Source organism: Larkinella humicola (genome assembly GCF_008727875.1).
Classification (GTDB): Bacteria; Bacteroidota; Bacteroidia; order Cytophagales; family Spirosomataceae; genus Larkinella; species Larkinella humicola.
In genome coordinates this window covers 1-115,343 of record NZ_VTWS01000003.1, presented here as the reverse complement: position 1 = coordinate 115,343, position 115,343 = coordinate 1, and the positions used below count along the sequence as shown (strand labels likewise).

General features: G+C 53.1%; 73 protein-coding genes and 2 pseudogenes. 48 read left to right on the top strand and 27 right to left on the bottom strand.

Annotated features, from left to right (window positions below):
- Window positions 1–10 precede the first annotated feature (10 nt).
- Window positions 11–1,903 (bottom strand): amidophosphoribosyltransferase, encoded by a 1,893-nt coding sequence (locus F0P93_RS12595; protein ID WP_150876776.1) that lies wholly within the window; start codon window positions 1,901–1,903, stop codon window positions 11–13.
- 651 nt (window positions 1,904–2,554) lie between these two features.
- Between F0P93_RS12595 and F0P93_RS12590 the strand changes: the two genes are divergently transcribed.
- Window positions 2,555–5,014: a pectinesterase family protein gene (locus tag F0P93_RS12590; RefSeq protein ID WP_191908798.1), complete on the top strand. Its 2,460-nt coding sequence runs from the start codon at window positions 2,555–2,557 to the stop codon at window positions 5,012–5,014.
- A gap of 75 nt (window positions 5,015–5,089) precedes the next feature.
- Here F0P93_RS12590 and F0P93_RS12585 read toward each other — a convergent pair whose 3' ends face one another.
- Window positions 5,090–6,202 (bottom strand): family 20 glycosylhydrolase, encoded by a 1,113-nt coding sequence (locus F0P93_RS12585; RefSeq protein ID WP_150876774.1) that lies wholly within the window; start codon window positions 6,200–6,202, stop codon window positions 5,090–5,092.
- A 343-nt stretch (window positions 6,203–6,545) separates the two neighbouring features.
- Here F0P93_RS12585 and F0P93_RS32005 point away from each other — a divergent pair, with 343 nt between their 5' ends.
- Window positions 6,546–6,716 (top strand): winged helix-turn-helix domain-containing protein, encoded by a 171-nt coding sequence (locus F0P93_RS32005; RefSeq protein WP_191908797.1) that lies wholly within the window; start codon window positions 6,546–6,548, stop codon window positions 6,714–6,716.
- A gap of 155 nt (window positions 6,717–6,871) precedes the next feature.
- Here F0P93_RS32005 and F0P93_RS12575 read toward each other — a convergent pair whose 3' ends face one another.
- Complete coding sequence (locus F0P93_RS12575) at window positions 6,872–7,255, bottom strand: winged helix-turn-helix transcriptional regulator (RefSeq protein WP_150876773.1); 384 nt, start codon at window positions 7,253–7,255, stop codon at window positions 6,872–6,874.
- A gap of 103 nt (window positions 7,256–7,358) precedes the next feature.
- Here F0P93_RS12575 and F0P93_RS12570 point away from each other — a divergent pair, with 103 nt between their 5' ends.
- Window positions 7,359–8,111 carry an SDR family NAD(P)-dependent oxidoreductase gene (locus F0P93_RS12570; protein ID WP_150876772.1) on the top strand — a complete coding sequence of 251 codons (753 nt, stop codon included), beginning with the start codon at window positions 7,359–7,361 and terminating at the stop codon, window positions 8,109–8,111.
- 263 nt (window positions 8,112–8,374) lie between these two features.
- Window positions 8,375–8,419, top strand: a pseudogene (locus F0P93_RS32000) (hypothetical protein); the annotation flags it as partial.
- Window positions 8,420–9,227: 808 nt separating this feature from the next.
- Here F0P93_RS32000 and F0P93_RS12560 read toward each other — a convergent pair.
- A complete protein-coding gene (locus F0P93_RS12560) occupies window positions 9,228–10,748 on the bottom strand; it encodes an NADH-quinone oxidoreductase subunit N (protein WP_150876771.1) in 1,521 nt (506 codons plus the stop codon).
- Between the two features lie 135 nt (window positions 10,749–10,883).
- Here F0P93_RS12560 and F0P93_RS12555 point away from each other — a divergent pair, with 135 nt between their 5' ends.
- Window positions 10,884–11,543 carry a hypothetical protein gene (locus tag F0P93_RS12555; protein WP_150876770.1) on the top strand — a complete coding sequence of 220 codons (660 nt, stop codon included), beginning with the start codon at window positions 10,884–10,886 and terminating at the stop codon, window positions 11,541–11,543.
- Between the two features lie 96 nt (window positions 11,544–11,639).
- Here the strand turns inward: F0P93_RS12555 and F0P93_RS12550 are convergent, their stop codons facing one another.
- The gene (locus tag F0P93_RS12550; protein WP_150876769.1) at window positions 11,640–12,455 is read right to left on the bottom strand and encodes a TerC family protein; all 816 of its coding nucleotides are present in this window, start codon (window positions 12,453–12,455) and stop codon (window positions 11,640–11,642) included.
- A gap of 902 nt (window positions 12,456–13,357) precedes the next feature.
- On the opposite strand from F0P93_RS12550, the gene F0P93_RS12545 reads away from it, so the two are divergent.
- Both F0P93_RS12545 and F0P93_RS12540 read left to right on the top strand, forming a co-directional pair.
- Complete coding sequence (locus F0P93_RS12545) at window positions 13,358–15,694, top strand: GumC family protein (protein WP_150876768.1); 2,337 nt, start codon at window positions 13,358–13,360, stop codon at window positions 15,692–15,694.
- Between the two features lie 61 nt (window positions 15,695–15,755).
- A complete protein-coding gene (locus F0P93_RS12540; protein WP_150876767.1) occupies window positions 15,756–17,027 on the top strand; it encodes an N-acetyl sugar amidotransferase in 1,272 nt (423 codons plus the stop codon).
- Between the two features lie 65 nt (window positions 17,028–17,092).
- On the opposite strand, the gene F0P93_RS12535 is transcribed toward F0P93_RS12540, so the two are convergent.
- Window positions 17,093–17,434 (bottom strand): LytTR family DNA-binding domain-containing protein, encoded by a 342-nt coding sequence (locus F0P93_RS12535; RefSeq protein ID WP_150876766.1) that lies wholly within the window; start codon window positions 17,432–17,434, stop codon window positions 17,093–17,095.
- Window positions 17,431–17,970 carry a hypothetical protein gene (locus F0P93_RS12530; RefSeq protein ID WP_150876765.1) on the bottom strand — a complete coding sequence of 180 codons (540 nt, stop codon included), beginning with the start codon at window positions 17,968–17,970 and terminating at the stop codon, window positions 17,431–17,433. Before F0P93_RS12530 ends, F0P93_RS12535 begins: the two co-directional genes overlap by 4 nt.
- 370 nt (window positions 17,971–18,340) lie before the next feature.
- On the opposite strand from F0P93_RS12530, the gene F0P93_RS12525 reads away from it, so the two are divergent.
- From F0P93_RS12525 to panD, 21 genes are all read left to right on the top strand, one after another.
- The gene (locus tag F0P93_RS12525) at window positions 18,341–20,902 is read left to right on the top strand and encodes a T9SS type A sorting domain-containing protein (protein ID WP_150876764.1); all 2,562 of its coding nucleotides are present in this window, start codon (window positions 18,341–18,343) and stop codon (window positions 20,900–20,902) included.
- A 203-nt stretch (window positions 20,903–21,105) separates the two neighbouring features.
- Complete coding sequence (locus tag F0P93_RS12520; protein ID WP_150876763.1) at window positions 21,106–21,774, top strand: 4'-phosphopantetheinyl transferase family protein; 669 nt, start codon at window positions 21,106–21,108, stop codon at window positions 21,772–21,774.
- Window positions 21,775–22,054: 280 nt separating this feature from the next.
- Window positions 22,055–25,315, top strand: a complete 3,261-nt coding sequence (locus F0P93_RS12515; RefSeq protein ID WP_150876762.1) for a putative Ig domain-containing protein — start codon at window positions 22,055–22,057, stop codon at window positions 25,313–25,315.
- Window positions 25,316–26,187: 872 nt separating this feature from the next.
- Window positions 26,188–26,976, top strand: coding sequence for a polysaccharide biosynthesis/export family protein (locus F0P93_RS12510; RefSeq protein ID WP_150876761.1), 789 nt, complete (start codon window positions 26,188–26,190; stop codon window positions 26,974–26,976).
- Window positions 26,977–26,980: 4 nt separating this feature from the next.
- Window positions 26,981–29,323, top strand: a complete 2,343-nt coding sequence (locus F0P93_RS12505) for a GumC family protein (RefSeq protein WP_150876760.1) — start codon at window positions 26,981–26,983, stop codon at window positions 29,321–29,323.
- A gap of 128 nt (window positions 29,324–29,451) precedes the next feature.
- The gene (locus F0P93_RS12500; protein WP_150876759.1) at window positions 29,452–30,120 is read left to right on the top strand and encodes a sugar transferase; all 669 of its coding nucleotides are present in this window, start codon (window positions 29,452–29,454) and stop codon (window positions 30,118–30,120) included.
- Window positions 30,121–30,142: 22 nt separating this feature from the next.
- Window positions 30,143–30,625: a UpxY family transcription antiterminator gene (locus F0P93_RS12495; protein WP_150876758.1), complete on the top strand. Its 483-nt coding sequence runs from the start codon at window positions 30,143–30,145 to the stop codon at window positions 30,623–30,625.
- A gap of 183 nt (window positions 30,626–30,808) precedes the next feature.
- The gene (locus tag F0P93_RS12490; protein ID WP_150876757.1) at window positions 30,809–31,714 is read left to right on the top strand and encodes a hypothetical protein; all 906 of its coding nucleotides are present in this window, start codon (window positions 30,809–30,811) and stop codon (window positions 31,712–31,714) included.
- A 55-nt stretch (window positions 31,715–31,769) separates the two neighbouring features.
- Window positions 31,770–33,314: a lipopolysaccharide biosynthesis protein gene (locus tag F0P93_RS12485; protein WP_150876756.1), complete on the top strand. Its 1,545-nt coding sequence runs from the start codon at window positions 31,770–31,772 to the stop codon at window positions 33,312–33,314.
- 184 nt (window positions 33,315–33,498) lie between these two features.
- The gene (locus tag F0P93_RS12480; RefSeq protein ID WP_225309470.1) at window positions 33,499–34,485 is read left to right on the top strand and encodes a glycosyltransferase family 4 protein; all 987 of its coding nucleotides are present in this window, start codon (window positions 33,499–33,501) and stop codon (window positions 34,483–34,485) included.
- Window positions 34,482–36,128 (top strand): hypothetical protein, encoded by a 1,647-nt coding sequence (locus F0P93_RS12475; protein ID WP_150876755.1) that lies wholly within the window; start codon window positions 34,482–34,484, stop codon window positions 36,126–36,128. The genes F0P93_RS12480 and F0P93_RS12475 overlap by 4 nt, the downstream gene beginning before the upstream one ends.
- A gap of 6 nt (window positions 36,129–36,134) precedes the next feature.
- A complete protein-coding gene (locus F0P93_RS12470; protein ID WP_150876754.1) occupies window positions 36,135–37,184 on the top strand; it encodes a CgeB family protein in 1,050 nt (349 codons plus the stop codon).
- A 1-nt stretch (window position 37,185) separates the two neighbouring features.
- Window positions 37,186–38,382 carry a glycosyltransferase family 4 protein gene (locus F0P93_RS12465; RefSeq protein ID WP_150876753.1) on the top strand — a complete coding sequence of 399 codons (1,197 nt, stop codon included), beginning with the start codon at window positions 37,186–37,188 and terminating at the stop codon, window positions 38,380–38,382.
- Between the two features lie 14 nt (window positions 38,383–38,396).
- Complete coding sequence (locus F0P93_RS12460; RefSeq protein WP_150876752.1) at window positions 38,397–39,557, top strand: glycosyltransferase; 1,161 nt, start codon at window positions 38,397–38,399, stop codon at window positions 39,555–39,557.
- A gap of 7 nt (window positions 39,558–39,564) precedes the next feature.
- The gene (locus tag F0P93_RS12455; RefSeq protein WP_150876751.1) at window positions 39,565–40,719 is read left to right on the top strand and encodes a glycosyltransferase family 4 protein; all 1,155 of its coding nucleotides are present in this window, start codon (window positions 39,565–39,567) and stop codon (window positions 40,717–40,719) included.
- Window positions 40,685–41,257 carry a DapH/DapD/GlmU-related protein gene (locus tag F0P93_RS12450; RefSeq protein WP_150876750.1) on the top strand — a complete coding sequence of 191 codons (573 nt, stop codon included), beginning with the start codon at window positions 40,685–40,687 and terminating at the stop codon, window positions 41,255–41,257. Before F0P93_RS12455 ends, F0P93_RS12450 begins: the two co-directional genes overlap by 35 nt.
- Window positions 41,258–41,285: 28 nt before the next feature.
- Window positions 41,286–42,107: a glycosyltransferase family 2 protein gene (locus tag F0P93_RS12445; protein ID WP_150876749.1), complete on the top strand. Its 822-nt coding sequence runs from the start codon at window positions 41,286–41,288 to the stop codon at window positions 42,105–42,107.
- 34 nt (window positions 42,108–42,141) lie between these two features.
- Window positions 42,142–43,476 (top strand): WcaI family glycosyltransferase, encoded by a 1,335-nt coding sequence (locus F0P93_RS12440; RefSeq protein ID WP_150876748.1) that lies wholly within the window; start codon window positions 42,142–42,144, stop codon window positions 43,474–43,476.
- Between the two features lie 103 nt (window positions 43,477–43,579).
- Window positions 43,580–50,230 carry a polyketide synthase gene (locus F0P93_RS12435; RefSeq protein WP_150876747.1) on the top strand — a complete coding sequence of 2,217 codons (6,651 nt, stop codon included), beginning with the start codon at window positions 43,580–43,582 and terminating at the stop codon, window positions 50,228–50,230.
- A gap of 50 nt (window positions 50,231–50,280) precedes the next feature.
- Entirely contained in the window at window positions 50,281–55,500 is a 5,220-nt protein-coding gene (locus F0P93_RS12430; protein ID WP_191908796.1) for a non-ribosomal peptide synthetase, read from the top strand.
- A 100-nt stretch (window positions 55,501–55,600) separates the two neighbouring features.
- On the top strand, window positions 55,601–55,954 hold the full coding sequence (panD, locus tag F0P93_RS12425) for an aspartate 1-decarboxylase (protein ID WP_150876745.1): 354 nt from the start codon (window positions 55,601–55,603) through the stop codon (window positions 55,952–55,954).
- Between the two features lie 265 nt (window positions 55,955–56,219).
- On the opposite strand, the gene F0P93_RS12420 is transcribed toward panD, so the two are convergent.
- Window positions 56,220–56,720 (bottom strand): hypothetical protein, encoded by a 501-nt coding sequence (locus tag F0P93_RS12420; protein ID WP_150876744.1) that lies wholly within the window; start codon window positions 56,718–56,720, stop codon window positions 56,220–56,222.
- A 3-nt stretch (window positions 56,721–56,723) separates the two neighbouring features.
- Entirely contained in the window at window positions 56,724–57,278 is a 555-nt protein-coding gene (locus tag F0P93_RS12415; RefSeq protein ID WP_150876743.1) for a DUF4468 domain-containing protein, read from the bottom strand.
- A gap of 276 nt (window positions 57,279–57,554) precedes the next feature.
- Here F0P93_RS12415 and F0P93_RS12410 point away from each other — a divergent pair, with 276 nt between their 5' ends.
- From F0P93_RS12410 to F0P93_RS12400, 3 genes and pseudogenes are all read left to right on the top strand, one after another.
- Window positions 57,555–58,709 carry an esterase gene (locus tag F0P93_RS12410; RefSeq protein WP_150876742.1) on the top strand — a complete coding sequence of 385 codons (1,155 nt, stop codon included), beginning with the start codon at window positions 57,555–57,557 and terminating at the stop codon, window positions 58,707–58,709.
- Window positions 58,710–58,748: 39 nt separating this feature from the next.
- Window positions 58,749–59,626 (top strand): annotated as a pseudogene (locus F0P93_RS12405) (alpha/beta hydrolase).
- Between the two features lie 186 nt (window positions 59,627–59,812).
- Window positions 59,813–60,214 carry a response regulator gene (locus F0P93_RS12400; RefSeq protein WP_150876741.1) on the top strand — a complete coding sequence of 134 codons (402 nt, stop codon included), beginning with the start codon at window positions 59,813–59,815 and terminating at the stop codon, window positions 60,212–60,214.
- Between the two features lie 194 nt (window positions 60,215–60,408).
- Here the strand turns inward: F0P93_RS12400 and F0P93_RS12395 are convergent, their stop codons facing one another.
- On the bottom strand, window positions 60,409–61,743 hold the full coding sequence (locus F0P93_RS12395; RefSeq protein ID WP_150876740.1) for a DUF2254 domain-containing protein: 1,335 nt from the start codon (window positions 61,741–61,743) through the stop codon (window positions 60,409–60,411).
- A gap of 378 nt (window positions 61,744–62,121) precedes the next feature.
- Here F0P93_RS12395 and F0P93_RS12390 point away from each other — a divergent pair, with 378 nt between their 5' ends.
- Window positions 62,122–63,060, top strand: a complete 939-nt coding sequence (locus F0P93_RS12390; RefSeq protein ID WP_150876739.1) for a DUF4595 domain-containing protein — start codon at window positions 62,122–62,124, stop codon at window positions 63,058–63,060.
- 241 nt (window positions 63,061–63,301) lie between these two features.
- Here F0P93_RS12390 and F0P93_RS12385 read toward each other — a convergent pair whose 3' ends face one another.
- On the bottom strand, window positions 63,302–65,296 hold the full coding sequence (locus tag F0P93_RS12385; RefSeq protein ID WP_150876738.1) for a PAS domain-containing protein: 1,995 nt from the start codon (window positions 65,294–65,296) through the stop codon (window positions 63,302–63,304).
- A 223-nt stretch (window positions 65,297–65,519) separates the two neighbouring features.
- Here F0P93_RS12385 and F0P93_RS12380 point away from each other — a divergent pair, with 223 nt between their 5' ends.
- Complete coding sequence (locus F0P93_RS12380) at window positions 65,520–66,662, top strand: putative sensor domain DACNV-containing protein (RefSeq protein ID WP_150876737.1); 1,143 nt, start codon at window positions 65,520–65,522, stop codon at window positions 66,660–66,662.
- Window positions 66,663–66,790: 128 nt separating this feature from the next.
- Entirely contained in the window at window positions 66,791–67,150 is a 360-nt protein-coding gene (locus tag F0P93_RS12375; RefSeq protein ID WP_150876736.1) for a hypothetical protein, read from the top strand.
- A gap of 20 nt (window positions 67,151–67,170) precedes the next feature.
- Here F0P93_RS12375 and F0P93_RS12370 read toward each other — a convergent pair whose 3' ends face one another.
- From F0P93_RS12370 to F0P93_RS12350, 5 genes are all read right to left on the bottom strand, one after another.
- A complete protein-coding gene (locus F0P93_RS12370; RefSeq protein WP_150876735.1) occupies window positions 67,171–68,700 on the bottom strand; it encodes a glycoside hydrolase family 32 protein in 1,530 nt (509 codons plus the stop codon).
- A 123-nt stretch (window positions 68,701–68,823) separates the two neighbouring features.
- A complete protein-coding gene (locus F0P93_RS12365) occupies window positions 68,824–70,542 on the bottom strand; it encodes a RagB/SusD family nutrient uptake outer membrane protein (protein WP_150876734.1) in 1,719 nt (572 codons plus the stop codon).
- 119 nt (window positions 70,543–70,661) lie between these two features.
- Window positions 70,662–73,820: a SusC/RagA family TonB-linked outer membrane protein gene (locus F0P93_RS12360; RefSeq protein ID WP_150876733.1), complete on the bottom strand. Its 3,159-nt coding sequence runs from the start codon at window positions 73,818–73,820 to the stop codon at window positions 70,662–70,664.
- A 49-nt stretch (window positions 73,821–73,869) separates the two neighbouring features.
- The gene (locus tag F0P93_RS12355) at window positions 73,870–74,763 is read right to left on the bottom strand and encodes a carbohydrate kinase family protein (RefSeq protein ID WP_150876732.1); all 894 of its coding nucleotides are present in this window, start codon (window positions 74,761–74,763) and stop codon (window positions 73,870–73,872) included.
- Between the two features lie 42 nt (window positions 74,764–74,805).
- The gene (locus tag F0P93_RS12350) at window positions 74,806–76,131 is read right to left on the bottom strand and encodes a sugar porter family MFS transporter (RefSeq protein ID WP_150876731.1); all 1,326 of its coding nucleotides are present in this window, start codon (window positions 76,129–76,131) and stop codon (window positions 74,806–74,808) included.
- 285 nt (window positions 76,132–76,416) lie between these two features.
- Here F0P93_RS12350 and F0P93_RS12345 point away from each other — a divergent pair, with 285 nt between their 5' ends.
- From F0P93_RS12345 to F0P93_RS12335, 3 genes are all read left to right on the top strand, one after another.
- Entirely contained in the window at window positions 76,417–76,851 is a 435-nt protein-coding gene (locus tag F0P93_RS12345) for an Xre family toxin-antitoxin system antitoxin (RefSeq protein WP_150876730.1), read from the top strand.
- Window positions 76,852–76,853: 2 nt separating this feature from the next.
- Window positions 76,854–77,321 (top strand): RES family NAD+ phosphorylase, encoded by a 468-nt coding sequence (locus F0P93_RS12340; RefSeq protein WP_150876729.1) that lies wholly within the window; start codon window positions 76,854–76,856, stop codon window positions 77,319–77,321.
- A gap of 304 nt (window positions 77,322–77,625) precedes the next feature.
- Window positions 77,626–78,969, top strand: coding sequence for a Gfo/Idh/MocA family protein (locus F0P93_RS12335; protein ID WP_150876728.1), 1,344 nt, complete (start codon window positions 77,626–77,628; stop codon window positions 78,967–78,969).
- Between the two features lie 8 nt (window positions 78,970–78,977).
- Here the strand turns inward: F0P93_RS12335 and F0P93_RS12330 are convergent, their stop codons facing one another.
- Together F0P93_RS12330 and F0P93_RS12325 are read right to left on the bottom strand one after the other, a co-directional pair.
- Complete coding sequence (locus tag F0P93_RS12330; RefSeq protein ID WP_150876727.1) at window positions 78,978–79,568, bottom strand: YdeI/OmpD-associated family protein; 591 nt, start codon at window positions 79,566–79,568, stop codon at window positions 78,978–78,980.
- A gap of 3 nt (window positions 79,569–79,571) precedes the next feature.
- Entirely contained in the window at window positions 79,572–80,030 is a 459-nt protein-coding gene (locus F0P93_RS12325) for a GNAT family N-acetyltransferase (RefSeq protein WP_150876726.1), read from the bottom strand.
- A gap of 145 nt (window positions 80,031–80,175) precedes the next feature.
- Here F0P93_RS12325 and F0P93_RS12320 point away from each other — a divergent pair, with 145 nt between their 5' ends.
- The 3 genes from F0P93_RS12320 to F0P93_RS12310 all read left to right on the top strand — a co-directional run bounded on the left by F0P93_RS12320 (window position 80,176) and on the right by F0P93_RS12310 (window position 91,207).
- Window positions 80,176–84,204, top strand: a complete 4,029-nt coding sequence (locus F0P93_RS12320) for a hybrid sensor histidine kinase/response regulator transcription factor (protein ID WP_150876725.1) — start codon at window positions 80,176–80,178, stop codon at window positions 84,202–84,204.
- Between the two features lie 180 nt (window positions 84,205–84,384).
- Entirely contained in the window at window positions 84,385–90,714 is a 6,330-nt protein-coding gene (locus F0P93_RS12315) for a putative Ig domain-containing protein (RefSeq protein WP_191908795.1), read from the top strand.
- 226 nt (window positions 90,715–90,940) lie between these two features.
- The gene (locus tag F0P93_RS12310) at window positions 90,941–91,207 is read left to right on the top strand and encodes a hypothetical protein (RefSeq protein ID WP_150876723.1); all 267 of its coding nucleotides are present in this window, start codon (window positions 90,941–90,943) and stop codon (window positions 91,205–91,207) included.
- A gap of 9 nt (window positions 91,208–91,216) precedes the next feature.
- Here the strand turns inward: F0P93_RS12310 and F0P93_RS12305 are convergent, their stop codons facing one another.
- The gene (locus F0P93_RS12305) at window positions 91,217–93,940 is read right to left on the bottom strand and encodes a hybrid sensor histidine kinase/response regulator transcription factor (protein WP_150876722.1); all 2,724 of its coding nucleotides are present in this window, start codon (window positions 93,938–93,940) and stop codon (window positions 91,217–91,219) included.
- Window positions 93,941–94,298: 358 nt separating this feature from the next.
- Between F0P93_RS12305 and F0P93_RS12300 the strand changes: the two genes are divergently transcribed.
- Window positions 94,299–94,754 (top strand): cold-shock protein, encoded by a 456-nt coding sequence (locus tag F0P93_RS12300; RefSeq protein WP_114406920.1) that lies wholly within the window; start codon window positions 94,299–94,301, stop codon window positions 94,752–94,754.
- Window positions 94,755–95,353: 599 nt separating this feature from the next.
- Window positions 95,354–95,806 carry an IS200/IS605 family transposase gene (gene tnpA, locus F0P93_RS12295; protein ID WP_150876721.1) on the top strand — a complete coding sequence of 151 codons (453 nt, stop codon included), beginning with the start codon at window positions 95,354–95,356 and terminating at the stop codon, window positions 95,804–95,806.
- On the opposite strand, the gene F0P93_RS12290 is transcribed toward tnpA, so the two are convergent.
- The gene (locus tag F0P93_RS12290) at window positions 95,807–96,250 is read right to left on the bottom strand and encodes an SRPBCC domain-containing protein (protein ID WP_150876720.1); all 444 of its coding nucleotides are present in this window, start codon (window positions 96,248–96,250) and stop codon (window positions 95,807–95,809) included.
- 353 nt (window positions 96,251–96,603) lie between these two features.
- On the opposite strand from F0P93_RS12290, the gene F0P93_RS12285 reads away from it, so the two are divergent.
- The gene (locus F0P93_RS12285; protein ID WP_150876719.1) at window positions 96,604–97,521 is read left to right on the top strand and encodes a DUF5655 domain-containing protein; all 918 of its coding nucleotides are present in this window, start codon (window positions 96,604–96,606) and stop codon (window positions 97,519–97,521) included.
- A 15-nt stretch (window positions 97,522–97,536) separates the two neighbouring features.
- Window positions 97,537–98,067, top strand: a complete 531-nt coding sequence (locus F0P93_RS12280) for a hypothetical protein (RefSeq protein WP_150876718.1) — start codon at window positions 97,537–97,539, stop codon at window positions 98,065–98,067.
- Between the two features lie 29 nt (window positions 98,068–98,096).
- Here F0P93_RS12280 and F0P93_RS12275 read toward each other — a convergent pair whose 3' ends face one another.
- The 6 genes from F0P93_RS12275 to cobA all read right to left on the bottom strand — a co-directional run bounded on the left by F0P93_RS12275 (window position 98,097) and on the right by cobA (window position 107,856).
- Window positions 98,097–98,573, bottom strand: a complete 477-nt coding sequence (locus tag F0P93_RS12275; protein WP_150876717.1) for a nitrate reductase associated protein — start codon at window positions 98,571–98,573, stop codon at window positions 98,097–98,099.
- Window positions 98,570–100,051, bottom strand: a complete 1,482-nt coding sequence (locus F0P93_RS12270) for a rubredoxin domain-containing protein (protein ID WP_150876716.1) — start codon at window positions 100,049–100,051, stop codon at window positions 98,570–98,572. The genes F0P93_RS12275 and F0P93_RS12270 overlap by 4 nt, the downstream gene beginning before the upstream one ends.
- A gap of 57 nt (window positions 100,052–100,108) precedes the next feature.
- Window positions 100,109–103,792: a nitrate reductase gene (locus F0P93_RS12265; protein WP_150876715.1), complete on the bottom strand. Its 3,684-nt coding sequence runs from the start codon at window positions 103,790–103,792 to the stop codon at window positions 100,109–100,111.
- 102 nt (window positions 103,793–103,894) lie between these two features.
- Window positions 103,895–105,196 carry a NarK family nitrate/nitrite MFS transporter gene (locus F0P93_RS12260; RefSeq protein ID WP_150876714.1) on the bottom strand — a complete coding sequence of 434 codons (1,302 nt, stop codon included), beginning with the start codon at window positions 105,194–105,196 and terminating at the stop codon, window positions 103,895–103,897.
- A gap of 18 nt (window positions 105,197–105,214) precedes the next feature.
- The gene (locus F0P93_RS12255) at window positions 105,215–106,738 is read right to left on the bottom strand and encodes an alginate export family protein (RefSeq protein ID WP_150876713.1); all 1,524 of its coding nucleotides are present in this window, start codon (window positions 106,736–106,738) and stop codon (window positions 105,215–105,217) included.
- Window positions 106,739–107,073: 335 nt separating this feature from the next.
- Entirely contained in the window at window positions 107,074–107,856 is a 783-nt protein-coding gene (gene cobA, locus F0P93_RS12250) for a uroporphyrinogen-III C-methyltransferase (RefSeq protein WP_150876712.1), read from the bottom strand.
- Window positions 107,857–108,134: 278 nt separating this feature from the next.
- Between cobA and nirB the strand changes: the two genes are divergently transcribed.
- From nirB to F0P93_RS12230, 4 genes are all read left to right on the top strand, one after another.
- Window positions 108,135–110,654 carry a nitrite reductase large subunit NirB gene (nirB, locus tag F0P93_RS12245; RefSeq protein WP_150876711.1) on the top strand — a complete coding sequence of 840 codons (2,520 nt, stop codon included), beginning with the start codon at window positions 108,135–108,137 and terminating at the stop codon, window positions 110,652–110,654.
- Window positions 110,655–110,869: 215 nt separating this feature from the next.
- Window positions 110,870–111,226, top strand: a complete 357-nt coding sequence (gene nirD / locus F0P93_RS12240; protein WP_150876710.1) for a nitrite reductase small subunit NirD — start codon at window positions 110,870–110,872, stop codon at window positions 111,224–111,226.
- Window positions 111,227–111,233: 7 nt separating this feature from the next.
- Window positions 111,234–112,691, top strand: coding sequence for an ATP-binding protein (locus tag F0P93_RS12235; RefSeq protein WP_150876709.1), 1,458 nt, complete (start codon window positions 111,234–111,236; stop codon window positions 112,689–112,691).
- Window positions 112,691–113,377: a response regulator transcription factor gene (locus tag F0P93_RS12230; protein ID WP_150877528.1), complete on the top strand. Its 687-nt coding sequence runs from the start codon at window positions 112,691–112,693 to the stop codon at window positions 113,375–113,377. Before F0P93_RS12235 ends, F0P93_RS12230 begins: the two co-directional genes overlap by 1 nt.
- Before the next feature lie 23 nt (window positions 113,378–113,400).
- On the opposite strand, the gene F0P93_RS12225 is transcribed toward F0P93_RS12230, so the two are convergent.
- A complete protein-coding gene (locus F0P93_RS12225; RefSeq protein WP_150876708.1) occupies window positions 113,401–115,158 on the bottom strand; it encodes an alpha-L-fucosidase in 1,758 nt (585 codons plus the stop codon).
- Window positions 115,159–115,343 lie beyond the last annotated feature (185 nt).

Below are 115,343 nucleotides of genomic sequence, written 5' to 3'. Positions count from 1 at the left end.
AATTCTTAACTCAATAAGCCCGTACGCCTTTGCCTTCCATAAAATTGACGAAGGCTTTGTTAACAACTTTGTTGCCACCCGGCGTCGGGTAATTTCCGGTGAAGTACCAGTCACCGGAGTGGTTGGCACACGCCTTGCGGAGGTTTTCGACGGTTTGGAAAATAACCGCTACATCGGCCTTCAGATCTTTCGGGGTCACAATTTCGGCGACTTTATCAGAAATCTGATCGTGCGTAAACGGATCGTACAAGGCTTTGACGTAGTTGACGTTGGATGCGTTTCCGGATTCGATGGCGGCTACACACTGCGCGTATACCTCATCGACCCGGTTTTCCAGACCGCTTTCTTTCAGCAGTTGCAAGGTGGCCCGGAAAGCTACAAACTCCTTCATTTTCGACATGTCGATGCCGTAGCAGTCGGGGAATCGAATCTGGGGAGCCGACGAAACAATGATGATTTTCTTGGGGCCGAGCCGGTCTAGCATTTTCAGAATGCTCTTTTCAAGCGTCGTTCCCCGAACGATGGAGTCGTCGATAACCACCACATTGTCAACGCCTTTGCGAATCACTTCGAAGGTTGTATCATACACATGCGCCACCATCTCGTCCCGTTGAGAATCGTCGGTGATGAACGTCCGGAGTTTGACATCCTTCGACACGAGCTTCTCGATCCGGGGGCGGAACGAGAGCAGCCGGTCGAGATCCTGTTCAAACAGAATACCGTCCATGATGGCTTTCTTGCGCTGTTTGGCCAGGTATTCTTCCAGACCCTCGACCATACCGAAGAAGGACGTTTCGGCGGTGTTGGGAATGTACGAGAAAACCGTATTCTCCAGATCGTAATCGATTTCCTGCAAAATCTGGGGAATCAACAGTTTCCCGAGCATTTTACGCTCGTTGTAAATATCGGGATCAGAAGCGCGGGAGAAATAAATCCGCTCGAAACTGCACGACCTTTTTTCGATGGGCTTGATAAATTCGTACTCGTCGTATTCGCCATACTTGTCGATGATCAGCGCGTGTCCGGGCTTCACCTCCTGAATCTGGTTGTACTCGACGTTAAAAGCGGTTTTGATGGCCGGTTTTTCGGAAGCCACCACCACCACTTCGTCATCGGCATAATAATACGCCGGACGAATACCGGCCGGATCCCGGGCCACAAAGGCAGCGCCGAAACCGGTCATACCAACCATCGAATACCCGCCGTCAAAATCCCGGCAGGAGCGGTGCAACACGCGTTGCAGGTCCATGTTATCCTCGATGATGTCCGACAGATCGGGATTTTCATAAATGCCTTTAAACCGATCGAACACGCGCTGGTTTTCTTCGTCCAGAAAGTGCCCGATTTTTTCCATCACCGTCACCGTATCGACCTCATCTTTCGGGTGTTGCCCCAACGAAACCAGTTTATCGAAGAGTTCTTCGACGTTGGTCATGTTGAAATTGCCGGCCATCACGAGGTTGCGGCTGCGCCAGTTGTTCTGGCGGAGCATCGGGTGACAGTTCTCAATTTCGTTCGCTCCGTGTGTCCCGTATCGCAGGTGACCCATCCACACTTCACCCGTAAACGCAAGGTTTTCCTGAAGCCAGCGGGCATCGCGGGCTTTCTCCTTGTTGTTCTTCAGTGCTTTGCGGAATTTCTTGTTGATCTTCTGGAAGATGTCGGCGACCGGCTGGCTGGCTACCGAGCGGTAGCGGCTGATGTAGCGGTGGCCGGGCGGCACGTCAATTTTGATGTTGGCAACCCCGGCGCCGTCCTGGCCCCGGTTTACCTGTTTTTCCATCAGCAGGTACAGTTTATTGATGCCGTATAAATGAGTGCCGTACTTATCGATATAATATTGGTACGGCTTGCGGAGCCTTATCAGGGCAATACCGCACTCGTGCTTTATGGCGTCGCTCATGCCTGGTGTTTTAGGTTGTTATGAAGGTAACTTCCGAAGGTTGCTTTTCGTTCAGATGAAGTTAAGGCAAAGTTACGAAAAGGACAAAACGGATTCCCTACCGTTAACAAGACTTTTTTCTTCCGGGCTTTCTGACCCACTCAGAAAGAATAGTTGTATTAAAAAATGAGAAATATTTTGTCTGTTAATATGTGGTCTAGTGTCTGTAAATCAGTACTATATAACTAATCTACTGATTTTTAATGAGTTAGGTATAAATTATTTGATAAATACTATTTTGAAAGTACAAATTACACGTGTAATATTGGTCATACTTGGTAACATGCGAGTATAAAATTGACTATTCTCACACATAACTCTGTCCCCCATGAAACTACACTACACCAACACAACCAGTTCTCCTCCTTCTCTCTGCTGCTCCTGATTCAGGAAGTACGTTCCGTTTAATTGTCTAGAATTCAACGGTATCCCTTGGGATTCGCTTTTTATATTGGCCCGTGACTCGTTCACTGGACACCGTGAGGCATTGTCTCAACCGCTCTCCATTCAGGATTTCGCCCGAAATCCTGCGAATGCTGTCGCATCATTTTTCTCTAACATCTATCCATAATCAGGTGCCTATCCATGAAAACATTTACCTTGTTGAAATCTTTGAATCGTACACTTGGCTTATCCCGTTGGCTGAAGGCCCTTGGGGGGGCACTGGTGTTGCTTCTGGGCCTTACGCCCGGGCTTTTTGCCCAAATTACCATCGATGGTTCCGGTAGTTATGCCACCATACAGGCCGCGATTGATGCTGCTCCGGCGGCTTCTGTCATCGCTGTACCTGCCGGTACTTACAATGAAAACATTACGATTACGAAAAGCCTCACCATTACAGGAGCAGGCCGAACCAGCACCACCATTGTGGGGCAAACGGGTGGGGCAGAAGCAACGGTGATGATCAACGGTGCCATTACCGGAGTCGCCCTGAGCGGGTTTACAATTCAGGGGTTTGACAACGGAAGTGCCGGAATCGAAAACGCGGCCCTATTTTTAAGAGGAACGCTGAATACGGTTACCATTACGGACAATGAATTTGTTGCCATGGGCGATCTGGCTTTTGCCACGACCTATGGCGATGCCAATCAGACCACGAATATTACGGTGAGCGGCAATATTTTTTCGGGCAAAACCTTCACGGGCGATAACCCCAGTTTGGGCAACCAGTTCGAGGTAGCCAATGTGGCCCGGGCGTTGGTTTTCTTTAACGGCAAACCCAGCGGAGCTAACATTTCTAACCTGACTTTTACGAACAACCAGCTTACGGGTATTGCCGGTACGTCACAAGGCGGTAACCTGCTGGTAAACGTGGAAGCGTCTACGGCCACCATCAAAGGCAATACCTTTTCAGGATCAACCGGTGGGCCTACTTCGCGTTCTGCCTTGCGTTTGCGGGGAACCGGCATGAGCGTCACCTGCAATACATTCCTGGCAACGGCCTGCACCAATTGTACCTACATTGAACGCGACCGCGCCCTGGATCCCCTGACGGGCGGAACCCCCTCTACCTATGCCGGACTAGCCTCTCAAAATACGTTCCCGGCGGGCGCTTCATACCTGAGCCCGGTTTCCGGACCAACCGCCATTTTTACGTCGGCGGCTCAGGCTCAGTCGGTTGCTTCCGGCGGACAAACTGTCATCGCGGCCCTCTTCACGGCAACACCGTCGAGCCAGACCATCAATGCCGGTACGACCGCATCGTTGACGGCCATCGGTTGTGACGGCGGAACCGTCGCCTGGAATCCCGGTGCCGGCTCCGGCTCACCCTTCACCACGCCGATTCTGACCGCTACCACCACCTACACGGCCACCTGCACACCCGCTGGCGGGGGCTGTAGTTTCACCGCCACAGCTACCGTGGTGGTTCCGACGGTAACCGGTAACTTCGAGGGCTTCATGCAAACTGTCAATTGTGATATTCTGACGGGCTGGGTGTGGGACAAAAATAAACCCAACACGCCCTTGCAGGTCGGTATTTATGAAGGCGATGAACTGGTCGTGATCGTAGATGCCAATAAATTTCGTCAGGATTTGCTGAGTGCCAACAAAGGCAACGGGATTCACGCCTACAGTATCCCAACGCCCGAATCACTCAAAGATGGCGCCACGCACGTGCTGAAAGCCGTCGTGTTGAACAGCAGCTTTCAACTGAAAAATTCGCCCAAGCCACTGACGTGTGGCGTCGTGAATCCGGCTCCGGTAGCACCCTCCGTGGCTCCTCTCTCGGCAACGGTGAACGAAGCGTATACATCCGGTGCCTTGCCGGCTTTTACGGATTCCGAACCGTTGACGTACGGATTGACCGGATTACCGGCAAACCTGAATTTCGACGGAACCACCCGGGTGGTGAGCGGCACACCAACCGTTGCCGGAACGTTCCTGTTGAACTATACGGCCGATGATGGAACCACGACCAGTTCTACCAGTGTGACGCTGGTGGTGACGGGTGGACCAACCCCAACCCCGGTAACCGGTAATTTCGAAGGTTTCCTGCAAACCGTCAATTGCGATATTCTGACGGGTTGGGTCTATGATAAAAACCAGCCCAATGCCCCGATCACCGTCGAATTATTTGAAGGTAGTAATAGTGTCGGCATCGTAGAAGCCAGCAATTTCCGTCAGGATCTGAAATCCGCAGGCAAAGGAAACGGTTTCCATGCGTTCAGCATTCCGACACCGGCGGGATTGAAAACCGGTACGACGCGCGTCATTGGCGGGCGGGTACTGAATTCCAGTTACCAATTGAAAAATTCGCCCAAAACCTTGAATTGCCCATCTCCATCCGGACGGGTTGCTTCACCTTCAGCGGAAGGAAATGGCTTGAAAGTGACGGTGTTGGGAAATCCGGTCTCGAACCAGATTGAGGTCGAAATTCAGGGTGCCGAACACCAGGCATTGCGTTTGCAAATCAATGACGCACAGGGGCGTCTGGTAACTGAACAGGCCATTCCGGTTGCGGGAGCCATTGAGCGCCAGACGCTGCGCGTTGGCCAGCAGCCGGCGGGTTTGCTGTTCCTGCGGGTTAGCACGGCGGGGCAGGTTCGCACGATTAAGTTGCTCAAACCGTAAGGCGTCCAGCTTGATTTTACCTTCTAAAAGGTCCCCCGCTGCGTGTCAGCGGGGGACCTTTTTTTGTGGCAGTAATTAGTTGGGAGCGATTTTCCCGATTTCTTCGTACAGGGCCCGGAAGCAGTTGGAGGCCGTATTGCCGGACTCATCCGTCTTTTTCCGGCCGTAATATTCATCCAGAAACGAACCAGCGTCCGACCAGACGGTTTGGATCATGCCGTGAAACCGGTCTTTCATTGCTTTGGTCGCCGTCGCCCGGAACTTGACCATATCCTGTGCCTGCAAAACCGCATTTTTCGGCATTCGCCACGGACAGGTCATCACCTTCAGGCCCTTCATGGCAAAGTAAACCGGCGTCTGATCCGGACGCTCGTAGTGCCAGTCGCAGATCAGCACATCTTTCGGAATCAGATCAATGGCACGGTGGGTGTTGTTCATGCTGGCTTCCCACATACCCAGACCGGTGGTTTTTCCGTCCAGCAGCCGGTCACCCCAAATCCACAACGTCCGTCCGTTTTGTGCCAGGTGGTCCCGGATGGTTTTCACCTCCCCGGCAAACAGCTCGGCTTTATCGCGGCCCGAGCAGCGCGGACATTTGTCGTCGCCGATGTAAAACACCTCATCCATGCCCGCATGAAAAGCATCCGCTTCAAAAACGTCACAAATCTCATCCACCAGCTCAAAAACCACTTTATGAACCTCCGGGTGCAGCGGGCAGTAGCTCTTGCAATACAGACCGTCGGCGTTTGGCCACTGGTATTTCGCCGGCATTTTGACGTGGGGCGTTTCGTCGAATTGGGGATAAATCCGTAGCAGATTGGTAGTTTTGGCCGCCCATGACTGATGGCCCAGCAGGTTAATTTGCGGAATGAGCCGGATGTGGTGTTTCTGACAGGCGTTCACCATCCGTTTCACTTCCCGTCGCGACAACGCCACGCTATCGCGCAATTCGGGATGGCTTTTGAATTCGTAGTTAAAATCGACCCGCAGAATGAGCGTATTCACCTGCCGCGGAGCCAGTTCTTTTTCGATAAACTGCACAAATTCATCCACACGGCTGGATTGGGGAGCACCGATGCAGAAACCACGAACGGGCAGCAGGCTGTCGACCGGAATCTGGGCCATAGACCACTGATAGAACAGCAGGAAACCGACCAGTAGACCGTGTCTGAGGGAAGAGATTTTCATATCGAACCTGTTAAGAATTCTATTTTATCTTGTACTCGCAGAACGAGATGAACTACGAAACTTGGGGAGGATTATTTCTTTTTAAATTCTCAATGTCAGCAAAATCCTTTTGTCTTCCCATAGCTTGCTTATCCTGGATCAGGTCGTCAAGGCTGATAAACGCAATTTCGATGCCATTCTGCTCAATAACTTTTCTCCTCGTATAAGCTTCCCAGAACTTAGGCCAATCACTCGAACTGATCCAGCAAAGTTTAGGTATCGACCATACGACGATTTATCGCTACGTACAGGCGTTCCGTCAGGGTGGTAGTGAGTCCAGCCGCTACCGGGGCTACTGGGTGGGTTGAACAGCCAGCAGATTGCTCAGCTACGGACTCACCTCCAGACCCAATTCTATACCAATGCAGGTGCGCTGTACCACTGGATCCAAGCCAGTTTCGGCGTACACTACCATTCGCAAGGCCTCGTCAAGTTGCTCCATCGAATCGGCTTTGCCTACAGAAAGACGGATTAGCTTGGCTTATTAACCCACCAAGTCACCCTACTAAATTCGCGCCTATTCAAGCCGGTCGCCGACATCACCACCAAGCTAACACATCCTTTCGAAAGTCTGTATAACAATTTGATTGATTGAGGCAACGTAAAAACTCGATAGCTTCAAGCTATGCTCTAGCCACTGCCAACTTCTCCGCTGAAGGTTGCTTTTACTTTTATCCTGTGATGTTGCCCCCAATCAGCCATTTCCCACAGGATAGGCCTCAGGGTCTCACCATAAGTGGTAAGCGCATATTCCACCGTGACCGGTTTGGTAGGCTGCACCGTGCGACTGATTAACCCGTTGATCTCCAGCTCCTGTAACTCCTTGGACAGCATTTTGGAGCCAATCCCTTTTACTTCCCGCATTAAGTCCATGAACCGTTTGTCGCCAAAGCTCAGGCACCCAATGATCGTGATTTTCCATTTGCCGCTTAAAATATCCATTGTATCATGGATAGCCCTGAGCTGACTGGGACACTGCAGGGGCTTTTGATCAATAAATACTTTCTTTTTCATCCGTCCTGGCGCAACTTAGTTTCTCAAAGGAAACTACTTTCTAAAGGGAAACCCATACCCATAGTAAAGTTCGTTCATTTAGCTTTGTCAAAAAAGAGATCTCATGAAAATAGATTTGACGCAGAAGATTGCCGTCGTTACCGGCAGCTCAAAGGGTATTGGCGCTGCCATAGCCAAGGAACTTGCCGCCTGTGGTGCAATTGTCATTGTTACCTATCATTCGGCGGAAAGCGATGCAGAAGGCGTGGTTAAAGACATCCGGGAGACAGGCGGACAAGCCATTGCCCTTCAGGCCGATATGGCCCGGCATACCGATATTATTGATTTGTTCAGTCAGGTGAAGGAGCGGTTTGGCAAACTAGATGTGCTGGTGAATAACGCTGGCATCGCCCGATTCGGCCCCATTGAAGCCGTTACGGAGGATGATTTCCTGGAACAGTACCGGGTTAATGTGTTAGGTCCCATGCTGACGATCCAGGAGTCTTTGAAGTATTTTCCCCAAACAGGAGGTAGCATTGTCAATATCAGTTCAGTAGGCGGACAGAATCCAGGGCCATACACCAGTGTTTATACGTCATCGAAGGCGGCCCTGAACGCCTTAACCGTTTCTTTATCAAGAGAACTGGTGAACCGTCACATCCGGGTCAATACGGTAGCACCGGGTCCAACTGATACCGAAGGGTCAAAGGCGCTGGGCCTGGCCGGTAGTGCCATCGAAAAGGGCATGATTGCCGCTATACCAATGGGTAGATTCGGCAAACCAACTGAAATAGCCCCAGCCGTTGCTTTCCTGGCATCGGATAACGCGGGCTGGATCACTGGTGAAAAATTAGCTGTTTCGGGAGGAATGCGCTAGAACGCATGCTAATCTAGCGGCCGCCAGGTGTGTTAAAAGCAAGCCCCTGGCGGTCGGGTAAGGATGTTTCCTTAAGCTGATCTATTGATCCAGATCGGTACCTTGTTAATCGTTAGCTATACTTTTTGATCTCTAATCGACGCTGTTTTTCCCTACTTCTATGGAAGAAACAGATACATAGACCTCTTTGGCTCAAGCGCTCGACACCAAAATTCGTGAAGGAGCATTCAACGCCCTATTGCCCCCTATAAATTCCCCTCATCATGGGCCACGCTGTGGCTGGCGTAGTCACCAAGGTAGGCCCCCGGGTAAAGCATTTCACTGTTGGCGATCAGGTTTATGCCCGTCCAACCGACTACCGAACGGGTATGTTTGCCCCCTTGATTGCCATCAACGAAGCGGACGTTGCACGCATGCCCACGTCGCTGTCAATGACTGAAGCGGCATCGATTCCCTTGGTGGGCCTGACGGCCTGCAAGCCCTGGTTGAAAAAGGCAACCTTCAAAAAGGACAGAAGGTGTTTATCCAGGCCGGTTCGGGCGGGGTGGGTACGTTTGCCATTCAACTGGCCAAACACCTGGGCGCTACTGTGGCTACCACCACCAGCGCGGCCAATCGCGAGCTGGTTTAAAGCCTGGGGCCGATGTCATTATAGACTACAAGACGCAGAATTTCGAGCAAGTGTTAAGCAATTATGATCTGGTGAGCAACCAGTCGAACTCAGTGCAGGCTGGTCATAGCCAGAAACTGGGTAGGCTTGGCTTGAAAATGAGCCTAGTGAAGCATCCTGCAAAGTTGGCTCGCGCACATGAAAAACTAACAAAACCTGATTAATAACCTCTAGTAATTAGACAACCATTTCGGAGATATTGTTCAGACGACTGACCAATAGGAACCTTGAAGAAAAAGGACGGTTTAGACGCAACTATTGTCCAGGCAGAAGGAGAGCAGGACAACCGTCAAAGCCACAGTGATCAGTATGCCACAGGTTGACGGAGAAGATCAAGCTACTGAGCATTTTAAGGAAAAAGAGATACCAGCCAACGATGTATGAGCAGAAGCTGTTTAGGGTTGCATAGTAGAAAAAAGGGTACAAACGGGAATTCGATTTTCCCGTCATAAACCGCCGATCCAGCGCAAAATCCAGTCGGGTTTGAAAAACAGGACCAGGACAGGAACCGTGAGAACGGTGGCTAAAATCAGTTGCGGACGACGGATATGGATGTCTGACAAATTGGCCGTGGAAGCGGGACGGAAGTACATTAAAAACGGAATGCGGAGGTAGTAAAAAAGGGAAATGACGGCGTTCAGCAAACCGATGGCAAACAGGGCCAGTACCCACGGATTCGCGCTCGTCTGATAAGCTTCCAGCAGCGCCGAAAAGGCCAGGAATTTGGCGGTGAATCCCACCGTTGGCGGCAAACCGGTCAGCGCAATCATAACGGCCGTGAGGGCCGCGCTCAGGAGCGGTTGGCTGGTGCCTAATCCGCTGAAATCCTGAATGGTTAGGTTGCCATTATGAGACTGTTCCAACAGGTCGATGAGCAGAAAAGCCGCCAGGTTGATGAACACATAGGTAGCCACGTAAAAGGTGGCGGCTTCGAAACCCGTTTCGTTGAACGCCACGACGCCCACCAGCAGAAACCCGGCGTGGGCAATGGACGAATACGCCAGCAATCGTTTGGCATTGGTTTGCCAGAGGGCCGAGAGGTTGCCGAGGGTAATGCTGGCCAGTGCAATAACCGCCATCGGTGTCTGAAAATTAGCCGGTAAGGCCGTCAGGACGCGCATCAACACCAGCAACGCGGCCGCCTTGGGAGCCACCGAAAAGAAAGCCACAACGGGCGTTGGAGCAGCTTCGTAGACATCGGGCGTCCAGACGTGAAAAGGCACAAGCGACAGTTTGAACAGAATACCGCCCAGCGTCAGAAAACCGGCTACATAAATGACGAATGAATCGTTTTGGGCCAGTTGTTCGACCGATTCAGACAAGGCCAGCGTTCCGGTCAAGCCGTAGAGCAGCGACATGCCATACAGCATGATGGCCGAACTCACCGCTCCGAAAAGCAGGTATTTCAAACTGCCTTCCGACGCTTTGCGGCTGGCCGAAAGCCCCGTCAGCAAATACGAACTAATGGAAACCAGTTCGATGCTGAGGTAAATCGTTAGCAGGTTGACCGACATCGTCATCAGATACAGGCCGAGAAGCAGGGCCAGCAGAATGGGAAGCCAGTCGAAGGGGAGGGAATTGGGCGTTTTTACAACCGTCCAGGCGTGTAGAATGGCGAAAAAAGCCGCCAGCGTCACCACCAGTTTATAAAAAACCGCCTGGTTGTCGAGCAGGAGAACGGAATTAAAAAGAAAGCCTTTTTGCTGCGACCCCTGTTCGACCACCAGCGCCCCGGCCACCGTCACTGCCGTCAGCGAAAGACCGTAAAGAACAGAACGGTTTTTAGAACGGGTATACGCCTGAGCCGAAAGTTGACCCGATGCCGGGCCGGATGATGGGCGCTTTGAACGGGTGAGCAACACCAAATCGGTTACGACAAGGATTGCAATGGCAAAGACCAGCGCCAGTTCCGGCCAGAAACCGGATAAGCTCCGTATACTATCATTCAGTTGATCAATGAGTTGCAAAGCGCAGAAAAATAGGCAGATTTTGATGGCGGTAAAGGTACAAAAAAAGCGTACTGGTTTTGGGGTTGGTTCGTTATCTTGTCGTAAGGAATGCCATGCCGGCTTTCAACCAACCATTTAAACGGAAGTCTTCCCATGAAAAGAATGCTGATTTTGGGCCTGTTTGTCGTCGGCCTGACCCCGGTAGCCAGCGCACAGGGTGTTTTTTTGACCGACGTCAACGGGCAGGTGCTCAGAGCCAGTAAATACGTGGATGTGCAGGGTTCGCCGTATCTGAACGAAGCCTGGAAAGAAGGGGCGGTCATAACCGCCGGCAACAAGACGTATCCAAATTTGAAAGTACGGTATGATGTGTTTGCGGGCGAGCTGGAATATCTGCAAAATAACCAGACCTATCGGTTAAGTCCGGCGGCTATCAAGGAATTCCGGATCATGGACAACGACGAATTGCTCTTTCGAAACGGATTTGCCGCTGTAAATGCCAACACCCCGGCTACGTTTTATCAGGTGCTGGTCGATGGTCCGACGAAGCTGTTGAAGCATACGAAAGTGAATATCGTCGAAAATAAACCGTTCAACTCGGCGACAGTGACGAAGGAGTTTCAGAAGCAGGAGCTGTATTTTATTGCCAAACCGGACGGAACGATGCAGCGCATTCAGAAAAATAAGAAGTCGGTGCTGGCTGCGTTGACCGACCAAAAAGACCGCGTCGAAAAACTGATTAAAGAGCAGGATCTGAACCTGAGCGAAGAAAATAACCTGATTACGCTGCTGGAAAGTTATAATGCGAAATAGACCATTGACGATTGACCATTGACGACCGACCATCTTCCAAAACCGGTTTTCAATGGTCAATCGTCGGCGGTCAATCGTCAATGGTCAATCGACCACTCACATTATCCCTTCTCGCTTGGCCTGTTCTTCGAAGCCATGTAGCTGAACCGGTTGCTGCTTTTTGCGAAGGCGCATGTTGAGGAATTCGACCAGCAGCGAAAACGCAATGGCAAAATAGAGATACCCTTTCGGAACCGCACCGATTTCGGCATTGAAGAAGACAAACTCGGCCAGGTGGGCTCCCTCGGCGATGAGCATGAAACCGATCATGATCAGAAAGGCCAGGCCAAGCATCTGAATACTCGGGTGTTCATTGACAAATTTGCCGACAGGGCCTGCAAAAAACATCATGATCAGCACGGAAAGGACGACGGCAATAATCATGACCGTCACATTCTGAGTTAGTCCTACCGCCGTCAGGATGGAGTCGATTGAGAAAACGACGTTGATGATGGCAATTTGCGCTACTACGCCGGAAATGCTGGCCTTAACCGGGGCACCCGCGGTTTCTTCTTCCTCATTCGAATTGCCTTCCAGTTTATGATGAATCTCTGTGGTGGCCTTGTACAATAGAAACAAACCCCCAATGATCAGGATGACGCTTTGTCCGGTAAAAGCAGCACTTAACCAACGGCTTTCATAATGCATAAACGGTTTGCTGAGCGAAATCAGCACCGAAATGCCGAATAACAGAGCAACCCGGAAAATCATGGCCAGCAACAGACCAATGTTGCGGGCTTTGGGTTGATCAGCGGGAGCTAATTTGTTTGCGGCAATGGAGATAAAGATGATGTTGTCGATACCCAGTACAATTTCCAGAAATGTCAGCGTTAGCAGACTGACAATGTTTTCGGCGGAGAACAATTGATCCATTCGTAAGTAGTTTGATCGTTGGCGAATTGTCCCCAAATTACCCGCTTTGCGGCAGTTCAACAACAATTTCATCAAAATCAGCGCTGAAAATGGCAAAAGGATTCTAACGAATTGGCATGCTCAATGGCAGCGTTTTTGGTCAGGAGAAGAGAAATCATTTCCTGGAGAATTCTGCTCATCCATTCCGGAGTGGAAATGACCCGGAATGGATGAGCGCTACGTCTTTATTTGTCGGACAAGAGACAGCAACAAAGCGCCGGATGCGCAACGCGCTTTTCAATCCGTTATTTTTACAAAGAAATAAGGTATAATTATCTGTCTATCTGAGTATTGACCGATACTTTAGATAAGTTTGTTCCGGAAATGGGATAAAAGGTAGACGGGGGTGGTTACAAGACATTTGTTTTTCATATGTATCTACAAGCAATTTAAATTGGTAAATTATTTCTGCCACCATATAATAAATTTACAATTTGTAATTTGTTAGATAAAATTTGAATAACGTAGATTTGTTGTGAATAAAATGGGCATTTTGGTTACTATAACACTAAAACACCTTGTTTTTGGCCAAAAACTTTCCTTTTCTGTTAGTAGATAAGTCTGTTTAATGACAGAAGAATCGCTTCTCAAGGCGACACGGGGGGTAAGAGTAAATACTTAAGTATTTATAATAAGCCAGAAAACTTTTTTTAAGTTAATATTGTAAAAAAAAAGCGGAACCCTTTTTCCGGGTGAATTTTGAAGGAGGAGGCTGTTATAAAATTTCGAAGACTTCCTCCGTGTCCATGGTGTCTTAATGCATACAACCTCCTCGATACGAACTTCATATTAAACACGTTATAAACCGTCCTTTTGGACGATGAATACACTCTTTACTTTATTCTTTTCTAAGCCGGTTGCTCATGAAGTCATCGAATATGTATAGTTATCCAATGTATCCTCAGGGCGAGATTAACTCCTCGGACGCAAAGGGAACATTGAAAGACTATCTGAAACACTGGAAGTGGTTTTTGATTTCGCTGATCGCGCTGATTGTGGCCGGTTTCGTCTACATCTGGTTTACCGAGCCAATTTACCGGGTTCAGGCGAGTTTACTGGTGAAAGACGAGCCGCCGAAAAGCGGGGTTTCGGGCGATGGCATCCTGAAAGACCTGACGGCTTACAGTCCCGGAAAAGTCATCGAAAACGAAATTGAAATTCTGAAGTCAAACTCGTTGATGAAGAAAGTGGTCGACTCGCTGGGGTTGAACATTCGCTATTTTCGCAGCACGCCCTTCGGCAAACGGGAGATTTATGAAGAAGCTCCAATCCGGATCGTTCTGACCGATCCAACCCCCAATCTATACCGGGCCGATCTGGAAATCGGCATCATCAGCCCCACTACGGTACGCCTGAACGATTGGGTCTATCCGGCCAATCAAATCATCAATACGCCTTTCGGGCGGTTGCAAATTTTTATTAAGCAGCCGGTGGTCTACACCAACGAACCGCTGGTGGTGCAGGTCATGCCGCAGGCCCAGACCATTCGCTATTACCAGAGCAAACTCACCGTTGCGCCCAGCGGAAAAGAGTCGACGGTGTTGGTGCTGACCATCGAGGACGCCGTGCCGACCAAAGGAGAAGCCATTCTCAATCAGATGATTGCCAACTACAGCTCGGCTTCTACCAACGAAAAAAACCGGGCGGTGGCCAATGCGCTCAGCTTTATTCAGACGCGTCTGAAACTCGTTTCGGCTGAATTGGCCACGCTGGAGAAGTCGATCGAAACCTACAAAGCGGTGAATGGCATTTCCGGTATCGGCTCCGGTCCCCAGTCGCTGCTGAGTAGTTTGCAAAGCAATGACGCGCAACTCAATCGGGTTGCCATTCAGCTCAGCACGCTGGGCGATGTGGAAAAATACGTTCGCAGCAAAGGTGAAAACCGGGGTGTGCTGCCAACAACGCTGAAATTCAGTGATCCGACGTTAACGGCCCTGATTGGTAAATTGACGGAGCTTGAAACGCAGCGGACGGTGCTGCTTCGGAATTCGCCGGAACCGAGCCCGGTATTGCGTTCGCTCGACGATCAGATTTTTGCCACCCGGGCCAGCATCAGCGAAACGCTGGCAACGCTCCGTGGCATTCTGACCAATACGCGCAGCCAGTTGCTGGCCGCCAACAAACGATTTGAAGCCCGGGTTCGCCTTATACCGGGGAAAGAACAGGCACTGATGAACATTACGCGGCAGCAGGCCATCAAGAACAATTTGTATAACTACCTGCTCCAGAAGCAGGAAGAAACCGCCCTTTCGTTTGCTTCCGTCTCATCCAACAGCCAGGTGATCGATGCCGCCAGCGGGAGTCTGGAACCGGTGAAACCCATCAAGTGGCTGATTCTGTTGCTGTTCGGAACTGTCGGTCTGCTCATTCCCATCGTTGTGATCCGGATCAAACGGTTTTTCAACGAACGGGTTTCCGGGCGGGCCGAAATCAATCAGGCTACCAACGCCCCCGTCATTGGGGAGATTGCCTACGTCAGACACGAGTTTCCGGTGGTGGTAAACGGCCGGAAACGTTCGGTGGCGGCCGAACAGATTCGGGCTTTGCGGACGAATCTCCAGTTTTTGCGCGAAAACCCGAACGATAGCCAGGTGTTGCTGTTTACGTCCAGTCTGAGCGGAGAAGGCAAGTCGTTTCTGTCGCTCAACGTGGCCGTGAGCATGGCACTGGTGGGTCGTCCAACGCTGATCATGGACATGGATTTGCGCCGGCCCAAACTGCACAAGGCGCTGAACATGCTCAATTTTCGCGGCAGCAGCAGCTACCTGACGGGCGAGGCTACGCTGGACGAAGTGCTGCAGCAGGTGCCCGGTTTCGATAATTTGTTCATTATTTCCTGCGGTCCCATTCCGCTCAACCCGTCGGAGTTGCTCAGCGGTCCGCGTCTGCGTGAACTGATCGAAGAAGCCCGTACGCGGTTTGACAATATCATCATCGATTCTCCGCCGATTGGTCTGGTGACCGACGCCCAGTTGATCGGGCCGTTTGTGGACGTTACGCTGTACGCCATTCGCCATAATATCACCAACCGCAGCTACCTCAAACTGGTGGATTTGCTGTACCAGGAAAAGCGGTTTCCTAAACTGAATGTTGTGCTGAATTCCGTCAAAAATAGATACTCGTACGATTACCGGTATTATTACTACCGGAAATCGGGCAATGACAAGCCCAATCTGTTGCGAAAATATTTGCTGCACTGAAACAGACGCTCGTCCGCTTTGATACAATGGACGGGTGGATGAACGATCTGAAAAGCCGGGCATGATTACCGTACCAAAAGATTTTCTTGCAAAATGGAAAAACGGACCGTCGGAAAAAAAACTGGCGTTTTCCCGGCCGGAGCGCAGGCACAGGCACTCCCGGGATCGGACTGCAGCGGCCGATTCGTTGAAATTCACGAAAGTTGATAATTTCCGGCGCTGTAGTCGGTGCGTACTGGATACGACTGTTTCCGATATCTGGTTCGATGCTGCGGGCGTCTGCAAATACTGCCACATCCACGACGAAATGGAGCGTCTCCATCCGTTGAAAAACATGGAGGAGGATTTGCAGCGGATTGTAAAGCGGATTAAAAAGGCCGGCCGGAACAAAACCTACGACTGCATTGTGGGGGTGAGTGGCGGTCGCGACAGCATCTACACCCTCTTTCTGGCGCGTAAACTGGGCCTCCGCCCCCTGGCGGTCTATTTCGACAACGGCTGGAATACCGAAATTGCGGTTTCGAACATCCGGAAAGCAACTGATCTGTTGCGGGTGGATCTGCATACGGTTTTAGCCGATCTGGAAGAATTCAAAGATTTGCAGCGGGCGTTCCTCAAAGCATCCGTACCCGACGCCGACATCCCAACGGTTTACGCCATCCATTCCGTATTGTACGAAACAGCCGCTAAACAGGGCATTGGCTACATTCTGAACGGGCACTCGTTCCGGACCGAAGGCACCTCACCCATTAGCTGGACTTACATGGACGGCCGGTATATCAAGAATGTGCACCGGCGGTTTGGCAGCGGGGTGATCCGCAGTTTCAAGATCATGATGTTACCCTATCTGTTGTATTACAGTTTCGTAAAACGCATTCGGGAAGTGCGGCTGCTGGAATACATCGATTACAACAAGAAAAAAGCGGATGAAATTCTGGCCCACGACCTGGGCTGGGTGTATTACGGCGGGTACCACCACAAAAACCTGTATACCAAGTTTTTTCAGTCGTTTCTGTTGCCGAACAAATTCAATATCGATAAACGCAAAACGGAGTTGTCGGCGCTGGTTCGTTCCGGGCAGAAAACGCGGGAAGAAGCCATTGCGGAGCTGGAAGCCAGTGCTTACCGGTACGACCGGTCGGTGGTGATCTACGCCGTGGCCAAATTGGGGTGGACGCTGGAAGAGTGGGAGAGGGTTTATTTCCGCGCTCCGCGCTCACACAAGGATTTCAAAACGTATCTGCCGCTGATCCGGTTGCTGCGTCTGCCGATCTGGGTGGCCTGCAAACTGCGGATCTTACCCCACATTCTGTATTTGAAGTATGCCAGTTAGAAACAAGTAGAGACCCGCCGGTTTTCAAACGGGCGCGGAACAACAAACCGGTTCGGGAAAGGGTCTTAGTTATTGGCCGATTTGACGGCTTTGAATACTTCGGCGATGCGCCGGCGGGCTACCAGCAGAACCGTGCCGTTGGTCAGGGTAAGCTCGACCTGGTAGGTGGAAATCCGGTGCAGCCGGGCGATGTGCGTGGGGTTGACGAGGGCGCCCCGGCTGATGCGGATGAACTCGGGAAGCATTTTCTGCCAGCGAACCAGCGTTCGGGCAGTCATCAGGTTGGGGGCATTACTGCGGTGCAACAGGCTGTAATTGCTATTGCCCTCCAACCAGATGAGATCGGAGAGCGACAGGGGTACTTTATATCCTCTCAAAAGTAGAGAGCCCGCTTGCTGCTGCATCATGAAGAAGTCGTCAATTGGTGGGTGACGTTTTGCAGAAATAAACGAACCCGAACCGCTTCTGTGGTTAATTCACACCGTTCTGCCTGTAAGAAATGATCGAGCATCGTTTTGTCAGTTGCAGTCGCAATCCGTTGAACCCGACCACTCTGACGCGCCCACAAACTGTATCCATAAATGGCATTCGGGCATTCGGCCAGAACGGCAAAACCATACGGTGTTGAATCCCCGGATGGCTGGTGCCACAGGACAAACCAGCGTGCTTTTGCCATAATTTGCGGTAGCGAAAGCCGCTGCTTTTCCCAAACCTGAAAATGATTCAGAAGGTCCTCTAAGGGGATTTCCGTCTCATCCGGCTCGGTTGATGGAATAACCCGGTTTGGAGATTCTGCAATTTCAGTTTGAAAGCGGTGGCGTTGAGTAAACCAGAAAGACATTTCAGGTAGTTGATAACTCACTTGCATAGCCAACCTAGTGAATTCCGGAGAATCGCTCAGATGAGTTAAAACTTGTGAGAGTATAAGTTCATGCGTATTCATCCAATTTCAGTGCCATTTTGTGCGGTTTATAGTTCTATTCATAAAAATTTGTTGAAAAGGTAAATTATTTATGATCCTGTCATCCGAATCTGATACCGTAAAATCACTACGCTGGAATCAAGGCGATTTGAGCGTATTTGGCACAGTAATTGTCACACTGGGGGCGAATAAATGAGGGAGACTCCTGGTGGTATACGCAGGGGTCTTTTTTGATTTTTATCCGCTCCGAAAGTCGGCGGCAGGGGGTAAAAAGCGTTGAAGCCTCGGTTTTAGCCGGGATTTTTTGCTGGTTTGTTAGCGAATTCGAAGTACTTTTATAACCGCATTGGGCCAGTAAGCGGGCATGGCAGCTATAAAATTTTACGTAACGATGTACCGATTTCTTTTTTGGCTTTCTGTTCTGCTGGGTGGCCTTTTGAGTTCACAAACCGCCGAAGCCCAACCGGTTATATTCAATGCCAGCCCTTCGGCCCAACCCGGCGAAACCGTCGGCCTGCAAGGGTCGTTCGGAGCCTCGGCCCGGGCTTATTTCAACAAAGGGACGGCCACAACGCCCACGGCCTTGCCCATTCAGGTGCAGAGCGCCAACCAGCTCACCGTTCAGATACCCGCCCAGACCGGTCTGGATCTGTACGAAATCTGGGTGGAAGATCAGGGGCAGCGTAGTCCCAGTGTGTTCGTCAACCAGGCGCTGGGGCATCATTTCGACTCACCGGAGGTCTACGCCGACGGCACAGTTCGCATCTTTGGCCGGAATCTGAAACTGGCCGGGGCAAATCCCCGCGTTCGTCTGTTGGCGGATGGTTCCAATACCGTCCACGAAGCGGTGGTGAATACCGAGCAGAGCGACGCCTACCAACTGAGTCTGAAACTGCCCGGCAGCCTGCAAGCCGGAGTCGCCTACACGGTTTCGGTGACCAACGGTTTGGGTGGCACCGCCGGCGAAACCCGCATGGAATCCAAGTTGACCGCCGTTACGCCCGGTCAGGATTATTTCCAACTGGGGGTTGGCTGGGCGGCCAAACTGGACTTTTACCGCAACGTCTACAACGTCAAAACCGATACGCGCCTGCCTGTGAAAGCGGTGGGAAACGGGGTCGCCAACGACCAGCCCGCCCTGCAACAAGCCATCAATCGCGTGGCCGCCGACGGGGGCGGTATTGTCTACCTGCCCGCCGGAACCTATAAGCTCTTGACACCCAACTTCGAATACCTGCGGATGCGCAACCGGGTGGTGATTCAGGGAGCGGGGAAGGGGCAGACCATCATTCAGTTTGGCTACGAACCGGGCGTTTCGCATCTGGGCGTCAGTTGGCCGGAAATCACCCGGCAGGCCGGTCTGGCGGATTTGTCGTTGCTGAACATCGACGAAACGGGCAGTGGGCAACTGAGCAGCAGCCGGGGGCAGGGCACGGAGATTTTTCTGCAACGGGTTCGGTTCGATCTCAACCGCAGTGACTGGCTGTGGCTGGCCAACAGCGACAAGCTGGTGATTGCCAACACCGATCTGAGCCAGGGTGTCGACAGCCAGTATGACTACCGGGGCCCTTTGCAATTGAATGGGTGCCGGAATTTTGTGCTACGGGATAACACGTTCAACTATGCCGTGGACGGCCTGAACCTGAACGAGACGCAAGACGGGGTTTTTGAGAACAATGTGGTCATCCGTGACGGTTCGGCCCGGTATCCAGCCAACACCATTCACCACGTTCTGATCCTGAGTTTTGCCCGGAATGTCGCGATGCTCAAGAACGAATTCAAGGTCGTCAACGGCCCGGCCCAGAATGGCAACGATGGCGAAACAATCCTGAGCGAAGGCGGGGGGGCTGACCGCATCGATGAAGACGCGGGAACGGTGAGCGGAGCCACGGCCACGACTTTGCAAGACCAGAGCAAGACTTGGGGGAGTTTTCGACGGCAGCCGGTGGTGGCCATTGTGAGCGGCAGAGGGATGGGACAATGGCGCCGGATCATCAGCCGGAGCGGCTCCACATTGCAGTTGGACCGCGCCTGGGACGTCATTCCGGAGGCCGGAAGTCATTATGCCATTTTTAACTGGGGCGCTGAAAACTGGCTGGTGTTGAACAACCGCATGGAAGGCAACCGCCGGGGCATCACGCTGTACCACACATCGACAAACCTGGTAGCGATTGTCAACAATACCCTGCTCAACAGTGGCTCGATTGACCTGACGCCGGTTCAACAACTGTATAACGGTCGTCAACAATTCATTCCGGTTTATAACACCCAGATTGTGGGCAACACGGTTTCGAACACAGACCGGTCGAATGGCGTATTCATTGGCGTCCATGCCGTGCAGCACCGGCAGGAGCGAACCTTTGGTACATCGGTGGTGGGGCTGGAGGTGCGGGGCAACACGCTGCGGGCGGGCGTTCCGAACACCCCGGCGGTGGTGGATGCGGAGTTTCCGGAAGGCTACCTCAATTATTTGGAATACAATCCGGTGACGTTTTATCAGGACGAACGGATTCCGGCCGTTCTGGGCAGTATTTTCGAAAACAACACGGCCATCAATTGCAACAATGCGCTGTATGTCAACAGCGGTTCCTACAACACGCTGGTTTGCAACCTGAAACTGGAAAATTCACCCAATGCGATTCGGGACGACCGGCTGGACCGAGTCAGCCACGCTTCGGTGTCGACCTCGTTGTGCCTGATTACCGGCGATGAAGAGTCGCAGCTTGTTGTGAAGATTTACCCCAATCCGGCAACCACCGAACTCCACGTCCAATTGTCGGCGGCCGGGGCGCAATTGAAAGTATATTCACTAGCCGGGGCCTTGTTTATGGATACCCGAACGGCAACTTCCGAAGCCAATCTGGACGTACGACGTCTTCCCGTTGGGCCTTATGTGTTGCAGGTTCAACCCGACCAGGGGAGCGTCGTAAGTGAGTGCTTCATAAAATATTAACAATTTGATGGAAATTAAATTGTTAATTATCAGGTGTTTATATTTATTTCGGCAAAAGAATGTCAAATTAAAAATGACGAATGCTAACTATAAAAGTGCCGTATTGGAAAATACTTTTACAGTGAGCGTTCATCATTTTAAATTTAACATTTTCCTTCTTTTTCCTTCAAATTTGAACACGAATCAAATCCTGGGCAGGATCAATGTATAAATGGAAGGAAGAACCACAGGTCTCGATTGCATCGGCTCCGCTGGGTGATCGCTGGCCGGACGCCCTTTATCAGCACTACCTGCAAGCCATACCAACCGCCTTTCACGCCAAGCTGAATGCCTACCGGAACTGGCAGGACCGGCAGCGCTCCCTAATTGGCCGGTTGTTGCTGGCGAACCTTCTGCATCAGTATGGTTATCCCACTGACACGCTGAAGCGGCTTACCATCGGCCGGTACGGAAAACCGTTTATCGATTCCGGTTTTCACTTCAATATTGCCCATTCCGCCGACCGGATTGTTTGCGTAGCCAGCCGGGATATTGCCGTCGGAATAGACATTGAATTGATCCGACCCATTGACTTCTCTGATTTTGAATCCGTGATGTCGTCCGCGCAATGGCAGCGGATCACGGAATCGGAAGAGCCGATTCTGGAATTCTGGCGTCACTGGACTGTCAAAGAAGCGATTGCCAAAGCCGACGGCCGTGGAATCGGACTGCCGCTTGCCACCATTTCGATTGAATCAGCCGTTGCCATGCTGGGCGAAAGCCGTTGGTATGTGGCAGAACTGGAGCAGTGGAACGGGTATTGCAGTTTTGTTGCGGGCAACCAGCCGATCGAGCCCGGTCTGGTTGCTTTTGAAACGTACCAGTTTGGGTAAAAACCAGTCGGCCTTTTCCACCATCAGGTGTTCGGTTCTTCCAATTTTTGTCAAAATCTCCCCAAGTCTCTTCTTTTCCCCCCTCTCAGCCGGTGGCTCCGCTGTGGTCGACCGTCCGTTCTCTCCCTTTTTTGCAAACTCCTTCAAAACGGGTTGAATTGGCACAGATTTAGCGGAAGAATAACGAGCCAACAAAGGCGATGTTAGTTCTGTGACTACACATTGGTGAACAGGGACCGTGCGGTTGGATACGATGCGTAATCTGTAAAAAAATAAAGATATGACCCATCGTTACCTGACATTCTTCTTTTTCATTAGCCTTTTTACCTTACAAATCGCCGGAGCCCAACCGGTTGTATTCAATGCCAGCCCTTCGGCCCAACCCGGCGAAACCGTCGGTCTGCAAGGGTCGTTCGGAGCGTCGGCTAAAGCATTTTTCCGCAGAGGTACAGCCACAACGCCCACGGCCTTGCCCATTCAGGTGCAGAGCGCCAACCAGCTCACCGTTCAGATACCCGCCCAGACCGGTCTGGATCTGTACGAAATCTGGGTGGAAGACCAGGGGCAGCGTAGTCCCAGTGTGTTCGTCAACCAGGCATCGGGGCATCATTTCGACTCACCGGAGGTGTATGCCAACGGCACGGTTCGCATCTTTGGTCGGAATCTGAAACTGGCCGGGGCAAATCCCCGCGTTCGTCTGCTGGCAGATGGTTCCAATACCGTCCACGAAGCGGTGGTAAATACCGAGCAGAGCGACGCCTACCAACTGAGTCTGAAACTGCCCGGCAGCCTGCAAGCCGGAGTCGCCTACACGGTTTCGGTGACCAACGGTTTGGGTGGCACCGCCGGCGAAACCCGCATGGAATCCAAGTTGACCGCCGTTACGCCCGGTCAGGATTATTTCCAACTGGGGGTTGGCTGGGCGGCCAAACTGGACTTTTACCGCAACGTCTACAACGTCAAAACCGATACGCGCCTGCCTGTGAAAGCGGTGGGAAACGGGGTCGCCAACGACCAGCCCGCCCTGCAACAAGCCATCAATCGCGTGGCCGCCGACGGGGGCGGTATTGTCTACCTGCCCGCCGGAACCTATAAGCTCTTGACACCCAACTTCGAATACCTGCGGATGCGCAACCGGGTGGTGATTCAGGGAGCGGGGAAAGGGCAGACCATCATTCAGTTTGGCTACGAAACCGGCGTTTCTCATCTGGGGGTTCTCTGGCCGGAAATCACCCGGCAGGCCGGTCTGGCGGATTTGTCATTGCTGAACATCGACGAAACAGGCAGCGAACGGCTGAACAGCAGCCGGGGGCAGGGCACGGAGATTTTTCTGCAGCGGGTTCGGTTCGATCTCAACCGCAGTGACTGGCTGTGGCTGGCCAACAGCGATAAGCTGGTGATTGCCAACACCGACCTGAGCCAGGGCGTCGACAGCCGTTTTAGCTACCGGGGGCCGCTGCAACTGGACGGATGCAGTCATTTTGTACTCCGGGGAAATACCTTCACCTACGCCGTCGATGGTCTTAATCTGGACAAAACCCGCGACGGGGTTTTTGAAAACAACGTGGTCATCCGCGACGGCTCGGCCCGCTACCCCACCAGCACGATCCACCACGTTCTGATCCTGAATTTTGCCCAGAATGTAGCGGTGCTCAACAACGAATTCAAGGTCGTCAACGGCCCGGCCCAGAACGGCAGAGACGGCGAAACGATTATTAGCGAAGGGGGAGGGGGTGACCGCATCGATGAAGACGCGGGAACGGTGAGCGGAGCCACGGCCACGACCTTGCAGGACCAGAGCAGGAACTGGGGGAGCTTTCGGCGGCAGCCGGTGGTGGCCATTGTGAGCGGAAAAGGGATGGGGCAATGGCGCCGGATCATCAGCCGGAGCGGCTCCACATTGCAGTTGGACCGCGCCTGGGACGTCATTCCGGGTGCGGGGAGCCGGTATGCGGTTTTCAACTGGGGGGCACGCAACTGGTTGATTCAGGGCAATCGGTTGTCGGGCAATCACCGGGGCATCACGCTGTATCACACATCGACAAACCAGGTAGCGATTGTCAACAATACCCTGCTCAACAGTGGCTCGATTGACCTGACGCCGATTCAGCAGCAATCGGACGGCCGTCAGCAGTTTATGCCGATGTATAACACCCAGATTGTGGGCAACACGGTTTCGAATACGAATGGCGCCAATGGTGTATTTATTGGTGTTCATCCCGTGCAGCATGCCCAGGAAAAAACCTTCGGCACGTCGGTGGTAGGGCTGGAGGTACGGGGCAACACGCTGCGGGCGGGCGTTCCGAACACCCCGGCGGTGGTGGATGCGGAGTTTCCGGAAGGCTACCTCAATTACCTGGAGTATCATCCCATCGCGTTTTATCAGGATGAGCAGGTTCCGGCAATTCTGGGCAGTATTTTCGAGAACAATACGGCCATTAATTGCAGCAATGCGCTGTATCTGAACAGTGGTTCCTACAACACGCTGGTTTGTAACCTGAAGCTGGAAAATTCACCCAATGCGATTCGGGACGACCGGCTGGATCGGGTCAGTCATGCTGCGGAAGGAACGGTTTTGTGTAATAAAGTCAACCCGGCTCCCACGGCCAACAAACCTCCGCTGCCGCCTTCGCCGACCGTATTGATTGCTCCGCTGACGGCCCAGGTGGGGGTGCCTTTCTCCGGAACGCTGGTGGCTTTTACTGATCCCGAAGGCGGGACCCTGACGTACGGGTTAAGCGAATTACCCGGTGGATTGAGTACGAATACCGGCAACCGGAGCCTGAGTGCCGCTGCATTCAGTTCCATTATCAGTGGCACGCCGGTCAAAGAAGGAACCTATAAGCTGACGTATTCGGCCACCGACGAGCAAGGCGCAACGAGCCAGGTCAGTTTCGATTTGGTTATTAAACCCGCTCCCGTTGCTTCCGTCGTTACCGGGAATTTTGAAGGTTTTCTGGATAAACTGGAATGCGGAAGCATCCGGGGTTGGGTCTGGGATCGCAACAAACCGAACACCTCATTAACGGTCGAGTTCTACCTGGAAACCGGTTCCCCGGTTGTTACTACGATTTTAGGGCGCACGGAAGCTAACATTTACCGGACTGATTTAAAAGACGCGGGGAAGGGAAATGGGGTACATGCCTACAATTTTTCGCCCCCATCGGGCTTGAAAAACGGAGCGATGGTTCGGGCCAGGGTATTGGGCAGTGCGTACTTGCTGAAAGGGTCGCCCAAGGCTTATCAATGTGCGAATGCCCGTTTATCCGCCGAAACGGCTGCCGATCTCAGCGTAACTGTGCTGGGGAATCCAGTCACCGGTGATGCCTTGGAAATCGAGATTCGGGGCGCAGAAGGCCAGCCGGTTTCCTGGCAATTATCGGATGTTCAAGGTCGGTTGATCACCCGGCAGCGGGTAGAACGGGCCGGGCTAGTGGAGCGCCAGCACGTGTCGGTTCCCGGCCTTCCAACGGGGCTTCTGTGGCTTCGGGTCAGCACGGCCGATCAAGTCAAAACCGTTCGGGTGCTGAAGGCCGACTGAAGCAATCCGGTAGCTGGCTTGGACGCAACCGCCCGGTTTTCTGATCAGGCCGTTGCCGCTTTTCCGTTTCCTTTCTTCATCAAAAATATTTTCAGTTTACCAGCAAAACGTAAACCGGGCAGGCTGACCGACCCGAAAACCTTTCCTTCTGTTCCTCTAAAAAGGCCCCATTTGGTCCGGTCACTTCGTGCATCGGGAGCGATGCGTTTGCGCCGGAAGACTTGCTAATCCGGCCCGGTTAGAATTATCGCACAAAAAAACCACTGCCATATAATAAAGTAAGAGAATCCAAATGAATAAAATTCATTGGATTTCTTTGTCTGTTAAATAGGACGGTTACTTTATACGATACAAGGTAAGGTATTATCATTGTACAAGCAAATAAAATGGTTATAAATACTACATACCTCCACAGGGTTAGCACAATTTGTAGAAATTATATTCCCGTAAAAACTTGAGTAATGTTTAGTTTTTTACCATTTACGGAACGGTAGTCGATTCTGCGATCAAAGTAGTTGGGAATTCTTAAATCATGTGTCTGATAAAGGAGATCACGCAAATACCTAAAGTATTTGCGAAATTAAATTCTATTTTTATTCAATTTATAAGTATTATTTTTGTAATGCAGTTGCTTTCATCAGAAGCGGTAATGGCATCTAGAGACTTTACCGCAAGGATCATGCAACCCGAAGAGTACCCCGAAACGTCAGGCCGTGTAAATTGTTTTCGTTTTTTGAATTGAGTAATTTTACTTAACTTGCAAAACTTTTTGACAAGGACAATGTCTTGTTAGCGAAGTGGATGAGTTAGTCTGGCAGTAGCAGTCCGGTTATTTGCAGAATCAGTATCATTATTTTTATTAAAGTGACGGTATGAATCAATGTAAACTGGGTGTTCGGGGTGGGATTTGGGTGTTGGGTTTGTGTGTTTTCCTGACGAGTTGCATATCGAGTAAGAAGTTAGTGCTGTATCAGAAAAGCGGCAATGATAAAGACACCATTGCTCTTTCGCCACGGTATGTAGCGACCATCAAAGTAGGCGATGTGTTGTCTGTTCAAGTGAGCAGCTTTAGCCCGGAGGCCACGGCTCTGTTCAATCCCTATACCTCCATCACGGCGATGGCCGGGCAGAGTTCCGCCACAACCCCCATGCCCTACGTGACCGGTTATCTGGTTAGCGAAGAAGGGCAGATTGAATTGCCTCTGATCGGCAAAGTGACCGTCCAGGGGCTCACCAGCAGCCAGGCCGCCAAACAGATCCGGCAGAAATTGCTCGATTACCTGAAAGAACCAACGGTGAATGTCAGAAACCTGAGCTTTCAGATTTCCGTCACGGGAGAAGTGGCCCGACCCTCTCTCTTCACCATTCCCAATGAGCGCGTTACGTTGCCCGAGGCCCTGGGGCTGGCGGGTGATATTACCATTTTCGGACAGCGTACGAACATTTTAGTCATTCGCGAAGAAAATGGGCAACGGACGTTTAACCGCGTTGACTTGACCCGGCGGGATTTGTTTCGCTCGCCATTCTATTACCTGCATCCTAACGATATCGTGTATGTTGAACCCGGTAAGGCCCGTATTGCCAATGCAGACCGGAACTATCAGTTAGTACCCATTATCCTCAGTGCGCTTTCGATCATAGCCATTGTTGTAACGCGTTAATACTATGGTAAATAACTCATACACGCCTTATCAGGCCTATGAAATAGCACCACAGCCAAATCTACGGGCCACCCTCATGCGGTATTTGCGTTTCTGGCCGTGGTTCATGCTTTCCTGTGTTGTCATGCTCGGTGCGGCTTACGTGTATCTGCTGTATCAACCGCAGGTTTTCAGGGTACATGCGAGTTTGCTGATCAAAGACGAAAAGAAAGGGGGCGTTGCCGCCGAGAACCTGATGAAGGAACTCTCGCTTTTTACTAAGAACGTCAGCATCGACGACCAGATCGAGATTCTTAAGTCCTACACCCTGATGGACCGGGTGGTGAAAAGTCTGGGACTCGACGTTCAGTACTATCACCCTACCAAAACATACAACAAGGAAATCTACGGAGAATCGCCCATCCGGTTACTGGTTGAAAAAGAACATCCGAGCCTGTTTTCCACCGAGTTGACGTTTACATTCGTAGACGAAAAAACGTTTCTGTTAAACGGTTACTCCTATCCGTTTAACCAAAATATCAAAACGCCTTACGGGCTGCTTCGCGTATTTGCCCTCAAGCCCGTCTCGGCCAGCACACCACCCGTGCTGGTGTCGGTGGCGACGCACTCGAGAGCCGTCAACAGCTATCTGAATAAACTGAGCGTTGAACCGGCAGCCAAGGAGTCCAATGTGCTGGAGCTTAGCATGGAAGAAACCGTGCCGGACAAAGCGGAAGCGATCCTGAACCAACTGGTCAATGCCTACAGCAAGGAAGCGGTTTTTGATAAAAACAAAGACGCCAATAACATGCTCCACTTCATTGAAGAACGGCTGAGCCTGATTGCCGGTGAGCTATCGAAAGTGGAACAGGAAGTCGAAACCTACAAATCGACCGAAGGCATTACGGATCTGAGCATCCAGGCCCAGACCTTCCTGATGACTGTCAAGGAAAATGATGCTCAGTTGAACGAGGTAAACATGCGGTTGAGCGGTTTGGCGGATATTGAACGCTACGTGGCCAAACAGATTGGTGACAAAAGCGTGGCCCCCGCCACCATCGGATTAAACGACCCGACCCTGAACGGCTTGCTCACGAAAGTATCGGAACTCGAACTGAAACGCGATGAAATGTCGCGCATGATGGCCAGCAACAGCCCCATGCTCCAGTCGATCGACAGCCAGATCAGAACCATCAAAGGCAGCATCAACGAAAATATCCGGACGATGCGGCAGCAGTTGACCAGCGGCCGTACCCATCTGCTGGCGAATAACCGGCGGTTGGAAGGCATGATCCGGACCGTTCCGGGGAAGGAGCGGACACTGCTCAACATTACCCGGCAGCAGGTCATTAAAAACGGGCTGTATACCTATCTGCTTCAAAAACGGGAAGAAACCGCTTTGTCGGCGGCTTCAACGGTTTCCGACAGCCGGATTGTGGATGCCGCGCGCACGGACGAAGGGCCGATTGCACCGGTGAAAACGTCCATCTTTTTGATCTTCGGTTGCATCGGCCTGGTGTTGCCCATCGGCTTTATTGAACTGAAATCCGCTCTCAATGACCGGGTTATGCGACGCTCTGACGTGGAGGAATTCACGCAGGTTCCCATTTTGGGCGAGATTGTGAAGGGCAGTAAAATGTCCAGCGACAACCTGGTTTTCAAACCGAGGATGCGCTCCGTGATTGGGGAGCAGATTCGGGCCTTGCGGACGAATCTGCATTTTCTGAAAGGGGAAGAACAGCGCAGCCAGGTATTGCTGTTCACTTCCTGCATCAGTGGGGAAGGCAAATCGTTCATTTCCCTCAACCTGGGGGCCAGTCTGGCGATGGTGGAACGGACGACGGTTATCCTGGAGATGGACCTGCGGAAACCGCAACTGCACAAGAGCCTGCACATGGAAAACCTCGCCGGCATCAGTAATTACCTGCTGGGAGAAGCGACGATCGATGAGCTGCTTCAGCCCATCATGGGATACAACAACTACTTCATCATTACGGCGGGGCCGCTTCTGTCGAACCCGGCAGAGTTGTTGAGCTCGCCCCGTTTGGGCCAGCTCTTTCGCGAATTGCGGCAACGGTTCGACTACATTCTGGTCGATTCACCACCCGTTGGGCTGGTAACCGACTCGCAGGTAATTGCGCCGTTTGCCGATGTTACCCTGTTTATGATCCGGCACGACCATACGCCCAAAAATCACCTGAAAATGGTGGACGCCCTGTACAAAGAACAGCGATTCCAGAATTTAAGCATTGTCCTGAACGCCATTGGAGAAGGCGATTCGCATTACTATAATTATGGCTACGGCGAATATTATGGAGGTTCGGATCCAAACCAGCAGGGTGGCAAGGGAAAACACCGAAAAACCTAATCCGACGACCTTTTAAGAACGCAAAGCCACCAACCGCGGGCTTTGTTGATGGCATGACAACCACCTTCGACGGATTTCAAAACCGTCATTCTCCTATAACGAACCCGAATTAGACAGTTAAAAGCAATATGCTAAGCCTTAACTCACAATACCAAACTCTTTATGTCTATGCGGAGGAACGAAACCGACGCAGTGATTTTACATACCGGTATTTTGGAAAGAGGGCATTCGATGTTTGCCTGAGTTTTCTGGTTACTGTATGTATTCTGATCTGGATGATCCCATTGATTGGATTGCTGATCAAATTGGGTTCTCCCGGCCCCATTCTCTTCATCCAAAAGCGCACCGGATACCGCGGGGCTTCTTTCAATTGTCTGAAATTCAGGACGATGACGCACAATCCGGCAGACTCCTTCAAACAGGCAAAGCGAAACGATGAGCGGATCACCCCGATCGGGCGGTTCCTGCGAAAAACCAATCTGGACGAGATGCCGCAATTCATCAATGTGCTCATCGGCGACATGAGCATTGTCGGCCCGCGGCCCCATGCCATTCAACACAGTGCGCAATTCTGGAATACGATGCCGGAATACCGGAAACGCTACCGCGTGAAACCGGGGATCACCGGACTGGCCCAGATCAATGGGTACCGGGGTGAAATTGACCATGTGATGAAAATGCGCCACCGGGTCAGATACGACCGCTTCTACAACCGGAAAAAGTCTATTCTGTTCGATCTCTGGATTTGCTGGCTGACGGTGAAGGCCATGGTTGGTGAAAATAAGAACGCCTGGTAACGGGATAATCCTTTGCAAGCCTATGTCCTGGTACGTATTGTATACAAAGTCCCGAACCGAAAAGGTGGTGGCGGACAAGTTGAAAGAGCGCGGTATCGAAGTGTATTGTCCACTGGTTAAAACCAAACGAAAGTGGTCGGACCGGACCAAAACCGTGGAAGAACCGCTTTTCCGGTCCTATTGCTTTGTAAATCTGGAAGAACAGCAACGCGCCCAGGTATTTGGGGTTCCCGGAATTGTTCGTTACCTGTTCTGGATGAATAAACCCGCCGTGGTTCGGGACTCCGAAATCGAGATCATCCGACGAATGCTCAATGAGACCGATAACAACCACATTCAGGTCGAGACTTTCTCATCCTCCGACCGCATCAAAATAAAATCCGGCTGTTTTCAGAATACCGAAGGCAACGTAATGAACCAGCAGGGGAAAACACTGCAAGTGTTTATCGATTCGCTGCAAATGGTTATAAAGGTTGATTTATCGAGAACGCTGGTTACGGCTTGAAGGCCACGTTTGAGCCCCTGCAATTTCTGACTACCCTGAAGTGCTGCGAGTTAGGTTCAACCTGGGACTGAAAGGGCGAAGCCGTATCAAAACCGCCGGTATGTCAGTACATACGTACACCGTTTAAGCGGAAAAAATCAGAATAAAGGGCTGGAAGCATAGCTCAAAATAGTCTGTCAATTCATGAAAAAAATAGCTCTGGCGGCCCTTGTTTTTTGTCTCTTTCTGCTGCTGGTGGAGCTGGCCGGTCGCTATTATGGATTAACCAATTATCCCCTCTACGACGCCAGTAGCGAGTATGAATACCTGCTAAAACCCAATCAGGATGTCAGGATTTACCGGAATCGATTTACCACCAATGAATTCTCCATGCGCAGCGCACCGATTGCCAAAACCGATACACTCGTGGTTTTATTGGTGGGCGACTCGATCATCAACGGCGGTAATTCCATCGATCAGGATAGCTTGGCCAGCACCCTGGTTGAAAAGGAATTGCTGCGGAAATACGGTAAAAAAGTACGCGTATTGAACATCAGTGACAAGACCTGGTCGCCCGATAATGTGGTGGCTTATTTAAAGAAATTCGGGGTGTTCGGTGCCGATATGATTCTGATGGTGGCCAATAGTGGCGACGCATTCGACCCGATGACTTTTCAGCCCATTGTAGGCGTAACGTCAACGCATCCGGATAAAAATGACGCATTTGCCTGGCCCAAATTGGTCGTAAAAGCGTGGGCCACCGTAGAAGATCGCTACTTCAGATCCGAAGAGCCCGCTACGAAAGAGGAAAAAACCGCTGAAAAACCCGAAAATCTGGTCAAAGGGTTTGCCGATTTAGACAGTATTGCCAGGCAGTTAAATATACCGTTCTTTCTGTATTTACACCGCTCTCAGTCGGAACTGACGAAAAATACCGTTGACCGGGGCGGCTTGGTGATTGAAGAATTCTGCCAAAAAAATCACATTCCGATGCGCATCAACCGTATGGACTTCGACATGTTCAACGATGAGATTCATTTGAACAGCAAGGGACAAAAAGCGTTAGCGAAGGATTTATTGCCCATCATTCAGTCGGAATTAAAGCTGTAAAGAAGGCGTGCTAAGAGAAGTTTTTGAATCTAATCCATGATGAGCAATCCCATTTATGTCAACCACTAAACGACTGATTTCAGGTACAGCGGCTTCCTGGGCCAGAATTGGGGTTACTATGCTCACTCAGGTGGCTCTTGTTCCCATCTTTCTGAGCTATTGGGACATTCAAACCTATGGGGTATACATCGCCATTCAGGCACTGATCAATGTTTTAAACACCCTGGGGAGAGGCTACAGCGATTTTTTACAGTTCGAATTTCTGAAATTAGGCACGACCAACCGCCCCCGGATTGCCTCCCTGCTTTGGTCCGGGGTCAGTGTCATTCTGATCCTGAGTGTTCTGGAACTCTCCATTTTATACTACATCGCCTTCTACAGCCATATCGAGTTTTTATTCAACGAAAAAAGCATCAATAATCCGGGCTTTAGAGATCAGGTTGGCTGGTCGCTCTTATTGCAATGGGTTACGTGGATAGGTTCTAATATTATTGGGCTGTTTTTCAGAGCCTTAAATCCCTTTGGCTACTATCCCCGGATGGAATGGTGGAACGTGATTTCGTCCATTCTTACCGCACTTATTACGGTTATTTTTATCGTAAATGGGGCCGACTTACTGGGGGTTACCATCGCGGCTTCCGTGGGGTCACTGGCGATCATGTTCATTCAATTTCTGGATACCAATACGCTGTTAAAACGGGAAAGCATTCAAATGACGACGGCTTCTGTGCGGGTGGGCTTCGAAAAATACGTTACCTCCATTACGTTGTCGGGCCGGTATTTTCTGGAAAACTTCAAACAGCAGGGCGTTCGGCTGTTGCTGTCGCCCCTGGTGGGCGCAGCCAGTCTGGCGGCTTTCGTAACGATGCGAACCGGTGCCAATGTGGCCTTGCAGGGGCTGTCTACCATTACCAACCCGCTAATGCCGGAGCTGATGCGGTTTCTTCATACCAAGGACCAGGAACGCATGCAGGTCGCTTTCGACAGCATCTGGCTGGTGGTGGTAGCCGTTCTGGCTCCTTCCGTGCTGGTGATCCATGCCCTGGCTCCTTTCCTGTTTACGATGTGGACGAAAGGCCAGATCGTTTACGATCCTTATCTGTTCGCTACGCTGTCGTTGAGTGTGCTGGTGTACGGCATCGCCCAACCGGCCACCGCGATTGTCACCGGGAATAATTTGCTCAAATTGCAAATGGGCATTTCGCTGGTCTCGTCACTGATCGTTATCGCCGGTATCTTTTTTCTCGTTCCCCAAATCAGCATCGTCGGTGCCGGTATCTCGCTATTAACCGCCGAAATCGCAGCCGCTATTGGGTTCCAGTATTACGCCAGAAAATGGCTCCAGTCTCATCACATGCGTTGGCCGAACCAATCATACGGCATCGCAATCCGATCCGTCTTGATAGCGGCTTTTGGCATGATCATGATGAGTGCATTCCCGGACTATTACCTGTTGTATCTGGCCGTTTCCTTTGTGGCGTTATGCTGGAATATCAAGAAATACTGGGAGCTGTTTTCGAAGATCGGGGTGGAGAAAACCTTGTTATTATTAAGTCGTTTGCCCGTTATTGGCAAGTACTGTTACAGCAAAACAGCCTAATTCAATCATGAAGGTTACCCAGTTAGCGATCGGAAGATTTCATCACTTCCACCTCGCAAGACAATTAGAACGGTTAGGACTGCTGGAAAGGATATACACGGGCTTTCCTAAATTTAAATTAAAAGATGAGCAGGGCATTCCGAAGGATAAAGTAAAGACATTTCCGTGGATTCATACGCCCTACATGAAAAGAGGGTTGATTGGAATTAATTACTGGGAGTGGTTATCGGAAGAGTGGGAATGGATCGATAAACAGGTGATTGATAAATATGTGGCCGGCAAAATTGACCATCCGACCATCCTGATTGCTTTGTCGGGCAATGGGCTGCACGCCGGCAAAAAAGCGAAAGACAACAACGGTTATTTCATCTGCGACCGGGGCTCATCCCACATCCGGTTTCAGGATCAAATCCTGCGCGAAGAATACGCCCGCTGGGGATTTACGTTTCGGGGAGTTGATCCGCGGGTGATCGAAAAGGAAGAAATTGAATATGAACAGGCCGACCGGATTACGATTCCTTCTGAGTTCGTAAAGAAAACATTTATCGATCAGGGCGTTCGCGAAAGCAAGCTTTCTAAAATACCGTATGGTGCCCGGCTGGAGCGGTTTTATAAAGTGGCCGAACCCGACACGGACAAATTTAAAGTACTCTGGGTGGGCAATGTGTGCCTTCGGAAAGGGTTCATGTATGCCTTACATGCCTTCCAGAATCTCCGGCATCCCAACAAGGAATTTGTCGTCATCGGAACGGTTGAATCGGAAATAAAACAATTGCTGATCGGGCAAAACCTGGACAAGGTATTTTTTCTGGGCCTGATCCCGAACGTTCAACTCCCCCGCATGTATAGCACCGCCAGCGTCTTTATCATCCCGAGTTTGGAAGAAGGATTGGCCATGGTGCAGGGCGAAGCGTTGGCCTGCGGCTGTCCGGTGATTGCCAGTGTAAATTCGGGAGCCGAAGATTTATTTAAAGACGGTCAGGAAGGCTTTATTGTCCCCATTCGGAATCCGGCGATTATGACTGAAAAGTTAATGCAGTTGGCTGATGACCCGGCCTTGCGGGATAGCATGTCGGTGGCGGCTATCGAGTGCGTGAAAAGCATGGGCGGGTGGGATCGGTACGGAGACGGATTTAGGGAAACACTACTAGCCCTGGTCGAAGGAAAATGAGCATGGTAGCCAGTCAGAAACAGTTCCTCACATCCGCCCCGCAGACGACTGTCCTGCCGGTTCAGCCACGCTTTATTTTTTTAGGGCTGTTCAAACGGTGGATCTGGATGGCGGTTTTTGTGGCCGCCCTGCTGCAAAGTCTGTTTTTCTTCAGCCCTGCCAATCTGTTTGCGGTAGTGTTTGTCATTATCGCGTGGGGACTGGCCGATAAATTTATTCTGACGGCTTTTAACTTATCAAAATACACCTTTTCAACCGTCATCATTCTGGGTTTTTCACTCACCCAGTATGTTTTGCCGCTGATCTTTACGCTGCTCGAAGGAAAACCGATCACCTATAACCTTAAATTTCCGTACAGCGTTTTTATTCATTCTTTACTGGCGTTGCTGGTCTTTATAACGTCCCATCACCTCTATAAAAAATGGCGCGAAGGGCTTGCTGGCAGACTGTATTATAAACTGAGTCTGGTTTTAAAGCGGAATTATTTTTTTGCAACACCCTCCAACCTGCAAATCTGGATCATTGGCTTCGTGGGATTAGCCGGTATGGCCGTTACGTACCTCAGTGGCAGCCATTTTGATGGAACCGCCGAAGAAAGAGGAACGGTGGCGAAGTTTTTCCAGGGACTGGTACCGTATGCGTATACGCCCTTATTCCTGTTATTAAGACCCTTATTTTCGTTAAAAAGACCGCCTTTCGTTAAACCGCCGACGCTTAAAGTCCTGATTTTTGCTTCCATGCTGTTGTTTGTCGGTATGGGCGGAAACAGCCGCGGACTTTTCATGACCGGCATCAGTGCGGTGGGAATTGCCTATCTGATTGGGCTCTTGTTAGGCAAATTCGACCACAACATCTTCAATTTTAAAAATGCCCTTTTGGCCGGTTTAGGACTCTGGATTATAACCGGTCCGCTCGCGGATTTGGGCACGTCCATGGTGATTGTCAGGGCGCAGAGAAGCAATCTGACCAGTACGGAACTGGTGCTGAAAACGCTCGAGGTTTTGCAGAATAAAAAAGCCATCAAGCAGTTCAGAGCCATGAATACAGTGATTGAAGTTCGGGATTGGGATGAGACGTATTTTGATAACATCTTCCTGTCGAGGTTCTGCAACCTGAAATACAATGATGCCAGCCTTGAACTGGCGTATAAAATGGGCAAGCCGAACGATGATATGCTCAGTTATTCCATCGATAAATTCTGGGCTATTCTGCCGCTACCAGTTTTAAACTTTTTCCACATCAAAGTGGATAAACTCACGGTCAATGCGTCCTCCTATGGCGATTATTTGTACGATCGATCGGGCGGAAAAGGAGGATTGGGCGGTTTTCGAACGGGCCATTTTGCCGGAACCGGCATGGCAACTTTTGGGTGGTGGTATCTTTTATTGATGGCCGTTGGCATCATTCCCCTGTTTTTACTGGTTGACTTATTTGTCATGTATTACCAGCAGGGGGCCGTGATGACGACCTGTTTAAGTCTGGCCGGGCTCATTCAAATGAACTTCTTCTTTACCTTATTTTCGGTTTCTAATTTTTCGGAAAGCGTCGTTAACATTTATTCTTTTTTAATGCGGGGCTGGATTCAGGATGCCCTTCTCTACTGGTTTATCCTGTTGGTTCTTCGCAAGCTCCGTCTTTTTTAAGGTCGTATGACGATTGTATACATTGGTGACGACAACCCGTCCTCTACCTCCTTTCACCGGTTTCGGGCGCTGAAACGATTGGGGCATCTGGTGACGATTTATAACCCGCAGGATGCGTGCAAAAAGCAATTGCAGGGGTTTTTAGGCTCTAAAGTTCATTTTCGTACCGGCTATCAATTTCTGCAAAACCGGATCCGGAAATGGCTTTCGACGGTACTCGAAAAACAGAAAACCGTTGATTTAATCTGGGTAGATAGTGGAGAATTAATCGGTAAATCGGCGCTGGAAACCTTAAAAGCTGCTGGCGCTCCGGTGGTTCTTTACAACGTCGATGACCCCACGGGAAAACGGGACGGCGGCCGGTTTAAATCCCTCCTGAAAGCGCTGCCCTTTTATGATTTAGTCGTCGTGGTGCGCACCGAATCCGAAAAAGAATGCCGTGAACTCGGCGCGTCCAACGTCCTGCTGGTCTACCGGAGTTACGACGAAGAAGCCCATAAACCGTATGAGACGCTGGAAGAAATTCCGACGCAATTCCGCTCGGAAATCGCTTTCATCGGCACCTGGATGCGGTATGAAAAAAGAGACGATTTCTTACTGAAATTAATCCAGAACGGTTTGCCAGTAGCGATCTGGGGCGACCGCTGGCAGAAATCACCGCACTGGAATGCGTTGAAAGCCCACTACCGGGGTGGGGCTCTGGGAGGTCGGGATTACGTGGCCGCCATTCAGGGGGCAAAACTTTGCATCGGCATGCTCTCGAAGGGAAACCGGGATTTACACACCCAGCGCTCGCTCGAAATCCCGTACATCGGCGGTTTGTTCTGCGCTGAACGCACCGCCGAACACACGGAAATGTACCGGGAAAATGAAGAAGCGGTTTTCTGGAACGATGTAGACGAATGCATCCTGACCTGCCGGGAGATGCTGGGGAATGACCCCAAAAGAGAATCGATACGCCGGGCCGGTATGCGGAGAGTCCGGGAGAATAAAGTGGGCAACGAAGACATCTGCACCCGAATTATCGAGGAGTTAAAACACCATCTGGTCATCTAACATGCGGATCGTTATTTTTTGTCACCCGTCCTTTCCCGGTTCGCAGAGTATGCCGCGCTATGCCCGTTGGCTGGCCAGTGGCATGCAGGCACGCGGGCATGAGGTGGAATCGTGGCAACCAAAACCGTTCTTTTATACGCTTTCCGTTCCGGGGGCTTTCAAAAAATGGCTGGGCTACATCGATCAGTATATTGTATTCCCGATTCAGGTTCGGCAACGCATCAATGGACTGCCGAAGCAGACGTTGTTTGTCTTTGCGGATCACGCCCTCGGCCCCTGGGTGCCGTTGGTCGCAGATCGGCCGCACGTCGTTCACTGCCACGACTTTCTGGCGCAGCGGTCGGCCCTGGGCGAAATTCCGGAAAACCAGACGGGCTGGACCGGGAAATTGTATCAGGCGTATATCCGGCGGGGATACCGGAAGGGCAGGAATTTTATTTCGGTTTCCAACAAAACGCAGGGCGACCTTCATGGGTTTTTAAAAGCATCTCCGTCTTTTTCAGAGGTTATTTATAATGGGGTCAATCCCAATTATACGCCGGGTCAGGCAGCGGAATCCCGTTCGGTGTTGAGTGCGCGGTTTGGCATCGATTTATCGTCCGGTTACCTCGTACACGTTGGCGGCAATCAGTGGTATAAAAACCGCAAAGGCGTGCTGGAAATGTATGATGCGTGGCGAAAAGCCTATTCCCGGCCCATGCCGCTGCTAATGATCGGTGAAGAGCCGACCCCGGAGTTGGCTGCATTCGCGAACGCTTCCGCTTTTCAAAACGATATTCATTTTCTGACGGGTGTTGACGATCAGCACGTGGTTCATGCGTACCGGGGCGCTCAGGTGTTCTTGTTTCCGTCTCTGGCCGAAGGCTTCGGCTGGCCGATCGCCGAAGCCCTGGCGTGCGGATGCCGGGTGCTGACCACCAGCGAGGCCCCCATGACGGAAGTGGCCGGGACAGCGGCCGCCTTGCTCCGGCGTCGGCCCCTGGATGAGCTCGATAGCCAGCTTTGGGCCGACGAGGGCGCCGTTCGTATTCAGCAGATCCTGAATGAATCGGCTGAAAAACGCCGGGAATGGATTAACGAAGGATTGATGAATGTTAAAAGATTTACGATCGAAACCGCGACCGATCAGATTGAGGATGCCTACAAAACCATCCTTGGTGCGTATCATTTTGCCGGGCAAACTCATTCACTCGTTTAATTCCAGTCGTACTCATGCAGGTTCTTCATGTCGTTTCGGGAATTGATCCAAAAGCAGGCGGAGTAAGCCAGGCCTTGCAGACGATGATCAAAGGGTTATCGCAGCTTTCGGTTCAAAATGCCGTTGTAACACTGGACGATCCTCAGGCGGTTTATTTGCGGAATTTGACGTTCCCGGTTTATGCAACAGGCCCCGCGAAAAGCTCCTGGCAGTATAGTGCTGATTTTTTACCCTGGATGAATGAACACGTAACGCAGTATGATTGGGTGATTGTCCACGGTCTTTGGCAATACCATACCTACGCGACGTATAAAGCCTTAGCACAACTACAAACGAAAAAGCCGAAACTCTACGTCATGCCCCACGGGATGCTGGACCCCTGGTTTCAACGGGCGGCCGGGCGTAAGCTGAAGGCCATTCGGAACTGGATTTTCTGGCAGCTCATCGAAAATAAACTGGTCAATCAAGCCGACGGGTTGCTGTTTACCTGTGAAATGGAGAAGACGCTGGCAGAAATCCCGTTTCGGCCCTACTCACCCAAGACGGAAAACGTCGTGAGTCTGGGCGTCGAAGCTCCTCCCGCTTTTACACCGGCCATGGCACTGGCTTTTCAGGAAAAATGCGTGGGACTCAGCCGGGAATTTATTCTGTTCATCAGCCGGATTCACGTTAAAAAAGGGGTCGATTTGCTGATCGATGCGTACCGGAGACTGAAGGCTGAGGGCATTCAATTGCCGCAACTGGTGATTGCCGGTCCGGGTCTGGAAACCACTTATGGACAGGAAATGCAGCAACGAGCCGGTGGAGATACCGACATTCTGTTTTGCGGTATGCTCGAAGGCAACGCGAAATGGGGCGGTTTTTACACCTGCGAAGCGTTTATTCTGCCCAGTCACCAGGAGAATTTTGGTATTGCGGTTGTCGAAGCACTCGCCTGTTCCAAACCGGTTCTTATTTCAGATCAAATTAACATATGGAAGGAAATCGAACTCGAAAAAGCCGGGATGATCGAAAATGATACGGAAAACGGCACCTATACGCTGCTCCAACGCTGGACGGCCCTGCCGGGTGAGCAAAAGCAGCAGATGGCGTTGCGGGCCAAAACCGCTTTCGAGACGCATTTCACCGTGTCACAGGCTTCCCATCGGATGCTGCGTGCATTAAACCGTAACTAATTTTACTATGCGTATTGCCATTATACAAGGGGCATTTTTGCCGGTACCGCCGGTTCGGGGCGGAGCGGTCGAAAAGATATGGTATCGAATGGGGCAGGAATTTGCTGTGATGGGGCACGAAGTGGTCCACATCAGCCGGTCTCATGCCGATTTTCCCGCCAAAGAAGACGTGAACGGCGTAAGCTACGTACGGATTCCGGGCTACGAAACCCCATCGTCTCTTCTTAAACTCAAATTTCTGGATTTAATCTACTCGATTCGGGCCATTAGAGCCCTGCCTGCACAGGTCGATATCATCGTTACCAATACCTTCTGGTCGCCCTTTTTATTGCGCGGTGAACGCGGAAAAAAAGTCTACGTCGATGTGCAGCGGGTGCCAAAAGGCCAGATGAAATTTTACCTCCATGTGGGCGTTCTAAGGGGCTGTTCACCGGCCATCTGTGAGGCCATCATCAAGGAGGTTGCGCCGGAATTCCATCACCTGATTTCCTACGTTCCCAATCCGGTTCCGTTTGAAATCAAAACGCTCCCGATCCGGCGCGAAAAAACGCTGCTCTTTGTGGGAAGACTGCACCCCGAAAAAGGCGTTCACGTCTTGTTAAATGCCTTTCGGTTACTCGCCAAAGAGCAGGTGTCGGGTTGGAAACTGAAAATTATCGGGCCTTCGTCTTTTGAAGAGGGGGGTGGTGGGGCAGCCTATTACCAGGAACTTCATCAGCTTTCAACCGGGATGAATGTGGAGTGGATCGGACCGGTTTTCAATGATGATGTACTTATTAAATACTACGCCGAAGCCGGAATTTTCTGTTATCCCGCCCAGGACGGCAGTGGCGATGCGGCTCCGGTGGCTCCGCGCGAGGCCATGGCGTATGGCGCCGTGCCGGTGGTGTCGGGTCTCGGTTGTTTTCAGGATTTCATTCAAAACGGGGAGAACGGTATCTGCTATGACCACAGCGCCGACGATCAGGTCGGGGCGCTTGCGCAGGCACTTTCCGCGCTGATGAATGACGAAAACCGTTTAAACTGGCTCTCGAAACAAGCCATCAAGGTCAATACCGAATATGCCATTCCCGTGATAGCCAGGCGGTTTATCGACGATTTCAGGAAGATTTATCCAGTCCCAAAAAATGATAAAAACCCATCAGCAAGCGTCAGCGTATGACAGTCCCTGGACGGTGGCGCAGCGCATAAAAATGATAAGCTGGCAACTGGTCTGGACGGTATTCTGTTCCTGGACACCCAAACCCGCCAACCCGTGGCGCCTGTTCTGGCTGCGTATTTTCGGAGCGCAGCTAACCGGAAAACCGTTTGTTCACCAAAACGCCCGCATTCAGATTCCGTGGAATCTGGTGCTTCATGACCGTGCCTGTTTGGGCGATGGTGCCAACGCCTATTCACTGGACCGGATCGAAATTCACGAACACGCCACGGTGGCGCAGGAAGCCTATCTCTGCACCGGAACGCATGCGTTCGATGAACCGGCCCGGAATTTAATAACCGCCCCCATTGTCATCGGTGCCCACGCTTTTATCGGCGCCCGGGCGTTTGTCATGCCGGGCGTTACGGTGGGTGCCCAGGCCATTGTCGGGGCTTGCAGTGTGGTGACGAAAGACGTTCGTCCGTTCGACATTGTGGCTGGAAATCCCGCCCGAATCGTTCGGAAAAGAGAGATTAAAGGCGTTAGCAAGGTCGTAAGTTGATGGCCTAGGGCCGTATTCTGCAAACAAAATGATTTCAGTACTCATACTTACCAAAAATGAAGAACAGGATTTGCCGTCCTGTTTAAAATCCGTGTCCTGGTGCGACGACATCCACGTTTTTGACTCCTTCAGTGAGGACAAGACGGTGGAAATTGCGCAGGCTGCCGGTGCTACCATCACCCAGCGGAAATTCGATAACTGGTCGGCCCACCAGAACTGGGGATTGGCCAACATTCCTTTCAAACACCAGTGGGTGTTGTACATCGATGCGGATGAGCGGGTTTCCGAACAACTGAAAGAAGTGCTGGCAACGTTCGTACCCGGAGCCGATGAGGTGGTGGCCTACGAAATTCAACGGCGCGACTTTGCCTGGAATGGCCGGTGGTTGAAACACGCGCAAATGTCGCCCTTCTACCTGCGGCTGTTTCGCCCCGACAAGATGCAGTACAAGCGGCTGGTCAATCCGGTTTCGATTCCGGACGGAAAAGTCGCCCGGATCGGGGGTTTTCTGGATCATTTTCCGTTCAGCAAAGGCTTCCGGTTCTGGTGGCAGCGGCATTTGGGGTATGCGGATATGGAAGCCGCCATGCGGATGGTAGATATGAACGCCGGTACGTCGTTTTCGCTTCAGAAGGCGGCTTTTAGCAAAGATTTTAGTGAGCGCCGGTATCATCAGAAAGGCATCTTCTATAAACTGCCCGGTCGCCCGCTCATCAAATGGTTTTACCTGGCGATCTGGCGTCGCGGATTTCTGGATGGTCACGCGGGGGTCACCTACGCCGTGTTGCAGGCGATCTACGAATACTTTATCATTTTAAAGACCAAGGAACTGCAAACGGCGCAGTCGTAACGATCCGGTTTTTATTGATTTACACGTTTCTTTCATGAGAATTCTCATTTACGGCATCAATTATTCGCCCGAACTCATCGGCATCGGGAAATATACGGGCGAAATGGGCGCCTGGCTGGCACAGCAGAATCAGGAGGTCGACGTCATTACCGCCATGCCTTATTATCCCGAATGGGCCGTCCATACGTCGCATAAGCGCAAGGGATGGCACACCGAGCGGATTGCGGGCGTGCGAGTACACCGTTGCCCCTTGTATGTTCCGCGTGACGTAACGGCTTTGAAACGCATTCTGCACGAGTTTTCATTCGTACTCAGCAGCCTGGTTTTCTGGTTGCGAATTTTCTTTGCGAAGCGCTACGATGTGGTAATCTGCGTGGCTCCCCCGTTTCATCTGGGCCTGGTGCCGACGATTTACAGCAAAATCCGGCGCGTACCGCTCTGGTGCCATATTCAGGACTTGCAGATCGATATGGCCAAAGAACTGGGCATGATCAAAAACCGCCATTTTCTACAAACCATGTTTCGGGTCGAATCCCATATTCTGAAGCAGAGCCGCGTCGTATCGACCATCAGCGAGGGAATGGTGCGGAAAGTCGCCCTGAAAAAAGGGATTCAGTCCGGGTGCGTTTTGTTTCCGAACTGGGTCGATGGAGCATACATCAAACCCTTGCCACCAACGCAATCGCTGCGGGCCGAACTGGGCTTGCAGCCTTCGGACAAAGTCGTGCTCTACGCCGGAAATCTCGGCGAAAAGCAGGGGCTGGAAATCATCATCCAGGCTGCCCGCGCCTTCGTGAGCCAACCTGATGTGAAATTTTTGTTCTTCGGAACCGGTGGCGGACAGGGCAAACTGGAAACGCTCGCGCGGGAGTATGCCTTGGCGAACGTAAAATTTTACCCGCTGCAGCCCTATGAAAAGCTATCAGCCCTTTTGGCGACGGCCGATATTCACCTGGTATTGCAGAAAAAATCGGCTTCAGACTTGGTTCTGCCGTCAAAATTAACCGGGATTCTGGCCGCTGGCGGTTTCGCCCTGGTGTCCGCCGTTCCCGGAACAACCCTGCATGATGTCGTACATCACCATCAAATGGGCGTTCTGATTGAACCGGAATCGGCTGAGGCCCTAAAGACCGCCATTGACCAAGCACTGCTTTCGGATTTAACGGGTTTTCGGCTCAATGCGAGAAAGTATGCGGAAAATTACTTAAATAAAGAAAAAACATTGAGTAATTTTATGCAGGAATTACTTAGTGTTGTCGGTCTGCCATCACCGGCTTTCCGGACGGCCAGCTCCCCCAGCAAGGTCTTGAAGGAGGATTTTGCAGACCGGGAGATGGATTCCGAAAAAGAGAAAATTTCGCTGGAATAAAAAACGGATGGTTTCGGATAACGGAAAAACCGATCCGATCAAAATCTGGTAAAGCATTGACACCGAACGACCTGAGTATACACTTTCAACCAGTTTGCTAAACATGGACGCGTTCTCAACACATAGTTTCGATTTGGACAAAACCGTCGTCGCCCTGTTTGCTGAACAGGTTAGAAAGTCACCTGATCGGATTGCCGTGCAGTTTGAGGATCGTCAGCTCAGTTATCGGGAACTGGATGAAACGTCGAATCAGTTAGCCGGTTTTTTACGGAAAAAAGGGGTCCAAGAAGAAAGCCTGGTTCCGATCTGCGTCGGCCGTTCGCTGGAAATGGTACTCGGTATCATGGGGATTCTGAAAGCGGGTGGTGCTTACGTTCCCATCGACCCTGAATACCCGGCAGAGCGCATTCAGTACCTGTTGTCCGATGTCGCTGCCCAACTGGTTGTGACAGATTCTGACGCCGGTAAGGTACTGTCCGAATATTCGGGACAACTGGAAAAGGTTTGTTTAACGACCGACCGGGAAACGATCGCGAATGAACCGACGGAACCCATCAAAACCGCCTTATTGCCCGATCATCTGGCTTATTTGATCTATACCTCCGGTTCGAAGGGCCGCCCGAAGGGGGTTTTGATCGAACACCGGAACCTGAGCAATTTTATTCAACATCAATCGCAGGAGTTTGGTATTCGGGACGATGACGTCATTCTGCAAACCAGCAACTACGCCTTCGACCCGTCGGTCGAGCAGATTTTTCTGGCACTCTGCAACGGCGCGAAGCTGGTGCTGATCCGGAAAGAATCGCTGTTCAATCCCGACGAAGTGGTGCAATTGATTCAGGAACAACGCATCACGCACCTGCATTCAACGCCGAGTTTATTGCGCTACATTCCCGCTGCACCCTACGCCAGTTTAAAAAGAGTGATAGCCGCTGGTGAAATTTGTCCGCCCGATCTGGCCCAATCCTGGGGTTCGCTGGTCCGGTTCTACAACAAATACGGCCCGACTGAAGCCACGATTAGTTCGCTTCAATACCCGTATTCGGCGGAGGCCGAACTGGAAGTCGTGCCCATCGGAAAACCGATCGCCAACACGGAGATCTACATCGTTGGAGCCGATGGAAACCGGGTTCCAGCCGGTATTCCGGGCGAAATCTACATCGGTGGTGCGGGCGTGGCACGGGGGTATCTCAATAACCGTACGCTGACTGCGGAGAAATTTGTTGCCAATCCGTTTAGCACAAAACCGGGGGAACGGGTTTATAAAACCGGCGATACGGGCAAATACCGGGCCGATGGAACGATTGAATTTGTGGGTCGCATCGACGATCAGGTGAAAATCAGGGGGCACCGCATCGAGTTGAGTGAAATCGAAATCGTCCTCGGAGCGCATGAGGCAATTGACCAGTGCGTTGTCATGGCACAGGACGACCGGACGACCGACCGGCGACTGGTCGCTTACGTGGTGGTTAACCGCCAGATTGCAAACGGAGCCATCCGGCAGTATCTGGCCGGCAAACTTCCCGAGTATATGCTGCCGTCCCTGTTCGTTCAAATGGCTGCCCTGCCGTTGACGGCCAATGGCAAGGTGGATAAAAAAGCGTTGGGGACACCACGACTCGAACGGGCGTTGCTATCCGACGTCTATACGGCACCGGTTTCACCCATAGAGCGCCAGATTGAAACCGTGTGGGCCGAACTCCTGCAACTGGACAAGGTGGGCAGGGATGATAACTTCTTCGAACTGGGCGGGAATTCGTTGCTGGCGATTTCGGCCGTCGCGGGTCTAAAAAGACGATTTGGCTACAGCGTTCCCATCACAAAACTCTATCAGCAACCGACCATCAAGGGCCTTGCGGCTTTTTTGGGAACCGGGAACGAGAGCCAAAGCATGACCCCGAAGCGCAAAGAAAAGGCGGTAACGCAGGACATCGCCGTGATCGGCATGGCGGGGCGGTTCCCCGGTGCCGATTCCATCGAAGCCCTCTGGACGCTCCTGAAAGAAGGAAAAGAAACGACCCACTTCTTCACCGAAGCGGAACTGGATTCGTCCATTCCCCCCGGATTACGGAACGACGCGGACTATGTCAAAGCCCGGGGTGTTATCAGCAAACCCGACGAATTCGATCCGGCCTTCTTCGGCATCAATCCCCGACTGGCGGAATTGATGGACCCGCAACACCGCATCTTCCTGGAAATCGCCTGGGAAGCGCTGGAAAGCGCGGGCTACGTTCCCCAACAGTACGACGGCTCGATCGGCGTTTTTGGCGGCTGTCGCAACAACACCTATTACTACACCAACGTGTTGCCGCATACCGAGCTGGTGGAACGGGTTGGTAGTTTTCAGGTGATGACGGCCAACGATAAAGACTACATCGCCACCCGCACGGCGTATGCGCTGAACCTGCGCGGCCCGGCGGTAACGGTGCAGTCGGCCTGTTCGACCTCGCTGCTGGCCATTGCCCAGGCCGTCGACAGCATTCGGAACGGGCAGTGCGACCTGGCGCTGGCGGGGGGCGCGGCCATTGCCCAACCGATCAACAGCGGGTATCTGTACCAGGAAGGCGCCATGTTGAGCAACGACGGCCACTGCCGCCCGTTCAGTGCCGACGCGCGGGGGACGGTTTTCAGCGATGGCGCGGGCATTGTGTTGCTGAAAGGGCTGGAAGACGCCCGGCGGGATGGCGACCCCATTCTGGCGGTGATCAAAGGCGTTGGCATTAACAACGACGGGGGCGGCAAAGGCAGCTTCACCGCTCCGAATGCCGAAGGACAGGCGGGAGCCATTGCCATGGCACTCCAGGATGCCCGCGTCGATCCGTCCACCATCGGATATATCGAGGCCCACGGAACCGCCACGCCGATTGGAGATCCCATCGAAATCGAGGGGTTAAAAATGGCTTTTGGCGCGCAAACCGCCACCCAGTTCTGCGCCATCGGGTCCATCAAAAGCAACATGGGCCATTTAACCACGGCGGCCGGGGTGGCCGGTTTCATCAAAACCGTGTTGGCCCTGCGCCATAAACAGATTCCGTCGTCCATTCACTATGCCGCCCCCAACCCGGCGATCGATTTCGGCAGCAGCCCGTTTTTCGTGAATACGGCCTTGACGGCATGGGCGCAAACGTCCGATCCCCGCCGGGCCGGTGTCAGCTCATTCGGTGTCGGCGGCACGAATGTTCACGTCGTTCTGGAAGAATATCCCGTGGCAATCCCGCTTGAAACCGCAGCCGAACCAGCTACGGCAAAACCGGTGCAGTTGATTACCTGGTCGGCCAAATCAACTACCAGCCGGGATTTGTACGGCCCGATTCTGGCAAATCATCTGCAGCAAAACCGTCACCTGAAGCTGGCGGATGTGGCCTTCACGCTGCAAACCAGCCGGGCGGCTTTCCAGCACCGGCGCTTTGCGGTGGCGTCTACCACCGACGAACTGGCCGAAAAACTGCTAGCCAGTTCGGGGGCTTCACACGACGTAAAATCGCTCAAAGAAATACCCGGTGAGGTAGTTTTTATGTTTCCGGGTCAGGGTTCGCAATACCTGAACATGGGGCGTGACCTCTACGAAACCGAAGCCGTCTACCGGCAGGCCGTCGACGCATGTGCCGAAGGGTTGAGTGCGTACCTGGAAACCGACATCCGGACGGTTTTGTACCCGAACGAGGGAAATGCCAAAGCCGAAGAGAAGCTGAAAAATACGCGGTTTACCCAGCCCGCTCTGTTTGTAACCGAATATGCGTTGGCCAAACTGTGGATGAGCTGGGGCATTGAACCGTCGCTGCTGTGTGGACACAGCATTGGCGAGTTTGTCGCGGCCCACCTGGCGGGCGTTTTTTCACTGGCCGATGCGCTGAAACTCGTTGCGGTTCGGGGTCGGCTGGTGAGCGAACTGCCCCGGGGAAGCATGCTGTCGGTTCGGATGGAAGCCGATCAGATCGGAACCCTCATGCCCGAGCCGTTGTCGATTGCCGCCATCAACAGCCAAAAACTGTGCGTGGTGGCCGGTCACGACGAAGACATTGCGGCTTTTGCCAGCGTTCTGGACGGAAAAGGAATTCCGAACCGGGTGTTGCAGACGAGCCACGCTTTTCATTCGGTGATGATGGAACCCGTGCTGGGTGCATTCCGGAAAATCGTTGACGAGGTGGTATTGAACCCACCCCAAAAGCGCATCGTATCCACAGTGAGCGGCACGTTGCTGACGGATGCACAGGCGACCGACCCGGATTACTGGGCGAAACATTTGCGTTTGACCGTTCGCTTTTCGGAGGCCCTGGAGTTTAGCATTGTTCTAAATCAGCCTTTGTTGATTGAGGTGGGGCCCGGCAATGCCACAACGACCTTTGCCCGCCAGCAGGCCGGTTCCCGACCAGCCACCATCATTACCAGTCTGGATAAAAAGGGGACGCAGTCGGAGCATGAATCCCTGCTGAAAGCCTTGGGGCAACTGTGGACCAGTGGCCTGGAACCCGATTGGAAAGCCTTCTATGTGAACCAAAACCGCGTGAAAGTCAGTCTGCCGACTTACGCATTTGATAAAAAACGCTATTGGGTTGACCCCATCGCGCGCCCGCAGCCGGTTATCAGTCCCCCGGACGGGTCAGTTTTTGCGGTTTCGCCGACGGACGGCCCGGTTACGAATACTACTATATCCCCCCCTGTTGTGATGAGAAAAGACGCATTGATCAATAAGGTCAAAGAAATGCTGGAAGAGGCTTCCGGCCTTGAAATGGAAGGCGTGCTGCCCGACATGAGTTTTCTGGAAATGGGACTCGATTCGTTGCTGCTCACCCAGGTTTCCATCACCTTAAAGAGAGAATTTGGTCTGCCCATCACGTTCCGGCAACTGAATGAAGAATACGCCACGATCGACAGTCTGGTTGCGTATCTGGACCAGACCTTACCGGCAGAACACTACGCGCCGAAACCGGTTTCGCAGCCCATTCCGCAGCCGTCGGTTCCATCACCGGCCCATCACATTCCGGCAGCCGTTGCCGTCGGCACGAATGATACGGTTCTGGGTTTAATGGCCCAGCAGGTGCAGATTCTGGCCAAGCAGATTGCCATGATGCAGGGAAATCAACCCGCGTCGCAACCGTCTCCGACCGTCCTGCCCAACCTGAACGGGAAAGCGTTGACTGAATCGGTGGTTCCGGCCAAAACGCCGGATTTGACACCGGAAGAAGAAATCGAAATTAAAAAACCGTTTGGCGCCAGCGCCCGGATCGAGCGTCAGAGTACGGAATTAAGCCCGAAACAAAAGCATTTCCTGCAACAACTGATTCGTCGGTACAACCAGAAAACCGGCGGGAGTAAAAACTACAACCAGGCGCACCGGGCCTACATGGCCGACCCGCGCGTGGTTTCGGGATTCAAACCGCTGACCAAAGAACTGGTCTATTCCATCGTGATCAACCGGTCCAAAGGCAGCCGGTTGTGGGATGTTGACGGCAACGAATACATCGATATGCTCAACGGGTTTGGCTCCAACATGTTCGGCTACCAGCCCGAATTTGTGAAGAAGGCGTTGCACGAGCAAATCGAAAAAGGCTTTGAAATCGGCCCGCAGCACGAACTGGCGGGTGAGGTTTGCCGACTGATTTGTGACTTCACCGGTTTCGACCGGGCGGCTCTGTGCAGTACGGGTTCGGAAGCCGTGCTGGGTGCGATGCGGATTGCGCGGACCGTTACGGGACGCTCGCTGGTGGTGGCCTTCACCGGTTCCTACCACGGCATTGTCGATGAAGTGATTGTTCGGGGGACTAAAAAACTGAAATCGTTTCCGGCCGCGCCGGGCATCATGCCCGAGTCGGTTCAGAACATGCTGATTCTGGATTATGGCACGGACGAAAGTCTGAGAATTATCCGGGAACGGGCGCACGAACTGGCGGCCGTGCTGGTGGAGCCGGTGCAAAGCCGCCGACCTGAATTTGTGCCGATCGACTTCCTGAAAGAAGTTCGGAGCATTACCGCATCGTCGGGAACGGCGCTCATTTTTGATGAAGTTATCACTGGTTTTCGGATGCATCCCGGTGGGACACAGGCCATGTTTGGCATCAAAGCCGATCTGGCTTCCTACGGAAAAGTGGTGGGCGGTGGTATTCCAATCGGGATCATTGCGGGCCACAAGGATTACATGGACGTGCTCGATGGCGGTTTCTGGCAATACGGTGACGCGTCGTTTCCCGAAAAAGGCGTGACCTACTTTGCTGGTACGTTTGTCCGACATCCCCTCGCCCTGGCTACGGCGCGGGCTTCGTTGCTGCACCTGCGGGAAGTGGGGCCGGGCTTGCAAAAGGGATTGACCCACAAGGCCGAGCGGATTGCGCGGGAGTTGAACGCCGAATTCGATCGCCATCAGATTCCGCTGTTTGTGGCCCAGTTTGGCTCACTCTGGAAAATCAAGCCCAAAGAAGAAATACCGTATAGCGAACTGCTGTTTGTGTTGATGCGCGAAAAAGGCATTCACATCTGGGACGGTTTTCCGTGTTTCATTACCGAAGCGCATACCGATGCCGAAATTGATCGGGTGCTGGCCGCGTTCCGGGAATGCATTCAGGAAATGATCGACGCGGATATTTTCAAATCCATGGCACCGGTCAGTCAACCGAAGGGAAACAAAGTGCCGGCGTCCGGCCACTACCACGAACCACCCGTTCCGGAGGCCCGTTTGGGTCGCGATACGGATGGAAATCCCGCCTGGTTTATGGCCAATCCCGACAAACCCGGTACGTTTTTACAGATTAAGTTATAAGGTACGATAAACCAGCCTGTGCGATGACTGAGAGTATACCTAACCTGACCATGACAACTCCTGTTGACTTTAATCCGTTTGCCGGACCGGAAATTGCGCGTGTAGCCCCCAGCACGGAGCCTCAGAAAGAAATCTGGACGGCCTGTCTGCTGGGTGGTGACAACGCCACCCGCGCCTACAACATGCTGACTTCGGTCGTGTTGAAAGGCGTTTTCGACCGGGCTGCCATGGAGCGGGCGATCCAGACGCTGGTTGATCGGCACGAAGCGCTGCGGATGGTTTTTAGCGGGGATGGGGAATATTTGTGCATTTATAAAGAACTGGCGATCCCGGTAGCCTACCTGGATATTTCGACGAAGACGGCCGGGGAAAAACAGATCCTGGTGGATAATTACATTCAGAAAGAGACTTTATACGTCTTCGATCTGCTTCATGGTCCGCTGTTTAAAACGGCTTTATTCAAACTAGCCGACGACGAACACCGCCTGATTTTGACCGCTCACCACAGTGCGCGGGATGGCTGGTCGATGGGAGCAATGCTGCTGGATCTGAGCGCCCTTTACTCGGCTTACGCACTGGGAATGCCCGTTACGCTACCGGATGCTCCTTCGTTTGCGCAATACGCCATCGAACAAGCCGCCTTTTCGCAGAGTGCAGAATACCAGCGCATTGAGAATTTCTGGATCAATACCTACAAAGAGAACGTACCGGTTTTCGACCTTCCCACCGATTTTTCGCGCCCCGCAACCCGTACGTTTGAAAGCGGGCGGCTGGACTACCCGATGGACAGTGAACTGGTGCTGGCCATCAAAAAAATGGGATTGAAAGCCGGGTGCAGCTTCGTAACGACCCTGCTGGCAGCTTTTGAAGTGCTGCTGCACCGGCTATCCGGTCAGGAAGACATTGTCGTCGGGTTACCGTCTGCCGGGCAATCGGTGACGGGAAACAACCGGCTGGTGGGCAACTGTGTCAACCTGCTGCCGCTGCGCAGCCATCTGGAACCGCAAAGCACCTTTGCCGAATTTTTGAAGACGTGCCGCCGGTCGGTTTTTGATGCCTACGAACACCAGCGGCTCACCTTCAGCGATCTGGTCAGAAAACTGAACATTCCGCGCGATGCGTCGCGGATCCCGCTGGTTCCCATCGTTTTTAACATCGATATGGGAATGAATGACGGCGTTCATTTTCAGGGCCTGACGCACGAATTGATCAACCATCCCAAAGCCTACGAAAACTTCGAAGTGTTTTTTAATGCTACCGGTTCCGAGAAGGCCCTGACGCTGGAATGTGCGTATAACACGCAGCTTTTTAGCGCGGAAACGATGGGCCGAATGATGGATGATTTCACCAATCTGTTAAAAACGGTTGTCGCAAACCCTTCTGTGGTGATCGGGGAGATTCCATTTGCTTCGGAAAACAGACTAAGCGAACAACTGGATCAGTGGAATGATACGGAGGCCCATTATCCGAAACACACACCCCTGCACGAGCTCATTGCCCAAACCGCAGCCCGGTACCCGACTAAAACCGCCATCCGGTTTAACCAGCAGGAAATCAGCTACCGGACCTTGAACGAAACCGCCAGCCAGTTGGCGCACTACCTGATTCAGGCCGGGATTCAGACCGGGGATATTGTCGGCGTAGCCGTCGACCGTTCGCCGGAAATGGTGATCGCATTGCTGGCCGTTCTGAAAGCCGGAGCCGCTTATTTGCCGCTCGATACGGCTTATCCGCCCGAACGAATTTCGTTCATGCTGACCGACTCGTCGGCCAAGCTCCTACTGACGTCGGCCAGCCAGCAGGGTCGGCTGAAAAGCGAGTCGCCCGAACGGCTGATTGAAAAAGCCCTGGCGGATTCCAAAACACTCTCGAAGGAAGAACCGGTAGGCCGGGCTGCGGGGACTGATCTGGCGTATGTGCTTTACACCTCCGGTTCGACGGGAAAACCGAAGGGCGTTCTGATCGAACACCGGAATCTGGTCAACTTCATGTGGGGCATGATGACGGCCCCCGGCATCGGCGAAGACGACGTGCTGCTGGCCGTTACGACCATCTCGTTCGACATTGCCGGACTGGAGCTTTTCCTGCCCCTGCTGGTGGGAGCCACCGTGCTACTGGCGGATCTGGCCGTTGCCCGCGATGGCCGGTTGTTGCTGGATCTGGTTCGATCTGAGCGGGTTAGTATCGTGCAGGCCACGCCCTCGACCTACCGGATGTTGCTCGATGCCGGTTGGAACAGCCCGTTGCCCGTGAAGGCACTTTGCGGAGGAGAAGCCCTCTCGAACGATCTGGCCGATAAACTGACGACCCTCTGTTCGGAATTGTGGAACGTGTACGGTCCAACGGAAACCACGGTTTGGGCCACTGTCAAGAAGATTGAGAAAGGCGAAGCCATCACGATTGGCCGACCCATCGGCAATATGCAGGCCTACATTCTGGACGAATTTTTGAAACCGGTAGCCATTGGCACGGTGGGCGAAATTGTCATCGGCGGTGATAGCGTTGGCCGGGGGTATATGAACCGGCCGGAGTTGACTACTGAACGGTTTTTGAAAAATCCGTTTGACAAATCGGCCGGCGGCACGATGTACCGCACCGGCGATCTGGGAAAATTTCTGGAAAACGGCGAAATCCAGTGCCTGGGCCGGATCGACCATCAGGTGAAAATCCGGGGACACCGGATTGAACTCGGCGAAATCGAGAACGTCATCGGCACCATCGCCGAGGTGAAGCAAACGGCGGTGATCGCCCACGAGACCCGCTCGGGCGATCAGGTGTTGGTGGCCTACGTCGTGCCGGAGTCGGTTCCGACAAACGACAAAGCCCCCAGTTGGCAGGAACGCTGGGACATGATTTACAACGTCGGGGTCGAACACGAAAAGGAGCAGAACTCGTCGGAGCAGGTGCTTGAACTGGCCATTGCCGAGCAGTTGAGCGGTAAAAAAGACGTTAAGGAAGAAATTGACGACTGGGTGCAGCAATCGATCCGACGCATCAGAGCGTTGGGTCCGAAACGGATTATGGAAGTGGGTTGCGGGGCCGGACAGTTGCTTTTTGAACTGGCGCCCGCATCGACGCTCTACATCGGAACGGACTATTCGGCGACGGCCATCGAAAATTTGCGGGAGAAGCTGGCACTGGATGCGGCCAAGTGGCGGAATGTGAAAACCGCCGTTGGCAATGCCGACGATTTCAGTGCAGTTCCGGATGCTTCGCTCGATCTGGTGCTGATTCACAGTGTGGCCCAGTACTTTCCGGATACCCAGTATTTACAACGGGTGATTGAGGAAGCTGTTAAAAAAGTGGCACCGGGCGGTTGTATTTTTATTGGAGACATGCAGGGCAAAGGAACCCTGCGGATGCACCACACCTTCGATCAATTTCCCCGTTCGTCGGCCGAAAATACCGTCGCGGACTTCAAAAAGATCATCGACCGGCGGCTGTTCATCGAGGATGAGCTCATGGCTGACCCGGCTTATTTTTACGTTCTGCCGCAAGTCATTCCCGCCATTTCGGCGGTCGATATTCAGCTTCGCGAAGGGAAATTCCTGAACGAAACCACGAAGCACCACTACGACATCTGGCTGTACGTCGGCAATCCGCCCGAAGTGGCCGAAGCCGATGCCGTCATCGACTGGAACCCCAACTACGCCTTGGAGACCCTTGAACAGAGCCTTTCGACCCATCCCGGATCGGTTGTGCAACTCCGTCATGTTTTCAACAGCCGCACGGCTGAAGATTATACGCTGATTCAGGACATCGACGGTTTAAGCGATGATACCCTGCTGGTGGAGGCCAAACAAAAATTGTCCACCATCCCGGTCAGCGTCGACCCCGCTGCGTTGTGGTCGATTGGTCAAAAACACCGGTTTACCACACACGTCCGCTGGGCGGGTGATGGCTCCGATAACCGGCTGGACGTTGTTTTTATCCCGAACGATCAGCCGAACCGGATTCCGGCCCGGCCTGCGTCCATTCCGGTCGAAAACGTGTCGCTGACGGACGTCTCCCGCAACCCTTTCAAACACAATCTGGTGGTTCCGCAGGAGCAGCTTCAGGGGTGGAAAGAGCAAATCCGGCAGCACCTGCCCGACTACATGGTTCCGAACACCTTTGTGGTGCTGGCCCGGATGCCCCTGACGCCCAACGGCAAAATAGACCGGAAGGCGTTGCCCGATCCGATGCTGGACGATGTCGAAAACCGCAGCAACTTTATGGCCCCGCGGACCGACGTCGAAAAGCTGGTGGCCGACATCTGGATGGAGTGTTTACGGCTGGAGAAAATAAGCGTACTCGACAACTTTTTCGAACTGGGAGGACACTCGCTGATTGCCGTGCAGGTGATGACCCGGCTGGAGAAAAAAACCGGCAAACGACTGCCGCTGTCGCTGTTGTTCGAATACCCGACCGTCGAAAAACTGGCTTCGACCCTGCACATGAACGGCCGGTCGGTGAGCTGGGATTCGCTGGTGCCCATCAAACCGCAGGGAACCAAAACGCCATTGTACATCGTCCACGGAGCCGGTTTGCACGTGTTGTTGTTCAACACCCTGGCCATCAACATGCACCCGGATCAGCCGGTTTACGGACTTCAGGCGAAAGGGATCAACAGCGAAGACGAACCGCTGGACAGCATCGAAGCCATTGCGGCTTACTACATCGACGCGATCATGGCCAAAAATCCGGACGGTCCGTATGCGCTGGCGGGTTACTCCTTCGGCGGTATCATTGCCTACGAAATGAGCAGGCAATTGAAGGAGCGGGGCAGAGAGGTAAAATTGCTGGCGATGTTCGATTCGTATGCCGATCAATCGAACTTCTACGATCCGTGGTTAAAACGGGTGTGGACCGATTCGACCACCTTGCTGAAGGAGCGGCTGTATATTTTTACGCTGCTGCGAAAATACCCCCGCGAAACGATCAAAGAAAAAGCCGAATCGCTGAAACGCAGAGTCAATCAGTGGTACCGCCGGATTCGGTACAAGGAAGATTACCTGAAAGTGTTTCATGGCAATTATTACAAAGTCAATGAAACAAACCGGATTGCCGCCCGCAACTACCGCCTGGCTCCTCAGGACGTGACGATCACGCTTTTCCGGGCCACCAAGCAAATTGCTTACAAGAAAGACTTCGAATTTCTGGGCTGGAAACCGTTTGCGCTCAAAGGCATCAAAATCCATGAGGTTCCCGGCGATCACATGAATCTGTTCACACCTCCCAACGACAAGGAGTTTGCCCGGATTCTGCAGAATGTGCTGGATCAATGCTAAACCGGCACCCGGTTGTGTTTTGAATCAAACGCTGTCAACAGAAACTCCGGCCAGCAGGTAGTGTCTTTGAATTGCATCTTATCCATCTAACCATATAGCTATGTTTCTAACTCTAATGAAGTCCAAAATTCATCGAGCCCGGGTGACGCAGGCCGAACTGAACTACGTTGGTAGCATTACCATCGACGAAGATCTGATGGATGCGGCAGGCATGCTTGAGCATGAGCAGGTTCACATTGTGAACAACAACAACGGGGAACGTCTGATCACCTATGTGATCAAAGGAGAACGCGGCACGGGCATCATCTGCCTCAACGGTGCAGCCGCCCGCAAGGCGCAGATCGGCGACATCATCATTATTCTGTCTTACACCATGCTGGCCGCCGATGACGCTAAATCGTACAAGCCAGTGGTCGTTTTTCCCGATGGGAATAACCGTCTGGTGACGGCCTGATTGAATTAACCCAACTCGAAAAACGTATCGTAACACAGAGCGCTGACGGTTTTAGACGTGTCAGCCTTTCTTGAAAACGCCCGGTAAGGTTCGCCTTCCGGGCGTTTTTTATGGGAAAAATGGAAGGAATTGCTCAGGACTTTCGCTTTTTGCCCCGTTCCCTTAAAGGGGACTTTTTGATCCGGGTAGTGCCGTGTCCAAGTCCCCTTTAGGGGAACGGGGCAAAAAGCAAGTGCATCAGAATTATCAGACATAAGTCCTATGCTCAGGAAGCGGCATTTTTTCCGAAGGAGGCAATCCAGAAAATCAGGCTGAAAAAAGCCGTTAAACAGCCAAGGACAATCAATCCCCATTTCAGCACCGGCAGAAAATTCCACTTCGTAAGAAAGAACAAAATGGCTACAGCGGCACTGGCGAACAACGCCAGATAGCCCAGGCTGATGAAGACGATGTAGCCGGTGCCAACGCCCGAATTGCGACTGTCGTGGTAATCGACCGCTTCGCAAAGAATCGTAACCAAAATCACAATGCCGACGCAACCGCCCAGGACAATCCGGAGCAGCCACCACCACGGGCTGCCGGGAGCCCAGAACAGGGGAACAAACGACAAACACACGCCAAGGAGCGGCAAAAACCAGCCAAAACTCAGCAATTGCTCATTGCCGGCGTCCGTACCCGGGTTGCGAGCCGCCAGCAAGGCGGTAAAGGCCAGCATCAGAACCCAGACCAGTTCGGGACCGGCAAAATAGGAGACGGTGCGGTTCATGAATCAAAACGCTTTGTAATTTTTCACCTCGTCCTGAAGCGACGCCAGCACACTTTTGAGGTGTTTGTCGAGTTCTGTATACATCGCCCGTACATCCTTGTCATTCTTCTGGCAATAGACTTCAACCGGAACAGACTTTGAATCCATACCGCCTTCGAGGAGTTCAACCTGCGTGATCGTTGCCCGGTATTTGCGGTTGGCGCATTCGATTACGAAGGTGTAACGGAAGGAATAAACACCGCCGGTGGAAGTTTCGGAACGTGGCAGGGTGACCACCTGAACGGCTTTCCCAACCAGATCACCGGTTTCCTTGTCACTCACATTGAAGGTTTCACCGGCCGACCGGAACGATTTTGCCGCCCACAACCGGGCGCGTCGGAACAGGTCGATCTGCGACACACTGCCGCAATCGACCACCTCGGTATAGGCCACTTTTTGATTGAAAACGGGTAAAATGCCGTGGATTTTGCCGTCGGCCACCACGGGTGGACAATCGGCCTTGGCGGGTTCTGCGGTCATCATACCGGCAAGCAACAAGGTAAAGAGGATCAATTTCATCGTAGTGTATTTGTTATTTCCGGTCAAAAATACGGTTGCGAATACCGCCAAGTCCAGCCGGAAGCGATACCGGGCGGTGTTGGGTGAATAAGCAGGGTCGAAAAGCGGATAATTGACGGATCGATGCGGGCAGGGAGAAGAACCGCAGGTGAAAAAATGTACTACTTGATCTCCTAATACTTCAAAAAAACCTTTCTGTATTTTTTACAATATGAAACCTTTCCCTATTTTTGGTGAAAGCCGCCACTGGCACACCAACCTTTAGCCAAAATTTCTATGAATCGTATGCTTACCTCCTGTGGGTTGCTGATCACGGCCCTCCTTTTGGGTTTTCAGACCCTGGCGCAAACACCCCCGCGGCAACCTACACCCAATGATACGCTCAAATCGCCCAAAGTGCTGACCGACAACCGGGTTGCGATTCAGCTTTACGCACCCAAAGCCAGCGAGGTGACGGTGGTGGGCGACTTTATGACGGTCATGAAACCGCTGAATCTCACGAAAGATGCGAATGGCGTCTGGTCGGTGACGGTTGGCCCCCTGAAACCCGATTACTACACGTATACGCTGACGGTCGATGGCGTTCGGACGATGGATCCCAAAAATCCGGTGATCAAGCAGGGGATGAGCAGTCTGGAGAATGTGATGGCGTTGCCGGGAGCGGAGACGGTTTTTCAGGATAACCGCCCGGTGCCCCACGGCGAATTGCGGCAGGTTTGGTATCAGTCCAGCACACTGGGTATGGCGCGCCGGATGCATGTGTATACGCCACCGGGCTACGAAAAAGGAACGACGAAATACCCGGTTTTTTATTTGCTCCACGGCGGGGGAGATGACGATTCCGGCTGGCCGACAGTCGGTCGTGCGGGGTTCATTCTCGACAACCTGCTGGCGGCCGGGCAGGCCAAACCCATGATTGTGGTGATGCCCAACGGCAGCATGCCGCTGCCGCCGTCATCGGGAATGCCCAATCCGGCTGCGATGCAGCAGATGCGGGCGTTGTTTGCCGATGAACTGCTGAAAGAAATCATGCCCTACGTGGAGAAAACTTATAGGACGCAGCCGAATCGCGAAAACCGGGCCATTGCCGGGCTGTCAATGGGCGGTTTTCAAACGTTGGATGTGACGCTGACCCGCCCCGAACTGTTCAATTATGTGGGCGTATTCAGCTCCGGGTTTTTCGGTGCCACCATCGACGAAGCCGAAACCAAATATGCCCGTGCGCTGAATGATCCCGGTTTTAACAAAAACAAGAAGCTGTTCTGGATTGAAATTGGCAAAGACGATTTTGTGATGGATGCCAATAAAAAAACGATGGCGCTGCTCGATAAACATCAGATCAAGTACCAGTACAAGGAAACGGCGGGGGGGCACACCTGGACCAACTGGCGGCAGTATCTCAACGAATATGTGCCGCTACTTTTCCGCTAATGGCTTTCTGATTTGCTCAACTTTTGACTAAAACCGTCCATGAATCCATTTCGTTACCTTCTCTTTTTCGCTCTGTTGCTGACTGGTGCCGTTTCGGTTGGTGCCAAAGTCGATTCGCTGGACATACCCAGTGCGGTGATGCAGAAAACCCTGCGCGCGGCTGTGGTTCTGCCGAATTCCTATGCCAAAAGCAAAGCCGCTTACCCGGTTTTGTACCTGCTCCACGGCGGGGGCGGGCGGTTCAGCGACTGGCTGTCGAGTACGCCCGACAAAATGCTGCTGCACAACCTGGCTGACCAGTACAACCTGATCATCGTAACCCCGGAGGGCAAAACCTGAGCGGGTACCTGGACAGTCCGTTTCAGAAAGACAGCCAGTTTGAAACCTACCTCACGAAAGAAGTGCTGGCAAAAATCGACCAAACGTACCGCACGATTCGGGATCGAAAAGGGCGTGTCATTACGGGCCTGAGCATGGGTGGCCACGGGGCGTTGTACCTGGCGACGCGCCACCCCGATCTGTACTGTGCCGCCGGGAGCATGAGCGGGGCGCTGGATCTGAACCCGACGCACTGGCGGATTACACCCGAATTTGCCAAACAGATTGCGCCCCGGTTTGAGCGGATTCTCGGTCCGTTGGGCAAGACGCCCGATCCGTATGCCGATCATTCGGTGGTCTTTATGGCCGATAAAATGAAAGCCAACGGGCTGAAGCTGATCATTGACTGCGGGGTAGATGATTTTCTGATCGAGCCCAACCGGGAGTTACACCGGCGGCTGGTCTACAACCAGACTCCCCACGACTACACCGAACATCCCGGCGGGCATACCTGGGACTATTGGGAAAACTCGTTGCCCTATCACCTTTTGTTTTTTCACAAGGTACTGAAAACGAATGGCGCGACGGTTGCGCAATAGAGGAGATGCTATTGAAGGGCTGGATGAAAACAACCGATCCTTCAAAAACCGCCCGGAGTACCACCCTTCATACTGTGTCGAACAAATCAGCCGGAAACGAGTTTAGAAAAAAACGAGTTTTCTCGGTCCTGGGAAAAGTACGACAACGCCCCTGTTGTACAGGCGTCTGCCCGTTAACAGATCTTTATGAAGCCACTTGTATTGGTAGTTGACGACGATGAAGATGACTTGTGGCTGATGCAAAAAGCCATGTTGCAGATTGGCGGTACCTGCCAGCTCAATCCGTTTAGCGATGCAGCCAGCCTGTTGACCTACCTGGACAGTGCCGTGACGGTTCCCAGTCTGATTTTGATCGACTACCACCTGCCCCGGATGGACGGACTGGAACTGACGGAATTACTCCGGTCAAGACCCGCACTAAAGACCGTTCCGTTTGCGTGGATGAGTTCCGAAATCGACCCCACCTGGGAGGTTCGCTGCCGCGAACTGGATGTTTCCTGGTGCTGGGTCAAACCGACGGACTACACCGCCTGGCAGGAATTTGTCCAGCAGATTTGTGGCCCTCTGTTTGATTCGCGATCAGGATAGGTCTGTGCGCCAGCGGTAGAGCAGGTTGGCCGACTAGCCAATGTCTTTAAAATAGCCCTTTTGGTTTTATCGGTTACCAGAAAGAACTTCAAAAGACATAAATAAAGCTTAGGGCAACCGTCGAATTCAATTCGAGTCGAAGACTGAATCAAAGAGGGCAAGTTGTGATTTGCGTAACGCATGAGCAAATAGGATCAGTTTGACCAGGAACTCGCCATTTCATGATACAAAGCCTGCACTTGCCGCTTTTCATAGGGGGTTGTCAACGTCTGCTCCGCATATTGCAACAGAAGGCGGGCCTGTTCGCGAATGAGGGTCTTCCGATCATCGTCCAGGCACTGGCTACCGACTAAAGACAGCGCACGCATCAAACGCCGGATTACCGCGTGATTTCCTTTGGCATTGATCCGGATCAGATCGAAGGTTTGCCGGAGGTAATGATCAAAGCCAACGGGCCGGATCAGGATACGAAGTTGCCCGTTATCGGTGCGAAACGGCGCAGGAAAATTTCGGGATGCCAGTCGCTCCATAATGGCACCTGCGTAGTCTATCGCCATAATTGCGGTCGTCGTATCGTTAATCCCGGGAGAAAGTGCTTTTAGGGCAATATCCACCAATTGTTGAATTCCGAAAGTGACATCCTGTTCGATGTTTCGATGACGACCGATCGCTATTTGATCCAATAGTTTATGAAGATGATTGGAATCGAAGATGCCGGGCTTTTCGCCGTTGAAACGTACACTGAAAAGCAGTGCTTTTTCGCCCACAAAAGAGCCAATGGTCTGCTCTACACGCAGTAAGGCCCGGTGGTCGATCGCCCAGCGAAGAACTTCATCCAGGTCGATGTGCTGAATGTAGCCCGCCTTTGTGGATAAAACCGGTTGCCAGCCGGACTGGGTCTCGACACGGCGCCAGCGAGCATCATCCCCAGAGGCTGTTTCAACCGGTTTTTCAGATTCACCGGGAAATAACTCATCGATTACCTTGAGCGTTTCGTGGCTGATGTGTTCCACAATCGTACCTGTCTGCAGGGATTCGGCGATGTGATGAATAAAAAAAATGAGGGCGGCCACGCCCCCCAACGCCAGGAGCAATCCCATCAAAACCGCTGTTGACGGTACAAACTTTTGTTCTTCGGTGCCGCGAATGGTTCCGAGTACGATGAGACAGTAAGCGAATACGCCAACAAAATAACCCATAACAACCTGATTGCTGCGGTCGCGCATGAAATTGCGCAGCACTCTGGGCGAATATTGGCTACTTACCTGGGTAATGGTCGAGAGGGTCAAGGAAAAAACCAGGGCAGCGACCGTTAACATGGATCCGGCAATGGCCGTTAACATGCTCCGGGAGCCTTCGGCCCCTGCACCGAATAAGAGCGGAAATCGCTTGGCGCCATCAAAGGACGTTTCAGCGTCGAAGGTGATCAATCCGTAGGCCATTCCAAAGGAGGCCAACACCATGAGCGTTGGAACGAACCAGAGCGACTCCTGTAGGGATTGCCAATACTGATAAAGTCGGATTTGCATTGTACGGGAGTGCTCTAAAAAAATAAGTACTGAAGCTTCAACTCCCTCACTGGCGAAAATGTTGGTTTTAAAAATTGAACGTTTTCACAATGATTCTGGCGTTGGTCCATCTTCAAAGTTGAAAAAACCAGAAACTATCCCGGAACTTAAATCTGTAGACCCCAGATAGGTATTCCCAATATTATCGATCCAGCCTGGGAGGTTCGCTGCCGGGAACTGGATGTTTCCCGGTGCTGGCAAATCTAAATGGATCATAGCGGCTCCTTTCTGCTAACTATTCACGCATGGCTACCTGCTGTTGATTGGGCGTAGTCAGGCGATGTGAGCAGCTATACCTTTGTTGTGTTCAATCAATCAAACACAACAAAAACAACTACAATGAACCAGTTAGTGAAATCGTGTGCTATTGTTTTAGTTAGTCTAAGTGTAGCAACAGGCTTAACCTCCTGTGACAAAAACCAGGTAATAGATCCCCTGACACCAGCGGCCAAACCAACCGACCGTGAATCGGTAATGACCGACAGCCAGGGCCAGATGCGCAAGCAGTATCAGGTAAAAAAAATAGACGGGTCGGACTCGCAGGGAAATGCCCACCAAATCATCTTTCAATATCCGCGGGAAGGAGGCAAGGTAGCGACCGTGCTGCGGGGTTCCTCCCAACGCTTCGATTATACGTACGACAACAAAACCATTACGGCAACAATTTCTAAAAAAAACAACAGCGGTATTTTTCAGAAACAATCCGTATGGACTTATAAGTTGGATGGCAGTGGTCGGTGTTACGAGGCCAAATACCTCAATTTCAGCATGGACGGACAGCCTGGCAGCTATGAGCCGGTGCTGACTTATCACTACAACGGGGCAGGCAAATTGATAGCCATCAAAGAAAATGGCAATGATAAGGTTGTTTTGACCTATAATGCGGAAGGTGACCTGATTAAGACCGTTAGTGAGCAGGACTTTGAGACAACTTTTTCTTACGACAAAGTCGGCCCCTACGCGGGCAATTTGCAATCGACGGGTCCTGGTGGCCAACTTTGGACAGGTTTAGTGGCGGATAACCTACCGCTCAACCCCTGGAATCTGCCTTACATCGATGAGTTTCAACCCATTTTTGGGAAGCTACGGACGCATCTTCCCCGACGCTATCAGACCCGCTTTATCCCGACGAATACGATCGGTTTTGATTGGTCATATGGGTATATCCTGAACGAGGACAATCAGATTGTAGAAAGCAATCGGACTACCAACCAAGGCCTCACCATGAAGGACATTTATACCTACAATGTAACCCAACTCAACCAGGGTCAGCAGTAATTTCCCAAGCCGAACAAGCTTTTCCCATCCCTAAACATCGGTCTTTCGAGATTTAGGGATGGGAAAAGCGTTTTTATGGAGTAGGGGTATTTCTGATCTGGCATCAGTTTGTAGGATGAGACTATTTTGACCCGATACTGACTACCTGCTTCAAGGTAACCAAATCGGCATCTGCCAAAACGAATGGGATTGCGATACGACTCATACCGCACTGCTAATCATTTATTTTAGCACGAATCACTCACACCGGCAGATAAACCCGGAACGTGCTGCCCTGCCCGGGCTGGCTGTGGGCAGTGATGGCTCCACCGTGGTTTTCGACTACTTTTTGGCAGATCGCCAGACCCACGCCCGTACCGCTGTAGGCCGATTTTCCGTGTAACCGTTGAAAGACTTCAAAAATCCGGTCGGCGTGTTTTTCGTCGAAGCCAATCCCGTTGTCGGTGACGCTGATTTGGTGGTAATGGCTGACTTGCCGGGTGGTTCGTACTGCGGGGGGCAAATCGGAAGCGGACCGTTTCGCGTAGCTGATCTGAACGGCGGGCGCGGAATCCGGTCGCCTGAACTTGATGGCGTTGGACAACAGGTTCTGAAAGAGCTGCCCCAATTGAGATTCATCACCGTTGATTGTCGGTAAAGCATCGCTCCGAATGGCGGCCCCGGCCTGCTGAATCTGCCATTCCAGCGTTTCCAATACCTTCGTCAGAATGTGGGTCAAGGAAACCGGGTCAAAAGTCTGTTGGCGGGTTGAAATCCGGGAATACGCCAGCAAGTCCTTGATTAACTCCGACATACGCCCCGCCGAGGATTGCATGCGGTTGATCAGATCCAGGCCATTGTCGCCCAGGCCTCCGGCATACTGTGTTTGCAGGAGACTGCCAAACGACTGAATTTTGCGCAGTGGTTCCTGCAAATCGTGGGACGCCACGTAGGCAAACCGCGTCAGGTTTTCGTTCGAACGGCGTAAATCCTGGTTCGATTCTTTCAGTTCCCGCGTCCGCGCCTGAACCTGACTTTCCAGTTCGGCTTCGATTCGTTTCTGTTCGTGAATGTCGGTGGCCGTTCCTACCCAGAGCGTAATGGCTCCGGTTTCGTCCCGAATGGGCAGCGCCCGGTTCAGATGCCAGCGGTACATGCCATCGGAACCCCGCCGGTAGCGGTTTTCGACCACAAACACCTCCCCGCTTTTCAGCGCTTTCAAATAAGTTTCCAGGGTGTAGGGCAGGTCGTCGGGATGCACCACCGCCCGCCAGCCCCAGGCTTTGGTCTGCTCATAATCCAGCCCGGTATAGGTGTACCATTGCTGGTTGTAAAAATTAACTTCACCGGCGGGCGTGTTCGTCCAGGTCATGGGGGAAATGGCCTCCATGAGGGTGCGAAACCGCAATTCACTCGCTTCCACGTTCCGGCGGGCTAGCACCTGCTCGGTTACGTCAATGGCAACGTCCAGGATGGCATACACCTCGCCGTCGGCATTGCGCAGCGGTTTATACGTAAAATTGAAATAGTAGATGCCGGGTTTGCCGTCCACCACCAACCGGGCTTCGGACTCCTGCGACGAAAATTCAACGCCGGTTCGGTAAACCTCATCCAGAATATCCAGGAACGGTTGCCCTACCAGCTCAGGAAGGGCTTCCCGGAGTGGTTTTCCGATAACCGTATCTCCTTTTCCCCAAAACTTCAGCATCGCTTCGTTGGGCAGTTCGACGATCATATCCGGGCCGACAAACAGGCTCATGGCCGCTGGTGCTTCTTCGATCAGGTTGCGAAACCGCTGTTCGCTTTCTTTCAGCGCGAGTTTTGCCTTCACCTGGGGCGTTACCTCGGTCGCCAGCACCATGACGGCGTTGATACGCTTCCCATCTTCCCGCATCGGGGCATACGCAAAATTGAAATAAGCTTCTTCCAGTTGCCCGTTGCGGTGCAAATGCGCCAGCCTCTCAAAACCATAGTGAGGAACGCCTGTGGCGTAGACGTTTTTTAACAATTCGATAAATCCCTGATCCTGAATTTCGGGCAGGGCGTCGGACAGGGGACGATTAAGGATGGAAGCCTCTTTTCCCCACAACTCCAGCATGGCATCGTTGACCGTTTCAATCACCAGATTTTTCCCATTCAGAATGCTGATGGCTACCGGAGCCTGAGCGATGAGGTTCCGAAAACGCTCTTCCGCCCGCGCCATTCCTTCGGTCGTGCTGTCCTGGGCGTCCCCGCCCGTTCCTAGATCTGTATTCACAGGCAATTTTCGTCGCTTATAAACGTAATATACGCTGAAAATAACCAAAGGTAGCTGAATTATTAGCGCCTGGGACCCTTCCAATCGTACGTTCAGGCTTTTTTTATCGCTGAATTCGGGAAGAACTGGACGATGAGCCAAGGTTCCGGCCCGGGTAGTTTCAAAACGGGAACTAAAAGGTAGCTTTCGAATCTTTTCAGTGCAGTATTGCTTTCTTTAGACGATGTACGCTGAATCAACTTATCAGGCGGCCCGGCTGGTATCCGGAACCATAGAAACCTATTTTGCCCATCACTTTGCAACGGCAACCCGCAATGGCGGGGAGGACACCGGGCATCAGCCTTATGCGCCGGAAATTGAAGCCATGATCGATACGGCTTTCTGGGCCAGCCTGCGGCACGAAGAAGGCGTATCGCCCAAAGTGACGCTGGCCTTTTTGCCCCCCGAGCAAGCAGGAGAACCCCTGATTTTTGGGTACCGCCTGCGGTTTACCCCCGCCGTTCTGACCAAACTGGCCCCCGCCGTCGAGCGCCCCGGCATTCATCTGGGCGTCTGGCACGAAAACGAAGAATTGTACATCTGGGGCACTACCCGCGAAATTCCGGGCAACTGCCTCGTGCTGGAAGTGATCGAACCCGGTCTGCTCGTCATCAAACACCGGCGAATGGACGGTTTTGGCAAGTTTGTCAACGTCGCCATTCTGAAAGGCGATCAGATTAAAATCGTGGACGAAGGCACCGCCCGAACGCCCGACTGCCCGTTTGTCGTCACCTCCATGCTGGGATTTACGCTGCCGTCGTTCTGGAACGATTCGATGAACATTCTGGTGCAGCTGGCGGTTTCCATGCGGGCGCACGGCCGGGGTGGTTCGCTGCTGGTGGTTCCGTCGGCCAGTCAGGCCTGGCGAAGTTCCATTCTTCAGCCCATTTTGTATCCGGTGGTGCCGGTATTTTCGCGGCTGGCCGATCTGTTGCAGCAGGAATCAGACGCGGCCAGTCAGAACGTATGGCGGGGAGCGGTGAATCTGGCCGTCGAGGCCATTGCCGGTCTGACCTCGGTCGATGGCGCGACCATCATCAACGATCGCTACGAAGTGCTGGGATTTGGTGCCAAAATAGGCCGTTCTGAAACCACCGACCGGGTGGAGCAGATCATCATGACCGAACCGGTTATTGGCAACAAACCCGCGAAGGTACAACCCACGCAGACGGGCGGAACCCGGCACCTGTCGGCAGCTCAGTTTGTGTTCGACCAACGGGATGCGGTGGCGCTGGTGGCTTCGCAGGACGGTCGTTTTACGATTTTTACCTGGTCGGAAACCTACGGGATGGTACACGCCCACCGGGTCGATTCGTTGCTGTTATAAGCTACAAAACCGCTTATTTTAAGCGGTTTTGTACCGGTTGCTAAACTTATGTAACGATTTATTAATACAAGTTACTTGTATTCTGCTTTTCTACGTATTTTAGTAAAACCTCACGTTATCTCTGAAGGATGCTCCACCGTCCCAAACCGAATCGCTATTACCTCATTCACAATGAGCCCGTCCTGTTGACCGAAACGCTTCTGAAAGAACTTCAGCCGCCCAATCGTCCCCAGCCCATCAAGCTCACCAAACCCTGGCTCATCGCTTTTGGCTACTGGCCGGACCCTTCTGCCAACTCCTGGATTTTTGAAGATTCCCGACTCATTCCGGGCATGAATTGCTGGCTGTGTGTGCAAACCCGCCGGTATCTCCAGTACGTCCACGAGCTTCAGGATTTGTTTGAAGAAGCGTATGAATACACCGAACTACGGCTCCGGACTGATCCGAACAAGCTGCACCTCCCGACCATTCGCCAGCAGTTGGCGTAACGTATACCTTTGCAACGTTTCTAGTTCACCGAAGACGTCAGCTTCGTGTATTCCAGGGTCGGAATGACGATTCCCGATGCCGATTTGATAACGAGTTTGGTGAGGTCTGTATCCGGGAAAAAGATGTCCGTCATCACGGTCAGTCCGCCGTCGGCAAACAGCTCGACCGAAGCCACATCGACCAGCAGCGTGAGCGAAAGTTGCGGATCGACCGACAAACGTGGGGCCGTATGCCGCTTGCCAAAGCCTTTCTCAAAACCGGTTTTTCCCGCTTTGCTCCGGTCGATGTAGTACGCATTCGCGGTTTTATCATACCCGATCACCACCTCATTCCCCTGTTCATTGGCCAGCACAATGGCAAAATCGCCGGCAGTTTCGGTGGTGAGTTCCAGCCGGAACAGGCCCGACTCATTCCGGGTTTTGGCCGTCAGCTCATACCGGTCTTTCACCGTCAGGTTGTTGACCAACACGGTTTCCTGATTCAGGGCGCCGAGTTCGTTTACCGGTACCGACGTCAGAAAGAATTGCTTGTTCACTTCTTTCAGACCCAGTTCACGGGGCACGGTGGTGGCACTGCGCCAGGCAGTGGTCGGCACGACGTTGGCATACTGCCAGTTGCTCATCCAACCCATGAGAACCACCCGATTGCCGGTGTTGGCAAACGTCACCCCGGCGTAATTATCGGTTCCGTAATCCAGCCACTTCGTTTCGGTCGAATACGGTTTGAAGGTTTTTCCGTCGAAATCACCCACGAAATACTGGGTTGCCGAGCCGCCATTGGGGCCGCCGGGGTTGATGCTCACCAGCAACGTCCAGACGGTTTTGCCGTTGTGGGTCAGCGGGAACAGGTCCGGACATTCCCAGACCCCGCCGTGCGCCCCGACGGTGCTGCCAAACTCGCTTTCCCGGGTCCAGTTTTTCAGGTCAGGGGAGGAATAAAACGTGATTCGGTCTTTGGTCGCCAGCGTCATGATCCACTTCTTCTGCGGTTCATACCAGCGCACTTTCGGGTCACGAAAATCGGTAATGCCGGGGTTGGGCAACACCGGGTTTCCGGCGTATTTGGTCCAGGTTTTGCCTTCGTCGAGGCTGTAGGCCAGGCTCTGGTATTCGTGTTTTCCCGTCTTCTGTTTTTCCAGAACCGGGTTGTGGTGCGTAAAAATGGCGACCAGGGGCGTCTGCCCGTTTTTGCCAAAACCGGTCGTATTGTTCACATCGACCACCGCACTGCCCGAAAAGATATACCCCAGACTATCCGGGAAAAGTGCAATCGGCTGTTCCTGCCACCGGACCAGATCCTTGCTGGTCGCGTGCCCCCAGTGCATCGGCCCCCAGGTGGTGCCGTCGGGGTAATACTGAAAAAACAGGTGATACGTCCCGTTGAAATAGACCATTCCGTTGGGATCGTTCATCCAGTGCGCTTTGGGCGAAAAATGAAACTGCGGGCGATGGGGTTCCGGACTTGCCGCAACGACGGGTTGATTCATCTGGCTAAAGGAAAAGGAGTTGCTCAGGAGCAACATACCAACGAAAGCGAGCAAGTTATGCATACGGATAGGATTTGTCAATGTACAAAATAGGATGCATCGGGCGGCAGATGGGGCCGGAAGGGGTTGCCGAAGCAAAACCGCATCCCGGCCGTCATCCACCTTTCACATAGGTATAGCACTCGGTTAAAATCCGGGGTTCTGCTGATACAGACCCTTCGTAAAATTGATTTCGCGCTGCGGAATCGGCAGGTATTCGTCGCGCCCCGCCGTAAATTTGGCTCCGCTCAGAAACGACCGCCGGGTTTTCTCCTTGGCAATGTAGGCATTCAGCGTCGGTTCGGCAATGCCCCAGCGAACGAGGTCGAAGAAGCGCGGACTTTCGGTGGCAAACTCCAGCCGCCGTTCAAACTGCAGGGCTTTCCGGGCGTAGGCCTGTGTCCAGTTCGTGGCCTCATACGGTTTGATCAGGTAGTTGGACGGGTTGGTGCCATCCGCCTTTTTGGTGCGCCCGGTGCTGGCGGCTGCCCGCGCCCGGATCTTGTTGATCAGCGGTAAGGCCAGTGCCGGTTGCCCCAGTTCGATGTAGGCTTCGGCCTGCCAGAGCAACACGTCGGCATACCGGATGATGTCGATGTTTTTTGAGGTACCGATAAACGGCCCCTGTTTTTTATAGGTCGAACTGGTCGCGGCCTGTTGTTCTTTCATGCTCTGAAAAAAACCGTAGACGCCCGGATCGCGCACCCAACTGTTGCTGAAGAGAATGGCCGGATTGTATTTGTAAGGGTGTCCGTCGATGCCGATGGTGTGGTCCACGCGCGGGTCGACGGTGGCGGTTTTGAAATCGATGACCGCATCGTTGAACGTGTCCAGTTTGGGCAATCCGTTGGCATCGGTCCCGAAGGCGTTGGCGAGGTTCTGGCTGGGCTGGTGAAAACCGCAGCAGCCGTATTGCGGAGCGCCGTGGGGATAGTTTAGGCCGGTTTCGAAGTTGAGCCGACCCACCGTCGTTCCGTCGTTGATCGAATACTGAACCGCAAAAACCGACTCGACGCCGTTGTCGAATTCCGGGAGGAAGTTCTCCGCAAAATCGGGTTGCAGGTTGTATTTGCCCGAGTTGATCACCAGATCGGTCAGCTTCACCACTTCCTGCAACTTGGTTTTATTGATGCTCGTCACCTTGTTGTTATCGTCCTGTTCGTAAGCCTGATACAACCGCAGTTTGGCCAGATACGCAGCCGCCGACAGTTTGTTGGCCCGGCCCACCTGCGTCTGTTTTTCGGGCAGATTGTCCACCGCAGCCTGAAAATCCGCCGCAATTTTGTCCCACAACTGATCATTGGTCATCGCCCGGTTCGAAACGGTCAGAATCTGCTCGTTCGACAGCGTTTCATCGATGTACGGAATGTTCTTGAACAGCATTTTCAGCATGAAATGGGCGTGTCCCCGCAAAAACCGCAACTCCGCCAGCCGGGTTTTCCGCTCCGGAAAACTCGCATCGGTTAGGGCCGTGATCGAACGCAGGGCCACGTTGGCACGGGAAATGGCCTTGTAGTAATTTTCCCAGGTGTACGGGTGATACAAACCGCCCCCCTGCTGGGGCTGCGTCAGATTGTGCTGCTCGTAGAAGTTGAGGTCTTCCAGATCGGCCACCCCACCACCGCCTTTGTAGGCATCGTCGGACCGGATGCTGCCGTAGACCCACATGCTGGCGATGGGGCCGATCATTTCGCCGTTGCCAATGGATGCATAGGCCGCCGTGACAAGTGCATCGGCATTCGAGGCACTCTTGATATTGTCAGACGAAAGTGTGCCCTGGGGCTGGTACTCCAGAAAGTCCTTGCAAGCGGAAGTTAGTAACGTCCCGGCGGCAATCAGAAGGAGGGAAAGTGCTTTATTTTTCATGATTTGAAGGCTTTAGAGCGGTTTTCGGTATTCGGTTTACCGTTTTCGGCGGGCTGACGCGTTCTTGTTCGTGCGTCAGCTACCGAAAACCGAAAACTGTAAACTGAATACCGTATACGTTAGAATGACACAGTTAAACCAAAGGTGAACGTACGCGGCACGGCGACGGCGTTGACATCGACCCGCTCCGGATCGGGACCCAGGAAGGTTTTGTTTTTCAGCCAGAACACGTTCTCGACCATTCCGTACAGGCGCAGGCTCGTCAAGCCCACTTTCCCGATGGCCTCTTTGGGGAAGGTGTAGCCGACCTGCACATTCCGGATCTTGAAATACGAGGTGTTGACGTTGAAATAATCCGAGGTGCGCGTTTCGTTGTTGCCATCCGACAGCGTCAGCGACGGAATGGTCGACGAGGTGTTCTGCGGACTCCAGGCGTTGAAAACCCCCGGCCCGACGTTGTCGCGTCCGCGGATGAAGTTATTGTAGAACGTGTAGGAGTCGAAACCGGTCCGGCCGGCAATACCCGATCCGAAGACCGAGAAATCGAAGTTTTTGTAACCCAGGTCTATGCGGGTTCCGTATTCCAGACCGGGCAGTGTGGTGCCGAAAAACTCCTGATCCAGCGCGTCGATCTTCTTGTCGCCGTTGAGGTCGCGGTACCGGATTCGGCCCGGAGCGGCTCCCACCTGCGTTGCGTGGCTGGTCACTTCTTCCTGATTCTGGAAAATACCGTCGGCGCGGTAGCCGAACAAATCCAGTTGCGAATGCCCGATGATCGTCGTAACCGCATTGCCCGCAAAAGCCGAGCGAACTTCTTCCGGTAAAACCGTTATTTTGTCGCGGAACCGGGCAAAATTCGTCGAGATGCTGTACGTGAAATCGCCGATGGGTTTGCCGAAATACGCCAGCGATAGTTCGAATCCTTTGTTGGTTTTCGTAGCTCCGTTCACAAATTTTAACTGCCCTTCGCCCACCGCCGACGCGACGGGCGGCTTGATCAGAATGTCTTTGGTTCCCCGGGTAAAGTAATCAAACGACCCTGCCAGACTCCCGTTCAGGAAGGCAAAATCCAGCCCGACGTTCAGTTCATTGGTGGTTTCCCATTTGAGGGCCGTATTTTCACCCTGCGTTTGCACGAAGCCTGAGGGTAGGGTTCCCGCACCGGCACCGTTCAGATCGTAGGCCGTTCCTACGTTCCAGTACTGATCAAAAAAACCGTTGTGACCATTCGGCACCTGCGACGCCAGGGTTCCGTAGCGGGGTTCGAACAACCCAAACCGGGCCAAATCCCCGATGTCTTGGTTGCCAATCCGGCCGACACCCGCCCGCAGTTTCAGGTTGCTGATCGCCCGGACGTTACTCATGAACGCTTCCTTGTCGATCCGCCAGCCCACCGAAGCCGACGGGAAAAAACCGTAGCGGTTGTCGGCACCAAATCGCGAGGAACCGTCCCGGCGCAGGGTCACAGCCGCCAGGTAGCGATCCGAAAAACCGTAGTCGATCCGGGCAAATTGCGAGAGCAGGCGGCTGCCGGTCGAGGTGCCGTTGCTGCTGGCGTTGCCCGACGCGGCACTCAGAACAAAGAACTCTTCCGACTGAACGGCGAAGTTTTCCCGGTACGACGTCACATCGTTCAGGTTGTCGCGGATGGCTTCGACCCCGGCCAGTAGTTTAAAATTGTGGTCGCCGAGCGCGAAATTATACCGCAGCGTATTGGTCCAGGTCAGACTTAAAAACTTGTTCGTGTTGAGCGTCAGGCTGTTGAGCGAGCGGGCGATAAAACCGTTCTGGAACGATTGCTCGATGTTTTTGTTGGAGTACCCGGCATTATCCATCCCCAGCGACGACCGGAAAACCAGCCCGGCGAGGGGTTCGATTTCGGTGAACACATTGCCAAACACAAACGTCCGGTTGATCTTGTCCCAGCGGTTGATGTACTGCATGAACAACGGGTTGTTGCGGTCCGAATAGCCGGAGCCGATGGGGCCGGCATAGTCACCGGTTTTGGTATACACCGGGATGGTCGGAGCCAGCGTCACGGCCAGACCGGGCGTTGGCGCTCCGCCGAGATCGGTCGCGATGGGTGTTTCTCGGGAACTGGTCATTTGCAGATTCACCCCAAATTTGAACCGGCCGTCGAATTTGCTGGTCAGTCCGTTGATGCGGCCCGTCAGCCGGTCATACCCCGTGTAACGCAGCATCCCCGAATTATTCAGGTAACTCACGTTGACCAGAATCGAGGAGGTCTTGGTTCCGCCCGTAATCGTCAGGTCGTTGTTGGTAACGTAACCCGTTTTGTACATCTCTTTTTGCCAGTCGGTATCAGCCGCCGGAACATTCTGATCACCCCCCACGAACGGTTTGACGGTAACGCTGTTCAGGACCGGATTCTGGAAGTTTTTGTTCCAGTCGAAGCTGTAAATATCGCCGTAGCCGGAAGCCGGATCGACGCCGTCGTTGACCGACGCCTGCCAGAGCGCCCGCCCGCGATCCACGGCGTTCAGCATCTTAAACCGTTGCGGTTTTTCGGTTTGCGCCGAGATGCTGGAATTGAACTGAACGTTCAGCTTGCCGTCGGAATTTGCTCCGTTTTTGGTCGTCACAATGATGACGCCGTTCGACGCCCGCGACCCGTAAATGGACGCCGATGACGCATCTTTCAACACCTGAATCGACTGGATGGCCGTGGGGTTCAGGCTCTGAAACACCTGCGACCGCTTGGTGGGCATCCCGTCGATGATGTACAGCGGATCGTTGTTTCCCAGCGTGTTGGCACCCCGAATCAGAATCCGGCTGGCGTCGCCCGAAGGCGTTCCTGATTTTTCAATGTACAGACCCGGCACGCGGCCCTGCAAAGCCTGCATGGGATTTCCGGAACTGGTGTTTTTGGTGGCAGCCACTTCGATAACGGCGATGGCCCCGGTCAGATCTTCCTTTCGGGCGGTGGTGTAGCCCAGCACGACCACTTCATCGAGTTGTCCGCCAGAGACCAGCGAAACCGTCACGGTAGCAAGCCCTTTGACCGGCACTTCCTGGGTCAGATAGCCGATAAAAGACACTTGAATGGAGGTCGAACTTTCCGGGATTGTGAGCGAAAACTTGCCTTCTGCATCCGCCGAAGTACCGGTGGTCGTTCCGGGAACGACGATGCTGGCGCCCACCAGCGGCTCGTTATTTTTGGCATCCAGGACGGAGCCCGAGAGCTTGCGCTGGGACCAGGCCAACGGTCCGATCAGCAACAGGGCCGTCAGGATAAAAAGCGTTTTTCTTAAGTTCATGGGAGTACGTTTTAAAATCATAGGAATCAGGATGGTAGGGAATACAGCGTTAAATCAGTTCTTTCCAGAAGGCATTTTTGACCAGTATTTCTTCCGAAACCGGGGGCGTGGCACCCCGTTGGGTGGCGACGTACGCGCCCGTCGCACAGGCAAATTCGAGGGTGGTTTGGGCGGTTTCGCCCTGCAGCGTTTTGTAGAGAAAAGCCGCCAGAAAAGCGTCGCCACTGCCGATGGTATCTTCCACCTCGACCGGAAAACCGGGTTGGTGGACAAAGCCGGTTTCGTCCAGCAGAAAGGCTCCTTTTTCGCCGAGCGTTACGCACAGTTTTTCGAGGTTAAACCGCTCCCGAAGACCATACATCGCCGATTTGGCGTCGGCGGGGCCGCCGAACCAGCCGGTGATTTCGCTCAGTTCGTGTTCGTTGAGTTTGGCGATGTCGGCCTGTTGCAGCAGTTCCAGAACGGTTTCCGGTTCGTAATGAGGAGCCCGAAGGTTGACGTCGAAGACTTTCCGGGGGGCCACCGCCAGCAGAGCCAGCAGCGTTTCGTGGGTTTGCGGACTACGGGCGGCCAGACTGCCGTAAATGAAAAACGCGCTTTGCTGAACGGTTTTGAGCAGCCCCGGTTCCAGTTGAATGTAGTCCCAGGCCACGGGCTGGACGATTTTGTACGTCACTTCGTTGCAGTCGGAGATGTTCGCTTTGGCAACGCCCGTCAGGTGTGACTGCCCGGTCTGGATGCGGTCGAGCGGCAGGCCTTTTTGGGCAACGAATTCCAGCAGTTCATGTCCCAATTCGTCGTTGCCCACCCGGCTGATGAGCTGGGCGTTCAGTCCGAAGTTGCGAAGGTGGACGGCGACGTTCATCGGCGCTCCACCGGCCTGTTTGCTGGTGGGCAATACGTCCCAGAGAATTTCGCCAAAACAGGTAATTAAAGGTGTCATTGGAATAGAGCGTAATAGGGTGAGGGAGTGATTCGGGTGACGTTAATGGACGACGAACGTTTTTTCGATTTGCTCCAGGCTGGTGCCTTTGGTTTCGGGCATGAGCCGCACGACAAAAAGCAGTTGCAAAACCATCATGGCGGTAAAAAAGAGGAAGGTGTTTCCTCCGCCGAAATGCTCGGCCAGATACGGGAATGTGAAGGTGATGATGGCGGCCATCAGCCAGTGCGTGAAGCTGCCCAGCGCCTGCCCGCTGGCGCGGACTTCGTTCGGGAAGATTTCGGAAATGAACACCCAGATCACCGCGCCCTGCGAGAAACCGAAGAAGGCGATGTAACCAAAGAGCAGAAACGGTACCGTCATGCCGCTGAAATCCTGTACGTAAAAGGCGCGCGCAACCAGCCCGAGCGTCAGGATGAGTCCCACCGAGCCGATTTTCATCAGCGTCCGGCGGCCAAACCGGTCGATCAGGTTCAGGGAAATCAGCGTGAAAATGAGGTTGATCAAACCAATACCGGCGGACGACAGCAGGGCTGAACTCTTGCCTAAACCGGTCATTTCGAAAATTCGGGGGGCGTAATAAATGATGGCGTTGATGCCCGAAACCTGATTGAAAACCGCGAACAAAACCGCCAGCGTGATGGGTGTTTTGTAGGTTGACGAAAATAACCGGGCTTTCGTTTGAGTCTGGGCGGCACTGAGTTCCAGCGCCAGCAGCGTTTGACCCGCCGTTGCCGGATCGATCATGATGAGCACTTCGCGGGCTTCTTCCACCCGGCCTTTCTTGAGCAAAAGCCAGCGCGGACTTTCCGGAATATTGAGAACCGCAATCAGAAAAATCAGCGAGGGAAACGCCTGAACGCCGAGCATCCAGCGCCACGATTCGGCTCCCATCCCCGCCAGCAGGTAGTTGGAGAGGTAGGCAATCAGAATGCCCAGCACGACATTGAACTGAAACAGCGCGACCAGCCGTCCGCGGGATTTGGCCGGGGAAATTTCGGTGATGTACATGGGAGCAGCCACCGACGAGGCTCCCACCCCCAAACCACCCAGAAACCGGAATACCAGAAAGAGATTCCACTCGGGCGCCAGGGCCGTTCCGATGGACGAAACGAGGTATAGAATGGCGATCCAGAACAGGGTCGTTTTACGGCCCAACCGGTCGGCGGGAATCCCGCCCGACATCGCGCCGATGACGGTTCCGATCAGTGCCATCGAAACCGTCAGTCCGTGTTCCCACACGCTCAGGCCCCACAACGATTGCAACGATTGTTCGACGCCCGAGATGACGGCGGTGTCGAATCCGAAGAGAAAACCGCCCAGCGCGGCTGTGATGGACCAAAAGAAGATGCGTTGTTTTTGACTCATGTCTGACAGGGTAAATCCCGGTTAAATGCCGATCATGAACCAAAGCTACCAAAAGCCACCGGAGCGGACTTGCGGGAATTGTTCTAATTATTTCAAATTAAGTCATAATTTTAAAACGTTGATTTACAGGTATTTGTGATTATTTTTAGAAATACCTTTTCGATTTTGTTACAAGTTTTTTTGATTTTGATTCAGGGAATGCCGGGGCGGTTGGTGTAGGAAATCGAAAATGGAAAATTGTCAAAGTGAACTTGTGTAGTTATCTTAGTGAAAAAGTTCACTCGTATGGCTACCGTCGCTTCTACTCCGGGTTCTTTTCGGAATCAACTCGCTCCCTCTCGCTCGTTTACCGAGCAGGAGATTATTGCGCGCAGTCGACAGGGCGTTTTGCGGTCGGAAGCCGATCGGGTGGCTCAACTTGTTGGCTTGACCGACAAAGAGGTCGCTGCGGCTTTGGGTTTATCCGCCAGTTACCTGCACCGTCAGAAAACCGACCAGCGGATCAGTCAGGATGCTTCCGAGCGGTTGCTGCTGCTCGAAAATCTGCTGTATCATGCGCTGGATACCTTCGATCAGCGGACGGCAACGGTTTTGGGGTGGCTTCGTACACCATTACGAGAACTTGACAACCAGACTCCACTGCAAACCCTGGATACGGTTACGGGCTATACGCTGGTTGATCGGGTGTTGGGTCGAATCGATCACGGTATTTTCGGATAGGCATGGCGTTGGTGTATCGCGTTGTCCGCCAGAAATACGCCGACCGGCCTTTGGATGTAGCAGGAACCCGGCTGAACGGCGGCCGCTGGAATCCACCCGGTGTCGGTATTCTTTATACCGCCGAGCATCCCGCGCTGGCTTTGGTAGAAATCCTGGTTCACATGCCGCAGGTACCTTACGAACACTTGCCGTCCTATCGTCTTTTCACGCTGGAAATTCCTGAAAACAGCCAGCGCATGGTGAAGCCGGAGGAGTTGCTGCCGTATTGGAACGAAAACACCTATGCCAGAAGCCAATACCTCCTTCAGGATTGGCTGACAAAACCGGATACGCTGGCTTTGGGAGTTCCTTCGTCGGTATTACCAGCCGGAATCAACTACCTCCTGCACGCCAGTCACCCTCAGTTTGCCGATATTCGAATCGTTGCAGAATCGGATCTGGTGATCGATCCCCGGTTGCGGAATGGATGATGTCCTGCCAGCTTTCCATTTTGTCCGCGGTCTTCAAGGCCGGAAAGCGTAAACCGAATGTTGAAAATCAGTAGCAAAGACAGTATTTTTCTTGACCAGTTGGCTTCTTTATACTGTTAGGATTTTCGCTTTTTGCCCCTAAATCCCCTAAAGGGGACTTTTTACATCCGGATTTAGCGTGTCCAAGTCCCCTTTAGGGGATTTAGGGGCAATTTATAGTACAACAGAATTATCAGGCAAAAGTCCTAAATGTACTGGATGGCCGACGTATCAGCATCCATCAATCTTAAGCAACTTGTTTTCAATGGAGAACTCCAGAAGAGATTTTATTAAAAAAGCCGCCCTAAGCACCGCCGGAATCACTTTTGGCGGGATGGCGACGGGCCTGTCGGCCAAAAGTTACGCCAAAGTGATCGGGGCCAACGAGCGGCTGAACGTCGCCATTGCCGGATTGGGTCGGCGGCTGGGCGCGTATTACGAACCCATTTCGAAAAAAGACAGCAATGTCGAACTGGTGTATTTGTGTGACGTCATGCAAAAACAGCGGGAAGCGGGGCTTCAGAAGTTTTCAAAGTTTATCGACTACAAACCGAAGCTGGAAAACGACATTCGGAAGGTGATTGCCGACAAAAATGTGGACGTGCTGATCAACGCGACGCCCGACCATTGGCACGCACCGGGTACCTGGCTGGCCGTTCTGGCGGGCAAGCACGTGTACGTCGAAAAACCGTGTAGCCAAAACCCCCGGGAAGGTGAAATTCTGGTCGAGATCCAGAAAAAATACGGCAAGATCATTCAGATGGGCAACCAGCAACGCTCAGCGCTGGAGTCGATCGACGTGATCAGCCAGATTCACAACGGTGCCATCGGTACTCCCTACAAAGCGGTTGCGTTTTATACCGCCAACCGGGGCGAAGTACCCCTGCCGAAAGCGGCACCCGTTCCGACCGGGCTGGACTGGGAACTGTTTCAGGGTCCGGCCCCGCGTCGACCGTATACGCACGACACCTGGGATTACAACTGGCACTGGTACGGCTGGCACTACGGAACCGCCGAGAGTGGCAACAACGCGACGCATGAGCTGGACGTAGCCCGCTGGGCGTTGCAGGTAGAATTTCCGGAGCACGTAGCAGTTGAAGCTGCCAAACGGCATTTTCTGGAGGATGGCTGGACCATGTATGATACGATGGACGCTACCTTCCGGTTTCCGGGCAACAAAATCATCAAGTGGGACGGCAAAAGCCGGAATGGCTATAAAACCTACGGCAGCGACCGGGGCACCGTCATTTACGGCAGCAACGGCAGTGTGTACGTCGACCGCGACGGCTACCGGCTATACAACCGCGAGGGCAAGATGGTGAAAGACAGCCAATCGAAAGGGTCGGAAGCCGGCACGGCACTGGGCGGTGGCGGTGACATGTCGACCCGGCACGTCGTGAACTTCTTCAACGCCATTCGCGGAAAAGAAAAGCAGAATTCGACCATCGACGATGGGGCCAAAAGCACGCTGCTTTGCCATTTGGCCAACATCTCCTTCCGAACCAACAAGGCACTGGAGATCGACTCGAAAAACGGGCACATCCGCGACAAGGAAGCTATGAAACTGTGGAGCCGGGAGTATGAAAAAGGCTGGGAGCCGCCCATTTAACCAATTGGCTATTTTGGTTTCGGAAAATTGGCTTTGAGATTGTCAGCGGCCAGTCGAACGGTTTCTTCGATTCTTTTTTGCCGGGTTTCCATTTTTTTTGCGTTTAAAATCCATTCTAAAATCCCGCGTTTGGCAGAACGGGCAAACTTGCTCCAGTTCTCGAACGCGGGATTGTTTTTTTCAAAGGCGGCTTGAAGGTCTTCGGGAATGGTGAGGTTCTCAACGTCGTCCAGGGCGGTCCACGTACCGTTTTGTTTGGCAAGTTCGATGGCCTTCAAACCCGCTTCAGCGATCAGGCCTTGCGCGTTCAGCCGTTCGACTTTTTCTTTGTTTACCCGGCTCCAGTTGCTTTTCGGGCTGCGTCGGGCAAAAAACTGGTAGTAGCTCTCGGCGTCCCGCGTATTGGCTTTGCTGTCGATCCAGCCAAAACACAGAGCTTCGTCCACGGCTTCCGAATAATACACGCTCGGTTTACCGGTTTCTTTTTTGAAGATGATGAGCCAGACCGATTTTTCGGTGGCGTGGTTTTGTTCCAGCCAGGTTCGCCAGTCGCGTTGGCTGGGGGCATAGAATGTTGGGATACCGTCTTTTAGCTCCATGATCTATCTCAAATGTAATTTCATCCCTTCGTGGGAGTCGACAAAACCGAGTGATTCGTAAAACCGGATCGCATCCGGGCGTTTTTTGTCGGTGGTTAATTGAACCACGTGCGCCCCTTTGGAGCGGGCGCGTTCAATGGCGTAGTCAAAAACCGCTTTCCCAATCCCCTGACCGCGGTAATCCGATTTAACCCGCACGGCTTCGATCTGGGCACGAATACCGCCCTGATAGGTCAGGTACTGGATGAAACTCAGTTGAAACGTGGCCACGATTTCCGCATTCAACTCCGCTACCATGAGTTCCTGGTACGGATCGCCGACAATGCGGGCGAAGGCTTCGGTGTAAGTCTTTGGCAGGGGCAGTTCAAAACGCTCGCGGGAGGTTCCCAGCTTGTCGTCGGAGAGCATTTTTACAATTTCAATCAGGTCAGATTCGGTGGCTAATCGGCAGGTAATTTCCATAAATTTGTAGAGACGTCGTTTGATACAAAAATCGACGATTGCATGGGTTTTTACTCATAAAATAGTGTTGTTTCAACATAACTTTGCTAACAGAAAGTCTCTTTGGCACGGTTTTGCGTATTTATAATGACAAAATCAGTTTCGAATGCGTTTCCTGATCGTTTTCATTTTTTTGCCGATTGCCCTTTTTGCCCAGCCGAAAGGCTGGCAGGAGATTACGATTTCCGACGGCCTGTCGCAGAGCATGATTTTCGACATCGAGCAGGACCAGAAAGGATTCATCTGGGTGGCTACCAAAGACGGGCTCAACCGCTACGACGGCCACAATTTCAAGGTTTTTACGCACGATCCTTACAACGATTTTAGTCTTTCGGGGGATAATTGCTCAGCCTTGCTGATCGACAGCCGCCAGCGGCTTTGGGTGGGCACGGTCACCGAGGGGCTGAATTTGTTCGACGACCGAACGCAGCGGTTTTACCACATCAACATCAGCGACCAGACGAGTTCGAATGCGGGGAACTATGAGGTCCGCACTCTGGCCGAAGACCCCGAAGGCAACATTTGGGTGGGAACGTACACCAACAAGATCTTCAAAATCAGTTTACCGGCATCGCTCCGGAATCAGTTGCCGGGTCAGGCGGACCTGACGCGACACGTCCGGATTCAACCCATTGCCATACAGGAGAAAAAGATCAATGCGTCATCCCTCTACTTCAATTTTCGACCGGACGGACAGGGGTTACTGGGCGCAGCTTATGGCGTTTTTTCATTTAACTGGCGAAATCCTTCGCAGGCTACCAAACTGAGTCTGTTTGGGAATGGCGTACTGGATTTACATTCGGTGTATGAAGATCCCCGCCAGGGCTTCCGGTTTGCATCGACCAGCGATCACATCAAAGGCTGGTTCAAAGGGCAATTGAGAACCATTGCATTGCCCAAAAAAAAGTATTTTGGGGTACAGCTATACGCGATGGATGTGCAGACCATCGCCATCGCCACCCCCGACCATATGTGGCTGATGTCGCCCGCCGAGCTTTTCCGGCAGGATAGTCTGACTGCTCAGAAGGCCTTCGTAGCTTTTCCGCCCAACGTCTACAGCATTACGAGTGTTTTAAAAGACCGAACCGGAATGTTCTGGTTCGGTACCAGCGGCTACGGGCTGCGAAAATTTAACCCCAAAATCAAACAATTTCATTCGTATTTACCCAACACCACCCTCTCCAATCTGTACGTCGACCGGCAGGGGCACACCTACGCCCGGTTTGAGTTTTCATATTGGAAACTCGACCGCACCCACAACCGGCTTCGGCCGTTTCTGGATCAGAACCTGCCCGAAGCCGACCGTCGACAGCGGTATCTGATGCAGGACCGGACCGGTACCTACTGGATTTCCAATGTCCATTTCGAAACGCATGAAAACCACTTGTTCAAGTTTTCACCGGACTGGAAACTCCTCAAAAAATACCCGCTGCCTGCCAATACTTCCTTCGGGTTTTTCGGTAATCAGACGATTGAAGACCAGGCCGGAAACCTCTGGATTGGCGCGACCAATGGGAAGTTGCTCCGGTTTTATCCGAAAACCGAGACGTTCGAGGTGTTCAACTACCAGGCCCTGATGCCCCAAAGCGGTTCCGAAATTGAAACCTACGCGTTGTATTTCGATAGGAACGGAACCCTATGGATTGGTACGCAGAAAGGGCTCATCAAAGTGATGAACGCCCGGAACAAACCGGTTTTTTCGATTTATAAAAACAGCAAAACCAACCGGCAGAGCCTGAGCAACGATTTCGTATCGAGTGTGATCGACGATCCCAACGAACCGAATCGGTACCTCTGGATTGGAACGAAGGGTGGGGGGCTGGAGCGGCTGGACAAACAAACGGGGTTGTTCGAGCATTTTACCGAAGCCCGGGGATTACCCAACAAAGTAGTATACGGTATTCTGACCGATGGCTCTAAGAACCTCTGGCTGAGCACCAATCGGGGGTTGGCCCAGTTCAATCCGAAAACCTGCCTGTTTCGCAACTACACCAAGGCAGACGGCTTGCAGGACGACGAATTTAACACCAGTTCCTACTTCAAGACCGTGTCGGGCGAACTGCTCTTCGGAGGCATCAATGGGCTGACGACCTTCCGGGCGGAGGAGGTCGGTATGACGAGCCCTGGCAAACCGCTGGTGAATATCATCGGACTGAAAATCAACAACGAAACCGTTGAGGTAGGAAGTCCCGGAGGCATGCTGTCGCAGGCCATCGAACAGACACCAACGCTCGAACTGGCGCATGATCAGAATCTGGTTACGCTCGAATTTGGGGTGATGGATTACATCAACCCCGGTAAAAACCGCTACCGCTACCGGCTGGCGGGCATCGATCGCGACTGGGTGGAGGCCGGTACCAACCGCTTTGCCAATTACGCCCACCTGCCCGACGGCAGCTACCGGTTTGAGATGATGGGGTCGGCCGACGGCGAGGTCTGGAGCAAACCCGTCGAACTCCAGATCCGGGTTCGTCCGCCGTTCTATCGGACCTGGTGGGCCTATTCCCTTTATCTGCTGGTGCTGGCCGTGATTGGCTGGCAGTGGTATCGCTTTCAGATGCAGCGGTTTGTACTCCAGCAACAGGTCGTTTTTGAGCAGAAAGAAGCCAGTCGGCTGGCCGAACTGGACGCGCTCAAAACCCGGCTTTTTACAAACATTTCGCACGAATTCCGGACGCCCCTGACGCTGATTCTGGGCCCCATCGAACAACTGGTTCAGGAATACGCCCACGACATCCGGTTTCCGCTCATTCAGCGGAGTGCCACCCGGTTGCTCAGTCTGATCAACCAGTTGCTCGACCTGAGCAAAATTGAAGCCGGCCAGCTTCAGCCCGAATTGCGCACCGGCGATCTGGTCGCTTTTTTCCGGATGCTGGCCAGTTCGTTCGGTTCACTGGCGGAGAGCCAGAACATTGCGTTTAGCGTTGTGCAAACCGAATCGACTTTCCAGGCGGATTTTGACCAGGACAAACTCGAAAAAATTGTCACCAACCTGCTTTCGAATGCCTTCAAGTTTACGCCGTCCGGGAAGGCGGTGCGCATGGAGGTGAACTACTCAGCTCAGTCCGGAAAAGAGGGCGTGGTGGTCACGGTCGAAGACACCGGAATCGGCATTGCTCCGGCACACCTGGGGCGCATCTTCGAGCGGTTTTATCAGGTCAATCGCCCGTCCATCCGAACCTACGAAGGCTCCGGAATCGGTCTGGCACTGGTCAGCGAACTGGTCCGGGTACTGAACGGAACCATCACCGCCACGAGTGCCGAAGGCGTCGGCACAACGTTCATCGTGACCTTGCCGCTGGTGACGAAAGCGGTGGAAATCGATTCCGTTGCGCCCCGGATTCAGGCTCCTGCCCGCCCGGCTTTGCAATCGGCCAGTTCGGAGAATATTCTGCTCATCGTCGACGATAATGCCGACATCCGGTTGTATGTCCGGAGCATTTTTGAAACCGATTACCAGATTGTCGAAGCCACCGACGGGCAGGAAGGACTGGAAAAAGCTACGGCCCTGCTACCGAATCTCGTCATTTGCGACCTGATGATGCCCCGGCTCGACGGCTTCGGGTTTTGCCGGGCGCTGAAAACCCAGGACGCTACCAGCCACATTCCGGTGGTAATGCTCACGGCCCGGGCCACCGTTGAAGACCGCATCGAAGGCTTTGAAATCGGGGCCGACGCCTATCTGACCAAGCCCTTCAATCAAGCCGAAATGGTCGCCAGAGTGCGGAACCTGTTGCAGAATCAAAGCCGGTTGCGGGCTTATTTCAGCGGAAGAGCCGGATTAACTCTGCCGGGCGATGGGCCGGGAAAGACCAAAGAAGAGGTTTTTTTGCAGAAAGCGAAAGCCGTTATTGAAAAGCATCTGACCGACAGCAGCTTTAGCGTTGAGCAGCTCGGAGAAGAACTGAACCTGAGCCAGCGGCAACTGGTGCGCAAATTGAAAGCCCTGACCGACCAAACCGCCGTGGAGTTTATCCGCAATCAGCGGCTGGACCACGCGGCTGAACTGCTCCGGATGGGTAACGCCACCGTGTCGGAAGTCGCCTATCAGGTGGGCTTCGAAAGCCTCTCGTATTTTACCAGGGTATTTCAGGACAAATACGGCGTGTTGCCTTCCGCCTATACACAGATCTGAATGGGTCTGCTACTTTTAAACCTTCTTCCGCCCCGCCAGGGGCTTTTTTATGCTTTTCCGGGTGATTTGGTAAAAAGGAGCTAAGGATTGTCGGATTTGAGCTAACGGGAATTGATCATATGATGTCAGTTTTGCATGTCGAACCGAACCCTATTCTTGTCCTCTTTTTACAATATGACTATGAGAGCTAAATCTTTACGTTTCCTCTGGCTGCTTCTGGCGACAATCGGACTGTTTGGCCAAACCGGTGTTCAGGCCGGAACTGTTATTTTTGGAGACGATAGCGGTGAACGGACTCATACCCTCGTCCCTCCGGACATTACCACCCAACCGGTTTCGCAAACGGTGTGCAGCAGCAATCCGGTCAGCTTTTCGGTCGTCGCCACCAACGCGACGAGCTACCGGTGGCAGCGTTCCTATGACAACACCTTCAACTTTCCTTCTAATCTTAGCAATACCGGTATTTACAGCGGTGCCGACACGCCGGTGCTGACGATCTCATCCGTTTCGGATGTAACTGGAGCCTACTTTCGCTGCGTGGTGGCCAACGGCGGTGAATCCACCAATTCGGAAGGGGTGCTGCTAACCGTGACGACCTTACCCACGGCGACGATTTCCTATGCCAATTCGTTGTTGTGTACCAACGGTAGTCAGCAGGGTGTGTCGCGTTCGGGCAATAACAGCAACGGAGGAGTCTACAGCAGCAGTCCCTCCAGTCTCTCGCTCACCAGTGATTTTGGCGCAGTAATGCCCGGGAGCAGTACGCCGGGTAGTTACACGGTTACCTACACTGTACCGGCGCGGGGAGGCTGTCCGGTGGTGACGGCCACGACTACGCTGACGATAACGGCCCCGCCGACCTTTACGGGCAACGCGGTCACCCAGCCCACCTGTGCTACGTCAACGGGTACGATTAGCGTAACGGCGACGGGCAGCGGCACCATCGAGTATTCGCGCAACGGCACCGACTGGCAATCCAGCGGAACCTTCAGTGGATTGAATCCGGGTGGCTACACGATTCGCGCGCGCTCGTCGGCCAACCTCACCTGTACCCGAAACATCACGTTCACGGTGAATGCGGCTGCTGTCGTTACGGTGAGCAATCCAACCGTAACGACAGCAACAACGGGGTCGGGTTTCACCCGGAACTTCACGGCTTCGGGCGGTACCGGACCCTATAGTTATTCGGTGGCCAGCGGCACTTTGCCCAACGGACTCAGTTTGGCTCCGACGGGCGTTTTATCGGGAACGCCCACGGAGGGGGGAAGCTTCACGATTACGGTTCGGGCCACGGGCAACGATGGCTGTTCGGGCGTCGGAGCACCGTATATTCTGGATGTAACGGACATTCCGGTTGCCGTGATCACTACCGGGCCGGTTTCGCAGACCGTTTGCAGCACCAGTCCGGCTAGTTTCTCGGTAGCTGCCACCAATGCAACCAGCTATCAGTGGCAGCGCTCTGCCGACAATACCTTCAACTTTCCTTCCAACCTCTCCAATTCGGGCGTCTACAGTGGTACCGACACACCGGTGTTGACCATCTCGTCGGTTTCTGCCCAGAATGGCTACTACTTCCGCTGTGTGGTGAGTAACGAAGGAGGTCCCGTGAACTCAAGTGGGGCTTCCATCACGGTAACGACGCTTCCGACCGTCACTATTTCCTATATCAATCCGCTCTTGTGTACCACCGGTGGCACGCAGGGGTTGGTAACGCGCTCGGGGCTCAACAACAACGGCGGAACTTACAGCAGCAGTCCCACGAGTTTATCGCTCAGCAGCAGTTCAGGCAGCGTAACGACCGGGAGCAGTACACCGGGAAGTTACACGGTGACCTACACCGTGGCGGCCAATGGGGGATGTCCGGTCGTGACGGCCACGACCACGTTGACAATAACGGCCCCGCCCACGTCGGCGGGTAGCAGCGTTACCCAGCCAACCTGTGCCACCCCAACAGGCACCATCAGTGTAACGGCGACCGGCAACGGCACCATTGAGTATTCGCGGAACGGCACCGATTGGCAAACCAGTGGCTTGTTCAGCGGGTTAGATCCGGGTTCGTACGTCATTCGGATTCGCTCGTCGGATAACCTCACCTGTACCCGGAACCTGGGCTTCACGATCAATGCGGTTCCTTCGGGACCCACGGTGGGTAATCCTGCCGTGACAACGGCGACAGCGGGTACGGCTTTCAGTCAGACCTTTACGGCGTCGGGCGGCACATCACCCTACAGCTATTCGGTCGCCAGTGGCACCTTGCCCAATGGACTCAGTTTGGCAACCACCGGGGTTTTATCGGGAACACCCACCGAAAGCGGCAGCTTCACGATCACGGTTCGGGCCACGGGCAGCAACGGCTGTTCCGGCCTGGGTTCGGCGTATGTACTGATCGTAGGAGACGCCCCCTCCGCCGATTTATCCATTACCAAAACCGACGGCGTCTCAAATCTGGCTCCCGGCACCCCGACCACCTACACCATAACCGTCAGCAATGCCGGGCCGCTGGCGGTAACCGGGGCAACGGTGACCGATAATTTTCCGGTCTCCATCCCCTCGGTAGCCTGGACTGCAACGTTTGCCGGCGGAGCATCGGGGACGGGATCCGGAACCGGAAACATCAGCCAGCAGGTGAATTTGCCCGTGGGTGGTTCCGTGACCTATGTGGCAGTTTGTGAAACAAGTTCGACTTCAACCGGCAGTTTGTCCAATACCACATCGGTCAGTACGCCCGGCGGTATAACCGACCCCAATCCCGAGAACAACAGTGCCACGGATGTGAATAGCCTGACTCCTTCGGCCGATCTGGCGGTTACTTTTTCCGACACCCCCGATCCGGTTGGTGCGGGCAATAACCTTACCTATGCCGGACAGGTCAGCAACCTGGGACCCAGCACCGCCAGCACAGTGCAGTTGTCGATTCCGCTTTCGGCCAGCACCACGTTCTTTTCGCTTATCGCACCGGGTGGCTGGAGTTGTACGACGCCGTCGGTGGGGACAACGGGGACGGTTTCCTGCAGTCGGGCCAGTTTTCCAACCGCTGGTACCGCCAGTTTTACGCTGGTTGTGGCAACCGTGCCGGGATCGGAAGGCAATATTCTAACGACCACCGCAACGGTATCGTCTGGTATAACGGACCCCAATTCGGATAACAACACGGCTTCGGTCAGTACGTCTGTGGTATCGGGTAGTGCCGACCTGTCGAACCTCACCCTGAGCGTCGGGAGCTTCTCGACGGCGTTTTTTCCAAGTGTTACCAGTTACTCGGCTACCGTCGGCAATGCCACCAGTAGCCTGACGGTGACGCCTACGTCAGCAAACAGCAACGCGGGCATTCAGGTCCGGGGCAACGGCGGGAGTTATGGTTCTGTAGCCAGTGGCGCGGCTTCTGATCCGCTGGCGCTCACGGTGGGGGCCAATTCCATCGAGGTGCAGGTGACGGCGGAGGATGGTGTAACGACCAAAACGTACCGGGTGACGGTCACCCGGGGCGTGGAGACGCCTACTATTGGCACCCAGCCGGTTTCGCAGACGGTGTGCAGCACGAGTCCGGTGAGTTTTTCCGTAGCGGCCAGCAATGCCACCACATACCGGTGGCAGCGGTCTGTCGATCATACGTTCAATTTTCCCAACAACCTGTCGAATTCAGACGGTTACAGCGGGACCGATACGCCAGTGCTGACGATCTCGTCGGTTTCAGGAATCAACGGTTATTACTTCCGCTGCGTGGTCAGCAACGGGGGGGGAGGAACCAATTCGGAGGGGGCATTGCTGACCGTGACGACCTTGCCGACTGCGTCCATTGGTTATAATAATACGGTATTTTGCAACAATACCAGTGATCTGGGGCTGGTCACGCGCTCGGGCCTGGGGAGCAACGGCGGAACCTACAGCAGCCATCCGTCGAGCCTTTCAATTAATAGCAGTTCGGGAAACGTGACGCCCAGCAGCAGCCCCGCTGGCAGTTATACCATTACGTACACCGTTCCCGCCAGTGGTGGCTGTCCGGTCGTGACTGCCACGACCACGCTAACGGTTGTGGCCCCGCCTACTTTTGTGGGCAATCGTGTTACGCAGCCTACGTGTGCCTTACCAACGGGCACGATCAGTGTGAGTGCGACCGGGAGCGGGGAGATTTCATATTCGCGAAACGGGACGGACTGGCAACCCGGCGGAGTGTTCAGTGACCTGACGCCAGGCCAGTACTTTATCCAGGCGCGGTCGTCAGACAATCCTGCTTGTGTACGAACGTTGCTTATGACGGTGAATGACGTCCCTTCGGCGCCCACAGTGAGCAATCCGGCCATAACGACAGCCACAGTAAGTACGGTTTTTAGCCAGACCTTTACGGCGTCGGGCGGCACATCACCCTACAGCTATTCGGTGGCCAGTGGCACCTTGCCCAGCGGACTCAGTTTGGCAACCACCGGGGTTTTATCGGGAACACCCACCGAGAGCGGCAGCTTTACGATCACCGTTCGGGCCACGGGCAACAACGGCTGTTCGGGCCTGGGTTCGGCGTATACCATAACGGTCGGGCAAGCCGCGCCTTTCATCAGCGGTTTTGCGCCCAGCCCCACTGCGGTTTGCGTGGGTAGCCCGGTGACGTTTACCGCCACCATTGCCAACCTAACCGGCAGCTATTCCTATACGCTTACCTCCCTCTCCAACGAAGACATTCTGTATACCGGCACCAGCAGCAACCCGAACTTTAGTCAGACCATATCAGCTCCCGCATCGGGGCAAACCTTCGAGCTGGAAGTGATCAACAACGGAATGCGGGCAACAGCCACCCAATTCCTGACAGTAAATGCGCTGCCAGTGGCGACCTTGGTCGATAACGGGCCTTTAACCTGCGGACAAACCTCGGTCACTCTCACCGCTTCGGGCGGCACTAGCTACACGTTTGCCAACGGCAGTGGCGTCGTGGGTACACCCGGTGAAACAAACACGGTGCTGGTCAGTAGTCCAGGTACCTATTCGGTCACGGTAGCGAACGCCAGCGGCTGTACGGCCTCGGCCAGTGTCCAGGTTAGCAGCAATATCGTATCGCCGTCGGCTCCCAACTTAACCAGCACCACCGTTACGCAGGGGGCGCCCCCGGTAACGCTGACCGCCGACAATTGTGCGGGTACACTCACCTGGACCGGACCCGGTGGTTCTTCGGGTATGGGACCCATCACCGTTGCCACTTCCTCGCCCGGTACCTTTATCTATGAGGCTACCTGTACCGTGAATGACTGTGTCGGTGATCCCGCCAGCGTGACGGTCGTCGTGGCGGCTCCTGCTGTTACCGGTTCGTTCGACGGGTTTATTTACGGAGCCGACTGCGCCACCTTCCGGGGCTGGGTCTGGGACCGTAACAAACCCAATGTTGTCATCACCATTGACATTCTCGATGGCGCGACGGTGATTGCCACCATTCCGGCGGGTGAATTCCGGCAGGATCTGCTCAATGCGGGCAAGGGCAACGGGCGTCATGCGTTCTTCTGGCCCATTCCCGATGCGTTGAAAGACGGTTTGCCCCACAGCCTCTCGGCCCGCGTAACGGGCAATAGTTTCGTGCTGAAAGATTCGCCAAAGGTGTTGATTTGTGAATCCAATACCAGCCCGGATGGCAATAAACCGCCCCAACCCCCAACGCCGACGGTGCTGATTGCTCCGCTGGTGGCTCAGGTGGGCGTACCTTTCTCGGGAACTCTGGTGGCTTTCACGGACCCCGAAGGTGGATCATTGAGCTATAATCTAAGCGGTTTGCCAGCGGGGTTGAGCCTGGAGATGCCCAACCGCATCATCAGTGGGACGCCCACGGAATCGGGGACGTTCGTGCTGACCTATCAAGCCACCGACGGACCGGGAGCTTCCAACAGCGTGAGTTTTCAGTTGACGGTCAACCCGGCCGAGACGACGACGGTAACGGGCAGTTTCGAAGGGTATCTGGACAAACTGGATTGTGGCGGCATCCGGGGCTGGGTCTGGGATCGCAACAAACCGAACGCGCCGTTGACGGTAGAATTCTATACCGAAAGCAGTCCGGGAACCATCACGGTTCTGGGCAGTACGCTGGCCAACATCTACCGGCAGGATCTGAAGGATGCGGGTAAGGGCAACGGGGCCCATGCCTACAACTTTACGCCCCCGGGCAGTGTGACCAACGGCACACCGGTGCTGGCCCGGGTGCTGGGCTCCAGCTTCGTGCTGAAAGGCTCGCCAAAAGCCTATCAGTGTGCCGGAGCGCGCTTGTCGGCGGAACAGAAACCGGTTTTGGAGGTGGCGGTTTTGGGCAACCCGATCCACGATCACCTGGATCTGGTGATTCGGGGGGCGGAGGGACAGCCACTGACGGTGCAGGTGATGGATGTGCAGGGGCGGTTTTTCGGTGAACACCACGTGGGCCGGGCGGGTATAGTGGAACAGGCGCGGTTATCGGTGGCGGGTCAATCGGCGGGGTTGCTGGTGGTGCGGGTGCAGGTGCCGGGTCAGGTCAAAACTATAACCGTTCTGAAGACCAATTAAAGCGGAAAGCGGGGCGGCAACGGTTGCCGCCCCGCTTTCCGGAAAATCTTTTTTTCCGGAAAGCGTCATCCGGCGAAAATGAGCAAAAGAATGTCGGATTTGGGTTAACACAAATTGGCCGTTGAAAGTCAGCTTTGTGGTAGAAAAACACGTTCATTTTTCACCACTTTTCGGTCATGCTATGCAAAACAACGCCGGTTTTTGCCGCTCTTTTCAAGCCTGTCGAGTGAGATTGACGTCGACGGTTTCAGGCTTGAGTCTGCTTGTTTGGGGTCTGCTTTGTGGTCAGACCATCCTGTTGGCAATCGTTCAAACGATGAATGACAAGGCGGTTTGCCCGGTGGATCACGGTCTCTTGTGTGATGTGTACATGGGGATTCCTTCCCACGAAAAAAGAGGAAAAATGGTGGACTCGTCTCCGCCCCGGGGCGCGTCGGCCACGGCTGAAAAGGTGGCACCGGGCACGATTGTAAAGATCCTTAAAATGGCCTGAAGTGCTTTTTCAAACCCCGACCGGCGATTTGCGGTATTCCGAAGGCGTCTGCTTCGTGTGTTGCTTAAAGAACGTCGTGAAGTAGGCGGGTGAACTAAAGCCGGTTTCACCGGCGATTTCCGACATGGCTTTGTTGGTCTCCACCAGCAACACCTTGGCTTTTTTCAGGCGGATTTCGGTGAAATACTCATTGACATTTTTATCGAGCATGGCCTGGACTTTCCGGTAGAGCTGAACGCGCGAAACGCCCATTTCGCGGCTCAGTTGCTCAACGCCAAACGACGGATCGGCCAGGTTTTGCTCGATGAGGGCGGTGAGTTCATTCAGGAATTTTTTCTCCTGGCGGTTTTCCGTTTTCGTCAGGTAATCACCCATATACCGTTTCTGCCATTTTTCCCGGTTGTTCAACGCCGTCCGGATCGTTTCGAGCAGGTACGTAATCAGAAACGGTTTGGCGATGTAGGCATCGGCTCCGGCGCGGGTCCCTTCGATGCGGTTTTCCATCTGACCCTTGGCCGTGAGCAGAATAACCGGGATGGTCGAGGTTCGGAAGTCGCTTTTAATGCGCTGGGTCAGTTGCAAACCATCCATCCCCGGCAGCATAACGTCGCTGATGATCAGGTCGGGTATGGTTTCCAGAATGGTCTCCCAGCCTTTTTCGGCGGTTGTTTCGGCCACGACCTCAAATTCTTCACGGAGCCGGGTGGTCAGGTATTGCCGCAACTCGTCATGGTCTTCGATGAGCACCAGCGTACCGGTTTTTCGGGAAACCGGGGCAGCAGGGCTGGCAGGGATCAGCGTGCCTTCGTCGTCGTCCAGCAACAGCGGGAGCGTTCGGGTATCGGGGATTTCTTCCTGTTGGGTCGGGTCCAGATGCGCATTGCCCAAGGGCAGCAGAATGGTGAAGGTGGTGCCCTGGTCTTTCTCCGAGCGGACGTCGATTTCGCCGTAATGCAGGTGAACAAATTCCCGCGAAAGGGCCAGGCCGACGCCGTTGCCGAGGTTAAAATGTTTGGGAGCCGTATAGAACAAATCAAAGGCGTGGGCCTGTTCTTCGGCGTTCATGCCCGCTCCGTTGTCCTGCACCTGAATCCGCGCCCGGTTGTCGCACAGATCGACCCGAACGTGAATGAGCCCGCCTTTCGGGGTGTATTTGAACGCATTCGACAGCAGATTGAACAGGACTTTATCCAGTTTTTCGCGATCGAACCACACCATGAGCATCGATTGTGCGGGAATGAATTGCAGGTCGATGTGGTTTTTCTCGGCTTTTCGGCGAAAATCACTCACAATATCCCGGATAAACGCCACCAGATCCTGTTCACCGGCCTGCAAAAGCAGTTTGCCGGCGTCGGTTTTTCGCAAATCCAGCATCTGATCAACCAGCCGCAACAGGCGGTACGCGTTTTTTCGAATGAGCGATAAATTCGTTTTGAGTTCGTAGGGGTTGACGGTTTTCTTCGCCAGCAGGTCTTCGGCCGGAGTCAGAATCAGGTTGAGGGGCGTGTTGAACTCGTGGGAGATGTACGAATAAAACCGCAGTTTTTCTTCCGTTGCCAGCCGGGCCTGGGCCGATACAGCTTCGATGCGGTCTTTCTGTTCGCTGATTTCAACGTTTTGTTTGGCCAGAATCTGGTAAGCCGCCTGTTTCTGCCGAACCAGATACAGGGCCCAGGCCCCGAGCAGAATGACCACAAACAAACTGGCCAGGGTGACATACAGCGTGTTGCGCTGGGTCAGATAGGTTTGTTTCAATTCGTCGATTCGCTGGCTTTGTTTTTCAATATCCTGCTGCTGGCTGAGGAGTTTGTCGCTCTGGGCTTTGATGGCCCGCACGTTGGACGCGTCGATCTGGATCGAATTGAGGGTCGTTTCGCGCCGGACGGCTTTACCCGCCAGCACCTGCACGGCGGTTTCGATGGCTTCCTCCCCGCCGGTCGGATACAGAAACGAGGCTTTCAGGAGTCCGTCGGTCACGAGTTGCATGCCGCCCTGTGGACCAGGGAGGGCGTCGATTCCGACAAACTCAAGCTGACGCGTCAGGCCGTGTTGTTTGCAGACTTCGTAGACGCCGAGGGCCATGACGTCGTTGTGGGCGAAAACCAGGTCGGCTTTTTGAAGGGCTGCGAGGTTGGCCTCAGCCCGATGGCGGGCCGTGTCGCGTTCCCATTCGCCGTCCAGTTCGGCCACCACGCGGATTCCGGGAAACCGGGCGAGTTGTTGCTGCAAACCGCGGTGGCGTTCCTGAGCGGGCGACGAACCGGCCAGCCCTTTCACCTCGATCACGGCACCTTTTCCCTTGAGGTGATTCCCGATGAACGCACCGGCCAGCCGCCCAATTTCGAAGTTGTCGCCCCCGATGTAGGCGTTGTAGGATTCGGAATCGATCCGCCGGTCGAGGACAATAACCGGGATGCCTTGCTTAAAAACCGCATCGACGGCTTTGGTGATGGGCGCGGTTTCGTTGGGCGAAATAATCAATAAGTCAATGTCGCGATTGGTAAGTGATTGAATTTGCGCGATCTGTTTCTCGGTACTGTTGCCCGCATCCTCATACAAGAGGGTATAATCGGGGTGAAACGACAGCGCCCGTTTCATGTCACTGAGCATGGTTTGCCGCCATTGGTCGGCGCCGGTACACTGTGAAAAGCCAATGGTAAATTTCTTGCCCTGCGGTTTCGAACAGGAACTCCCAAAAATGAAGATGAAAAACAAGAAGAAACTATATTTCATCTTTTTCTACTATTAATACTATTAATCCGGCCTAATCAAAAGTAGGAGTATTCTCCGTGAAATCAAACTGCGTCCCCGCCCGGTTTTCAGGGATTTTGGGGCACTGGCACATTCATTCCATTCGGGAGAAAACCCGTATAGGTGGCTAAAAAGGCAACTCATCTTTTCTTTTGAAGGCAATCCGGTTGATAATGAACTTATTTGCCGGGAAGGGGATTAAAAATATAGTACCTTGCCTGTCAGAATGCCGCTTCCCTGCCAGATCCCAGATCTTCTCCGATCGAAAAAGCCTCCGGATAGACGGGAAAGCCCTGTAATGCAGCTAGAAAGTATTTTCCACTAAAACAACCACCGAATTATGGGTAGAACTCAAGAGACGTTTAATAAAAAAGAGAAAGAAAAGAACCGGCAAAAGAAGAATAAAGAGAAGGCGGAAAAGAAAGAGGAGCGGAAAGCCAATTCGGACAAAGGAAAAGGTCTGGACGAAATGATGGCGTATGTCGATGAAAACGGTAATATCTCGTCGTCGCCCCCGGATCTTCGGAAGAAGAAAACGATCAATACGGAAGATATACAGATTGGGGTTTCCAGACAAGAACCGGGTGTCCCGCAGGAAGTTATCAGAAAAGGTACGGTTACGTTCTTTAACGAATCGAAAGGCTACGGTTTTATCAAGGATCAGGAAACGCAGGATAGTGTTTTTGTACACATCAGCGGTTTGGTCGACGCGGTGAAAGACGGCGACAAAGTAACGTTTGAAGTGGAAATGACCGCCAAAGGTCCCAACGCCCGTGATGTGAAGAAAGCCGTTTGAGACGGTTTTGGAGCAGCACGTTGAAAATCTTCGATTAGCAGAAACCCGGCCTGAGTGTCGGGTTTTGTTTTTTTGTGGTGGTGCCATCACGGTGTCAATGGCCATGTCGGTGTCGATGTTGACGTCGGTGTCGTGTCGATGTCATGCCGGTGCCATGCCATAGCCATAGGGCGATGCCCTATGCTAATGATAATGCCCCGTTGGGGCGCGATGCAGCGAACAATTCCACATCCCGCCCTGAAAGGGCATCATCACTAGCACGGGGCAACGCCCTTTGGCATCATCAGCACCATCGCCCCGAACATGGGATCGTTCCGAACATGGGATCACCCCGAACATGGGATCGTCCCGAAACATGGGATCATCCCGAAACATGGGATCATCCCGAAACATGGGATCATCCCGAACATGGCATCATCCCGAACACGACATCGACACCGGTACGGCATCATCCCGAACATGGCATCGATATGTATTATGCTAGGTTTGTGGCAGATGAGGTACAATCGCCCTAAACTCGATTTGGGTTCAGGGCATTACTTTTTGCAGGGCTTATCGTCTAATGATTGAATCGGGCAAACCATTCAATCAGGTACACCATGCCACAATCTTTAACCAAGGTCTATGTCCACCTGGTTTTTAGCACCAAATACCGCGAGCCGATCATCGGCGATGAGGTGAAAGACGAATTGTATGCCTATCTCGGCGGTGTTTGCAGGCAACTGGAATGCAATCCCGTAAAAATTGGTGGCTACTACGACCATGTGCATATTCTGTGCATTCTGTCGAAGAAGATCGCCCTCATGAAGTTGCTGGAAGAAGTAAAGAAAAGCTCGTCCAAATGGATGAAGACGAAAGGCCACACCTACCGAAATTTTTATTGGCAGGACGGGTATAGCGCGTTCTCGGTGAATCCGTCGCAGGTCGACGCCGTAGTGCGGTACATCAGCAATCAATACCAGCACCACGGCAACACCACGTTTCAGGACGAATGCCGGGGCATCTTTCAGAAATACGCTATGGCGTATGATGAGCGGTATGTGTGGGATTGATTACGACCCTTTTTCCGCCAGTTCTTTTACTTTGTCCAGGGCCGTTGGCCAGGTTTTCAGGAAATATTCCTTATCCTGTTCCGTAACGTCCAGATCAACCGTCAGTTCGGTTTGTCCATCGACGGTTTTGAGGTTATAATTTTCGAGAGCACCCGCCCATTGTTTGGTGGTTTCACTGTCGTAGTCTTCAACCCCGTTTTTGATTGCGCCCAGGTGTTTGAACGACATCAATTCGTTGGGCCGGTTGGCGGCAATCGAAGAAATCATGCCTTCGTGTTCTCCGCCCAGAAAGAGTACTTTACTGCCTTCTTTCCAATCCGTTTCTACCCGTGAATCTTTACTGAAAACGGCCGTCCATACCGGATAGGTCGCATCGTTCCAGAGGATATTCCACACGGTTTCCCGCGGGGCATCGATCAAAATAGTATATTCCAGCTTTTCCATGGTATTGAATAGGGGTTTGATATGGAACAAAAGTGACGGTTTTTTTTCGGAATCAGGAGGGGTGAAAACGACAAGTTGGGGGGGCGATTCCGACCCGTTGGCCGACTGAAAATTAAGAAGAGAGGCCATCGCAACGAATCGGTTCGAGCCATTCGGAGATTGTGGAAAGGCTGAAAAAATACCGATTGAAACCGTTTATCTTTTGGTATAAGTGCTTTGGGGTGGCTTTCATGCATTAATTACAAAGTGGTTTTCAGGTGTTTCATTTTTTTTTGCGTGCTTTGCTCTGTGATGCATCGTAGCCAGTACGCATTCCCTGCACACTAAAGCGTAACCATACCAGCCAAATCGCTATGCCATTGTTTAAAATAGGACATAAATTAGAACACATAAAAGAAGTTTCATTCAAACTGGAACGGGAAATTCAGCGTCTAACGGAGCAAAATCTGCAAATCTTATTGCGACTTAATTTTATACGATCTGAATTTTCGCTGAACAATTTTCGGATTGATACCCTGGCTTTCGATCCGGAGACGAAAGCGTTTGTTATTATTGAATACAAGCGAGATAAAACCTTTAGTGTAATTGATCAGGGCTATGCGTATTTGTCGTTAATGCTGAATAATAAGGCAGATTTTATTTTAGAGTATAATGAAAGTCAAAACCAGAGTTTGAAGCGGCTGGATGTTGACTGGACACAATCCAAGGTGATTTTTGTAGCTCCTTTCTTCACCACTTACCAGCGGGAAGCTATAAATTTCAAAGACTTGCCGATCGAGCTATGGGAGGTTAAAAAATTTGAAAATGATACACTATCTTTTGAACAAGTGCAGAAAGCTTCTGCAAAAGAAAGTATTAAAACGATTTCCCGTTCAGATGATACGGTAGAAGCCGTTAGTAAAGAAGTGAAAGTTTATACGGAGCAAGATCATCTGCAAAAAGTGGATTCTGAAACTCGTGAACTATTCGAGAACGTCAAGGATAGATTACTGAATATGGATGACAACATAACCGTTCAGCCCAAGAAACAAACCATTGGCTTTAAGGTAGATAATAATATATTTTGTGATGTTGTGTTGCAAGGTAAAGGGCTTAAAATCTACCTGAATTTAAAAAGTGGCGATTTGCAGGATCAAAAAAATGTCACTCGCGATGTCTCACATGTTGGGCATTGGGGGAACGGAGCGTATGAAATTAAATTGACTGACCTTGAAGATATTGATTACATTTTAAGTCTTTTGAAACAATCCATGCGAAAGAATAAAGCATGACTTGCCCGCCGATCTATGAACTACCCCCATCCCTCCATCGAAGCCTTGCTGCAAACCTTCAAACCCGTCATTGGTGCAGATTATGACCGATACCGCAACCACGTCTACCGGGTTTTTCTGAATTGCCTTTTGCTGGATCGGGATGCAACCAACGAAGAAAAATACGCTCTGGCCGTCGTTTTTCACGACATCGGCATCTGGACCAATCACACCATTGATTATTTAGACCCTTCCGTGGCGCAGGCCCGACACTACCTGACCGAAACCGGGAAACCAGAGTGGATCGAAGAAATTACGCTGATGATTTACTGGCACCACAAAATCAGTCCGTATCGCGGTAATTGCGAGAAAACCGTCGAAAACTTCCGGAAAGCGGATTGGATCGATGTGTCGCTGGGTCTGTTGACGTTCGGGGCCGACCAGCACCAGATCCGGAAAAACCGGGAGCGGTTGCCCAACCGGGGTTTTCACTGGTTTCTGACCAAAGAATTAGCGAAGAATTTCTTCGGACACCCGCTGAATCCGCTTCCCATGTTTACAAAATAAGCAGTTTCCATCGGCAGCAACGACCGGTTTTAAGCCGTAGCAATTCCGAATTCCCGCAAAGCACGGGGAAAGTTTTTTCCTTCGTGACCCGACCGGCAGAGCTTGATCAGCGCAAACCGCTGGAGCACATCCAGCCGAATCCATTGCCGGAGGGTCAGGGGCGCACAGTTGAATTCCAGGGCTTTTTCCTGGACTTCGCCCGGAACCTCGCCCAGAATATCCCAGGTTGCCTCCACCGGCGGCAGTTCGCTGACGGTTTTCTGGCAACGCTCGGCCACCCGCTGAATCAGATACTGGCGGTAGTGTTCGATTTCCGATTCGGTATAACACGGGCGGATTGCCAGTTCGCGTTTTTCATCGACCCGCAGTTTCACCCATTCCGGGAGTTTCAGCTTGATGCCGCACGTGTCGAGTTTGTAGCGGACAATCATTGGAATGCAGCGAAAGGTATCGACAAAGTCGTTCTCAAAAGCAAAATAAACGATTTCTACAGCCTGTGGTTTCATCGAAAAGTGGGAGTTGGGTTGGTTACTTCGAGCTGAATTTCCTGGAGTTCGATTTTGGGGGCATCGCAGGTGGAACAGGTGTAGTCGCTGGATAACTGGCTGAATGATACGCCTGCCGGAATGCCGCGCCGTTCGTCGCCGTACTGCGGATCATACACCGTAAAACAATGCGGACACTGGTACAACGGATGGGCCGCAGCGAAAGCCGGTTCCGGATTTTCCGTTTCCAGACGCACGGATTTGCCCGTTTCGAGCGAACGGCGGTTGCTGAATTTCCGGCACAACCGGTCGATCTGGTACGGCAAAAACGGTTTTAACAATCCTTTTTCGAACCGGATGTACGTCCGGCTGTTCGGGTTGAAATTCTCGGTGTGATACAGATCATACACACTGAAAAGCGCCAGTTGACCGATCCGGAGCAGGGGACGTTTGCGCACCAGCACGGAGCCGAATACTTCGGATTTCGGGCGGGTTTGTACACCAAAGCACAACCCGAACGTCCGCATGTCGTATTTTTCGAAATACCGGATGACGTAGTTTTTCAGTTGCAAACCGTCGTCGCTGTGGTCTTCCGTTTGCCACGCCAGTTCATTGGCGGCATGGCGCACGTTGATGTTGTGTTTGGCCAGCACATACGACCACGCACCCCGGTCTTTTTCTTCAATCCCTTTAATAATCAGTGATTTCCAGGGCGTCACGCAGATTTCACCGATGCGGGTTTTGAGGCATAACGCACAAAGATCCAGCAGGAAATCGATGGAAAACTGCTCATCCCGGCGGTACAATCCGAGCCACGACCGCTCGCCGTAGCGGTTGAACCCTTCGTAATACGGCAACGAAAACTCCGGCAGTTCGACCTCCTGCGTCGCCGGTTGGGTGATAAAGCTCGCCCGACCCGTGACGGTTTTGTGCAGCATCTCCGCATCCCGGTAGTCCGGTTCGCCCTCCAGCAGAGCCGTTTCAACGGCTTTGGCCAGGCGACCCAGATCGTTGGTGTAGACGAGTTCCGGCCAGCGAAAAACCGTGTTGCTTTGCTTCGGGCGGACGTACAAATACCAGAAATGCGGTTCGGGAGACGCGATAAAATTGAGATTACCCGTAAAAAAGGGTGTGAAACTCTGGTTGGAATCCGACAGGTTTATTTTCAATCGGGGCTGCTCGTCAAACTGATCCAGAACCGTGTGATATTCACCCTCCCGCAGCCACGCCCCCGTCCGAAACACGTCTTCCCCGCAATACGAACTGATGATGTTGGGATACTGATCGGTATTGATTTCGTAGGGAATCGGGTGCTTTTTCAGCTCTTTTTCCAGCGCACGCAGGTCTTCGTAATGCACCGTCATGAGCAACTGCTGCCGGGCACCAAAACGAACGTTCCGAACGTTGGCATTCCGGGCCAGCGATAGCACATTCTGCAACGTCCCCGGCGAACTGATCCCGGCGGGAAGGTTGACTTTCAAGGTGTAATAATCTCTCATTGTAATGATGAATGATGAACGATGGACGATGAATGGGCTAACGCATACAGGCATCGTTCATCGTTCATCATTCATCGTTTGTAAAAGCACACACTCGTTCATCTTTTCCAAAATGCTTCGCACTTCCGGGCGACACGAACCGCAGCCGGTTCCTGCCCCGGTTTTCTGGCACAACTGCTGGAAGTCGGTGCAACCCGTCTGAATGGCGCGCTCCAGATTGCCCTGACCGACGCTGTTGCAGGAACACACCAGTTTGCCCTCCATCGGATCAACGGCCTTGCTGGCCCGCAGCAGTTGCAGGCGTTTTTCCGACAATTCCGTTCCCTTGGCGATCAGGTCGCGGAACTCCGCAAATTCGTTCTTGTCGCCAATCAAAATGGCCCCCACGAGCTTGTCGCCCTGAACGATGCATTTTTTATAATACCGTTTCGATTTGTCGATGAAAACAATTTCTTCGTAGCTGGAATCATTCGGTGGCGTTTCGGCCATTCCGATGCTGCACAAATGCAGTCCTTCCATTTTCAGGATGCTGATCGAAACACTGCCCCGGTACGGTTTTGAAACATCCCCGGCGATAAAACCGGCGGCTATTTCGGCCTGCTGCTCGGCGGCCAGCGTGATGCCCCACATCTGACCACTCCACTGCGCCAGTTCGCCTGCGGCAAAAATATCCGGGTCCGACGTTTGCAGATAATCATTTACCACCACGCCCCGGTTGCAGTCGAGTCCGGCTTCCCGCGCCAGTTCGATGTTCGGCTCCGTACCGATGGCGATCACCACGACCTGACACGGTATTTTATGGCCTGATTTTAACTGAATGCCTTCCACTGTGGTGGTTCCGGTAAACGTTTGGACCTCTTCGTTGAAAAACACATCGATGCCGCGTTCTTTCAGTTCCAGGTACAACAACTCACTCGCCAGCGGATCGATCTGGCGTTCCATAAACCGCCCCGCCCGCTGAATCACCGTCACCCGTACGTTAATCTGACGCAGCGAAGCCGCCAGTTCCAGCCCCAACAAACCGCCCCCCACAATGACGGTGTGCGGTTCGGCCCCGTCTTCCGGTTGCTTCAGAAAAGGCAGCAGCGAATCGGCATCGAGCCGTGACCGCATGTTGAAAATTCCCGGTAATGGCGGAACGCCCCGGGGCATAAACGCCCGGCTTCCCGTACCGAGCAGCAGTTTGTCGTAGGTGTGTTCCACGCCGTTGCTGTCGATCAGAACTTTGGCTTTTCGGTCAATGTGGACGATGCCAACCCCCTTGTGAACCCTGATGTTGGCTTCTTCGAACTGGTCCTCGCGCAACTTGACGAGTTGCTCCCACGACTGTGCCCCGCTGATGTAATCGGGTAGCAGAACCCGGTTGTAGAACGGATAAATTTCTTTGGAAAAGACGTGAATCTCGTCGTCCGTATTTAGGGTTCGGTAAGCATTGATAAAACCCAAACCCGCCGACCCGGCCCCGATAATGACGATTTTCTCAACCGGTTTTCGGTAGGGGACAACCTCAACTGCCGAAAACTTGAAATCCGGTTCTTTCGAACGGGGATCGATGAGGGCATTCGTCAGGTTGTTGGCGCGGTTCAAATTGCTTTTCACCGAACCACCGGTCGGCATTTTGCCCCAGTGCATGGGCAGAAAACACAAACCGGGCCGCACATCCTCGGTGAGCTGGACCTTGACGCGCACCTCGCCCCGCCGACCCCGTACTTCGACCAACTGACCATCCTGAATGCCCCGCGCTTTTGCATCGTCGGGATGGATTTGCAGGAAGGGTTGCGGACTGTGCTGATTGAGTTTGGCCACCCGACCGGTTTTGGTCATCGTATGCCACTGATCGCGGATGCGCCCCGTGGTCAGCACCAGCGGAAAGTCCTCATCCGTGGGTTCTGACGCGTTTTCATCGGGAACCGCATGAATCTGTGCGCGACCATTGGCGGTATAAAACCGGTGATCGGTAAAGAGTCGTTTGGTGCCGGGGGTCGGTTTCCGGTTTTCAGTATACGGTTTTTGGTCAGCAGGCACGTCCGTCGATTTCTCGGATTCGCCCCTAAATCCCCTAAAGGGGACTTCTGCATCTGGTTTGGCTGCGTCCAAGTCCCCTTTAGGGGATTTAGGGGCATTCTCCGCCGAAAACGGCCACTGAATCGTCCGGTATTTTTTCAGCAGTTCATAACTCACGCCCGTTACATCGATGCTCGTTCCGGCCGTGAGTTGGGTGTATTCGTCATAGACTTCCGAGCAATTCGCGTAAGTAAACGATTCGCCAAAACCCATTTTCTGCGCAAACCGCCAGAGAATTTCCGAATCCGGTAAGGCTTCGCCGGGGGCGTCGATGACTTTGGGCAGGTACGCAATTCGCCGTTCGGCGTTGGTCATCGTTCCGTCTTTTTCGAGCCAGGCGGCTGCGGGCAGCACGATATCGGCAAAACCAACGGTATCCGCGCGGTTCGAAACATCCTGCACGACGACAAAACGAGCCTTTTTCAAGGCCAGTTCAGCCGCATTGACATCCGGCATGCTCACCAGCGGATTTGTATTGATGATCCAGATGGCTTTCAGTTTATCGTCGGCCAGCGCTTCGAACATTTCCGTAGCGGTCAGGCCGGGTTTGGGCGCAATCTTGACCGGACTCTTCCAGAAGGCTTCCACCTCGGCGCGGTGGGCTGCGTTCAACACGTCGCGGTGGGCGGGGAGGCTATTGGCCAGACCACCGGTTTCGCGGCCACCCATCGCATTGGGTTGTCCCGTCAGCGAAAAAGGCCCGTTACCCGGTTTGCCAATCCGCCCCGTAATCAGGTGTAAATTGATGAGTGACAGGTTTTTATTGACGCCAATCACCGACTGGTTCAGGCCCATCGTCCAGAGCGACAGAAAGCCTTTGGAGCGGCCAATCCAGTCGGCCGCCTGCCGAATGCCTTCGGGCGAAATACCGCACAGGTCGGCAGCTTCCTCAATCGTACGCTGCATCACCTGATCGCGATAGGCCGCAAAACCGTCGGCGTGGTGGGTGATAAAGTCGATGTCGATGTCGCCGTTCTCGATCAGTACCCGACCCATCGCGTTGTTGAGCACAATGTCGGTGCCGGGGCGAAGGGGCAAATGCAGATCCGATGAGCGGGCGGTATCGGTTTTTCGGGGATCGACGCAAATGATTTTGACGTGTGGATTGGCCGCTTTGTGGGCTTCGATCCGTCGCCAGAGAATAGGGTGACACCAGGCCGGATTAGCACCCTGCACCAGAAAAACGTCGGCTTCCTCGATGTCGTCGTAGCAAACCGGCACGGAATCTTCCCCGAGCGACATTTTGTAGCCCACCACCGCCGAACTCATGCACAGGCGGGAATTGGTATCGATGTTGTTGGAGCCAATAAAGCCTTTGATCAGCTTGTTGACCAGGTAATATTCTTCCGTCAGACACTGGCCCGACACATAAAACGCCACCGAATCCGGCCCGTATTTTTGAATGAAGGTCTTGAAAACCGCAGCCGTGCGTTCCAGCGCAGCATCCCAGCTCACCCGTTGCAGCGGCATCGACCGGTTGAGTCGCATCTGCGGATACAGCAACCGATCCGACTGATCCATTACCGTATAATGCAGATTCATCCCTTTCGAACACAGCATGCCGCGATTGGAGGGATGGTTTTTATCCCCTTCAACCGTCAGCCGTCCGTTCTGCTCCTGTTTGACCACGATTCCACAGCCAACACCACAGTAGCAACAGGTAGTTTGATGAGACATGGTTTGAATGATGAATGATGAACGATGGACGATGAATGATGGACAATGCATGATATAGTGCGCTAGCAATTCATCGTTCATCGTCCATTATTCATCATTCTTTTAAGCGGTTTGAAGTTCGGTTTCGGCGGTTTTTACGACGGCGGTTTTGCCGAAGTTGACGAGGAACAGCAACAGGCCGGTCGCTGCAACAATGCCACCGATGTAGAGGAATGCCTGTCCGTAGCTGATGGATTGCGATTTGAACAGGAAGCCCATCAGCATACCGCCAATGTTACCACCGGCACCGACCACCCCCGAAATGACCCCAACGGCTTTTGGATTGACAAACGGCACGATGGCGTAGGTGCTGCCATTGGCCATTTTCAGGAACAGCGCAAAGGTGATCATGGAAATAATGGCCATCGACAGGCTGCCCGACTGCGCGAAAAGCGCAATGCCAACGCCTTCCATCAGCAGCAAACCGGCCAGTAACAGCCCTTTGCCGCGCATACCGTATTGGTTTCCGACTTTGTCGGCGACGATTCCGCCGAGGGCGCGGGCAAAAATGTTCATGAAGCCAAACAGCATGGCCCAGAAACCGGCTTCGGTTTCTTTCATGTCGAAATTGTCGAAAAAGTAGAGCGACGCCACCCCGTCGAAGGTGATTTCCATGCCGAAGCAGCAGGCATACGCCAGCGACAAAGCCCAGACGCGGATGTCGGCGCAGGCTTTCCAGAAGCTTATTTTCTCGCCTTTTACTGTCGTACGTTGGATCTCATCGTAGTTGCCGTTCGGTGTGTCTTTCGTGTAGCGGAAATAAACAAACGCCATGATGAGCATCAGGACGCCCGGAAAAATCATCGCCAGCCGCCAGGCTTCAGGCTTGGTGTAGCCAAAACCGATAATCGTGGCCATAATCACAGGCATGGCGAGTTGCGTGATGCCTCCGCCCAGGTTTCCCCAGCCGCCAGCGACAGCATTGGCCGTTCCCTTGATTTTCGGGGCAAACATGACCGACGTATGAAACTGCGTGATGACAAACGAGGCACCGATGACGCCGATTGCCAGACGGAACAGCAAAAATGTGGTGTAGTCGTGAGCCAGGCCGACGAACATGACCGGAAAGGCACCCAGCACGAGCAAAGCCGTGTAGGTTTTACGCGGTCCCCAGGTGTCGCACAACTTTCCGACAACCAGGCGGGCAAAGATGGTGGCCGACACGGCGGCAATGATCGTGTTACCCACTTCGGGCTTCGTCAGTCCTAGGTCGGCGCGGATGGCGGGCATCAGCGGGGCCAGGCCGAACCAGCCGAAAAAGCAGACAAAAAACGTCATCCAGGTGATGTGAAAAGTCTTCATCTGAATGCCTGAGAAACTGAATACGGGCAGCGTTTCGAGCGGTTTATTTACGGGTGCGTTCATGGCTTTTACGGTTTATGATTAGAGGAAAGTGGGACGGATGTTGATCATCAAATACGTCCAGGTTCCCAGTTTATCTTTCTGATTCATGGTGCTTTGCTTCGTATATTCCAGCGAATTCGTGCCGCGCATCAGGGCGTATCCGGCTTCCAGGCTCGTGAATTTGTTCAGGCTGTAGGTGGCTGTAAAGTCGAATTCCATGCCCAGTTTCGAATCGAGTGTTGCGCCGGATGCCGCATCGGGCATTTTGTTAAACGTGGTTGCCGCCAGGGCGAAATAATGCACGTCGAGGCCCGTCGTCAGGCGTTTTCCGGCGTATTTGAACTTCAGAAACGCATCTTTCAAACCGCCGGCCGGTGCGCCCGTGCCCACGTAGAAATAATCCATGTAGCCCCAGTGTTTGTGCGGTGTGCCATAGAGCGGATCGAAACGACCGGTTTCTCCCGGTTTTGCCGTTGCGGCATTGGTGCCGGAAAGAACTTCATACCCGGGACTCACACTCAGCAAACCTTTCTGGAACGTGACGTTGGCACCGTAGTGATAGGCGTTCCGGATGCGCAAACCGTCGCGGTCTTTGCCACTTTGCAAATACCCGAAAGCCTGCCACAGAATCTGACCGGTTTTTGCGGCCGAAACCGTGGCCTGTCCTGTCAGCATCGCGCCGTACGTCAGGCGGGAATGAACGCCCGGAACGTCATAACGCCGACCATATACGTAGCCCGTTGAAGCACTGCCCAGCGAGTCGATCCGGTATTTCGAGAAATCGTCTTTAAAGACCAGCGCCGAGAATTTGGTCCCGTTAAATTTCCGCGTGAGATACGCCATCTGGAACGCCTTGAACTGCTGATTCTGGCCGTTGGTACTGACCGCATTGGTCACCACCGGCGCCCCGCCTTTCCCGACGGTGGGCAAAAAACCGCCCGGAATCGCCAGCGAAACGTTTTTGTTGGAAAGTGCCGACGCTGGTGCATTGGCGGGTGTGTAGTAGGTGCCGGTGTTGCCGAACGCATCGGAATTCTGGTTAAAGCCGACGCCCAGATCCAGCGCCCAGCCGTGGTGTTGGGCTTTCAGGATGGCGGCATCGAATCGGCGGGCCTGCTGGAGCCAGTCGAGATTGCCCAGCAAGCGGACGTCGTCATACACCAGTTCCTGGCGTCCGATTTTCAGGGATAACCTGTCGATGGGCTTGAATTTCAGCGTGCTATCGGCGGCATTGATGAGCGTCAGATCGGCCCAGGCTTCGTGAATCATCAGCCGGTTTCCGTCGGTGCTGTTGATGCTGGAAGCGTCCTGGCCCCACACCCGTACATCCTGCACGGAAACGTTAAAGAGAACGCGATCCCATTTGTAACCGAACGTCAGCCGGGTGCGTTGCGACGTGAAAGCGGCCGCCCGGCTATTTTTGGGTGCCAGATTGCCGAAACCGTCGCGCAGTTCCGTACGGGTACGAAGCTGGCCGGTTAGCGAAACCTGCGCCCGGAGTTGTGTGTGAAAAAGAGTCAGCAGAAGGCATAGAAGCCCTAACCGCATGAAGTAGAGTTTCATGGCATACGTGGGTTGAAAGAAAAGAAGCGGCCGGTGCAACAAGTAAGCAGGATACCCGAAGCGGGTAAGAGAAAGGCAACCCTCTGAAAGGACAGGCCTTATGGGTGACGACACGATTCGTCCGGTCGTCCGGACCCGATAAGGCGGAATGAAGCGATTTGCTTTACGTCGGTTTTTTCATTTTCTTTGAACCGTTTGTGTTTTACATAGACAAACCCAGTTTTGGCCGATCCAAAGGTGCCCCCACACCGGATCGGCTTTTTTACGGTATTCGGTTTACAGTATTCGGTTTACGGTGGCTGACGCATGCTTGTTCTGGCGTTGGCCACCGTGCGTCAGCCACCGTAAACCGAATACTGTAAACTGTCTACCGAAATGCTGCGCAGGCATTCGGCCAGGTAGGCCGGATGCAGGGCAACCACTTCGCCGATCACCAGCACAGCCGGCGCCCCCACGCCATGCTCTGCTACGAGATGAGGCATTTTCCAGACCTGACCCACCACACTCTGTTCGTTGATGCGGGTTCCGTTCTGAATAACCGCCATCGGGACATGGCCCCGACCGGCCTGGCAGTAGAGTGCGCAGATCTCCGCCAGTTTATTCACCCCCATCAACACCACCACCGTCGCTTTTGACTGAACCGCCAGCCGCAGATCGTCGGACAGTTCGCCGTGGCGCGTGGTGCCGGTGATGACCCAGAAGCTTTCACTGACCCCGCGGGACGTGACCGGAATGCCCTGCGAAGCCGGAACCGCAATGCAACTGGAAACACCGGGAACGACATCGCACGGAATACCGTACTGCCGGACGTGTTCGTATTCCTCATATCCGCGTCCGAATACGTACGAATCACCGCCTTTCAGCCGAACCACGTGGCCGTGTTCCTGCGCCATCCGCACAATCAACCCGTTGATTTCCTCCTGCGTAAACGATGCCTTCCCCGCCCGTTTCCCCACGTAGGTTTTCAGCGCGTGTTGGGGTGCAAAATCCAGTAAGGAGTCATTGGCCAGATCGTCGTACAGCACAACGTCGGCTTTCTGAAGCGCCCTGATCCCTTTCAAGGTGATCAATTCGCCGTCGCCGGGACCCGCCCCCACGAGTGTAAGCTTTGGCTTCATCGCTTTGGTGTTTAGTAATGATGAATAGTTAAAATGTACTATTGTTAGTATTTGATAACTATTGAATTATTGGTTCAAAATTAAAGACATAATTTGGAAAAACAAGTTAATTCAATAAAAACAGGATTAAAATTTAGGTGTGACCGAATAAAAATATAGGAAATTGGGAAAAATCAGTTTAATTTTGAATCGTAGTATTTCAGGAGTAATTGGGGAATTTTACTGAAATAGTACAAAAAATAAACGGGTTTGTTTTATAACTATAGTTACTAATAACTATGAACACAAACAAAATGAGGCATGTCGTCGTCGTAGGCAATGGCATGGTAGGCTACAAATTCTGTGAAAAATTAGTAGCCAAACAAAAAAACGGGGTGCAGTTTACCCTGACGGTTTTTGGGGAAGAACCGCGGGTAGCCTACGATCGCGTCCATTTGAGTGCCTATTTCGATGGAAAAACGGCCGAAGACCTCACGATGGCGCCCGAATCGTGGTATGCCGAAAACGGCATCCAACTGTATTTGACCGACCCGGTGGTGGACATTGACCGGAAGCGGAAGGAAGTTCGTTCGCACCACGGCATGGTAGTACCTTATGACTATCTGATCCTGGCCACCGGCTCCGGCGCGTTTGTACCACCCGTGGCCGGCGTCGAGAAAGACGGGGTGTTCGTGTACCGCACCATCGAAGACCTGGACCTCATTCAATCGTATGCGCGCAGAGCACGGAAAGGGGCCGTCATGGGGGGCGGTTTACTGGGTCTGGAAGCGGCCAAAGCCCTGCTCGACCTCGGTCTGGAAACCGCCCACGTGATCGAATTTGCGCCCCGCCTGATGCCCCGGCAAATTGACGATGCGGGCTCCGGTATTCTGCAACGCCAACTCGAAGCGCTGGGCCTGAACATCCACCTCTCCAAAAGTACGCAGGAAATTACGGGCGAGGACACCATCAAAGGCATCCAGTTTGCGGATGGCAGCACGCTGGATGTCGATATGCTGATCATCTCCGCCGGGATTCGTCCGCGCGACGAGCTGGCGAAAGCGACGGGCCTCGATACGCACCCGCGCGGGGGTATTGTGGTCGATAATTTCCTGCAAACGGCTGATCCAGCGGTTTTTGCGATTGGCGAATGCGCTGTCGTTCACCACATGATCTATGGGTTGGTGGCGCCGGGTTACGAAATGGCGGAGGTGGTGGCGTCCCGGTTGATGGGCGAGGAGAAGGAATTCAAACCGTTCGACATGTCGACCAAGCTGAAGCTGATCGGCACTGATGTCGCCAGTTTTGGTGATCCGTTCATTGCCGAACCGTCCTGCCGGACCATCGCCTACGAAAACAAAGCCAAAGGCGTTTACAAGCGCATTAATATTTCGGCCGATGGCAAAACGCTGCTGGGCGGTATTCTGGTGGGCGATGCCGATCAGTATAACATGCTGCTGCAAACCTGCAAGAATAAAACCATCCTGCCACCCGATCCGGAAGACTTAATCCTTGGTTCGCGCGGGGGCGAAGAAGCGGGAGCAGGCGTCATGGGTTTGCCCGACGATGCGCTGATCTGTTCCTGCGAAGCCATTACCAAGGCGATGCTGTGCCACGAAATCGGTGAAAACGGCCACACGACCATCGATTCCCTCAAGAAAGCGACCAAAGCCTGCACGGGTTGTGGCGGTTGTACGCCGTTGGTGAAAGATTTGATTCAGGGCGTGCAGAAACAGCAGGGCCACTACGTTCGGAATGTGCTTTGCGAGCACATTGATTACACCCGCCAGGAACTGCTGGATCTGGTGAAAATGAACAGCCTGAAAACGTTTGACGACGTGCTGGACACGTTCGGAAAAGGCGACGGCTGCGAGGTTTGCAAACCGGCGGTGGCGTCGATTCTGGCGAGTTTGTGGAACGAAAATATTCTCGAAAAAGGGCGGGCGACCATTCAGGATTCCAACGACCGGTTTCTGGCGAACATCCAGAAAGGCGGCACCTATTCGGTCGTGCCGCGCATTCCGGGGGGCGAAATTACGCCCGATAAACTGATCGTGATTGGTCAGGTGGCCAAAAAATACGGTTTGTATACCAAAATAACCGGCGGACAGCGCATCGACCTCTTCGGTGCCCACGTCGGCGATCTGCCCCTGATCTGGGAAGAACTGATCAACGCCGGGTTTGAAAGCGGCCACGCGTACGGCAAATCCCTGCGGACGGTGAAAAGCTGCGTCGGCAGCACCTGGTGCCGTTTCGGGGTGCAGGATTCAGTGTCGTTTGCCATCGAAGTGGAAGACCGCTACAAGGGCGTTCGTTCTCCGCACAAAATCAAGTCGGGCGTGTCGGGCTGTATCCGCGAATGTGCCGAAGCGCAAAGCAAGGATTTTGGCATTATTGCGACCGAAAAAGGCTGGAATCTATACGTCGGTGGCAACGGCGGCTCCAAACCGCAGCATGCGCAGTTGCTGGCTTCGGATGTCGACAAGGAGACCTGCATCCGCTACATTGACCGGTTCCTGATGTTTTACATCAAAACCGCCGACCCGCTGACGCGCACCGCCACCTGGATGAACAAAATGGAAGGCGGCATGACGTATTTGAAAGCCGTCGTCGTGGACGATGTGCTGGGCATTGCCGACGATCTGGAGCGCGAGATGCAGTTGCTGGTCGACACCTTCAAATGCGAATGGAAAGAAGTGGTTGACAACCCCGAACTCCGCAAGCGGTTTGCCCACTTCGTCAACGTTCCTGAACAAAAAGACCCAACGGTAGAATTCGAATCGCTGCGGGAGATGAAACGGGCAAAGGAGTGGAAGTAATCCCCGGTGAATTTATTGGATTTAACAGCCCACGGTTTTAACCGTGGGAACAGGCGAGGTTTCAGGCCGATTATAAACCGTTTTAACGGTTTGGCCAACGCCCAAAACCGTTAAAACGGTTGCCGGAGTATCGTATACGGGTTGGTTGCCCCACGGTTAAAACCGTGGGCTATGAACAAATCATTGTCATTTTCTTTTCTCCAGACGCAAAAATCATGGAAACTTTATTCGCTGAAAAAGAAGAAATTATATGGTATCTGGCCTGCCGGGCCGAGGATGTTCCAGTCGATGGCGGAGCCTGTGTCCTGATCAACGGTCACCAGATCGCCATTTACAATTTTGCGCGCCGGGGCGAATGGTACGCGACGGACAACGAATGCCCGCACCGCCAGCAGATGGCCCTTTCGCGGGGCATGATCGGTAGCCAGGGCGACGAGCCGAAAGTGGCCTGTCCGTTCCACAAAAAGACGTTTTCGCTCCAGACGGGCCAGTGCCTGAACGACGATGGCTACCAGATTATGACCTTTCCGGTGAAAGTGACCAACGGAATGGTGTATATTGGAGTAGAATAGAGACCGGATGAATCAACTCGATGAGCAGGTAGCCCGCCGGTTAACCCGGTTTTACGTTCTGGCGTTAACGTGCATAGCCGTGTTATCGCTGACCGGGCTGCTGTTTATCCGCCAGACGCTGAGCGATCACTACGACGACAGCCGGGTGGTGAACGTGGCAGGTCGGCAACGCATGTTGAGCCAGCGACTGACGAAACTGGCGCTGCTCCGGACCACGGGAACGCCGACGGCCGATACGGCGTCGTTTTCGGCGCTGCTGCAAACCTGGAGCCAGAGCCACATTCAGTTGCGGAACGGCGATTTGCGGATGGAAAAGGCGTATGTGGTGCGAAAAAGCCGCCAGATCAACCGAATGTTCGCGGAGATCGAGCCGGTTTTTCAGTCCATGTACCAAAGCCTGGTGCGGATCGGTGTCGCTTCGGCATCGCCGGAGCAGAGGAAAACCGCCCTGCAGGTCATTCTGCGCGACGAGCCTTCGTTTCTGAATCAGATGAATGCCATCGTGTTTCAGTTCGATAAAGAAAGCTTCGAACGGGTTCGGTCGCTTGAGCAGATCGAGTGGGTGCTGACGGTGGCGACCCTGCTGACGCTGCTGATCGAAGGGCTGCTGATTTTCCGGCCGGTGGTGACGCATACCAAAAATGTGATTCGGAAACTGACCGAATCGGACGATGCGTTGCGGGCGGTGAACGAAAGCCTGGCGGTGGCCAACACAGATCTGGAAGTGGCTAACCAACAGTTGGTTAAAACCCAGCGCGAACTTTTGCGGGCTACCGAAGAAAAATACCGTTTGCAGATTGCCGAGGAAACCGTGCGGTCGGCGGGCTTGCTGGAAGGGCAGGAGGAAGAACGGCGCCGGTTTGCGCGCGAACTCCACGACGGCATCGGGCAGATGCTGACCGGCCTGAAACTGCACGCTGAAAAACTAAAGGTCATTCCGTTTCCGGAACCCAAACACCGGCAACGGTTCGAGGAATTGTGCGAGCTGATTTATGACGTTATTCAGACCACCCGCCAGACGTCGCACAACCTGATGCCGTCGGTGCTGGGTGACTTCGGTTTGGGCGCAACCTTGCAATTATTAGCGGAACAAACGGCCCGATCATCCGGAATTGAGGTTATCTTTGAAGGAGATCGTGACGAAAGCAGGCTGCCGCCAGCGGTGGAAATTGGCCTGTACCGGATTGCGCAGGAAGCCCTGAACAACGCCATCAAGCATGCTCAGGCTCAGAAAATCCGGATCAGCTGGCAACGAGCGCCCCGAATTGTATTGACGGTGGAAGACAACGGAAAGGGTTTTTCCGTGAAATCGACTCCGAAGTACGAAAAAGGAATTCAGCCCATCAATGGCCTGGAAAACATGCGCACCCGGGCCCGTTTGATGAACGGCGACCTGACGATTACGTCGAAATTGAAAAAAGGAACGAAAGTTGCCGTCACTTTACCAGACACTACGAACGGATGATGCCGATACGAATTCTTGTTGCCGACGACCATTCTGTGGTACGAAAAGGGGTTCGGACCTTGCTGGAAGATGAAGTTGATATTGAGGTGGTTGGCGAAGCTCCCGACGGCGACGAAGCCATCGATCTGATTCCGGTGGTGAAGCCGGACGTGCTGTTTCTGGACATCACCATGCCCCGCATGTCGGGCATCGAAGCCCTGCAGATCATAACCCGCCAATACCCCAAAATCCGGATTCTGATGTTCAGTATGCACAACAACAAGGATTACATCCTGAAATCGGTGCAGTATGGAGCCGCCGGTTATTTGCAGAAAGACACCGACCGCGAAGAAATCCTGCGGGCGGTTCGGGCCGTGGTCGACGGCGAATTGTATTATCCGCCGAGTGCTTCGACGGTGATTATCAGACATTGGGTAGTGCCCGAAACGGCCACCCTAAAAGAAGACCACAGCCAGGTTTCCAAAAACCGTTCGTCCATCTGGAACAAGGTTAGCTCGCGGGAAGCCCAGATCCTGACCTGTCTGACGGAAGGGATGAACAGCCAGGAAATCGCCAAAAAATTTGACATCAGCACCAATACCGTAGCGAACCAGCGGGCTAGTATTCTGAAAAAAGTGGGCGTCAAAAATACCGTCGATCTGATCCGGCTGGCGCTGGAAGAAAAATCCGGTCGGCTCAAAAATTAAGGGCATCGGGTGTAATTCGTTGACTAGTTGGGTGGTAACAACTGAAATTCACTAACCCCGATGCTGCCCGATGATTCGAGAATGACCAACCGAAACCGCTGCGCCGTGACGGGCGGAATTTCCTGCCGCCATTCGTCGCCCATTTCCCGGCCCGTCGCCAGCGTTACCCATTCGTTGCCGTTCTGATACTGCACGCTGAATCGGCTGATTTTTGGAATCAGCTCCGGGTTGTTTTTTCGCTGAAATTCCTGCAGCACGATTTGCCCAACGGGTTGCGGTTTTCCTAAATCAACCTGCAGCCAGCCGGTGCTTTCGTAGTTAGCCTGGGCTTCTTTCGTCTGATAGTGAAGCGGTTTTCCGTAATTAGCCTCAAAATTAGCATCGCTTCGACGGCCGAGCTTCCAGTAGGTCGCCTTGTTGTCGTCGAAAGCGGCCCCCGCATCGTGCAGAAACGGCCCCACCGCGCTCGAAGCCGACGGTTTTTTGCCATAGGCCAGCGACCCGGTTTTCGAAAACGGCAGAATGGGAGCCAGTTGCGAAGCCGGGCGGTCGAGGGTCAGGGTGATTATCGTCGCAATGGAGTCGCGCGCTGAAACCGGCACGATCAGCCGAACCTGCTCTTTATTTTGCGAAAAAGTCAGCTTCGCGCCATTGAGCAGGGCAGCCTGTTTGATCGTCGCGGGCAGGGGTGGTAACACCACTTCGCTGGTGGTTCCTGCCAGCAGGTGCAGAAAAATCCGGTTGTCTTTTTGCGTACAGACATACTCCTGAGCGGGGGTGTAGGGGCCGCCTTTGGTGCCGTAGATAGCGACTTCCCGGGGCTTGATCCAGGCCCCGACTTCCTGCAAACGGCTGGCAAACAAGGGCGGAATCTGCCCCAGGCTGTCGGGGCCGACATTGAGCAGTAGGTTTCCATTGCCACCCACACACCGCAGTAACGTATGCACGACTTCTTTCGCAGCCCGAGGCTTGTCTTCAAACCGCCACGCCCACTGGTGGCCTAAATTGGTGCAGGTTTCCCAGGGAACACGGCCATAACCGGCCACGAAACCTTCAGGCGTAACATAATCGCCGTAGCGGCCCGGCTGGCCGTGCGACTCGTCGGGGTTGAAGGCTTCGAGCCGGTTGTCCAGGATAATACCGGGTTGCAGGCGATGCGCCAGCTCATACACGTTTTTCGGGTCGGTCGGGCAGGGCCAGCCGTCGTAATCGATCCACAGCAGACTGATTTTGCCGTAATTGGTCAACAGTTCGGTAAGTTGCTGCAACATCCGGGTTTCAAACACGGCGTTTCGTTCCCGGTCGGGATTGCGGCAGTCGGGGTCTTTCCAGTCGCCGGGCGAAAAATACCAGCCCAGTTCAAGCCCGGCATCGTGAACGGCATCGGCCAGTTCCTTGCAAACGTCCCGCCCAAACGGCGATGACATGATGTTGTAGGGAATGGTTTTGGTGTTCCACAAACAGAAACCGTCGTGGTGTTTGGCAGTGAGCACAACGTATTTCAGGCCGCTGGCTTTCGCCAGGCGCACCCATTCTTTCGGATCGAATTGGGTGGGATTAAACCGCAGATACAGCGAATCATACCGGCTTTTACCGTAACCCGCCCGCGACCAGCTAATTTCTTTGCCCGTCAGCGTCGCCGGTCCCCAATGGATAAACATACCGAAGCGGTCCTGCTGCCACCACTGGAGCCGCTGGGCCTGGGGCAAGGCTTTTTGTGAAACCGCCGGGAGTGTGGTCAGGAGAAAAAACAGCGGGAGCAGGAGCCGTTTTGCAGTCATTTTTCGAAAAAGTAGGCTGTAGGAATAATCTCAAATGTACCCTAAATCCTGTTAAAGCCTACGTTTGCAGCGGTTTTATCGTTTCGCTGTTCTGCCCGAAGCCGCCGGGTTGGTCCGTTCTGCCGCGCTTTTGCCCCCCAGCCCCCTAAAGGGGGAGTTTTCTCGCGCTCCAAGCTCCCCCTTTA

Excerpts from the sequence above, each read along its gene's own strand:
- F0P93_RS12445 (WP_150876749.1), top strand. The coding sequence starts at position 41,286 with ATGATTTCAGTACTCATACTTACCAAAAATGAAGAACAGGATTTGCCG.
- F0P93_RS12410 (WP_150876742.1), top strand. The coding sequence starts at position 57,555 with ATGAATCGTATGCTTACCTCCTGTGGGTTGCTGATCACGGCCCTCCTT.
- F0P93_RS12435 (WP_150876747.1), top strand. The coding sequence starts at position 43,580 with ATGGACGCGTTCTCAACACATAGTTTCGATTTGGACAAAACCGTCGTC.
- F0P93_RS12270 (WP_150876716.1), bottom strand. The coding sequence starts at position 100,051 with ATGAGAGATTATTACACCTTGAAAGTCAACCTTCCCGCCGGGATCAGT.
- F0P93_RS12380 (WP_150876737.1), top strand. The coding sequence starts at position 65,520 with ATGTACGCTGAATCAACTTATCAGGCGGCCCGGCTGGTATCCGGAACC.
- F0P93_RS12570 (WP_150876772.1), top strand. The coding sequence starts at position 7,359 with ATGAAAATAGATTTGACGCAGAAGATTGCCGTCGTTACCGGCAGCTCA.
- F0P93_RS12575 (WP_150876773.1), bottom strand. The coding sequence starts at position 7,255 with ATGAAAAAGAAAGTATTTATTGATCAAAAGCCCCTGCAGTGTCCCAGT.
- F0P93_RS12545 (WP_150876768.1), top strand. The coding sequence starts at position 13,358 with ATGAAGTCATCGAATATGTATAGTTATCCAATGTATCCTCAGGGCGAG.
- nirD (WP_150876710.1), top strand. The coding sequence starts at position 110,870 with ATGGAAACTTTATTCGCTGAAAAAGAAGAAATTATATGGTATCTGGCC.
- panD (WP_150876745.1), top strand. The coding sequence starts at position 55,601 with ATGTTTCTAACTCTAATGAAGTCCAAAATTCATCGAGCCCGGGTGACG.
- F0P93_RS12370 (WP_150876735.1), bottom strand. The coding sequence starts at position 68,700 with ATGCATAACTTGCTCGCTTTCGTTGGTATGTTGCTCCTGAGCAACTCC.
- F0P93_RS12485 (WP_150876756.1), top strand. The coding sequence starts at position 31,770 with ATGTCAACCACTAAACGACTGATTTCAGGTACAGCGGCTTCCTGGGCC.
- F0P93_RS12415 (WP_150876743.1), bottom strand. The coding sequence starts at position 57,278 with ATGAAATTGATCCTCTTTACCTTGTTGCTTGCCGGTATGATGACCGCA.
- F0P93_RS12535 (WP_150876766.1), bottom strand. The coding sequence starts at position 17,434 with ATGATGCAGCAGCAAGCGGGCTCTCTACTTTTGAGAGGATATAAAGTA.
- F0P93_RS12520 (WP_150876763.1), top strand. The coding sequence starts at position 21,106 with ATGTATAAATGGAAGGAAGAACCACAGGTCTCGATTGCATCGGCTCCG.
- F0P93_RS12400 (WP_150876741.1), top strand. The coding sequence starts at position 59,813 with ATGAAGCCACTTGTATTGGTAGTTGACGACGATGAAGATGACTTGTGG.
- F0P93_RS12525 (WP_150876764.1), top strand. The coding sequence starts at position 18,341 with ATGTACCGATTTCTTTTTTGGCTTTCTGTTCTGCTGGGTGGCCTTTTG.
- F0P93_RS12450 (WP_150876750.1), top strand. The coding sequence starts at position 40,685 with ATGATAAAAACCCATCAGCAAGCGTCAGCGTATGACAGTCCCTGGACG.
- F0P93_RS12585 (WP_150876774.1), bottom strand. The coding sequence starts at position 6,202 with ATGAAAATCTCTTCCCTCAGACACGGTCTACTGGTCGGTTTCCTGCTG.
- F0P93_RS12455 (WP_150876751.1), top strand. The coding sequence starts at position 39,565 with ATGCGTATTGCCATTATACAAGGGGCATTTTTGCCGGTACCGCCGGTT.
- F0P93_RS12230 (WP_150877528.1), top strand. The coding sequence starts at position 112,691 with ATGCCGATACGAATTCTTGTTGCCGACGACCATTCTGTGGTACGAAAA.
- F0P93_RS12365 (WP_150876734.1), bottom strand. The coding sequence starts at position 70,542 with ATGAAAAATAAAGCACTTTCCCTCCTTCTGATTGCCGCCGGGACGTTA.
- F0P93_RS12505 (WP_150876760.1), top strand. The coding sequence starts at position 26,981 with ATGGTAAATAACTCATACACGCCTTATCAGGCCTATGAAATAGCACCA.
- F0P93_RS12555 (WP_150876770.1), top strand. The coding sequence starts at position 10,884 with ATGAAAAGAATGCTGATTTTGGGCCTGTTTGTCGTCGGCCTGACCCCG.
- F0P93_RS12325 (WP_150876726.1), bottom strand. The coding sequence starts at position 80,030 with ATGGAAATTACCTGCCGATTAGCCACCGAATCTGACCTGATTGAAATT.
- F0P93_RS12305 (WP_150876722.1), bottom strand. The coding sequence starts at position 93,940 with ATGAAATATAGTTTCTTCTTGTTTTTCATCTTCATTTTTGGGAGTTCC.
- F0P93_RS12500 (WP_150876759.1), top strand. The coding sequence starts at position 29,452 with ATGCTAAGCCTTAACTCACAATACCAAACTCTTTATGTCTATGCGGAG.
- F0P93_RS12355 (WP_150876732.1), bottom strand. The coding sequence starts at position 74,763 with ATGACACCTTTAATTACCTGTTTTGGCGAAATTCTCTGGGACGTATTG.
- F0P93_RS12290 (WP_150876720.1), bottom strand. The coding sequence starts at position 96,250 with ATGGAAAAGCTGGAATATACTATTTTGATCGATGCCCCGCGGGAAACC.
- nirB (WP_150876711.1), top strand. The coding sequence starts at position 108,135 with ATGAACACAAACAAAATGAGGCATGTCGTCGTCGTAGGCAATGGCATG.
- F0P93_RS12275 (WP_150876717.1), bottom strand. The coding sequence starts at position 98,573 with ATGAAACCACAGGCTGTAGAAATCGTTTATTTTGCTTTTGAGAACGAC.
- F0P93_RS12490 (WP_150876757.1), top strand. The coding sequence starts at position 30,809 with ATGAAAAAAATAGCTCTGGCGGCCCTTGTTTTTTGTCTCTTTCTGCTG.
- F0P93_RS12265 (WP_150876715.1), bottom strand. The coding sequence starts at position 103,792 with ATGTCTCATCAAACTACCTGTTGCTACTGTGGTGTTGGCTGTGGAATC.
- F0P93_RS12285 (WP_150876719.1), top strand. The coding sequence starts at position 96,604 with ATGCCATTGTTTAAAATAGGACATAAATTAGAACACATAAAAGAAGTT.
- F0P93_RS12345 (WP_150876730.1), top strand. The coding sequence starts at position 76,417 with ATGGCTACCGTCGCTTCTACTCCGGGTTCTTTTCGGAATCAACTCGCT.
- F0P93_RS12350 (WP_150876731.1), bottom strand. The coding sequence starts at position 76,131 with ATGAGTCAAAAACAACGCATCTTCTTTTGGTCCATCACAGCCGCGCTG.
- F0P93_RS12235 (WP_150876709.1), top strand. The coding sequence starts at position 111,234 with ATGAATCAACTCGATGAGCAGGTAGCCCGCCGGTTAACCCGGTTTTAC.
- F0P93_RS12420 (WP_150876744.1), bottom strand. The coding sequence starts at position 56,720 with ATGAACCGCACCGTCTCCTATTTTGCCGGTCCCGAACTGGTCTGGGTT.
- F0P93_RS12495 (WP_150876758.1), top strand. The coding sequence starts at position 30,143 with ATGTCCTGGTACGTATTGTATACAAAGTCCCGAACCGAAAAGGTGGTG.
- F0P93_RS12225 (WP_150876708.1), bottom strand. The coding sequence starts at position 115,158 with ATGACTGCAAAACGGCTCCTGCTCCCGCTGTTTTTTCTCCTGACCACA.
- F0P93_RS12300 (WP_114406920.1), top strand. The coding sequence starts at position 94,299 with ATGGGTAGAACTCAAGAGACGTTTAATAAAAAAGAGAAAGAAAAGAAC.
- F0P93_RS12475 (WP_150876755.1), top strand. The coding sequence starts at position 34,482 with ATGAGCATGGTAGCCAGTCAGAAACAGTTCCTCACATCCGCCCCGCAG.
- F0P93_RS12255 (WP_150876713.1), bottom strand. The coding sequence starts at position 106,738 with ATGAAACTCTACTTCATGCGGTTAGGGCTTCTATGCCTTCTGCTGACT.
- F0P93_RS12330 (WP_150876727.1), bottom strand. The coding sequence starts at position 79,568 with ATGGAGCTAAAAGACGGTATCCCAACATTCTATGCCCCCAGCCAACGC.
- F0P93_RS12510 (WP_150876761.1), top strand. The coding sequence starts at position 26,188 with ATGAATCAATGTAAACTGGGTGTTCGGGGTGGGATTTGGGTGTTGGGT.
- F0P93_RS12360 (WP_150876733.1), bottom strand. The coding sequence starts at position 73,820 with ATGAACTTAAGAAAAACGCTTTTTATCCTGACGGCCCTGTTGCTGATC.
- F0P93_RS12460 (WP_150876752.1), top strand. The coding sequence starts at position 38,397 with ATGCAGGTTCTTCATGTCGTTTCGGGAATTGATCCAAAAGCAGGCGGA.
- F0P93_RS12540 (WP_150876767.1), top strand. The coding sequence starts at position 15,756 with ATGATTACCGTACCAAAAGATTTTCTTGCAAAATGGAAAAACGGACCG.
- cobA (WP_150876712.1), bottom strand. The coding sequence starts at position 107,856 with ATGAAGCCAAAGCTTACACTCGTGGGGGCGGGTCCCGGCGACGGCGAA.
- F0P93_RS12530 (WP_150876765.1), bottom strand. The coding sequence starts at position 17,970 with ATGAATACGCATGAACTTATACTCTCACAAGTTTTAACTCATCTGAGC.
- F0P93_RS12550 (WP_150876769.1), bottom strand. The coding sequence starts at position 12,455 with ATGGATCAATTGTTCTCCGCCGAAAACATTGTCAGTCTGCTAACGCTG.
- F0P93_RS12395 (WP_150876740.1), bottom strand. The coding sequence starts at position 61,743 with ATGCAAATCCGACTTTATCAGTATTGGCAATCCCTACAGGAGTCGCTC.
- F0P93_RS12390 (WP_150876739.1), top strand. The coding sequence starts at position 62,122 with ATGAACCAGTTAGTGAAATCGTGTGCTATTGTTTTAGTTAGTCTAAGT.
- F0P93_RS12280 (WP_150876718.1), top strand. The coding sequence starts at position 97,537 with ATGAACTACCCCCATCCCTCCATCGAAGCCTTGCTGCAAACCTTCAAA.
- tnpA (WP_150876721.1), top strand. The coding sequence starts at position 95,354 with ATGCCACAATCTTTAACCAAGGTCTATGTCCACCTGGTTTTTAGCACC.
- F0P93_RS12470 (WP_150876754.1), top strand. The coding sequence starts at position 36,135 with ATGACGATTGTATACATTGGTGACGACAACCCGTCCTCTACCTCCTTT.
- F0P93_RS12260 (WP_150876714.1), bottom strand. The coding sequence starts at position 105,196 with ATGAACGCACCCGTAAATAAACCGCTCGAAACGCTGCCCGTATTCAGT.
- F0P93_RS12340 (WP_150876729.1), top strand. The coding sequence starts at position 76,854 with ATGGCGTTGGTGTATCGCGTTGTCCGCCAGAAATACGCCGACCGGCCT.
- F0P93_RS12430 (WP_191908796.1), top strand. The coding sequence starts at position 50,281 with ATGACAACTCCTGTTGACTTTAATCCGTTTGCCGGACCGGAAATTGCG.
- F0P93_RS12320 (WP_150876725.1), top strand. The coding sequence starts at position 80,176 with ATGCGTTTCCTGATCGTTTTCATTTTTTTGCCGATTGCCCTTTTTGCC.
- F0P93_RS12595 (WP_150876776.1), bottom strand. The coding sequence starts at position 1,903 with ATGAGCGACGCCATAAAGCACGAGTGCGGTATTGCCCTGATAAGGCTC.
- F0P93_RS12315 (WP_191908795.1), top strand. The coding sequence starts at position 84,385 with ATGAGAGCTAAATCTTTACGTTTCCTCTGGCTGCTTCTGGCGACAATC.
- F0P93_RS12335 (WP_150876728.1), top strand. The coding sequence starts at position 77,626 with ATGGAGAACTCCAGAAGAGATTTTATTAAAAAAGCCGCCCTAAGCACC.
- F0P93_RS12440 (WP_150876748.1), top strand. The coding sequence starts at position 42,142 with ATGAGAATTCTCATTTACGGCATCAATTATTCGCCCGAACTCATCGGC.
- F0P93_RS12515 (WP_150876762.1), top strand. The coding sequence starts at position 22,055 with ATGACCCATCGTTACCTGACATTCTTCTTTTTCATTAGCCTTTTTACC.
- F0P93_RS12375 (WP_150876736.1), top strand. The coding sequence starts at position 66,791 with ATGCTCCACCGTCCCAAACCGAATCGCTATTACCTCATTCACAATGAG.
- F0P93_RS12480 (WP_225309470.1), top strand. The coding sequence starts at position 33,499 with ATGAAAAGAGGGTTGATTGGAATTAATTACTGGGAGTGGTTATCGGAA.
- F0P93_RS12465 (WP_150876753.1), top strand. The coding sequence starts at position 37,186 with ATGCGGATCGTTATTTTTTGTCACCCGTCCTTTCCCGGTTCGCAGAGT.